Source organism: Paenibacillus silvae, assembly GCF_014639235.1.
In the GTDB taxonomy this organism is placed as follows: domain Bacteria; phylum Bacillota; class Bacilli; order Paenibacillales; family Paenibacillaceae; genus Paenibacillus; species Paenibacillus silvae.
Genome location: NZ_BMFU01000001.1, coordinates 1,091,886 through 1,207,228 on the forward strand (window position 1 = coordinate 1,091,886; position 115,343 = coordinate 1,207,228).

Sequence of the window (115,343 nt, forward strand, 5' to 3'; positions counted from 1 at the left end):
GAACTTCTGGCAGGGACTTATCTTCATCATGAATTTCTCGATTAAAATGCAATGGCTTCCCGCCACCTTCAATCCGCAGAACTGGCTGTCCATGATTATGCCGGTCATTGTGCTTGGTACAGGACTCACGGCTGCGGTGGCCCGAATGACCCGCTCCTCCACGCTGGAGGTCATTCATGAGGATTATGTCATGACTGCTCGGGCCAAAGGGTTAAGTGAACGTCAAGTCATGCTGAAACATGCGGTACGCAACGCACTGATTCCGATTATTACGGTCGTGGGGCTTCAATTCGGAGCTATGCTGGGCGGGGCCGCGGTAACAGAAAAGGTATTCAACATTAGCGGACTCGGCAGCTATATTGTAGATAAACAATTCATTCCTGATATTCCGAGTATTATGGGCGGAGTTATCTACACAGCAATCACGATCTCTATTGTGAACGTTGTAGTTGACCTGTTTTACGCGTTTATTGATCCAAGGGTCCGCTCCAAAATGAAACAATATTAAAGCAGGTGTATTATGACAAATTCAAGCTCCTTCACACAGGAAACACGTTTCAGGCTCAAGTCCTCGCAACAATACAGTCAAGCCAGCTTTGCATGCATTACTTCGGTGCTGCTGACTCTGCTGCTGCTGATCAACAGTTATGACTGGAGCGAGCAGGCCATCCAGCCTTTAGTAGCAGGCATGGCTGGTGTATATCTGTTCTTCACGTTGATGCAAATTCTGCTCGTCATTCGAATCAGACATAACCTGATACAGCAGGGCGCGATAGCTGGTTTGACACGCAGGCTTGCCTGGGTGCAAACGCTGGCTGCTTTTACAGGCAATATTTTTATCGCCACCGCGGCCCTGCATTTGATTCGGAAGCGAACCAGCATTGAATACACGTTTGCTGTATACACCCTGTTAACCCAGCTGTTTGTGATCGGTGTATCGGCGCTCAACGTGTTCAAGCCTTATGTTGCCGATACCTTTCTGCCATCCATGGCGGTGCTCCTGTGTATGCTGGTGATTGATCTGATTGTATTGGTGATTATATCCCGGTATGATGCCGCTTCACCTCTCCCTCGCTGGATGACGGTTGTAGGTTTGGTGATGATCATTAGCGTGATTACAGGCAATCTGTTCGCTCTGATGCTTGGCATATCTATCCTTCGTCGGTTGCGCAGACAGGGGCAGCAGGGAACAAATTTCTGGAATGATCTGTGGGAGCGGCTTGCTCCAAATATGACAGCGATGTCTGGACTTTTTTTCATCATCTTCCTGTTTTCCATCTCGATCTGCAGTTTCTTTACGTTCGACTACAGCATGGCTGTGGAAAACAACTATGGAGCTCTGCTTCAGCCGCCTTCTCTGGCTTATCCTCTGGGAACGGATGATTTCGGCCGATGTTTGTTTTCAAGAATCGTCTTCGGGGCACGGATTTCCCTGATTGTCGGTTTTATGTCAACACTGATTCCGGTCGTGATTGGCGGGGCACTGGGGGCCTTCTCAGGTTTCTATGGAAGACATACGGATAACATCATCATGCGTCTGCTGGATATTCTGTATGCCATTCCGGGCATTCTGCTCGCTATCGCAATCATTGCCGCTTTCGGTGCAAACACGGTAAATCTGATTATAGCGCTGAGTCTGGGCTCCATCCCAACGTATGCTCGAACGATGCGGGCCAGCGTGCTTTATGTATCCACGTTTGAGTTTGTCGAGGCGGCACGTGCGCTTGGGTACAACAATCGTACGATTATTTTCAAGCAGATCATTCCCAATGCACTCGCACCGATGATTATCAAATCCACACTCACGATCGGCGGGGCCGTCATTGCAACCAGCAGCTTGAGTTACCTTGGACTTGGTGTAGAACCGCACATTCCGGAATGGGGCAACATTCTGAAGCTGGGCAGCACCTATCTGGAAACTCATTCGTATCTGGCGATCTATCCCGGACTGGCGATCATTCTGCTTGTGCTTTCGTTTAACTTTCTCGGTGACGGATTGCGGGATGCACTTGATCCCAAGCTGGAGAAGGCGTGACGATAGATTTTATGATTTTTAAAAGTTGAACTATTCTTTTACACAGAAACGGAGAGGACAGAAAAAACCTGGAAAAGCGGAGCCAAAAGCTTTCTGAAAGAAAGCTGCATCGGAAGCATAAACTCCGCCTTTATCACCGGATTTCCCCCTTTAGAAAGGGGAATTAAAAAATCTGGGGATAACAGCGATTGGAAGGTTATTCTGTCATCGGAGTGCTGCGTGTAAACCTCTTTTATATAAATTGAACTAAAGAAACGACATTATACCGATTAACGGTTCATGATCGTCAAAGCGCGTTGTAATGGGGCAAAAATACCAGCCTTGGCAGGCTGTTTAAGTCGAAGAGGGAATGCTAACGATCCCCATAGAGCTTATTTTCCCTGAATCGGGGACATTTGAATTCTAACGATCTCCAGGAAGCTTATTCCATTCGAAATCCTGAAAAATGAGCCTGATCAAGCTGGTTTCAGCAGAATAGCGTCTCTGGGGATCGTTAGAATTTTCCAAAGCCCGAATATGCCGAAATAAGGCTTCTCCTGATCGTTAGCGCTCGCAGTAGGGGGTGGCACACTTGCCACTTGCCATGAGCGATGGACGATATTTGACTAATGTGACTGGATTGATGAGCATATTGGAGTGGATTGCGTATATTCTTTAGTTCAATTTATATAGTTCAATTTCAAAAAAAAATCATACATCACATCTATTAACATAATGGAGGGTATTATTATGAAAAAACGTACACTTTTCGCCTTGGTGCTTATTCTCGTGCTTGTGATCTCTGGCTGCAATGTGAAAACAAAAACCGAATCCCAGGAAGAGATCAAACCTTCCGACACTTCGGAAACGGCAACCAAAGCAGTCGATATTGAGCTGCTCGCCATGAGCTCTTCCGAGAATGATGTCAACATCATCCGCGATCAGCTAACCAAAAACGGCTTCAATGTAAAGCTGAATCTGCAGCCGGATTACGGCAGCTTTAAATCCCAGCAGGACGCAGGGAATTATGATATCGCCGTGTCCAGCTGGACAACGGTAACGGGCAACCCGGATTATGCGGTTCGTTCTCTTTTCAAAACAGGCGGGGATTACAGCATCCTTGCGGACCAAGAGATTGACAAGCTGATTGATCAGGCGGCAACACAGACACCAGACGAATACAAAGCAACGTACAAACAGCTGGAGGACCGTCTGGTTACGGACCAGGCGTATATCGCTCCACTCTATATCTCTCTGAAAAGCCAGGCTGTAAACAAGGACATTCTGAATGTCGATACCGTTCGCCTGTCCAAATCCCGTGCGCTGGCGTGGGAGCCGATTGAGTTCAAGGACAGCTCCAAGAACAGTAAAGATCCGTTGATTTTGACACAAGCAGCAGCAGTGCTGACTTCCCTTGACCCGATCAAAGGAAACGACGGTTCAATCAACCAGATCAATACGAACATGTATGTACGTCTCGTCAACCTGACGGATGACGACCAATTGACAGCGGATGGTTCACTATCCCGTAACTTTACGATTGCAGATGGCAATTCCGAGTATTATTTTGTGCTTCGTGACGACATCAATTTTGCCAAAATCGAGAACAAAAAGGCTGTTGATACGGGTGAGCGTGTAGGTGCAGATGACGTCATCTTCTCGCTGGACCGTGCCAAAAACAAAGACTCCGTGCCGGATCACCGCACCTACAGTCTGCATGAGCATATCAAGCAGGCAGAACTTGTCACAGACTTGAGCTCACTGGAGGCCGTGAAACAATCCGGGGGCAGCGGAACCGTACTTGAAGCGCTGAATCAAGGACTGGACAGTGATATCAAAGAGCTTGTGAGCGATAAAAATCAGGCTGATAACGGTGCAGGCAAATACCAGGTCGTTAAGGTAACCACCACTGAACCGTTCCCGCAAGTGCTGAATTATCTGGCGCACCAATCGGCGGGTATCGTATCCAAGAAACAAGTGGAAAGCATCAATACCTATGATGTCGCATCCTTCGATGTGAACAAGGATATCCCTTATGGCGATCAAAACACCGTAACCGAGGGTGCAAGCTACAACAACACACTGTATACAAGCGGTCCTTATATCCTTTCTTATAAAAATGACTACGAGGGTGTCTTCCTGAAAAATCCGGGGTACCGCAAAGGTTCTGACTTCGCACCGAAGATTGATCAGGTAAACGTACGCTTCATCGCGGATGCCGACAGTGCTCTGTCTGCACTTCGCAGCAGTGAAATCCACCTGTATTACGGGGTGCCTGAGACGAAATATGACATTATCCAGAATGACAGCAAATTGCAGCTGCAAAGCATTCCAAGCAATGCCGTATCGTATCTGCTGTTCAACACAGCCAATCGTGAAGTGGCCAAGAGCAGTGATCTGAGAAAAGCAGTGCTGTACTCCATTAATCAGGATGAGATTCTGCAATTTTACAAAAACAACAAAATCAAAGCTTACTCTACCGTAAGCCCGCTTGTGCAAACCGGGAATGAACTCAAGGCTGATCCAGCCAAAGTGAAGGAATTCCTGAGCAACTATAACGCGTCAAAATAAACCTCTGAACGAAAAGGCTGTCACCGGGATTATGCAGATCCATCGGTGACAGCCTTTTTCCTGTTATTTCATTCTGGCACTTGGCAATCTGCCAAAATGTCTGGATAATGCCTCATGCTATCCGCCTCTGTAATGCTGCGGATCACTCTACATGGTACGCCGGCTGCGAGCGTATTCGGAGGGATGTCACGTGTAACGACACTTCCTGCTCCAATGACACATCCGTCCCCGATTGTAACGCCACCACACACTGTAACATTGGCGGATAGCCATACATCATTGCCGATCGTAACCGGTTTGGCATAACATAGCGACTTCAATTCACCATGCTGATTCACCATCTGTCTCCTTTCACTTGCAATCAAGGGATGCAAGGGAGTTACGATGGTGACATTCGGGCCAAAGCTGGTATAGTCTCCAATCGTCACTTGTGCATCATCCTGTATGGTCAGGTTATAATTCGCAAAAAAGTGGTGACCGATCCGGGTATGCACACCATAGTGAAAGAAAATGGGACCCTGCATAAATCCGCCTTCCCCCAACTCACCCAGCAGCTGTTGTAATATCTGCCCTCTTTCCTCCGTCTGTTCTTCAAAGGATTGGCTATAACGCTGACTGAGATGATGAGCTTTCATCTTGATTTCCTTCAGTTCCGGATCACCCGGATTAAACAGCATACCTCTCAGGATTCTTTCTTCCTCACGCATCGCGACTCCCCCTCATCTATGCTTAATCCTGTAAGTCCATCATGGCCCGGATCGTGACCAGCACACCGTTTTCGTCATTGGATTTGGTAATAAACTGAGCTGCGCGTTTTGTATTCTCACAGGCATTGCTCATCGCAAAGCTGTATCTGGCAATCCCCATCAGCTCCACATCATTTTCTCCATCACCAAAAGACATCGTCTCGTGGGGAGTTACTCCCAGCATCTTCTGCAATGTTTTGACCGTTTCACCTTTATGCGTATGCAGCGCCGTAATATCCAGCCACCGAGGTTCAGAATCAACAATATAGATTTGCCCTTCCATGGTCTGTTCCACATGTTTACGCAGTGCTGTACAGCGTCCTTGTGGATCGAATACCGTAATTTTTATAAAGGAAGTGCTGATGCCTGCAAAAGAATCCGTTTTGATGACCTGTTCATACGAGCTTTTCACAACGTCATACATCTCATCCGGAATGGAAGAATGCACATAAGCGGCATCGCTTGCACACACGATAATCGTCATCTGAGGATCAAACGACCGAATCTTCTCGATGGCCTGCAACGCCAATGTGCGCTCCATACTAAACTCCCGAACCACCTGCCCGTCCTTTTTGATTCTGGCAGCACTGTCCCCAAGAATCCATACACCTTCTCCATGTTCGCCGAATAATTTCTCCACACGTTCGCACTGCTTTCCGGTACACGCTACAAAAGTAACACCTTTATGTTTCATCTCTTCATGAACTTCTTTAAACCATTGCATATCAAATGATCCTTGACTGTTCAGAAACGTTCCGTCCAGATCGGTTACAACAAGTTTAATCATGCTAAGTGCCTCCATTAATTTATTTAGGAAAATCAAAGGACGAAGGATCACTTATGCTGGATATAACTTACTAAATAATCTTTATTAACAATATTTATGAAGTATCTGCAAGTCATCCTGTCCTCCACATGATCGTACTTCGTGTAACTGGTTTCATGTCAATACAAAGTTTCGATCAGGTCGTCTGCTCCCTTGAAAAGTAAAAATCCACAGAACCTGTTCTGCGGATTATATAACTTCAGATAAAATGGAAGCCTTCAATGCTTCAAGCACCATGCCTCTTAACCCTGCATCAAAATCATGCTGAAATGAGCTCTGATGTACGATCTCAGGCAGAGCAGGCATAGGGTGCTGCTGTATATATTGTTCCCATGCCGAATGCAGCTCTTCTCTGTGAACCCTCTCCTGATAGATCACAATCTCGTGCGGGGCAGCAACAGCATTGACTGTGTGCAAAATCCGGCACACCTGCTCTGTGAAATCCGAGTTACTGATATCCCCTTTCCAATCAGGAGAACCAGGAAGATACTTGATCTCACCAAACATGCCGTTTTTACCACGTATAATGTGTCCGTTCAGCATCATGCCCATCCCGGGCGGATAACGATTGGGAAAATAAATGCCTGCCACACTCTTCTCCTTCGTATCCTCATGTAAGCTGCAATATCCGCTAATCGCCGAATTCACATCGTTCTCCACAATAATTTGCAATCCAGACTTGCTTTCGATCTCCTGAATCAAACGAGAGTGGATAAGTTCGTCATGGCTGCTTACGGTAATGTCTCCATCAACGACCTGTCCGGGGATACCGATTCCGATCATATGAATGGAAGGATACGCCGCAATACAACGCTCAATTAACTCAAGCACATGCTGTTTATTTAAAACGCTCAGAAGACTCTCTTCTTTCAACAGAACTTCATTCTCCAGATTGATTACCACTGCCGAGATCAGCTCCTGACCTTTCATCTCCTTCAAGGACAGAACCAAAGCAAGCCTATAGTTATAATTATATCGATAAGCCTGGGCAGGGCGTCCTCCATTTGATGGAACGATTTTATCCTGAAGCAGCTCACCGTCCTCGCACAGCTCCTGAATGAGCGCATTAATGGTTACCACGCTAAGATTCGTTAGGGAAGCAAGCTGCGGTTTCGTTGCCGTTTCAATCTGCTGCATGACTTCACGCACAATATTCATGTTAATGTGTTTCATCATTGTAGCGTTCGCTTTTTTCATAAGCCTCTCGTTTCTACCCCGGTTCCAATAACCAAAGCAATCATATTCTTGTTATCGTGCTCCAATCATAACATAATATATTGCTTCAACGCATGACGTTCATTCAAACAGATCGTCTATAGATTTTACAGGTTGAACATCCATTGGTTGTTTGCACAAAGTCATATTTACATAAACACCCGCCCAGATGATCAGGGCCATAATGACGTATGCCACACGCCTCTCACCTCCTTCATTTATTTGGTTTCATTAGTGAGACATTAATAAATATACTTTATAAAGTTTTTATCATAAGTATGCAAGCATCATATTTCCTTGTCAATATAGAAAAAACGTTAGCCACTCTGAGAAAGTACTTGAACTATCACTTTACGGTATATCTCTGTTGGATGTCTGGCAGCAAAGTTACAGTCTGGATACCGAGCCCCCAGGCAAAATAGAACAAATGAAGGAGCGAAACATTCTGAATCCAGAACATCTGCAAAACGATCCAGATAAGCAAAACATGCCCCGTATACAAGGAAAAACTCCAAGCCCAGTAGCGTTCGGGACTCATAACTGAAGATAAAACCCTGTGCTTCTTCTCACGAATAAGATCATATGGATTATTTATATGGAAAAACTTGATAAAGGAACGTATGTTCGGTATAATAACAACATACACTGAATGAGCGAGGCATAATATGATGGATGACAAATTTATTAAAGAATTGCGCAGAATTAGCCGTGACGACAGACGCCGATCCGAGTTTATGATCCAGGGCATGAAGGAAACATTGCAGGAACGCAAAGAGGAAGGTGTAGTTAAACGCTGGTTGCGGCGGCGCAAGATCAAGAAGAGCATCTCTGAACGATTTAGCTCGGACTCCTCTTCTAACCATAAGTAAATAGAGTTGAACATGATATAAGGAGGCCCAATAAGCCTCCCTCGATTCATTACATAGTTTTAGAGTAACTTGTGGCGTTTTCCATGATTAAGGTAAAATTGCAAACGACCGAACGGGAAATCCGGATGCTTTCTCCGCTTTCGGAACAATGTTGAAAATGACGGCTCCTTTGGCGGGAACCTGATCCAGATTGGTTAACAATTCTACCTGATATGTATCCTGAGCCAGTACGTAATATTCGGCAAGCAGAGCCCCATTTTTTTGATAATCTACCGCAGCATCTGTATCAAACGTTTCATGCCCGATGGCTTTGATATGGCGTTCTTCAAACAGGAAGGTCAATGCAGCAACAGACCATCCCGGTGCATGATTATTGCCATCAGCATCCTTGTTGTCAAAGTCCTCATGGTTAGGCCAGCGCTTGCTCCAGTCGGTCCGCAGGGCCACGAAGCTGCCCGCTTCAATCCTGCCATGCGCTTGCTCAAATTCAAGGATATGCTCCACGTCCAAGGTGAAATCGGGATTACTCTCAACAGCAGCTGATTGATCGATTACGACGAGAGGCAGCACCAGCTCTTTGAGTCCCAATTCATCGAGATAACGCGTGTCACGCACAAAGTGAATCGGTGCATCCAGATGCGTGCCGTACTGGCCGGGGAACTTGAAGCTCTGGGCAAAGAAACCTTGATCATGGTTAAACAGCGTATCAAACTGCGCAGCATCAAAAGCAGAGAAATGCGGAGATGCAGGGCCAAAAGTATGCGTAAGATCAACCCATTTCTTCTCTTTTAACACTTGAATAGCTTGTATAATTTCGTTGGTCATACGTCTCACCTCTTATGTAGAATGGAAGAAATTTCTCCTATTATATCTCAATGTTATGCAATGGTGAATATGCAATTGTAAATATAAAAAGCCGCTCTCCTGTGTGGAGAACGGCCGTGATCTTCAGATTGACGGTCATCGTTCGTTTAACTTGTAACCATAATTTGAGCGTGTAAGCAACAGCTTCGACTTGCCGATTATGATTACGAGCTATCAATATCCGATTAATATGCTGTAATCACCAGCTTACCCCGCGTATGATGGGATTCACTTTTTTGGTGTGCATCACGCAAGCCTTGTTCTGTTAACGGATATGTCTCATCAATAATAGATCTCAGCTTCCCTGCTGCCGCAAGCTCGGCCAGCTGTTCAAGCTGATCTCCCTTAGGCTCCATCATAAATACACTGCCCGTCACACCAGCTTCCTTTGCCAGCTGCTCATCCGGCTGCTCCACCAGTGAAACGAGACGCCCTCCGGATTTCAACACCTTGAAGCTATCCCGCTGGATGTCGCCGCCCATCGTATCCAGAACGACATCATAACCTGAGAGAACTTGCGAGAAATCCTGTTCCTTATAGTTAATAAAATGGTCCACACCCAACGAGCGAAGCAGTTCTTCATTCGCTGCACTTGCGGTGGAAGCTACCTCAGCCCCCAAAGACTTGGCGATCTGAATCGCATATGTGCCGACGCCGCCTGCACCGGCATGGATAAGCACCTTCTGTCCCTTGCCTAATCGACCATGATCCACCAACGCTTGCCAGGCTGTCATTGCAGCGAGTGGGATCGCTGCTGCTTCCTCGAAGCTGAGCTGCTCAGGTATACGTGCAACGATATCCGCATCAACAGCAACGTATTCTGCATAGGTTCCGAATTGCCGGGGCCGAGCGAATACGCGATCCCCTTCTCTGAAACGGGTAACGTTTGAACCGGCCTCAGCCACAGTTCCTGCTACGTCTCCGCCCAGAATCATTGGCAATTGGTCTGCGGCTTCTTTCAAGTGGCCTTGTCTTATTTTAAAGTCCACTGGATTTACAGAAGTCGCATGTGTGCGGATCAATACCTGATTGACACCACACGCCGGCTTCTGCACCTCCTTTTCCTTTAATTGTTCGGGCCCGCCAAATGCATCAATCACAATAGCTTTCATGCTGATCCCTGCCTTTCTTGAAAATGGAATGATGTGACATGTGATAGGTTATTCTCATACTCTTCTCTATTTATGATTACCCCATACGTCGGTTTACTTGACCTGATGTCACTGAATGTTCATTCCATAAGTAAGGCATGCTGATGACACTATTGAACTTTTTGCAAAAATCGCAGAACAGCTTCCTGCAATTGCCTCAAGCCTGGTTGTTCTATTGGAAAGTGGCCTGCTCCCTCTAAAATGACAAGCTCCTTATCCACGGTCAATCGATCATAGAAAGCTTGACTGAACGCTAACGGGGTCATCGGGTCCATCTCAGGATGAACCAGCAGCACCGGACATCGACTGAATTGTTCTGGACTCACCTCCGGCGTTTTATTCAGAAAGGTTCTTAATAGCTCCAAAGGTACAGATGCCGCAGCAGCCTGTGGATCATTCATAATGAGACGGGTCAGGTCCTTATTGTTCGTAATCAGCTCCATCCGGGAGACCCGTTTGACTGAAATACGTACAGCATCAAGGACACCAGGCAGAAGATCCATCATACGCTTGCCTGCACGACTGACCCATCGGTTCGGTGCAATCTGATCTCGCATCTCGGAATCACTCGTGTCTACAAATGTCGTTGCAATCAATCCCTTAACATGTTTGTTTCGTACGCTGACATGATAGGCCAGCATGCCGCCTATGCTGCTTCCCAACACAACGAACGGTTTGCCATCTCTCTTATATTCCCGTTCTATAAGGGCGTCCAGCAGTGTAATCCATAGATCATAGTTTATACGTGTGTTATGTAATGCGTAGCTTAGTCCATACGGTGGCAGATCGGGAGATATGACCTCGTAACCATGCAGCTGCAGCATTCGTGCGTAAGGAGCAAGCAATCTGCCATTTCCTCCGGCACCATGAATGAACAGAATTTTGACTGGAGACGCGGGCACGGGTAATCGATCCATATGAAGATGAACTCCGTTCACTTCCCACCATTCTTCCTCTGGACAGTTATCCTCCCCCAGTCTCACCTCCTCAGGAAAAAAATGCTGATACTGTTTCCAATACAAATGTGTTGTCTGATAAGAAGGCAAACCTGTTCTCATATGTAACTCCTTTTGGGATATAAAAAAAGCCGTACGATGTACGACTTTGAAATCCTCTATGCTAATACTGATACTTATGTTTATATCATATATCCTCTAATCCGGGAACTGCACATTACCCGGAACGATGTAGGCACCGCCTGATCCATCGTTCGGCAGTGCCGGAATCGTATCATACAGAACTTGCCCCCGGATATCCGTGATCCGAATGCTGAGTTTTTCTTTACCAAGCCCGGTACCCAGAAAATGATTATAATCCTGTTTTTCGAGATTAAGCCAGGAGCCATCCTTCTGTTTCACTTCAAACTTCAACACCGGATACTTATGATGGCGAACCTGAATGGCCGCCCACCACTGACTGCTGCCTTCCTTGATCCGATAGGAAACGTTCCCTTCAATCGGGGCTTTGACAACTTTCCAGCTGATATCAATCTTCCCCGCCTGAAGATCACCGATCTGGCTGAATGCGTTAGGCGAGAGGTCCAATGCCCCGCTGGCTCCTTCCGGGTACAGATCCGTAACGTATACTACGGTCTTTCCTTTGGGACCCTGTACCTCAAGATAAGCTCCAGCTAAAGCAGCTTTGACTCCATTATAATTGAGCTGATATGGGTTGAGTGCGGTAATCTTCATATCCGCCGGAATCGGATCAAGCAGCACAGCACCACCTGAATACCCGGAGCCTGTGTACGTAGCATATCCCTGATATGTATCGTTCCAGGCTGCAGATGCCGGCAGGGCAAACAAGACCAGGCCAAGCAACACCCCTGCGGCGGACCTTCTGAGACGCTGGAATCCACTCTTCTTGCTCATGGTTATTCCTCCTTATGATTTTCAATTCGAATAAAGATTTCACGCAATCCACTACGATGACAGAACAATCTGGAGACCAGCTGTTATCCGTCAAGGTGTAAATGAATTATTCCGCTTATGTTGTTATGTCAATTTTCATGGACGCAGCGACATCTAATAACATAATTTTACATATGATTTAAAATTTTTAAATCCTTTTCTGTAAAATCACATCCAAAGTCCTGCTTTCAAACACAACAAAAAAAAAAAAGCGCCACACTCGGGAGATACCTAGCTCTCCAGTCAAGTGTGACGCCTGTCTCGGCTCTGTATTAACACCTGAGCCTGAGCCTACTATCCTGCTTTATTCTACTCGTCTTACTTATCCTGCTTCCTTTTGTTTGGTCCGATTCCGGATCCTTTCATAACGCGCGTAAATCTTAGGAGACTCTTTGGTCAGAATAGGCCCCAGTACAGCGAGAATTAGCACATATAACACGGCAAAGGACTGAATGGAAGCCATAAGCCCTCCTGCTTTACCGATGTTGGCCATAATGATCGAGAACTCCCCGCGGGATACCAGGGTGAAGCCGACATTTAATGATGCCTTGGTCGAGACTCCAGCCATTTTCCCTGCAATCATACCTGCACCGAAGTTACTCAGAATTGTCAGAACAACCGCAATCAGGGTCATACCTACCGCCCCGCCGAGGGTGGAGGGCTCGATGGTCAGGCCAAAGCTGAAGAAAAATATGGCACCGAAAAAGTCCTTGAACGGCATAATCTGCTGCTCAATCCGGTGGACATGTCTCGATTCACCAAGCACAAGTCCAATCATTAATGCGCCAATGGCCTCGGCTACATGCAGCGTCTCCGAGAAACCCGCCACCAGGAAAAGCAAAGTCATGATCGCTAGCAGAAACAGCTCCGATGACTTGATATTAAGCGCCTTATCTATATATTTAATACTCTTCCTGCCGATAATCAGGAACAGCACAATAAACAGCAACGCAGAAAGCGATACCAGCAGTACACTACCCAATGAAGTCGCACCGCTAAGCACAAGTCCAGTCAGAATAGAGATGTGAATAGCGATGAACAGATCATCAAACATAATCATGCCCATAATAATTTCGGTCTCCGGATTGGCTGTCCGTTTCAGATCCACGAGTACCTTGGCAACGATAGCGGTTGAAGAACTCGTCATAATGCCGCACACAACCATCGTTTCCTGAAGGGGCAGATCCATGAACCAGCCCAGCAGAAGACCAGAGACAAAATTAAGACCGACATAGAATATGCCGCCGGTGAGAATCGCTTTACCCGATTTTAACAACCGGGAGACCGAGAACTCCAAGCCCAGATAAAATAATAAAAATAAAATACCCAGCCTGCCCATAAATTCAATAAAAGACGAGCTTTCGATAAATCGTAAATCCACAATGCCAAACTGTGGTGCATGCGGTCCAACGGCCATACCGATCAGAATGTAAAATGGAATAACCGAAAATCGTAGTCGTGCAGATATTAATCCCGTAAGTGTAATCAGCGCAACGGCAACCCCCACTTCGAATATGAGCATATCCATACGCTACATCCGCCCATCGGTCAACCATTGTTTGAGCTGCTTGAGCTGGTCACGTTCACCTGCAACAACAATCGTTGCTCCGCTGGTAAAAACGTACTCCGGCCCCGGATTAAATTGCTTCTCCTTCTCCTTGTCAACCGCCGCCAGAATCGCCACACCGGTCACCTGCCGAATGTTCAGCTCTCCGATGGTCTTCCCGACACAGGCAGCATGAGGTTCGATGCGAAGCCACTCGATGAGCAGGCCTTCCAGCATGACTTCCCGTTCGTTCTGGAACTGTGGTTTATACGTCATGCCGCCAACAATAGCCGCTACAGCTCTAGCTTCATCATCATCAAGGGTCACCAGAGATACCATATCTCCGAGTTCTTCCGCGTGCTCGCCTGACTCCATATGGAACAGATCACGACGCTCATCGTTATGGACAACAATGACTAGATGCTCTCCGCTGCGGGTATGCAGCCAGTATTTGCGTCCAATGCCTGGCAGATCCGTTTCTTTAAAATGCATGGTCTGCACCTCCCCGGGATAACCCTTTCATGGAGTTCGCACCCGGTTCATCCAGTTGCTCAGAATGCCGAATCTGCTCCGAGTTTTGTTCGGAAGCCCATTGAATATCCGCTATCCGTATCCTCATGGAACCCGCTGGAGTAGAGATGGCTCGTATTTCTCCCTTATCTCCCAGCAGCAGCTGACGTCCCACAGGAGAAAGGAATGAAATCTGCCCCGCATCCGGGTCTGCTTCCTCCGGCATTACAATCGTTAACGTATCCGATGTATGAAAATCAACATACTCGAGTTCAATTTTGCTGCCAATCAGCACAACGGAGCCCAGCTGTTCATCCGGCCCGGCAAGCAGCTGCTCCACCCGCTCTGTATATGCCATCAGTTGCTTATCCAACTGCACACGCTCAGGATTATGCACGTCAAAATAAGCGTCAAGAAATGTCCTTTTCTCTTCGCCCAGGGTCAACAGCTGACTCACCAGCTTTTCTCTGCGGTTGTCAAGTGGATTTCTACGGTTCATAGTAGATTTCACCTCCTATGCACGCCTTGTTCTCCACGTTGATTCGCTTGTTGTAACTTTTCATCATCCTGTTGTCCTCCTTCTTATAATAAAAGAGCCCCACTTGTGAGCCCTCCTTACCATCTTACCAAAATGAAATTATTAATCCAATCTATTCCGCTAACTTGGCGTTTTATTCTATAACCTGGAACTATTATCCATCATTTCACGATATTCATTACATATTATGATAGATCCATAGAACATTTTAATTGGCTCATAAAAAACATTTTATGGATTTTCATCTCGTATTTTTATTTTCTTTCCTGTATATTTAACTACAAACTTTTATGCAATTTATACAAATAGGTATCTGCAGACTTTAACACGATAAAGGAGTGCATTGAAAAAGTGTCCACGATTACAAAAGAAACTTCAACATCTCAAGCTACTACTGCCGCAGCATATGTTCATTCCGTTTATGAGTCGGTCATCGCAAGAAATCCGAACGAGAGCGAATTTCATCAGGCTGTCAAAGAAATCCTGGATTCACTGATCCCCGTCATTGAGGCACATCCAAAATACAGAAATCACAGTCTGTTAGAGCAGCTTGTTGAGCCAGAACGGGTGATTACGTTCCGTGTACCATGGGTAGATGATCAGGGCAAGGTGCAGGTTAACCGCGGATTCCGGGTACAGTTTAACAGCGCCATCGGTCCTTACAAAGGCGGGCTTCGTTTCCACCCTTCGGTATACTCCGGCATTATCAAATTTTTGGGCTTTGAACAAATTTTCAAAAACGCATTGACTGGTCTGCCGATCGGCGGGGGTAAAGGCGGTTCTGACTTTGATCCGAAAGGGAAATCCGATCAGGAAGTGATGCGCTTCACGCAGAGCTTCATGACAGAGCTGTACAAATACATCGGTCCCGATGCAGACGTTCCAGCAGGTGATATTGGCGTAGGCGCACGAGAAATCGGTTATATGTTCGGTCAATACAAACGTATTCGTGGCGGACATGAAGCTGGCGTACTGACAGGCAAAGGTCTGCTGTATGGCGGAAGTCTCGCACGGAAAGAAGCAACGGGTTATGGCTGCGTATACTTCGTTAACGAAATGCTCGCCTCCAAGGGGCTCAGCTTCAAGGACAGCACCGTGGTTGTCTCCGGTTCCGGCAACGTATCCATCTATGCCATCCAGAAGGCACAGGAGCTTGGTGCTCGCGTCGTAGCATGCAGCGATTCCGGTGGTTACATTCATGATCCGCAAGGTATCAATCTGGATACAGTGAAACGCCTGAAAGAAGTGGAGCGTCTGCGGATTAGCGAATACGTCAAAGAACACCCGCACGCTACATATACGGAAGGCTTTGAGGGTATCTGGTCCATTCCTTGTGACATCGCTCTTCCATGTGCCACTCAGAACGAAATTGATGAACACGCTGCGGCCCTTTTGGTCAAAGGCGGCGTTAAAGCGATTGGTGAAGGTGCCAACATGCCTTCTACTCTGGCTGCGATTGATGTATTCCTTGGTGCTGGCGTACTGTTTGGTCCTGCCAAAGCGGCAAATGCAGGTGGCGTTGCCGTGTCTGCTCTTGAAATGTCACAGAACAGCATGCGGTTGTCCTGGACATTTGAAGAAGTTGACGCCAAGCTTCACGACATTATGAAAAACATCTACAAGAGCTGTGTCGAAGCTGCCGAAGAATACGGCTGCGAGGGCAACCTTTTGGCTGGCGCAAATATTGCAGGCTTCCTCAAGGTCGCTGATTCAATGATCGCTCAGGGTGTCGTGTAAGTTATTTTTATGTATATCCTTTAATAGCTTAATCTAAAAAAAAGCCTTTCCTTCGTTCCGTAGCTCTTTCAAGCTATCGTTTCGAGGGAAGGCTTTTTATCGTACCACATACTCAATTATGCGATTAACTGCTGATCATTCGGATATCCTTGGTCATGAACACATCCACTGCATCCTCATGATCCACGATAAACCCGAAACGTTCATACAATCGCTGTGCGGGGCTTCCCTGCAGCACGTTCAGCGAAATTCGCTTGTGCCTGACATCTTCCTGTTCCAGCAGCAGGTTAAGCACCTTAGTCCCCAAGGTTCTGCCCTGATGCTCGGGATGAATATAGAAGTGCTCCAGCAGAAGCCCCCCTTCGATCGGTTTTAACGCCACACAGCCAATCAGGACGCCTTCTCGCTCCAAAATCCGGGTATGTTCCGGATGAAACGTATTGCGGAAGCGCTCCCTGACCCTGATCTCGTCATATCGCCCCAAACGTGTCAGGTCATCACGCAACACCAAAGCTCGTAATTCCGCCAGCTGCTCCGTGTCCGCCAGAACGGCCTGACGCAAGATTATTCCGTCCACTTTCTAACACCTCCATACATTTCTCATATTCTATCATAGCCGTACTTCCTATTGTCATTAGTAACGGGAGAATATTAATCTCTCTTTTCAATTGAAGTGAATAACTGACAATGGTAAAGTGTTACTCATCTGAGGATATTTCTGAATTTGAATTCATTCGTTTTATTATGATAAGGAAGTGTGTATTTTGTCTAACGTACCATTCATTAGCAGTGAGAATCCTCACCTTCAAGCAGACTGTGAGCGATGTTTCGGGCTCTGCTGTGTCGCCCTGCCTTACGGAAAATCTTCCGATTTTGCTTTTGACAAATCCAGTGGCACACCCTGTCCTAATTTGCGTGAGGATGATCGCTGCGGTATCCATACGCAGCTTCGCCAGAAAGGCTTCAAGGGCTGCACCGTTTATGATTGCTTTGGCGCGGGCCAGAAGCTGTCACAGGTTACGTATGCAGACAAAAGCTGGCGAACCCACCCCGAATCGGCGCGGGAGATGTTTGACTGTCTGCCTGTTCTGCGTCAGATTCATGAATTGATCAGTTATATGAGAGAGGTGATGATGCGGCAAGATACCTCCTCACTGTATGCTGCCATGACTGAGGCTTATCCGGGCGTATTACAACTGAGTGAGCTTGAGCCAGCGGCCCTCCTAGCGCTGGACCTTACAAGCCATCGTTCAAACGTAAACGCTCTGTTGCTCCAGGCTAGTGAACAAGTACGAGGGAGTGCTCCAGCGGTTACATCTGCTTCCAAGAAGTCCAAGCCCAAAAAACGCAGCGGTATGGACTTTCTGGGAGCTAATCTTCAAGGAGCCGATCTGAGAGGTGCCAGCTTCCGGGGTGCGCTTATGATTGCCGCTAACCTGCGCCATGCCGATGCTCGGAACGCAGATTGGATTGGCGCTGACCTGCGGGATACAGAGCTTAGTGGAGCCGATCTTCGCGGCGCAATCTTCCTGACACAGGCACAGCTCAATGCAGCAAAGGGAAACGCAGATACACGGCTGCCTGACCACCTGCACATGCCTTCCCACTGGCATTAAACCTATAATAAAATGCCAAAAGCTCGCCTCTCGTAGAAGGGCGAGCTTTTTTTCAATAATAAAATATATGAATACTACAGCAGGTCACGACGAAGGTCTGCAGCTGATTTCGGAGACAGGTGACCCAGCGGAATATCAAATACCGTCTTCGCCCCTTTATGACCTTCCTGGCTCAAACGTTGTGCTGCCCGGGCATAGGCCACAAGTACACTTGCCGTGAATTCCGGGTTACTGTCCAGCTTCAAACCGAATTCAATAATTTGTTTTTGACCGTTGCCTGTAATTCCGCTGCGAATAACGAAACCACCGTGCGGCATGCCAGCATGCTCGGATTTCAGCTCTTCTTCACTGATGAAGGTAACGGTTGTATCATAGTCTGAGAAATAGTTCGGCATATTTACAATCGTTGCACGAATCTCATCCTGGTTCGCGCCTTCCTCGGCCACTACATAACATTGACGCAGATGTTTCTCGCGTGTGGACAGCTCTGGCGTTTCTCCTGAACGGATACGCTCAATCACTTCCTCCACAGGTACGGTGTACTGCACGCCCGCTTTAACACCCGGAACACGACGGATCGCATCCGAGTGGCCTTGGCTTACGCCTTTTCCCCAGAATGTATATTCTTTACCTTCAGGCAGAATGGATTGGGCCAGCAGACGATTCATGGAGAACAACCCTGGGTCCCAGCCTGTGGAGATCACGCTTACATGTCCACCTTGCTCCGCTGCCGCGTTTACGGCTTCGTAGAACTCAGGAATTTTAGCGTGAGTATCGAAGCTGTCTACGGTATTGAACAATTTAGCGATAACAGGTGTCTGCTCTGGCAGATCCGTTGCAGAACCCCCGCACAGAATCATGACATCAATTTTGCCTATATACTGCTCCGCCGCAGAGATGTGCTCAAAGCGTGCTTCCGTACCTTCAGCCACCATTTGCTCGGGATTACGACGTGTAAATACAGCAACCAATTCCAGATCATCATTTTGGGTAATCGCTTTTTCTACACCTTTTCCCAAGTTACCGTAACCTACGATGCCAACTTTAATCATGTTTAATCCTCTCCCTGTCTGAATCTTTTTGTCTATAAGTCTATCTAAGGATATAACATACCATGTAACTTGTCAGGTTTCCAGATGCAAATAAAAAAATACCTTGCAACGGTGCCGCGTTAAAGCCGCTCCATGCAAGGTATGGATAAAAAAACAACAGGGTGTATAAAGATGCGTCTTCCATTCCATTGCAAAACAGGTTACAAATGTTTGACGGGTGTCCACCTTACCGTTTGTTTAAATCTCCGACCATGTCAAGGTCAGTTCGATAACGCCTTCCTTGCTTGCCGTTGTCCCGCCAATCAGAGACCAGCTCTGCTTCTCATCGGGTTCAGTTCCCTGAATAACGATATTTTTTTCATCAATGATTTGTCCTGAATCTTTCAGCTTCTTACTTGTAAAATAATCCTTATAAAGCTTGGATATCGTCTTCATATCCTGCTCAGTGGTGAAGATCAGCATTACGGATTTCTTGCCATCACTTTCTGTAGAAGTAGCTGTCGTAACCTTGGCATCTTCTGGTAAAGGGAAATCCTTAGGCAAGTATTCCGGCATATCTTCCGCCGCAACGGTCTGACTTGGCTCCGTTGAAGCTTCTGAAGCAGCAGGAGTGGATGCAGTTTCCGTATCCGTCGACGTTTCATTTGTATTTTCTGTGACAGCTGGCTCAGCCGTTCCAGCCGAGGCCTCGCTATTCACCTGTTCAGATTCGTTCTTTGGCTGATCAGAAGCACTGCTGCAAGCACTTAATGCGACCATCATAGCCAGCGCAGCGCAGGCCAGTACGTATGTTTTCTTTTTCACCATAAAATATCACTCCTTCTCGTTGTTTCAGGTTGTCATTCGGCAAGTCAAGTCGTTACATCAGAAGTCCACTTCTGCATGCAGCTTGCACATCCCTCCTTTGTTTAGTCGAGCTCCAATGTTTGCTTTACTTCGGGCACAGCATCGACGGAATGTTTAATCCAGACGACGGATACGGACAACACCGTCAAGGATAAAAGGCAGCTTATTGCAAGGATAGACAGGAATCGGGTGATAACTCTGATATTTTTCATCTCCCTCCTCCTTCGTTCAGCAGATTGTTTCTGTTCTCACCGTTATCATGTAAATGAATCATTTTACTCATGTATATAAATCGTCCCATAAATTTTTCTATGTATGCTTCAATCGTACCCAACAAATGGCGGCATTGAAACAATCCCGAGTCCAGTTCTATCCCCAACCAAAGTCCAGTTTCCTTCCCCTACCTCTGATAACAAAAAACCGTTTGTTTTCCTTCGCTGGAACACCAAAGGAAAACAAACGGTTATGCTGGTTAGTGTGGTTTGCGCTGGTTTGCGCTACTTTACTACTCTATCTTCGCTTACATTTTCAGCTGCACGCCTACCGGGCAATGATCACTGCCCATCACGTGACAGTCGATATAAGCGTCAGTCACGTTAGGTACGAGCTGCCCGGACACGAGAAAATAATCGATACGCCAGCCTACATTCCGCTCTCTGACCTTGGGCATGTACGACCACCAGCTGTATACATCCGTTTGATCCGGGTGCAGGTGACGGAAGCTGTCAACATAACCAGCCGCAAGCAGGTCGGTCATCTTGCCGCGCTCTTCATCTGTAAATCCGGAGTTGCCCATGTTCGGCTTCGGATTTTTCAGATCAATCTCCTGATGGGCCACATTCAAGTCACCACAAATGATGACCGGCTTTGTCTTCTCCAGTTGCAGCACATATGATCGGAACCGATCCTCCCACTCCAGACGATAAGGCAGCCGGGTCAGATCACGCTTGGCATTGGGCGTGTATACATTAATCAGATAGAAGACATCGTACTCCAGCGTAATCATTCGGCCTTCCGGCTCGCTATCCTCTTCCATGCCATAGCGAACAGACAGCGGTTTGATGCGGCTGAATACCGCTGTGCCGGAGTATCCTTTTTTAATCGCATAATTCCAGTATTGATAGACGTCTTCGCCCAGCTCCATCTCGATCTGCCCTGCCTGCAGCTTCGTCTCCTGAAGACAGAAAATGTCAGCCTTGCTTTGATGATAATAATCCATAAATCCTTTATTCACACACGCTCGAAGTCCATTCACGTTCCAGGACACCAGCTTCATAATCTCATCTCCTCACATCTCTTCAATATAACATGAGCCCAATTCGCGGGACAAGACATCACATTATGGGGATGGGAGATTGGACTGTAAATGAAATGAAAATAAAATTCAAAATGAAAGTAAAGATAAAGAACTCGTTTAGTTATCGCTTTGCAGCTTCGAGAATATCGCAAGATCAACGTATCTGCCCTTCTCGAACTCATGCTGACGCAGCAATCCCTCTTGCTGAAAACCCAGCTTGTGCAGCAAACGAACGGACGCCTCGTTCCCCGGGTCCACCTTCGCTTCAATTTTGTTCAATCGCATCTGATTGAATCCAAAATCCAGTACAGCACATGCAACCTCTGTCATGATGCCCTTGCCCCAGCAGGAGGATAGCAAATCATACCCGATCTCTGCCCGATGATGCGGTGCTTCATAACCCAGATATCCGCATGTGCCAATGACACGACGCGTCTCCTTGTCTTCTATCATCCAGCGCAAACCTGAATGCTCTTTGAAAATCTTCGCATACCAGCCCATCTCGTCCAAAGCATCCTGCTCGGACTCAAAGGGTGTGAAGGGCATATATTCTACAACGGTTGGGTCAGAATATAACGTCAACAGATCAAGGCTGTCACCAGCTTCAGCCGCCCGAAGCCGAAAACGCTCCGTATCCAGCTGTGGAAAATATTCAAACGTAAATCGTTCACTCATTATTTTTTTCTCCTTTAAGCTAAAATCTCGTCTAGGGCGTGCCCTAGTTTTTATGTACGTTACAGTTACGTATTTGCAACTTCTGTGTTATTTTACTATGTTCACCTCATATAACCAAGTCATGTCATAGGAAGAACAGGATAAGTCAAAATGATGCCACTAGAGGCCATACCCTGATTACTTGCCGGGAATGGCCTCTAGTGGTTGTATTCCATTTTAAAACCTATTCAGCCCCATTAGATAAAGAGAATTTCATTCAATACGTGAGCTCTGTATTGAATCTCAACGCATGGTTTTCACAAGCGAGGCTATGTCTTGCTCACCGTAACCGGCATCTATAGCTTTATTAAACAGGTTTCGCAGAAACAACGGAAACTCGTTATTCATGTTTTTTTCACGAGCCTGCTCCATAAGAAGCCCTACAGTAACCATGGACATTTGAAGAGAGCTTTGCGGATTCTCGTAATTGGAATGTTGAATGACCTCGCTCTCGTATTGAAGAATAGCACCAATCATCGGTGAAACTCCTGCAATCAGGGAACCAAAGTCATCAATGCGCAGGCCATCCGACTCCAGAATACGCGTTGCGTGGAAGAAACCCAGATATGACCCGAACAGATACGAGAGAAATGCCAGGTCAATCGAAGCGGCAGCACTAGCCTGTTCTCCATAATAAGGAACCTGACCTGCCAGTGCATCGAGAACCGGCTTAACTTGGTCAAACGCTTCCTTGGACCCTGAAGTGAAAATGGTTGCATGAGGTCCTCCCATTTGGGCGGGAGCAGCAGCTATCGCTCCTTCAATATACGCCGCACTGTGAACATTAGCCCACATTTCATGCTTTTGAGCCTGTTCGGGGCTGCCTGTCGTTAGTTGGATTAGAACTCGCCCAGATAAGGCAGAATGGACATCTTCTACGTCCAGTATTTCATATGAAGTCTGATAGTCAGATACACAGATTATCGATATTTGACTGGCACGGATCGCTTCAGCAGCCGTAGCTGCGAGCACAGCTCCTTTTTCAATGAGGGAATCTGCCCTGGTTGCAGTCCGATTCCATACGGTGACATCATATTCCTTCTCCAGCAGTGCATTTGCAATGGCCCCTCCCATCGCTCCTAAACCAATAACCGTTACTTTCTTCATCATTTATTCCTCCCAAGTGCATGTATTATGGATTGAAGACGATTCATCTTGACTTCGAAAATAAGCATAATCGATAATAGTGACAACTAATGGCATGATTTAAAAAATCATTTTGAGGAGCACATATGCATAAAGCACAAAGACTTGTTCAGTTAATTATGTTAGTGAATGAACGCAGAACGTTTACCGTACAAGAGCTGGCCGATGAGTGCGGGGTATCACGCCGGACCATGATTCGTGATTTGGCGGAATTAAGCGAGCTGGGCATCCCTCTTTATTCCGAGGTTGGTGCTAATGGAGGGTATCGCGTTTTACGAGAGAAAATGCTGCCGCCGATCAGTTTTACCGAGCATGAGGCTATGGCATTATTTTTTGCCTGCCAATCACTGCAGAACTATAAATCTCTGCCCTTTAACAATGAAGTGCAAGGTGCGTTGCGCAAGTTTTTCCATTATTTATCCAGTGATCTTAAACGTAAAATCGAACACATGCAGCAAAGATTGACATTCTGGGTCCCCCCGCATCAACTAGATGTGCCTTACTTGAAAGAAATACTGGAGGCGGCTTTGGAACAAAAAATTATTGAAATTCGGTATGAAGCCAGCACAGCACAAAAACGAAGGATTCAACCTCTCGGGCTGTATACGATGAATGGTTTATGGTACTGCCAGGCCTATTGCTTCAGCGCAGCGGATTATCGTGTATTTCGTGTTGACCGGATTAGCGGAGTTCAATGTGAGGTGGATCAAAGCCAGAAAGTAGACCTGGACGAAGAGAATATTCAGGAGTGGATCATGCGCAAGGATGAAGAAACTCCGTTGGAGCTTGAGGTGATATTGACGCCAGATGGTGTGCGAAGATGTCAATCCGATGTATGGTTGTCTTCATTCATGCTGGTTAATGAAGACGGTTCAGGAAGAATTCAGGCACAGATGAGCACAAGTTACATCCCTTGGGTGGTCAGTTTCTTTCTTGGTTTGGGAACAGACGCACATGTCACACATCCCCCGCAAATTCGTGACCAGATCCGCACCAGACTGCAAGCCATGTCTGCACAATATGCAGATTAGATCATCTATTAAAGGGAAAGAGCAGCCTGCAGAATGGCAGACTGCTCTTTATTTAATCCCTTCAATTCATTTCTGACTCATAACCCGTAGCTCATAGCTCATCGCTCGTCATTTGTAACAAAGTTAACGTCGTTCATGGTTTGACGGCCTGTCCTGCACTGTACAGTCTAGTTTACTTTGACAAGACGCCATTGCTGATTCGCTCCACCGTTATCCTCCCACTGAATGGTGGACGCGCCTGCCGTCATGGAACCCTGATTGATATCTACCGTCAGGCCGCTATTGCGATTGGCCAGTACCAGATATCCCCCGACATCAATGGGCAGCCACTGCTGATTGTGCCCTCCGTTAGCCTGCCATTGAATCAGCGCTGCTCCGCCCTGGGTTGAGCCTGAATTGACATCCAGCAGCAGCCCGCTGCCTACGTTACGAATATTGTAATATCCATTGCCCGCAGGCTCCAGCTTCCATTGCTGGTTCGCTGCTCCATTGTCACTCCACTGTATAATGGTTGCTCCACCAGCCGTTGATGCACCATTTACATCCAGCACAAGACCGCTGTTGCGGTTAACGAGCTTGTAAATCGCTCCTGCTTCATATCCTGTGCTGCCATTGTAGGATGCACCGGAGATTACATACGTAGTGACCGAGCCTGCTTTGGCTGTCGTGGTGAATGTTTTGTTTTGAACTGGGATATTCGTAAGCTGCTGCAGTTTCTCCGTCGCAGACGTGCGATAGACCTGCACAGACGAGCCTACTCCTGAGAAACGGCTCAGATCATAGGTGACGGAGGTATCAGTTGAATCCGAGTTGGTTGTGACAAGTACAATTTTGCCGGAAGCTGCGTCATATGCCGCAAGAGTGTTTGCATCACTCATGCCGATAATTTTGTAGCCTGGGCGAATAAATTTACTGTAATTACCCATGACATAATATTTCTGATTCACTGTGTAGCCGGTCGTTTGGGTATTGTTCAATACGTTTTTGAAAAAGCCCCAGCCCTCCGCGCTGTCCACGGCCTGCCAGTACACCCACGCACTTGCCCCCATGTTGCGCATATCCTTCAGAATGGTACGAGACATCGTAAGACCGCTTGCATCGCCGTCCCCGTATTCGGATGTCCATAGATGCTTGCCGGCAGATGCCGCCGTATTACGCAAGGCTGTACGGTTGCTGCCGCCATACGTATGTGTGTTAATCTGGCTGATGGCCGATTGAACGGAGCTGTTGTAGCTTTTAAAAGAAGCATTGGTATCATCCAGACTGTATTCTTCCGGTGCGCTCAGCTTTGTTGTCAGCCCCTTGGCATTCAGCGATGCCTGCACCTGACTCAGAATGGTGTTCTGCACTGCCCGGTCGAAGTGCATGCCTTCCTGATCATTGCCCAGCTTCCACCAGGTCGAGACAGGTTCGTTCAGCGGGGTCACTGTGTCGAACGTAATGCCCCATTGATCCCGGAAATGCTTCACTACCTCAGTCAGATAGTCGGCAAAATCATCATAATAATCCGGCTTGAGGTTATTTCCACCGTTCGCCGCACCGGAAACACTTCCGCTAATGGTCATCCAATAGGGAGCCGAGTTGGCAAACGCTTCAATGATATTCACACCCTGTGCCTTGGCAGCTTGCAGCATGTAGCGCTGATTCGCATCTGCAGTCCAGTCGTACACACCCGGAGAAGGCTGATAACCAGGCACCGCTTTGCGGTATTCAAGCACGTTGGACGACGGGTTATCTCCACCTCCAATGTTATACCTGAGAATATTCAGCCCCAGCCCTGTTGTTGGATTAAACATTTTCTCCACATACTCATCTCGATTCGAATATTCACCAACCACCTTACCCCACCAGGCCAGAGACGTGCCCCAGCCTTCAACCGTCTGATACTGCTTCGATGGGTCAGCTACAGCAGTATAGGCTCCAGCAGCCGACACCTCTGCTCCCGATCCCAGACTGCCTGCCAGCAGTGTTCCGCTAAGCAGCACTGCACTCATTCGTTTCAACCACTTCATATGCTCAACTCCTTATCATTTGAATAGAATCCTTGCTTTACAGAAAAGCGGCTCCGAAACCACTTTTTCAGTTTTTTTCTGTGCTCTCCGTTAACGTGTACATCAATAGTCAAGCTTATATATGTCATTGAATCTGATACTACTGGGCAATTTCCCGGAAAGTAGCATCCTGTTTATCCAGCGTCGTAACAACAGGCTGCAATCGCAGGATGTTATCATAATGGCGCAGATACAGATTCGGATTGGTAAAGGAGGCGTAAGAGCTCCAGCTTGCATTCGCCAGTCCATTTACACGTTTGAAGGTGGCATCATTTTTGAAAGCAGCACTGCCGTCATTTTTCACCAGCAGGATGCTGCCATTATTATTGCGCAGGAAATAACCCGGATAATTTATCGCTTCAAATGAAATGCCAGACGAATTAGCCAGACCGGGTACGATTCGAAACTGGGCATCCTCTGCGGGACTAATGCTCGAATCAATACGTGCTTGATAGTTGTAGTGGCGAATGAAGCTGCCTGGCACGTTAAATGATTCCAGCTTGCGTATATCTCCAGGTTGACCGGCTTCCTTCAGCACCGTCATATGGCGAACCATACCGGACAGACCCGCAATCTCCTCTTTAGCAGTCCAGCTCTGGAAATTATCCGCTGAGTCGCTGTAATAATATTTGTGATCTGCATATCCGTCAAAATACATGCGCCAGGAGCCGTTATCCAGCTGTACCAGCGCCGGTCCCTCTACCCACGAGCCCCAGCCGGCCCAGTCGCCTGTGCCTTTGAAGGTATAAGGTCCTGTCAGGGAATTGGAGGTCGCATATTCGATGTATTTGGTTGTTTCATTTTTGGTAAATGCATGATAGGTGGAGCCTGTCTTGACAACAAAGGTATCAATATAATTGGGAGCAATGCCTGCAAGCACCGTCGGTGCCGACCAAGACGTGGATGCCAGATTGCTGTTCGAAGCGGTAATGACGTATGGCTTGAAATTCTCATAGTTGCCAGGAGAGAGTGAAACGATGATGTTCACACTGCCGTTTGTGTCTTTGAACCATTCCGGTGCCCATGTATGTGCGATCGGGGTTGATGTGGACAGTGTGATGTTTCGGACAAAGGTCCAGTTCATTTTGTCCGGGCTGGACGCAATGCCAACCGTGTTACCTGACCAGTTCGTGGTGTACACCACATAATACAGGCCGTCGGTGTGCTTTATGATGCTGGGATCGCGAATAAGATTGGACGGCGGCGTGTACGCCGGTCCTTTCAGCAATCCGTAATGGGTCGCGTTATATGATTCGTAGATGTACATGTTGGACTCGCTTGTGTTCGTAAAGGCGGTCATCGTATACACACTGGTGGTTGCTTTAACTGTACTCGGGAATAACGTGGTGAATATCAACAATAATGCAAGTGTGACAATCAAGGCGGCTTTGTTGCTTAACCAGCGCTGTGCCTTGTCTTTCCTTTTCATTAACATGAATCCAACTCCTTTTCTGTACAACATCCGATTGCACTGCCTTCTGACTGAACGAGCATGTAATCAAATCTATTTTTCTTCCGTCAAGCAGCACCTTGCGGCACGCTCAAGTCATACTACATGAAACATCACCTCCTTTACGAATTAATTGAAATCCAGCTTTATGTATACGCTTACAATATTACTTTGCATCATATCTTTATAACTGCCTGAGACGTTCTGATGCGGTTCTATTTTTGAAGCATAAATCCCCTCATTGCTGTGCAAAACCGTTTCTTACAAGATTCAAGATTAGTATCAAGTTCTCCTGTGATTCAGGCCTGCAACAAAATGAGGGGGATTGAATTTTAGTTTTTATATTTCAACCTCTATACTCTACTTCTACTTGTTATTGGTGTTACTGCTGTTGTGTTGCTGCTGTTGTGTTGCTACTGTTGTTGCTACTGGTATCGCTACTCTTACATCTGCTTTTACATCTACATATAATGGCATATTCTTTTCCGGTTCTTATAAGTTGAACTAAAGAATGTACACAATCCACTCCAAAATGCTCATCAATCCAGGCACATTAGTCCAATATCGTCCATCCCTCATGGCAAGTGCAAGTCTGCCACCCTCTACTGCGAGCGCTAACGATCAGGAGAAGCCTTATTTCGGCATATTTGGGCTTTGGAAAATTCTAACGATCCCCAGAGACGCTATTCTGCTGGAACCAGCTTGATCAGGCTCCTTTTTCAGGATTTCGAATGGAATAAGCTTCCTGGAGATCGTTAGAATTCAAATGTCCCCGATTCAGGGGAAATAAGCTCTATGGGGATCGTTAGCCTTCTCGCTTCGACTTAAACAGCCTGCCAAGGCTGGTATTTTTGCCCCATTACAATGCACTTTGACGATCATAAACCGTTAATCGGTATAATGTCGTTTCTTTAGTTCAATTTATATAGTTCTTGCTTCAAACGCTATTTCTACATTAAATTCCCGCTGTCACCCACGGATGCCGTGACATCTCATCCAGCAGCAAGCGCACGCGTTCAGGTGTTCTTCCTTCTTCATCAAAAATAAGCAGTTCATTCTCTTCCTTCAGCCACGCCATCGGAATTTTGTAATCCTCCTGCGGACCAATCTGCCAATATCGGCCGAGATGATGCCCGTTCACATGGATCGTGCCTTTGCTCATACCCGTGAGACGGAGCATTAGATTGACTTTATGTTGTTCTCCCGTGACAGGTTTGGCAAAACGCCAGCGGTACCAGACCGGCTGATGATACGAACCGCTGCCGGCTGCAGCAGGGGCAATTGAATTGCCATGATTAGCAACGTTGAAGTGCTGTCCACCCGCAAGTGAACGCACTTCTGCATCGTATGACTCCCATTGCTGCGGAAGCAGTGCCTCCGTACCCCCCATTCGCCAATTTTGCAGTTCACCGTCGTTGGAGTAGGTAATCAGCTCCAGTCGGTTAATCGGTGATCGGCTGTATGGCATCTCCAGCGTGTTCACCTCGCCCGGCATTACATAACCGGACAGGTCGAGTGTCTGGAATGCAAACCAGTCCTGATAGGCAGGCATCGGAATCTCAACGCCGTTAATTTTCAAGCCTTTGCTCAAGGCACCTACAAGCACGGCCTGATTCCTGCCCTCCAGTGTAAAGCTGCGACGAAGCAGCGTGCCTCCCGGGGCATCATTCACTTCATCCAGATGAAGGAGCCCTGTCTCGGTCAACCAATCCCGGCGCAGATCCTGAACGTGTCCCCCAAGGTACAGCGGCCCTGCCACACCTTTGCTTTCTCCAAGATAAGGGGAAAAGTTCAGTCTGCCCATGTGCTGTACAAGCAGCTGCAGTGTATTCTGTCCCTCAACTACCCGAATCGGCACCGCCGCCGCACCAACCTGACGCACAAGTGCTTGCTCGGCACCATTCACGATAATTCTCGCGGTATCCTGAATATCCGGCAGAACCAGATAGGTGATTTCATCGGCTGCACTGTCAAAAAGGCATTCATACAGCAGGTATCCAAAGTCCTGTCCGTAATGGGAAAAATCCATCGGCTGCCCGCTCGCAGAGCGCTGCTTCGCCGTTAGCGTGATTCGTGAGCAGTCAGGAGAACCAGACAGCACAGGAGCCGCAGGAATCAGCCAATCCAACTGTTCGTTCCCTGATACCGTCGCTTTCAGCTGTGATTCCGCTTCATTGGCTTTGGACTGTGATTGCACTTCGTTATTGAAAAACGTCTTTGCAGTCCGGGTTTGTTCCCCCTCCTGCCAATCGCCAAGCAGCATGATTGTGCGTTCAGGATCAGTGATCATACCCTTCACCTGACCGGATGGTGTAACATGCACATCGTCAAAGCCGATGGCATAACGCAAGCTTTCGCGATCTGCCGATTCTACGCGCCATGTGCGATTCATTGTTTCTTTGTCCAGAATTACGAAACGAATGAGTGTGCCGTTTGCTTCAACACGTATCACACCCGGCTCTTGAAAGTGAAACAGATCCAAACGATAGGCATTTCTCTTCGCATCCTGTCCCATCAGCACATGAACTGTGCTGTCCTTCAGAACAAGACCTCCCTCGACCAATGCTGATGTCGATCCCGCGCCAAGCTCCAGCTCGATTACCGAGCGCTGCCCTCTGTCGGCTGCCACGAATAAGGTCAGTTCTCCGTCAACCATCTCATTCCCCGTAATCAGAGAGCCTGCAGTCAAGTACACCTGCTCCGCAATCTGTACACGATCCAGCAGTGGAACAATTTGACCGGGATGTATGGATACAGGCAATGTGCGGCCTTCCTCCAATGTAAGGTGTACCGTCTCGCGTTCATCCTTGTGACTGTCCACAAACCAGATTTTCTCCTGCCCGGACTGTCTTCCGCGCACGGAGATGCCACCCGAATGACGAACCTGAATCTGCTCAGCCGCAATCTCCTCCGAAGCCATTAACAGTGAATCAAAGGCCCTTACAAAATAAGACAGGTTCTTCGTCACAGCATATTTCGGGGTTACCCGCCCATATTCATTCAACGGGGCATCATAATCATAGGAGGTAATCATAAAAATATCACTGCTGCCCAGCGTTCTGCCGCCATACCCGCCGAAGTTCGTGCCACCATAGAACATGTAATGACTGATGCCCGTATATCCGGCTCGCAGCACCTCCATGATTCTTCTCTCTAGCAGCGGTGCAGTCTTCTGGATCGCAGACGGTCCTCCCCAATTCTCGAACCATCCCGTCCAGAATTCGGTCACCATTTTCGGTGTATCCGGCTGTTTGGCGCGCAGATTCGCATAATGACCGTCTGCCCCCGACCAGAAATTGGCCCCTTCAATTGTGCCTTCTGCTCCACCGACACATGTGATAAGCGGAACGTCAATGCCGCGCTCCAGTATGCCGTCTCTCAGCGTTGTCATATGTGCGCTTGCTGCCTCATCATCCATCAAGTACCCGTATTCATTTTCAACCTGAACCAGAATGACGGTACCTCCGGCAGACAGCTGACGCTTCCGAATAATCGGAATGATCTGATCAAAATATAACTGTACATAGTGCAAATATATTTCGTTATTTTCACGGAATTTTACACCGGGCTTGGTTCCCAGCCAGTACGGAAATCCTCCGAAATCCCACTCTGCACAGATGAATGGCCCTGGCCGCGCAATGACCCACATGCCCAGCTCCGCACACAGATCAAGAAAAGCACCGCAGTCGTTATCGCCTTCGAAGGACCACTGTCCCTCCTCCGGTTCATGCACATTCCACGCAAAATAGGTATCAATGCAGTTCATGCCCGCCAGCTTTGCCTTCAGAAGAACGTCGCGCCATTCCTCCTTGGGCATTCGGAAATAATGAATGGTTGCACTGTTCAGGAAAATACGCTCTCCGTTCAGATAAAAGCTGCGTGCATCATACGTCAGTTGGGCTTGAGCATTCTGCTCTCGCCTCAGCTCGTTATTGTTTTGTTCCTGAAACAAAAGGGACGTTTGTTCTGTCAACGTTATTCCCCTCCTTCTTATTTTATGGATCAAAGCGAACGCTCCGCTTCTTTCAGTTACTTCTGTGCGATATCAATCTACCGTTGGTATTACACCTTCGAGTACTACGGTGGTGATGGAATTCTCTGCTACAGGTACTTCAATGCCGTTCGCATACACTGGAATATCCTCCAGCTTCTCCATATTGTGCTCTGGTGATGTCTGATACATCTGGGCAGACGTTGTTGTGGCAGCATCCCAGCCGCTCAGGTCAAATGCCTTGCTTCCCGCCGACAGCTCATTGCGAATAATCAGGACCAGTCTGTGGGCCTTTGCATCATAAGCAGCCAGTGTTCTACCTTCATCGGTCGGGATGATGACCGCGCCTGGACGAATATATTTGGTGAACTGAGCCATGCCATAATATTGCTTGGTCATCTCATACTGCTCATCCCCGTTAAAATTCGCATGGATGAATCCCCAGTTGTTATTCGCCCCTTCATCCTCCACGGCCTGCCAGTATACCCAGGCAGACGGCTGCATGACTTTCAGATCAAACATGATGCGCTCTGCCAGCTCCTGTACTGAGGTCATGTCCTCATGGTTATGCGGCTCGCTGCCGCCCGTACCATATTCGGACATCCACAGCTTTTTGCCCAGCTTGCCGGCCAGCTCGCGCAGTTCTTCCATTTTGCTGCCGTTATACGAATGGGTATTGATCTGCTGCACCGCATCAATGGTCTCCTGATCATACAAGCTGAAGTTAAACACCGTCTCATCGATGCTGTTATCATCCGCGGCACTGATTACGGTGCCATCCAGTCCTTTGCTTCGGAGAGAAGCGGCTGTTTTCTTAATAATCTCGGCCTGCTTCTCGTTGCTGAAATGACTGCCCTCCTGCATATTGCCCTTCTTCCACCAATCGGAGGAGGGTTCATTCAGCGGATCCAGCGTACGGAAGGTGATCCCCCACGTATCCCGGTAATGCTTCACCACTTCGGTCAAATAATCGGCAAACGCATCATACTGGTCTTCACGCAGATTGTTGCCGCCATCCTCCGCTCCCGTGACCGATCCGCTGATGGTCATCCAATATGGGGGCGAATTGGAGAACGCCTCGGTAATGTTGACCCCGCGTTTCATCGAACCCTGAAGAATGGAGCGCTGACCTGCATCCGCATCCCAGTCCCATTTCCCCGGCTCGGGCTGGAAGCCCGGTACGTCTCCGCCCGGACGGAGCGCCTTCATCTCGGGGTTCTCTTCACCGCCGATATTGTAGCGCACAATGTTAAGCCCGAGTCCTTTGGCCGGATCAAACACCAGATCCATAACCTCATCCACCTTGGCCTGATTCTTCCAGTTGCCAAGATCATTGGCCCACCAGGCCAGCGATGTACCCCAGCCTTCAAAATGATCATACGACTGATCCAGCTGCAGATGCACCGGCTCTTCCCGAAATACAAGTGTCTTGGGTGCTTGATTCATATAATGATTGATAACAATTCCTCCTATAGCCGCCAGCGCAAGCAAGGCCGTACCTGCGAAGATGATCCTTTTGCTGCGCCTGCGGCGATGTTCGTTATGCGCCATGGTCTAACATTCCTTTCTCCATGTACGATCGTTGGTACCCGTCCTCGCTTATGCTAAAGCTGGCTTTCATACCTTTACAAACTTGATGGAGCATACATTCTTGCTTACCGATTCATCTGATTACTTAATACCACTGCTGCCACCACTAATATTGGCCTCGTATACATAACGCTGACCAAACAGGTAGACCAGCACCATTGGAATGGTAAGGAACAAGGAAGCGACCATAACCAGGTTCCATGGCGGCATTTGTCCGCCACCAACCGTTGTCAGCAATTGAACCCCGAGAGCCAGCGGCATTTTCTCCGGATCATTGATGTAGATGAGCGGTCCCATGAAGTTACCCCAGTTATAGGAGAACGAGAAAATTGCGATGGCTGCCAGAATCGGATAGGTGAGCGGCATAATAATTTTCCAATAGATTCCCGGATGCCCCATACCGTCAATCATGGCTGCCTCATCCAGTGACTTCGGTATGCTCATCACAAACTGACGAATCAGGAACACGTTGAATGCTCCGGCAAAAAAGCTTGGTACAATCAACGGGTAAAATGTATTAATCCAATCCAGGTGACGGAAGATGATAAACTGCGGTACCATCGTTACTTCCCCTGGAATCATCATCGTACTCAGCAGAACAATAAACAGGAAGCGGCTGCCCTTGGCCTTGATGCGAGCAAAACCGTAGGATACGACCGATGCCGACAAGACAGAACCGATAATCGTAAAGACGGTAATAATGACCGAGTTTTTGAGATAAGTGCCCAGATTGTTATGTGTGAAGATCGTGTAGAAATTGGACCACTGGAATTCCTTCGGAACAAATGTAAAGGCTGATTTGACGGTTGTCGCGTCACTTGCAAGCGCAATAGAGACCATGTACAGGAATGGCGAAGCAAGCAGCACCCCGACCAAAATCAGAAAAATATAAGATATCGTCTTCTCTACAGCCGATGGATTACTCATTTGCTTTTCCCTCCTCGTAATGCACCCATAGCGCCGATGAACGGAATACAACTAATGTGAGCGCCATGATGATGATAAACAGCACCCAGGCAATGGCCGATGCGTATCCCATCTTGTAGAACTGGAAGGCGTTCTGGAACAGGTATGGCACCACCATCTGACTGGCATTGTCGGGCCCCCCGGCTGTAACGATAAATACCTGCGCGAAGGTCTGTAACGCCCCGATCATACCGGTTACGAGATTGAAGAAAATGACGGGTGTGAGCATCGGGAACGTAATATGGAAAAAGGACTGACTGCTCTTCGCTCCATCAATGGCCGCAGCCTCATACAGCTCCTGCGGAATGCCCTTCATCCCGGCAAGCAGCAGGACAACTCCGCCACCGACTCCCCACAGGGACATCAGGATCAATGCCGGCTTCACCCAATTCGGATCAAGCAGCCAGGATGGCCCCTGAATACCAAAGAGAGCCAGAGTCTGGTTAATCAAACCTTCTGTCGGTGCAAGCAGGTGGATGAACAGCAAGGAGCTTGCAACGACCGGTACGACGGATGGCAGGTAGAACAGAATACGGAAAAACGTAATGCCCTTGAGCTTTTTGTTCAGATAATATGCGATCCACAGCGAGATCGACATGCCTAGCGGAATCGATATCAGGGCATAGAAGAACGTATTTCCTACCGATTTCCAGAAGATCGGGTCATCTGTCAGCAAGGTTTTGTAGTTGTCGATACCGATAAATTCAGGGGACTGGAACAGATCCCAGTTCGTAAAGCTCATGTAGATGGAAAACAGAATCGGCCCCAGGGTCAATCCCAGAAATCCGACCAGCCAAGGCGAGATGAAGAGATAAAACCATTTCCCGTCCTTTTTTTTCACGTTAAGCCCTCCCATGACGCAGAGAGCAGATGAAATCCGCCTTGGTGCCGAATTCCATCTGTCCTCCTGTCGATGCTATTTGTACATGATGTTCAGAAATCGTTTACTTATAGAGTCGTTCCAGTCCACTCTGGATTTCCGTTACTGTATCATCCAGCGATGCTTTGTTGTTGAAGTATACGCCCAGCTTGTCATTAATCAGCTTCATCATTTCATTCCACTGTGGATTGAATGGCTCCGCATAGATTTTAGATTCGCTGAAAGCAGCCATGTTGATCTTTTTGCCGCCATATTCCGCATTCAGGAATTCTTCACTGGACAAGCCTGCTTTGGTTGCTGGCGCATCCTGTCCAGCTTTGATCATTGGCATCTGAGCTTCAGGTGTAGTCAGAGCTTCAATGATTTTGAAGGCTTCTTCTTTATGCTTGGAAGCATTGGTAATTGTAAATCCGTTAAAGAATGCATTGGTCTCACCCCAGATAGGAGAGATATCCCAGTTGATGCCTTGTACCTTGGCCAGTGAACCAATGTTCCAGAAGCCCGTAGTCTCCATGGCAATTTTTCCTTGAGCGAAGAGCGGGTCAGCCCCGATGTTGCCCATGTCTGCAATCTCGGTTGGTGTTGGTCCGGCACCATGTGTAAAGGTCAGATCATTCATGAACTGCAGCGCTTTGCGCACTGGCTCTGTGTTGAAGGTTGGCTTGCCATTCTCATCAAACAAGGAGCCGCCATTTTGGTAAATCAGCTGCATCCATTGCGGCCACCAGCTGCCCGGATAGTAACCCCATTGCACTGTTTTGCCATTTTCCTTGACGGTCAGCTTCTGAGCAGCGGCCATCAAATCTTCCTGTGTCCATTCTTTGGTTGGGTAAGCTACGCCAGCTTTATCGAACAGGTCTTTGTTATAAAATAGAACCATCGCCCCTGCCCGGTCCGGCATACCGTATTGCTTGCCATCGTATTTCATCAGATTGGCAATATCGTCAGAATAACGCTCAGACATATTCACGTTATTTGCTTTGATCATGTCATCCAGCGGAATAATTTGATTTTTGGCGGCGTACGCCTGATAGTTCTCGGCAATCATCATAATGTCAGGTGCAGTGCCTCCGGCAATCATCGTTTGTACCTTCTGGTCATAATCACCTGCAACGACATTTAACTTCACGTTAATATCCGGGTACGTCTTTTTCACAATATCAAGTCGTTCCTGATAGATTTTCTTCTCATCTTCCGAGCCCCAGATTGTCATGCTCAGGTCTATTTTGCCTCCGCCCGAAGCACCCTTGCTTCCGTTACTGCAAGCAGTCAGACCCACAACCGCAACCAACATTAATAACGAAATGAATTTTAAACTTCTTCTCATACGTTACGCCCCCTTGAACTAATGAATGGATGACCGTTTTGTGAAACCCATTTCATGAAATGGGTTTCATTAACCTTGAATATAAAACCCGTTCCATTTATGAAAGGGGTTTCATTGACACCTTCATTATATTTCAGCCTTCAAGGGAATGTCAACGCTTTCTTTTACACCACACATCCTTCACTTGGCAACAGGTCCCGTGCTCTGACGCACAATCAGTTCAGGCTGCAAAATGATCTGTTTCTTCGGTTTGCCTTGGTTGATGAGATCATGGAGTACATCTACGGCCTGCTTGCCCAGCTGATACGTATTCTGGGAGATGGTTGTCAGTTCCGGTATAACAGCAGTCGCCAGCGGCGTATCATCAAAGCCAATAATCGAGATGTCCTTTGGAATGGATAGCCCGTGCTCAATCGTTGATTTGATCGCACCGATCGCTGTATTGTCATTAACACAGATTACTGCCGTTGGCGGATTGTCCCGATCCAGCAGCTTGGACATTTCCCGCTTGCCGTCTTCGATGGAGAAGCTGCCAAGCAGCTGACGTTCTTTCGGAATTTCAAGTCCATGCTCGCGCAGTTTCTTCTGCACTGCCTTCACCTTGACCATTGTCGTGGACAATTCCTTCAAACCACCAACAAAAGCAATCTCCCGGTGCCCAAGCTCAAGCAAATGTTCGGCTGCCATCGCTGCACCTGCTCCCTCGTCTGTATACACACGGTGGAATCCGCCCTTGGCAATGTTGCCATTCACAAGCACGATCGGCATATGTCTGCTCATATCCATTAATTCCTGTGCCATGTTATCCGGGCATACTTGCAGGTTAATACGCCCGCCGAGAAAGATAATGCCATCTACCCGTTTCTCTCGAAGAATAGACAGATATTCAGATTCCCGATTATAATCTCCGGCCGTGTTGCACAAGAAGAATGTGTACCCGAGTCCGCGAGCCTCATTCTCTGCCCCCCAGAACACTTCCGGGAAGAAGGGGTTCGTTATATCAGGCAAAATAATTGCAATGGTGCCCGTCTCTTTCTTGATCAAGCTGCGTGCCTGCGCATTGGGCTGAAACTGATGTTTTTCAATAATCGACATAATCTTCTCCCTCGTGCTTGCACGAACAGGGGCCGTGTCATTCAACACCCGGGAGACAGTCGAGACAGATACGTTTGCTTCCTTCGCGATGTCATAAATGGTGATCGATGTCATAGGGTGGAAACCTTCCTTTTCTCTCTATTTTTCTGCTTATCATACCAGATAAGATATGACACTGTAATGCATTTCATCCGCACAGGCTGCTAGCGTGTGAAAATAAACAGTTTGCTGTCGGCATTCACCACTTGTGTGCCGTTGCTCAGTTGAATAAGCGGTGTATCCCAATGGGTATGCCCGCTGAACACAAGCGTCTCCGGCCCGGCCTCCAAGGCCTGCCGGATGAGCGGTTCACCCGCAAGCCCAAGCTCGGCGATGCCCGGGCTTTGGTGCAAAAGCAAGCAATCCGGCTGCTGCTTCAGCAGCTTGCGCACGGATTGCAGGTACTGCTCTGCCGGCAGCCGGTTCGGCTTGTCCGGCCTGCCGATGATGCCGCCAAGCCCCGCGATGCGCAGCTGGGAGGGCTTGGCGGCATTTGGCGCAAGGCCACCCGGTGGGGGGCCGGCGCTGATGACCGCAGCTGGGCCATCCATGCAATGGATGCCCTCGCTGCGGTGTAACCGATGAGCGACTGCGTCATCGGTTAGATCGTGGTTGCCGTGTACGCCGGCAACCCAGCCGAAGGCTGCCCTGAAGGCAAGCCAGACGGGAACCGGATTGCCGCTTGCTCCCCTTTTCCCGCGCAGGGCATACATATCTCCACATAACAGCACACCAACCTTCTGCGGATCAAGCTCAGGCCATTCCACCTCCAGCAGCAGGCGAATATAGGCAGGCAGCACCTCACCCAGAAGCTTGTCCGCAGGCTCCGTGCCAGATGCCGCATCAGACTTCTTCTCCGTTCCAGGTACAATTCCCTGCAAATCCGAGGTCACAATCAGAGCCTCCACGCCTTCTGGCAAACCAGCTATGGTACCATGATAGATCGGGAGCTGTGCCTCGACGACCTGCCCGCCAGGCATCATATTCAGGTAAGCAAAATGTTCAACGGATTTATCATTCAATTCCAGTATTTCCATATCATCTCTCCCCTCTCCTTTATTTTACCTTCTAATCGGCAGCTGTGGTCCATATATTAAAATGTAAGCGAATTCATTGGGAGCCAGAGGAGTGTGACAACGTCATGATCATTCAAGTGAGTCCGCAGGCAGAACAACGACTTGCCCGGCAGCTGGGCGACCAGCCCGGCTTTTTCAAATTATTTTATGATACAGACAGCTGCGGCAGTGACGGAATTACGGTGCTTTTGATTTTAAACGAGCGGGACAGTGATGATGTGTCTATCGATGCGGGTTCGCTTCCGTTTGTGATTAATAAGCAGCAGCAGATTTACTTTGAATCCTGTTTACTTTTGACGCCCGCTAACCGCCTCCATTTATTCCAATTGAACAGTAACTCAAGGAGTTACGGTAACAATATAAAGGTAGTAGATCTGAGGGATTCAGCTAATGTGAAATCGGAGTCTAGTGAATGGTTTGTAGGATAATTGCTTTGCCATGTACAGACCCTTAAACCTCCCATATTCGCATTTGTGTGCGAAGGGAGGTTTTTAGCATTTTAATAAGTGAACAAATGAATAATCCTCAGTTTTTCAACGTTAACACCATTCATATCCATATTGAAATGCTTGCTTTGGCTGCGATCGTTTATAAAATTTTAATTATTGGGCGAGCAAATACTGCTTTAGCTGTTTTTTATCTACTTTGTGCACCGAAGTTCTGGGCAGGTTGTTCAGAATATGCAGATGTGTTGGACATTTGTAAAGAGCCAGGTGCAATTCGCAGAACGCCCTTAACTGCTTCAGATCCAAGCTTGTCCCCTCCTGTAACACCACAAAAGCAACCACTCTTTCTCCTTCGTCTGAAAGCTGCTCACCAACTACCGCTGCTTCCATAATTACCTCATGTCTCATGATTACCTGCTCTACTTCAGCACAGAATACATTGGAGCCATTCACAATGACCATATCTTTCAACCGATCCAGCACATAAAGATAACCCTCATCATCGAGACAACCCACATCCCCTGTTCGAATCCAGCCATCCGTCATGACCTCCCTGGTGAGCTCCAGCTGCCGCCAATACCCTGTCATCGTTTGTGCTCCTCTGACTACAATCTCGCCAGATTCACCAGTTACTGCATCTCTTCCATTTGTATGTACAATTCGAACTTCAAAAGCTAGTTCTCCCTGTGCAGCCAAGTCTTGGGGGCGTCCTACAGAGTGAAGCCGAAGTGTATCCTCCGCATGTATTGCAGGAAAAAGACGACTAATAGACATTCCGCATTCTGCCTGGGAGTAATTATTGACAATAACTGCTGCCGGGAATTGCTTAACTGCATCCTGCAAGGTGTCAGGAGCGATAACCGAACCTCCACAACCAATCACTTTTAAACTTCTCAGGTCTTCACCTGTCCTGGATACCTCATGAGTAAGATCACGAAGCAACTGCCCTACCGTGCTAAGATGTGTAATCTGGTTCTGTTCTACCGCATGAATAATACGCTGCACATCCCCTGGATATTCGTCCATAAACACGAGACATCCCCCAGCTGCCATCGTTGCCCATATCTGAAACTGACCAACCAGATGGGACAAATTGAGCACAAGCACCCGCCGTCCGATATCATACCCAAAACCCGAGGAAGGTGTAAGCTGGTTCCAGGCCGCCATTCCGCGATGCGAATGCATAACTCCTTTGGGCCTGCCCGTTGTACCCCCTGTGTAGATTAATACAGCTGTATCTGCTGCATCACGTTTGGAGTTTTCATTACGGCGACAGTCGAATTGTTGTTCCATAAGCTTGGGCAGCGACATTTCCGATCCGGAAATCGCAGGTTCCTCACATGTGGTAAACCATTTTGTATTAGAACCAAGAAGTTGCATCAGAGCTGTAGCTTTGTCAATATAATGCTCATCATGAATAATGATAGTCGGTTCTGCATCTTGCAGGATTACTGCCAGTTCAGAAACAGTCAGCAATGGAGAAGGTACGAGTGGTATCGCTCCAATGGCAACAGCCGCAAATAATGCAACCACCAGTTCGGGATTCGGGTCACCCAGCAGTGCAAACCGGTCGCCTGTTCGAAGTCCCTGTGCATAGAATGCATCACTCATCTTCCCAACAAGACCATTGAGCTCTCCATAACTTATTCCATGACCTCGGTGCAATAACGCAGTTGCCTCAGGATATAAACTCGCAGCTAATGGCAAACGTTCAGATAGAAGCATCTATTTCCCCCTTAACATCCAACCCTTAATATTCCGACAAGAAAAATATGGAATGAGAGGTTGATATCTTGGATTCTTTTCCCAACTTTTATTCGAAACAGTTGACATACGTCCATGTATAGAAATAAAATAATGTAAAATATTACACTCAATTCCATATCCCGATTTACTTATAAATATAATATTAGGTCATTTCTTATAAACCTTATTCAGTAGCCTTATGATCCTCCAGTTAAAAATGAATACATATTTAAATAGAATTTAAAGGAGAATTCAAAATGTCAACTACTGTGCTCCCTATTGGAAAACCAATTATAGCACCATGGTCATACAATGGACATATTTTTTCAATTCTTTCTGCAGGAAAGCAGGATTACCTTCCCTGGTTGAATTCCAATTTTTTAACTCTAGAGCTGACCCAAGGAATGACCAGAGATGATAAAGTTATTCTCTTTAAATATATTTCCTGCCCGTTTATCTCTGATCAGAAAATAAATAGAAAATCAATAAAACATTGGCACAGTGATACTATTAAATTTTTTAAAGAATGTATAGATTTAAATTATTATATCTATTTATTTGTTGATCAATTTTATGTTTCCTGTTACTACAACTATAAAAAAGAACATATTCCCCATGACCCTATGATATTTGGTTATGATGATTTGAAGAGAGTTTTTTTTATGGCTGACTTTATGGTAGCAAAAGATAATTTTACTCGATATCAAACAACTGAGGTACCTTATGATGAGATAGAACAGGCTTATCTAAACCTGCCAAGTGAATGGGACCCCAATGATGGAATTACACTTTTTCAATATTGCGTTGATGTGGAAGAATCATTTAATAAAGAGCTTGTAAAACTTGAACTTAATGACTATCTTAATTCCCGTTTCTCATTCGAATTTTATCATTCAATAATGCATTCAACGTATGGTAAATCCGTTAAAAATAAGTATGGATTAGACATATATAATTCAATAATAAGTAGTATAAATTCATTACAAGAAGTAGAGAAACTAGACTTCAGATGGTTTCATGTTATTGATATTCACAAATCATTAATGGTTGATAAAATTAAATTTATGGTAGATAACAGTTATATCTCAGATAAACATTATCAAAGCTTTGAGGAAATAAGACAAAGCTCTCAAGTTATTAGGAGTCTTATATTGAAAAGTCAAATTAAAAAAGTTGATTCAATATCATCAAAGATTGTGGTTTTATTAGAGAATCTTCGTGAAAAAGAAAAAATATCTTTGAAAAAAGTACTAATCGAGTTAGAAGACTAATCAGAGAAATTTAATTGTTATAATGTTAAACTTCCTAAACATCTCCCGTGATAGCAGATTGCCCACGGTCACCGAAAAAATAATTGAACTGAATAACACGATATACATTTTATTCGCCATGCTTGTTAATAGCTTATTCATATCTACGTAGGAATCCTCAACAATAATGCTCCAATCCGACTGTGGAATTTTCGAATAAAATACAGCCTTCTCATCATGCTTAACTCGCCTTGCTGCAATTCTCCAATCGGGGCCAGAACAACCAGAGACTGGTACTCCCCTGATTCGAGTGATTTTCCTACCAGATTCGGGTGCTCGATCCGAGCCCCTCCCACCACATTTGGTTCATTCGCTGCAATAACCGTACCATTCCGATCAATCACCATAAGATTACCGCGCCTTCGATGCCTTCCAGGCTCTGGGCCAATATATTGTTCGCTTCATTAATCAGTCCTTTATTTTCATCCAAAAATGCGTTAAGATCCTGAGCTTCATTCTCACTCCGACTGGAAAGCAATTGCAAACTCCGTATGCTTTGTCATCAGAAATGCAGCCTGTTCCGCCATATTAAGCGAGGTTAACAATCCCGCTCCAATCCAATCAGATTTGGCATGAATTTCATCCTTGCTTTTATTCTGGGTAATGCCTTCGGCCACCTTATAACACAATACAGCGGTTATGGGCAGTACGATACACCAAGAAGACTGATCATTAAAGGTAATTTGATTCGAAAAGACATATTGGTCAATCGCTGCCTAGCTTTTGAAAAAAACATGAAAATCTCCACCATCCACCCACTTTTTATATGAATCGATATAATATCCGGTAATTTAATATCGAATTGTAATTATATTTTTTTACGATAGTGGATGAAGTATTTTTATAAAAATTATATTAGTCTAGGTATTTCAGAGTTTAGATAGCCCCCTTTCCTTATTCCATTTTTGTGAATTATTGTTTTCAAGATCCAAAATCAACTCCTGCACAGCCTTCCTTTCAATGAAATATCAAATCAATAACATGTTGTATATTCTTATTCTTCTTACTCTCTGAGTTCATATATTTTAAGACTACATTTCTGAGAATTAGCGGATACACTCCTATTCCCCAACTATCTGTATCACTTCCTGGTTCCTCAATCAACTTATAATCAATAGAGGATTTTGTCTCGTATAGATACTGTTAAGATCAAATATAAATTCTTTTTTAAGATCATTAAGCTTTAGAAATAAATACGGGATAAAGTCTTTTATTCTATACAAATTTACTTTGACCATGTGACTGTTTTATCCATTGCTAGTAGGCGTCTTCACCTCACATTACAATCCGTCTTACAATTAAATCTCAGAGAATGCTAAAATACACCATAATGTCTATAAAAACTTTTCCACTTATGTTAAATTAATATGTAATCCAAATGAAAGGCTCATTATTTCCACTTAAATCTAGTATAAAACTACTATGACAACATCTTAAGGAGACAAACTTGATGAAAACGCTACCTCTTTGTAAGCCTCTAATTTCAAATTATCCTCAGCATGCCTTCTATTTATCAATTATTTCAGACAATAAGTCTTGTCAACCATGGATTTATTCAAATTATACAAATATGTTTTTATCAGAGTTAAAAAATAATGAATTATTCCTTGATTTTTTTGTTCAGACACCTGAGCATCACTTTAATCCGTGGTTTAAAGACTCTCAAAGAATACATCGCGACCTTATACTGAGGTCCATTCCCAATCTAATCTCGTTCATTAAAGATCAAATCAACTCGAATTATTACGTTTTGACACACGTTGATGAATACTTTATTCCGAACACAAGTTCATATCAAAAGACTAGATTCGCTCACGCAGTAATGATTTATGGCTATGATGACTCAACTCAAGAGTTCCAACTTGCAGGATTTCTCGATAATAGCAACTATTCTCAAACTACTGTCTCATACACTGAATTGAAGAAAGCGTTCGAAGAATGTGATATCTATGATGACTATCTTAACTTCACTCATTTGCTGAAAATTAATCCAGAGTACCACAACGGAAAAATCTACGAATTTTCCCTTTCATATTTTGCAGAATGCATGGAGAACTATTATACATCATTTAATGAAATGGAAAATTTCCAAAGTTTCTATACACCAAAGCTTTACTCAGATCGGACTTTTGGTTTAGATATCTATAAAAAACTAACAGCTTTTTTAGCGTCGGAACTTTCCAAAAAACTGAATATTGAAACACGATTTCTATATACGCTTAAAGAACACAAGAAATTTATGAATCTAAAAATTAATTATATAGAACAAGAAGGACATTACCGTTTCCCTGATGTTTTTAAAGATAACTATGTTCAAGTCGAAAAAGAAACAACCATTATACTTAACCAATTCTTGAAACACCTAATAACCCGAAAAGAGATGAATTTTACTAAATTAATTGATAAACTGCACTTTCTACACCAATTGGAAAAAGAAGCATTGGAACTATTACTCGCTGATTTCACCAAACAAGGCATACTCAGAAGTAAGTCTTACATAGATCATAGCTGACCAACCTAATCATGCTCTTTCGTTTACATTTTACCAACCGGATATCCAGATTCTAATTTGGATATCCGGTTGGTATTTTTTAAAACTTAGGACGATACGGTAATACCGATTACGAAACTACCTCCCCAACTCCGCAATTCGCTGGCTAATACGAGGGAACAAGCCAAAGGCATTCTCGTAAAATACCTTCTCATGATGCTGCTCAGGCACAAGTCTGCGGACGAATTCCGCATACAGATCAATCGGGGCCAGTGGCCAGTCAGTGCCAAACAGCATTTTCTCATAATGATCCGAATAAACCAAAGCCCGGCGGAAATGATCCATAAACAGCGGTTCGTTCATAAAACGTTCGAAGTGGGGCCGATCCCCTACTACAAGGCCGGACAAATCAGCGTATACATTGGGATTTTTCGCCACCACCTCGGCAGCATCCATTACCCAGGGATCACCCAGGTGGCAGATCATAAAGTTGACGCCGCGCTGCTGCAAGGCAAGCTCGTCCACCGTCAGCGGATGCGAATATTTGAGCAGACCGTTCATCGAGTAGGTGTCTCCCGTATGGATGACAACAGGCAGGTTGTATTTTGCCGCCAGCTCATAGACCGGGGTATAGATTTTGTCATACACATAGTGATGATAGTATCCGGCATACAGCTTGATTCCCGCAACCTCGGGCGATTGAAGTCTGGCTTCAATCCGGTCCAGCTCTTCCTGAGCCTGTTTGCCATCCAGCCGGTTGGGATTGATGCCTACACATTCCATCAGGTAGGATGGAACCTGCTCTTCCAGGTCCAGCCCCATCGGGTTAGGCGAGCTGGAATCGGGGAAAGCCCCCTTCGTCTGCTCGCTTACGCCCATGCCAATGCCAAGAATAACGTCATTGCGGTCAAATTCCGCCTTGAGACCAGCCGCACTGTAATCTACCTTGGACAGGTCAATGGCAGTACGGTGAAAGCTGTCGATGTCAGATAAATGAATATGAATATCAATGATGGGCATCGTGAGCCTCCTTTTCACTAGTCGTTGTTACAAAACGCAGCTTCAACAGATCGTGCACATCCGCCTTATTGAGCTTGATTGGGCCCATGACAAGATAGGTCGGCTCTGTCCAGACTGTTTCTCCATCTTTAATCGTAAGCTCATGCGTGACGTGATGCCCTGTTACTACATTGTTGGCAAACGCCCAGGCACTCGGTTTGGGGTGACGATTCACTGCATGCAGCATATTTGTGCGTGATACCGATCCTGTTCGGAATATATGGTGTAACGGCAAGCCAATATCCACCGTGCCCAGCGGAAAACGATCCTGTCCCGGCTCCTCGATCCAGCCTTCTGCGTACACATCGGATGGCTTGAAGAACTGTGCTTCTGTAAGAGCATAATTCGCCCGCGTCAGTCCGCTCTGATTAGTCACAGAGAGCAAGGTGCAGAGCACGGGCACGCCAGGCAGCATCAGATAATGCTGGTGTATCGTCATTCCCCGATTCGCTTCATGCTTGTCGATCCGGGTCGTGATCTGCATGCCTTTCCACACGTTGCCGAATTGATCCTTCTGCTCCGACCACGAAATATCCGTTTCCTCCAATTGACGACTGAAGCCGTTCATGCCGCGAATATCAACCGTCATTCCCCCATACCATGGATTCCACCAGGAACGAGGAGCAGGCTCTGGATATGAGCTGTCCAGCCATTCCTCTCCCTGCACCTTCAGCGAGTGCACAACACCACAGAAGGCTGGATCAGCCGTGATGGATATCACGCCATTGTTGACGGTATACAATGTTCCCGATTCTACTGATCCCTTTTCAATCACTTGCTGCACCTCGGACCTTGTTTGCGGGAACCACAGAGCGCTTCGCTCCTGAATCCGGTCCTCTCCCCTGTACACACCGCGCACTTTCCAACTGCCAATGTGCTCTTGCGAGTGGGCACGTTCAGGAGAGTCAGAACGGTACTGATCAACCCGACCTGCTGCCGTTCCGTTGTCCTTGGGGGAAAATTCAAGCTTAGCCGAGCTTAGCTGTGCTGCCCCATCCAGCTCCATCGTATGGGCCTTCATCTCCGGCTCGTCGCCCTGCTGCACGTATAAATCCCATGTGCCAGCAAGCGAAACCTGCTTTCGTTCGATTAATTCCGCCTGCAACACATCGGGTGCAAAGGAATTACCGTCATTCAGCGTCATTTCCAGATGACCGTGCAGCACAGGGATCACCGTACTAGGCTGTTTACGGGCAAATGCACGGAAATCCGACCATTTCGCAAACGTGTTCAGCGCAAAAACCGTTTCCTTCGTAGCAGCCACAGCACCTGCCTCCAGGCGTCCAAGCTCATGCTGCAATCCCAGCGTATATTCCGGCTTCAACAGCTTGAGTGAAGGGTCCCAATAGATGCCGCACGCCCCATCCTCCTCCTTGCAGAATAACCAATTCTCTGTAATCTGTGCACTATCCCAGTGGTTTGGATCACCAGCATAATCATCGCCCATATCCACAAAACGCCCCTGATAAGGCAGAATAAGCCGTTTACCGAAAAAGCCAAAGTTATTCATGAGGAAAAGCTGCTCTTCCCATGCCGTATCACGAGTATTTACAACCTCATAGGAGAAGGTGGCAATGCCGTTAGCGGACAGCTTACCAATGGCTTTCAGCAGCAATCCCGGGAAGCTTTCCAATTCATAGACGGCTTCAAGAACCTGCTGATTGCCCTCGGCCACAATCTGCACTTCCTTCGCTTCTTTTCTGGACAGCTCCTCCGAGTACGGTTTCCCCAGCTTCGGATACGTCCACCAGAAGGAGTGATGTGACCCGGGATATTCGATCCACATCACGTTATCGTGTTTGTTCATGTGGAGGGAATATGCGCCGTTCACCGCGATCCACTGACCGTTCGCCTCCCCGCCGTACCTGCCCTCCATTCCCTTCATTAGCACAGACAGTTTTCTTGTAAAAGAAATCTCCGATCCTCCTGCTGGCATAGCGGTGATCTCCACATCCTGTGCATAGATGCCATAGGTATGCAGTGTAAACGGAACGGGTACAGCACATTTCCCCTTGGCAGGCACCGTGAAACGCAGCTTACGCTCCCTCCAATCCAGAAAATCTCCTGCGGGCAGCTCCAAGGTAAACTCCGTTTCGGCATCCACATTGTTTTCAACGTTCAGCACCAGCTCTGCCGGGATACCCGGATACAGTTCCTTCACAGGTAGAACAGGGGTGATTTGTGCCGGAAACTTGGGATTAATGCCAAGCCGGAACTGAGCCTGCTTACTGTTGATAAGCCAGATGCTGCTGATGGCGGGATGTGTCTTGTTTTTGTTCTGCTCCTCTGACACCGGATCGAGATGGAATTCGCCCTCCACCGTGATCGTTTCGCCCGCCTTCACCGTTTGCACAGTCTGCAGGGCAAAACGGATATTTTTGTCATCCTGTCCCTTGATCTCGATGTTGAGATCAGAGGCCGATTTATTTTGGATATGATAACGCACGGCATAACTCGAACCAAACACCAGATGATGCTCGTCAACCTCGGTGTGAATGTGGTAATCCGGCGTTTCGAGAGCGGCCAAGCCGCGGCCTGTTTTTTCAAAAGATGCCCGAAGGGCGATATCTCCTTTTTCCCACGTATAATCAAAGAAATCAAACCCGCGCTCCTCACGTCCGTCCGGCTCAATCACCAGTTCACGGGTGCTGTTGGCATACCAATCTACAGTTTCGAAATAAGGAGCAAGTGCTTCCATCTGCAATACAGTCGGGATAAAATTCATCAGGTGTACGCTATCGTCTTTTTTCTCCCAAAAGAATCCGCATTTCTTGTACATCGGCACCGCCTTCGTATTGCCTCCCCAAGTGAACAGATCCAGGCGCGGCCACCCGGCCTCTACCGTTTTCTCCACAGCCTTCAGGATCAGATTGCGGCCAATCTTGTACCCGTGGTAGTCGGGGCGTACGTTAAGCAGCGGTACATATAGTGCATTCTCGTCAAAACGATAATGAGCAAAGCTGCAAAAACCGACGACCTCTTCATTATGAATCGCCAGATATTCATGCAGATTGGAGGAGTTCTCCATCTCCTGGCGAACGGCTTCCTCTGTTCTCTGCCTTGTGCCGCCTCCCCAGCTCTCGTTGCTTCGGTTCCACATATCGGCCAGGCTGGCAGCGTAAGAATGGTCGTATTCAACAATATGAATCTGATCGATGATCGTTTGTACGCTCATGTTCTGCTCTCCTTCTCTATATGTATAGGATGGTCTTCGTGAACACTAACTGGCCTTCGTCCGATCGCTGCAGAACTTATCCAGGCCCTGTGTGGCAAATCTGTATAAGTTGAGTTACGATTTTACACAGTTCACTCCGATGACAGAATAACCTTCCGATCGCTGTTATCCCCAGATTTATCATATGACTTTTATAAAGGTATAAATCCGGTGATAAGCCTATGCTTACGAAGTAGCTTTCTTGCAGAAAGCTTTTAGGCGACCGCTCTGCTTCTCCAGTTTTTTTCTGTCTTCTCCGTTAGAGTGTAAATGAATTGTTCAACTTATCTAGCGATAGTCTTATTATACTATATTTGGAAGCAATTTCAGAGTGTGCTTATTTTTGCAGATTCATATTGACTCAAGAACGATTACATATAGAAAAGAAACCTTAGACCCTGTTCATCCGTATCTATGTTGGGACTATGCGAAGCTTATGTATAGGCTAACATATCAGGTATATAACAGGAAAAATCAGCTGTTCCTGTGAGTTTTGACAAGCGCTGTTCGCCCTTGTTACTCTGGAGAGAGATGTGTTTATTTATATCAAAAATAGATAGATTTGTGGAGGGAAAGCATGACGGAGTGGATCACACAATTTATACTTTTCTTTAAAGATCTGTCGTATGGCGGGCTTGTTATTGCATTATCATTTGAATTTGTACCTGCTGAACTGGTGCTGCCCATGGCGGGATACTGGGTGTATCTCGGAGATATGAAGCTGTGGCTGGCGATTCTGGCTGGTACGGTTGGAGGAACGTTCGGACCTCTGACGCTGTATGCACTCGGACGTTACGGCGGCAGACCTATGGTCGAGAAGTACGGCAAATATTTTCTGATCCGCGCCCATCATATCGAAGCTTCTGATAAATTTTTTGAAAAATACGGGAGCGGGGTCGCTTTCTACGGACGTTTTGTGCCCGGCATTCGCACCGTCATCTCCATCCCATGCGGGATGGCGAAGATGAACGTGTTCAAATTCAGCATTTTTACCTTCTTGGCGATGCTGCCCATTACGTCTATATACGTCTATCTTGGATACAAACTGGGCGCACAATGGGAGGAAGTCGGCGAGGTCGTTAAACCGTATATCATCCCGGCAGGCGTGATCTTCCTGATTGGATTTGGCATGTACATGCTGCTTAAACATTGGAAAAAAAGACCGGCTTAAACAAGTGAGCGGCTTGTTGAAGTAAGGGAAGTGATGGATGTAAGTCCAGACGATGATAAGATTCGTCTGGACTTTGTTCGTTTTTGATGGGGATTTAAGCCAGGATATCCCACCTTTACATAGCATCTATAATTCTTATAATCGATATAAAACTACTTCTTTTTAATTATTGACACAATTTAAAACATATGTAATATTTTACTTGTAATACACTAAATAATCTCATTTATAAAATCTATTTTTAACAATATATCAGAGTGCCATTTCCTTTGCTTTAATCCGAAACGACGAGAGGAGTTTGCAAATGATTATAACTATTGGCGTTATTTTTGGTTTACTTGGTTTAATGATGCTGATCGCACCATCTATTTTGTGGATGATAACGGAGAAATGGAAATCCTCGGATACATCCGAGCCATCGCCTCTATACAAACTTTCTGTTCGCGTTGGTGGAGTAGCTTGTCTCGGAATCGCAATATACGCAACTTACGGATTATTTTTATAAATTACAAAGAAACTCTATTTAGAACAAATGCACTGGTGATTCATCTGACATAACCCAAAAATTTGAATCACCAGCAAGAATAAATATTTAAAAAATTCTAAATCAGTTCCCGCCTTCTTTTCAAATACACATACAGCACCACGCCAGATGCTGCACAAATGACCGCACACAACCCAATGAATCCATACCCGGCTTGAAGGCCGCGCAGCAGACCGAGCTGAGTCGTCGCACCGTACATGTTTTTTACGCCTTCAATGACCCAGCCAATCACATAGTTGCCGATGACACTGCCGACTCCCATGAGGGTCACCGTGAAGGTAATCGCCGTATCACTGCCGTTCGGATATCTGCGGGCGATAAAGGCCATCACCGTTGGATAGATCATCGCAATACCTGCACCTGAAATTGCAAAGAAGATAGCCAGACTCTCCCCACCTGCAAGCGCGACAAACGTACATACCGCCGAAAAACCAGAGAACAAGATCAATGAAAGCACAAATCCGATCCGATCCGTCAGCGGACCAAGCAGCAAACGCCCCAGCGAGAATGTTAGGAAAAATGCGGACAATAACCCCGAAGCTTTAACCATATCCCATGTGTATGCTTTCTCCAGGAAGTTAACAAGCCACCCCCCAACCGCCAGTTCGGATACCACGCCAAAAGAAAGAATAAGCACCATCAGCCACAGGGCCGGATCACGTGTTAACGTCTTGAGCGAGGTTCGATCTTCATGGGCAAGATCATCCCCGGGGAACGTACTGCGCAGTGCCGCAATGATCGGCAACAGGCAGAGCGACAACATGACCAGATACATACCGCGCCAGTCCAGCTGATATCCAAATACCGTAAGCGACATGACGCCTGTCGCCAGCAATGGCGCCACCGTTGAACTCAGTCCATAGAAGAAATGGGACAGGTTCATCATCGTTCCTGTATTTTTCACAAAAATCCGCGCCCCGAGTATCGCCAGCGCAATCTCCAGCATCCCGTTACCGATGTACATGAAGAAATACGATGACGCAAAGAGCGGATACGTATGCGATACATAGATGAACACGCCCGACAGAATCATCGAGGCAAATGAAATGATGCTGACCGCCTTTATACCCCATTTGCGAACCAGTATAGCCGTGAACGAACAAGCGATCAGGTATCCCAAAGCATTCAGGGACAATAACGTCCCAAGCTGTTTCTCATCCAGATTGAAGTCAAATTGAATGCGCGGAATGGCCGGGCCTTTAATATTTTCCGAGATGCCAAATACGATAAATCCTAAAAAGATCGTTGCCAGCTGCATGGCGTACAGCTTGTTGAACTTTCGTTTGTTGCCTTGTGTATTTGCTTGCTGATTCAAAATAAGTTCCTCCATTGTGTCTATATAAGTTGAAACAAGGGTCATTAACTCGAACACTCCGATGACAGAAGAACCTTCCAATCGCTGTTATCCCCAGATTTTTTGAATTCCCTTTTCTAAAGGGAAAATCCGGTGATAAAGGCGTAGCCTATGCTTCCGATGTAGCTTTCTTGCAGAAAGCTTTTAGCTCCGCTTTTCAGTTTTTTTCTGTCCTCTCCGTTACTTGTTTAATGAAATCGTTCATTTTATATAAAAGAATTATTACAATTCATTGATCCGAAGATAGCTCCTCCTTCTGATCAACGCTCCGATCCTTTACCATTGCTTCTCAACTACCTGAATACGGTAGGTCAGGCTTTCCAGTGTTACGGCTATCAGCCCGGTAACATATTCGCGCCGAGTGTCGCGGCGAATCATTAGTTCCGGCATATGCTCCTGTGGAATGTGGTGATTCAGACAGCCTTGGATCAGGCCATTCCGCATCGCTGGGTCCATCGTGTCACCCGTCACTACAATGACCGCCGGGTTGATGATTGCAATGATGGAGACCAGTGTCTGTACGACGAGTTCCTGCAATCCTTCTTTCGTTTTCAACATGCGCAGCTGCTCTTCCCGTGACACGCCGAAAGGTAAAAAGGACACCTCACCCCCAAATTGCGTATTCCCGGTGAGCGGGCGACCATCGATAATGAAACCTGCTCCCGGAAAATGGTTTTCAGGGAACGTTACTACCGCAAAGTTCTTCTCTTCCTCAAATTGCTGCTCATTGTACAGCCCGTACACCGTCAGATTCATATCGTTGCCAATGACCACTTCGATGTCTTCGTATTGCTCTTTGAGTCTTAACCCCAACGGCTGATTAGCCAACTCCGGCACATCACAGATGCCAATCACACCATTGAGCGCTACCCCTGGTATCCCGATTCCGATGGCCTGCACATTGTGATGCTGGGCGATCAGCTCAGCAATCAGTTCCTCGACCACTGAGACATTAATTTCATCCAAAATAAGCGTCTGTTCGTCTGCCATCTCTCCGTTCAGGTTGGCATATGTATGTGTGATCGAATGAATGCCGCCTTCCGTACGAATAATCAGACATAGCACACTAGCGTAGTCCGCATTAAACTGATACCGACTCGCCGGTCTGCCCCCGCTCGACTCATCCGGGCCGAGATCAATGATCTCTCCTGTCTGTAGCAGTTCATTTAGTATCGTGCCGCATGTTGCCACGCTGAGTTTGGTCAGGTTTGCAATGGAAGCCTTCGTGCCTACACCCATCGACCGAAGTGTATTTTTTACAATTTCAACGTTAATGCGTTTGACCTGTTGGGTATTGTGGGATGTGGGTAACATCGCTTGTTGTGTGCCTCCTTTCGTTTGTATGTATATGGGTGATCACGTATTCGAGAAAATATTGGAGGGGAGTTTTTAAAAGTATTTTAATAATTGAAGTTTAGGGGGATTGGTGTGGAAAGTCAATGCTTATTTGAAAGTGGAAAGTGGCTGGGTAATAAGGGAAAAAGGACAGTGCAAGATCATCTTTTGGATGATCCTGTGCTGTCCTTTGGTTCAAATGATTATGTAGACTGGCTCATGTGATTGGACAAGATGCTCTTCTCCAGTCTGACTTCAAATAACTTGCGGTCCAAATCCTGTTCCATCGCGTGAAGGTGATATGCCGCCTGTTTTACCGTATCCATGTGCAGCACCCCTGCACGCTTTACGATAATGTCCATGGCATCCAGGATGAGTTTGTTACATGTGACCAGTTGATCAACGTAATCGTCTTCTTGCTTTACGAGTTGTGCGTACTGCGAAGCCAGATCTTCGCCGTGGGTACTTGTCATGTCACCACTCCTTTGTTAAGAAGAGGGTAACATAGCTCGAGAAAAGATGTGGTACGTGATGAAGTACCAGCTAGGAAATTGTATGAATTCCACATTAAAATATAGAATCAAATCAAATTTAGTACGAACTTTATTTTTATTACTTCAGTCATTTAAGATATGATTATTCTAAGGATATCTTCGATAAAAATGCTTTAAATTGAGCTGACTCCATTTGCTTAAACGCATTCATTTCATCTTCTGTACATATTATGATATCTATATTACCTCCATTATCAATATGAGTTTTGATATAGTAAATATTCATAATTTCCGGATTAAAAAAAAGAGATTTAAGATAATTTTTTCTTCCGTCATTAGGGTTAGTTTCAAAGAACGAAATCTCAAATCCTTTCCCATCTATACTATCAAAACTTATTTTTGAGAAATTAGTATCAGGAATACTTCGTGATTGTTGCCCGTCCTTTGACTCCTTAACAGGTGAAAGTATATTAAAATAAAAATTGTTGTCAGCGGAAAAATAAATTGTATCATTTTCCTTTTCATATCTATTACAAAGTACATCCATGTAAATATGAGAGTTATCCAGAAGTATCTTGCCCTTTGTAACTCCAGACATGATACCTGATTGAATAGAGAGGCCTAGAGCAACTGCACTTTCTTCATATTTATCAATTATACTATATTTAGGAAACATCTCTTTGATCAGATTTTTAATCAAAAAAAGTTTTGTACCTTGACCTGTTAAATATATTAATTTATCTCTGAGGTGAAAATTATCTTGGCTAAGGATTACTTTTAATTTTAAGAGCATTTCTTTTATCTGCTGAATAGGATATTCTGTAATTTCAATAAATTTATCCTTTGTGATTTCTAAGTCATAATAAATAACATTTCCGTTCGTGCCATTTAAACACTCAAAAATTAAAGGGACGGTTTCTTGAGAATTAAGCATAATTTTAATTCTCTCTGACTCTTTCTCTATTTGAGTGTACAAAGAATCTGTCATCATTATCGAACTTAGTCCATACTTATTTTCAATTTCGTTTTGAATATATTTTCTAATAGCAAAATCAAAATCAATGCTTCCGAGGCTTTTATTCCCCAAAGTATACAATATCTCACAAAGTCCGTCCCCAACTTCTGATATTGATATATCTAAAGTCCCCCCGCCCAAGTCTATATTAATTTGAATACTTTCAGCTTGTTCAAAACTTGAAATCAACAGAGCCGTTGATGAAGCTTCTTGAATTGAACGTGAGATAGTGAAACCAGCTCTTTCGGCTCCTTTCTCAATAATTTCTTTTTCAGTTACTCCAAAATCAGTAGGAATTGATAATAGTATCTTTGAGACTGGTCTTCCTAAATACTCGTAAGCATTCCTATATAAAGATCTGAAGAACAGAGCAATAAGTGATGTTATACTAATTTTTTTATTCCCAATAGAATAATATTTATTTAAGAGAATTAGTCTTTTTATATTTTTCACAATAAAAGATGAATTATTGTAATGAGAGGAAACTGAAGAACCAACACTATATGTACCATTCTCAAAAATTTCAATTATTGTTGGAATTGTTGTGTTCCCTTTAATGTCAGGAATAAAGTAGGTATTAGAGAAGATGTCTTTAATAGTTACTAAGGTATAACTTGTTCCAAAGTCAATACACAAAAGAGGATCATCAGTAAGAATAAGATTTTTAAAATTTATTGCATTAGGACGATTTTCATAACAAAAAGTCTCATCAATTTTTTGGATTAAAAAGTTTTCAAAACTTTCTAATCCTTCTGCTCCAGCAGAAGAAGTTTCGTTCATTAATACTTTAGAATTTATAGTGGAATGCTCTTTCAGACTAGTATCAATTCTAAATGCTACAGTTTCACTAGTAATTCTTTTATTGTTAATTTCTTCAGCTTGCAATGTTTCAATTCCACCAATTAAAGAATAATAATTACTCATTCCATTCTCAAGGTGTTTTGATGAAGCACTAAAAATCTTCTCGCAAAGAAGACGATATATTAATCTTATTCTTTCAATAGACTGATCTTCGCAAGCTTTTAACTTCCCTACATGATCATTTATTACTCTAGCATCAATATCATCCATAGACGGACCAATTTGCACTTCTGTATTTTTTAAAACACTTATTACTTCTTCAATAGACGCTTCCGATTCAAGAATTAAATCATTTATACATTCTTTCAGCCCTCTCGGTGAGAGTTCCTCAGGTGCCACTTTTTTCACTTGATTCAATAAATTAATAAGGCTTTTTGATGAATCATCATCACGAAAAGGACAATTCGAAACAATAATAAAATTAGAAAATTTCTGTGGGAACTTCTTAGAAAGTTTAACAAATCTGATGAGACTCTTCATAATAGCAGGGTCTTTAATTTTCAAAGGTCCATTTATTATTTGTTTTGTTTTTATTTGAATTGCATGACAAGTGTCATCTTGATTTACAGCTAGAATATCTTCATGATGTTCACAAAATATTTCTTTATAAGGCAACTTTCCATTATACATTTGAGTTGCAACTAGTGCTGTATATGCTACCTGATATCTAAATCTTTTTAATATCTCGTCGCCATAATCAGTATCTGACAGAACTGTGTGCGGAAAAATTTCACTCAAAGAGCTCCCCCCTCTTAATTACTTCTTAAAATTAGCGATTAAAATTGATTTATATATAATATTTCTGTATATACGATCATTTTCCTCCAACATCCTTTTTTACAGCTAGACGAGAACATGCTTACTTCATAGCCAAAGTTTAAGTCGATTTTGCGATGCGCTGGCCAAGCTTAATTTTACAATATCTCCACTGATTGCACCTCAATTCGTCATCATCACAGATATTCCGTTCGATCAGGAATGAGAGCTTCAATATCTGGCTTCGCCCGTGCTGGCATACTTTCTGATCCGTTAATAAAGTGTTGGATTCCAAATCTGTTTACTGAACAACGTAACAAATATCACTCACTTTATCTCTTTGGACTATTTAGCACGACCAACTACATACCAAGAAAACGTTCAGTCTGATGTCTCTGCCTATTTGTACAAAATGATCCTCAACCATTCATACCTTCACATCTAAAGAATACATCGGACTGAGTTTACTGAGTTGGTCTAAGTCATTTGTACACTTCTTATGCCTCTTCCTCTAAATAAATTAACAAAATTCATCTTAGTTTCCATCACCTTTAACCTGGCTGTATTGCATTAAAGGCTTGTAAGGTAACAGTGCTTATAAATTCATTTGCCACACATCACTTCTTCTAATTTGACACCCCCTCCAAAAAGGTCTATCCTAATAACGAATCATCCATTCACTATTAAGGAGTCGTTCCCGATGGTGCAGGCCAAGAAAGACGAAGTCAGGAAAGAGATTGAATACGCGGCGCTCAAGGTGTTTTTTGAGAAGGGTTATGCGGACGCTAAGATGAACGATATTGCGAACGAGATCAATATTTCGGTCGGTAACATCTATACCTATTTCAAGAACAAGAAGGAGCTATTCTACGCCGTTGTTCCGCCGGATTTGGTGGATTATTTGAAAAAAGTACTGGTGGAGACGATTCATTTTGATAACCAGAACGCGTTTGAGGAAACGAACAGCGAGCAGCGATCTGTCCTAATGCAAGAGCAGGTGGATGTGCTGCGAAAGTATCGGAATCAGATCATCATTATTTTTGAAAAGAATAAAGGCACCATCTACACCAACGCCAAGAACGAGCTGGTTGAGCTGATGATCGAAACGAAGAAAGCCTATCTCAAAAATCAATACAAACACTATGAGATCGGCACCGAGGAGAACCTGATTCTGCTGAACATTCTGGCACATAACGTCATCGACATGAATCTGGACTTATTGAAACGAGACATGAGCGAGGACAGCCGTAAGCAAATCTTTGAAGCGTTGTATATATACCGACTGTACGGCATGAAGAGTTTGAACGAATAAGGAATAATGCTGGATCGCTACAAAGCAAAAGTCCACTTTGACTATAGAACATTACTCGTCGCACGGCGTGCGGATCAGTTGCACTTTCCTCTGATTTGCACGCAAAAAAATAAGCATAGGCAAGTCGATCTATTTTTTTGAACCAAAAATGAATTATAAATTCACTTTTAGACCACAAGAATACTTTGCACAGAGAAACCAAATAGCACAGAACCGTATCACTCAACTGATGCAACTTGTAACATCATGAACACCACCCACCCCAAGGAGGAACATATTATGAACACTGCTTACGCTCTGAAAAACGTGCATCTGATCCACGGCGACGCCAGCCGTAATCCGCAGCCCAACATGACGATTCTCATCAACGAACAAGGACTTATCGAGAACATTGCTCAAGATCAGGAGCTGAATATCCCTAGTCACTACACAACAATCGACCTTACCGGAAAATATGTGATGCCCGGGCTGATTAATGCACATGTGCATCTGTTTGCCGATGGCAAACCGCTCACCCTCTCCGTCAGTGAAGGATTGCTGGATTTTGCTTATCATCGGATTTTGAATACCCGATTCGGTCGAAATGTTTTGAAGAAACGCATGAAACGTAACGCACTTACCGCACTCCACGCGGGTGTAACAACCATGCGCAGTGTCGGGGAATTCTTTTATACCGATGTGCAACTGCGGGATGAGATTAACCGTGGGGAGTGGGTCGGTCCGAATCTGCTTGTTTCGGGATTTTTCCTGAGTGTGACGGGTGGACATGGTGCTCCTTACTTGGCGCTGGTGGGTGACTCGCCTTGGGAGATGCGTAAGAATGTAAGGATTAATGTGAAGAATGGTGTGGACTGGATCAAAATCTGTGTGACGGGCGGCGTAACGGATGCCAAGATGGTTGGGGAAGCTGGACGTCTGCAGATGACGGTTGACGAGGTCGCGGCGGTCTGCGATGAAGCGCATAAGATTGGAATGAAGGTTGCCGCTCATGTGGAGAGCACGGAAGGTGTGCGCGTTGCGCTTCAAGGGGGCGTGGATACGATTGAGCATGGGGCTGAGATGGATGACGAGATTATTCATTTGTACAAAAATAACCCGAAAGCCCTTCATGGTTACACCGCATTAATCCCTACGCTGCAAGCCGCTTATCCATCCGCTTCGCTCGATCCAAGTGTGACCAAGTTAAGTGCCACAGTCAAAGAAAATTCCAGACTCGTCTACGACTCCATGCTGAAAGGGGTGAAACAGGCCATCGACAACGGCATCACTATTGGAATCGGAAACGATGCGGCCATGTCCTACGTGACCCACTACGATATGTGGAGAGAGTTGGATCATTATATGCGACAAACGAATCTGACTAATAAAGATGTCATCGACATGGTCACTCGCAACAATGCTAAAATTCTCGGGATCGACGACGTGACAGGTACGTTGGATATCGGCAAACAGGCGGACTTGATTGTACTGGATCACAATCCGCTAGAACAGATCGAAGCTTTATCCAACATGTCGATGGTTATGGTCAAAGGCAATCTGATCCAGAACCCATCCGTCACACACATTAAAGAGGTAGATGAGGTTCTTAACGCGGTGTGGTGAGATCAATTAAGTAGATTTTTTTTCTTTACAGCAAAACATATACTCTCACTGAACTAGCAATAACATAAATCTTCACCTCAACGGTTTTGCACCGATTCAATGATATCAAGACATATCTATAAAATTGTATTATGTTACAATTATCCATATAAAGAGGAGATTTAAAATATTATTTTCAAGAAAGGAAAATGATATGCCACTAGTTGTACGAGGAGTACCTGAACTCATTATTTTTCTAATTATAATGGCCGCCAACTATCTAATCATGTATCTTGTTGTTAGCTCTGTACTTAATAATTCAGGTTTAAAATCAAAAATTGATCATTTACAAAATGAAGTTTTGGATTTAAAAAAAATTTTAAATGAAAACAAATATAACAAACCTAATGATACTAACAAAATTGATTAAAATACAAATACTAGAGTTGTTAAGTTATTACTTAATCACCCATAGCAAAATCCCCCAAAGTACTTCAACCATTATACATGTGGATGGAGTATTTTGAGGGAAACTATGCCTAAGTCCGGTATTGATATTTTATAATTAAAAATTCATGTCGTTACTTACTATCAATTGTAAATGTAACATCCCGCTTCATCCCATAGATCAAGCACAACGAATCACCAGGTTCCCCTTAACCCGTCCCCGATTTTTTCTTGATTCGGATCAATGCACTGCGTGTGAGTTATGAACATGGACAGGGCTTTTTTGCTCAAAAGTGCTCCCCCACACCATCTCCAAGTTTGTCCTGTAATCCAGACGTTCATCCAAACGAGCAAGCACACTTCGCCTTTATTCAGGGGTACATCTGCAAGCACTTTGGGCTGAAACACACCACACGGCGGGCCTAGTCGGTCATAGAAGCGAGCGAATGCGAATGTTCCCCAAGCGCACCCATTCTAACGATTTCAGGAGACGCTATTTGCCCCTTTTTAAGCAGTTTGAAAATCTAACGATTCGTAGTAACGCTATTTTGCAGAAATCCGGCATTTTTTGGGCCTTGACACCCGTTTGAGCATAAATAGCGTTTCTCAGATTCGTTAGAATTTAATTACACCGAAAATAGGCAGAATAAGCTCTCTCAGAATCGTTAACGTTTGGAGCACATCTCAATACTAAATACCCGAGAGCAGCAGAACTCTCCATACCAGAAACTGGCCCTACATCCCCAACTCTTGAGGCAGATTCCCACGAAATTGCCTACGGTACCCAAACATACTAATAGGTCCCCCATTACTTGTTTTCATACATTCGATCTGCTCCGCATAGTCTGCGCCATCTATTGGTTCCACATGTTTGCCCCTTCTATTGCTTCCTTGGTGTTCTGCACCTTCTATTGCTCCGTATGTTCCACACCCTCTATTGGTTCCTTATGCTCTGCGCCTCCTGTTGTTCCCTCATGTCCTGCGCCCTCTATCGGCCCCGCATGTTCTGCACCTTCTATTTCTCCGCATATTCCGCACCTTCTATTGCTCTCTCGTGTTCCACCACTTTTGTACGATCTTTTGACAGGCTCCGCGCTGCCGGTTCCACCCAACTTTACCCGCCTGCCCCTTGATATTTGTTCACACTTCGCATCCACAAGCGATAACCCAACCAATATACCAATGGGCCAACGACGGGTACGATCCACATCGTCCAAGAGGACAACAATGGAGTTTCCTTGGTTAGCAAGAATGCAGCAGGGTAGAAATTGATAAAGGCAAACGGAAGAATAAACGTCAGCAGCACTTGAATAAGTGTACCGAAAACAGGTAACGGATAGGAGATGAATTCTTTAAATTTGAAAAACAGATTGAACAGGAAATTGGTCCTTACCCAAACAAAAGATACAGCCCCGATGGCCGACATAAAACCAGCCTGAATCATAGCACCTCCTATAACACAGAGCACAAGGTACACGATTTGCATACCCGATAAACTGATGTTCAGCTTGATCAAAGCCCACGCCAGCACGGAGCCCGAGATCAACACATGTGCCAGATAAGCCAGGTTGAATCCTCTGCACACCAGATAAAGATACGGATTCACCGGTCTGATCAGAATGGCATCAAAGGTTCCATTTTTCACCTGGTTTTCGAGATCACGCATCTGCACAAACGAGAAGGAGGCACCGATCGCATAGGTGAACAAGCCGAGGCTGTATAGCAATGCAATTTCAGGCCAGGACCAGCCGGCAAGCGTATCGAACTTTTTCAGAAACAGCCATATGATAATATAATCTCCGCTGTAACTGATGATCTGGGCGAGCATAGCTAGCAGGAAATCCCCGCGATACTCCATTCGTTCTTTGGTTAACAAAAAGACCAGTTTCCCGAAAAGTTTCAGTGTCATCTAGATCAGCCTTTCTACAGCTACTTTAACCACCTTGAACCACCAAGCGATGAATGGCCCGATTCCATAACCAGCATACCAGCAACGTCAGCCCCGCACTCCATGCCAGCCCCGTAAGAAGTAAACTTCCGATCTCCTCCATCGAAATGGCCCCTAGATAGACAGCTGCAGGAAGATAGCCCAGGTAGAGGAACGGAAGCATTTTGGTTACCGTTACCCATGATTCCGGGAAAAACCATAAAGGTAAAAATGCCCCGGAGAAAATGGTAATAAGTCCACCCATCATCCAGCTCAGTGCAAAGTGATTCATAAGCCAGAAAGCCAGCAGGGAAATCAGATACCCCAGCAGGAACGAAATGGCCAAAGCAAGCACCAGGGATAAGATAAACAACAGAAAATGAGTTACCGAAGCAGGAGGGAGAAAACCAAAGAAGATCCAGGCAATAATTAACGAAGGAAGAGAAGTAAATACCAGCTGATATAACGAATTTCCTAGACCATCTGCTAATAGATGAAAGGGATAAGACATCGGTTTGATCAGTTCGGAAGCGATAGAACCTGTCTTGAGGCTGTTATCCACTTTGGCACTGATGCCCGTAAGCAGCAATGCAGCCAGAAGTGTATTAATAATGCTGTATGTAATCATCTGTTCCAGACCTACGCCTTCAACTTCCCCGTCCCCCAGAACGGCTCTCCAGATTTCTGTCAGAATCAGAATCGCCACAACGTTCCCTAACAATCTCAACCACACTTCAGAACGATAGGAGAGCTGATTCGAAAAGGTTTTCACTCCGAACATAATATACGTTTTCAATGTTCATCCCCTCCCTCACATGCCGTTCGCCAGTTCATCTTCTTCCAGTTTCCGATAGAGATTGCGAATGACGGAATCAATATCCACGCCTTCAATGGTGGCATCCTCAATGTCATGTTCACTTGCAATCTGATTTACGCAATCAAACACGGTTCTATCTTTTTTTTCAAACAAATATGTTTTTCTTAATCCTTCATCATGAGTGAGCTTCATCTCGGGAATATCAATCAAGCCAGGCTCTTCACGAAAATAAATAATGACCTGACGCTGATCCCCAAGTGTGGTCCGCAGCTGTTCAACAGAACCGTCATAGACCATGTTGCCTTTGTTTACGACAATCATACGATGGCAGATCTCCTCAATATCCTTCATATCGTGTGTCGTCAGAATGATAGAAACCTTCTTCTCCTGGTTGATCATTCTCAGAAACTCTCTGATTTGTTCTTTGGCCATAACATCCAGACCGATGGTCGGCTCGTCTAGAAATAAAATTTTGGGATCATGCAGCAGCGCCATCGCGATCTCCACTCGCATCCTCTGCCCCAGGCTTAATTGTCGTACCGGCCTGTTAATGAAAGAGGATAACGATAAAAGCTCGGTATAATACTTCAAATTGTTCTGAAAAACGGTGTCCGAGAGCTTATATATGTATTTATGCAGATCAAATGAATCACGGACAGGCAGATCCCACCACAACTGGCTCCGTTGTCCAAACACAACCCCGATGTGTTGAGAATTACGCTGTCTGGCTTCATGTGGGACCACGCCCATAACTCTCAATTCACCCGACGTAGGCACAAGAATACCTGTCATCATTTTGATCATGGTGGACTTGCCTGCACCGTTAGGCCCCAGATACCCGACCGCCTCCCCCTCCTTGATCGAAAAGGTGAGATTGCGTACGGCGACTTCCTCGGTATATTGTCTGGTTACCAGACTTCGCAAAGAGCCTACGAATCCCGGAAATCGTTTGTACTGGCGATACACCTTGGTGATACCGCTTACATCAATAATGCTCATAAATCACACCTCATCCACGTCATTTATGAAACACAAGCTACCAGGTTACATATTTAACCATTGTTTTTAACATATTACCTTTTTGTAAACCAAAAATGTACCCTGCTAATTATACTATTTTTCATATCTTAATTAGATATTTGCCAATAGCACATGATATTGGATTATAACAGACTGCATCAAACAGAATACGATCAATCGTTCAAACCCTTACCATCCAGAATGGATGGTATATACTTCTCAATACGTGAGATCCTGGTTTTGGACTGTTTCGGCTGTAAAAATAATACAGATACGCCCGCTGACGTCCGACTTGTACATTATCCGTTTGCTGAACCAATAGACCGTGAGTGTCCTTGAGCAAAGCACCTTTAATAAACAGAACCGCACGCAAGAGTCATGAAAATCTCAGCATCCGAGGAACCTATTTACAATACCCTGCCATCCGAAGAAGAACTAATAAAGCTCTTACATACACACCACGAGAAAAATGATCCTCGAAGCCATTTTTATGTTAGAACTCATGTGATCCCGGAAGTGAATTGGTTAAATGTTATTAGCAAGGTTACCCTATCATTATGTATTTCTTTGCTGGTATCGTTAGTCTTTTTTTATAGCTCCAGGCCGTTCATTCCAGCGTATGCTTTAATGAGTGTTCCATTGGTTTTCGTAGCAAACATGTTCTTCATCGCTCTGATTCGAGCTAAAGCCGTTCTAGTCTGGATTATCCGAATTTATCAACGATTCGCGCCTTTGAAAATCCGGGACAAATGCCCGTTTTGAGCCCAGCTGTTCGATGTATATGATTCAAAAAGTATGGAGCGGTCAAGGGCCTTTCACTTGGTGTTCAGCGTCTTCGAAGATGTAATATCACAGGCGGGGGATATGATTATCCTTAGCAAAGTGTAAATTTGTAGAAACCTATACAATAATCATGCGATCTATCAAAAGTACTACAAAACAATAAAAGGCTATTCCTATAGGTCATTTGGGCGACGGGGAATGGCCTTTTGGTATTTCAAAAATTCTAACGATCTCAGGAGACGCTATTCACCCCGTTTTGGGCAGTTTTAAAATCTAACGATCCGTACGGACCTTATTTTGACGAATTCAGGCATTTTTCAGGCTTCGGAGCCCATTTTAGCTGAAATAGCGTTCCTCAGGATCGTTAGAATTTTATCACACGATAAATCCGGCAAATAAGCTCTCTGGGGATCGTTAGCGTGCGGAGTATCTATCAGTCATTCAACCCTTTTCCCTCCATAATAGGTTGCATGCACTTTTCAATGCGGGATGTTTTGGTCTTGGATTGTTTTGGCTGGGAAAAGTGGTACAGGTACGCACGCTGGCGGCCAGGGGTTAGTGCTTCAAATGCTGTCTGAAATGCAGGGTTGGCATCGAATTGCTGCTGAAGTTCCTCGGGAACAGCGAATTGTTCTACTTCCTTTTTTTCCACTTTCAGACCCGCTTGTTCGACTTCGATCGCTTCACGAATATAGGCTTTCAGGATTTCTTCCTGTTCGATAATCTGCTCCAGGTTAGTGAAACGAATCTGGCGGCCTCCCTGTACATTATTCGTTTGCTGAATCAGGATACCATGCGGGTCTTTCAGCAGAGAACCCTTAAGAAACATGATGGCACAGTACTCCTTAAAGCCATGAATCAGCACTACGTTTTTCCCGTTCAGCGTGTAGCATGGATGCATCCATTTGTAATCTTCGGTCAGATCACAATCCAGAATGATCTTTCTCAGTTTCACGGATTCATCCTTCCACGTTTTGATTTTGCTTAAATATGCATCTACTTTGGGATTGGTATTCTGCGTCGTCATAGGATTCTTCCTCTCAACCAATTGAGTTGTGTTTTATTCAATCAAGTCTAATTTATCTCATTTTGCGCTGACTACCTTTTATCTTATTTCACCTTTATTTATCGGTTTGTTTGTACTGATTTTCAAGAGAGTATACAGCGCCACTTCAGAACCACTTATCCAACATGTATTAGCTTATCGCCTTCAATTTAAACCTAAATGGATAACCCAGTCAGTCCATCCAGAGAAATAGAGTATAACAAGCGCAGCCGTCTATTATCTTATACAAAAAAAGAACCTATAAATAGTCTATAGGCTCTATATTGCGGTAGTTTGTTATTGAATTTTGTTTTAATACTAACCTGTCGTTCCCCTAGTCATTAGCATTAGTATTAGTATTAGCATTTGCCTTTGTATTTGTACTGTATTCGCATATCCCTGCCTATGATCGATTCCACACATTTAATTTAACTCTCCATGTCTTTTTAGAAGACTTCTAAGTGTAATGCGCTATATGTCTCATTCTATACATGAGTAGGTGCAAGGTAAGTTCATCAATTTCCCAGATTGCCCTTCAACCGATCCAGCTGTAAAAAGTGATGCTTGTAGTGCATGTCGATTAACACAAACCATTCCTCAGCGTTAAGCGCGCCAAACCTTGGGTGAGATATTTTCCTGCTTGTGGACACGGACACTTCGTCAAGAACTGACGCTGCACGCCTCATCTGCTGCACCACCTGTTGCAGTCCCTCCACCAATTGCTGCTTGCTTTCAGGTGGCTGCGGTGTATATTGCGGAGAAGCGGGTACTTTAACACGGATTGGAGGAAATTGCCCCGCCTCGAACAACGTTCTGCCAAGCTCTGTTTTTTCCGCATCAGCATGTACCGTGTTCTCGTTATTAGCGAGGCAATGCTCACTATTACGCAAATGCATAAACAGCGCGGATTGAATCAGATGCATATACATCTGTCCAATCGACCACTCTTCTTCATTTTCCTTTTGAAGCAAATCCTCCATATCCAATGTATTCAATTCTCCTACATATTTCTTTACGGACGTCTCAAAAGACTGCAGCACTTCACTCGTAATTCTCATCGTTCAAACAGCTCCTCTTCATTCTGAATAGCTCCAGTATATAGAGGGGCTCCTGACAAGAGTATGTCAGTAGTGTTTCAGGATGTTGCTTGCGAATTCTCGCATACGATTCCGTAGAAACTCCGGCTTGATTACCTCGATATCTCCACCTAGTCCTAATAAATGATGCAGTATTTCTTCGGGATGGCGGACACGAAAATGGAAATGAATCCCCTCCCCTTGCTCATGGACCGCATCTATATAAAAATGAAGTAACTCTCTAATCTTGTCAGCCACTTCGACTTTTGCACGAATGAGCACATGCTCATCCCGATCATCCCGGGGCTGATAACGGTTCAGATCAAAATCCGGGGGCAACAGAAATGCATCCTCCAGCACAACAAGCTCGGACATGCGGGACAAACGGAAATGACGAAGGTCCTGCCGCAGATCACATTTGGCGACCAGCATCCAATGCTCCCGCACAAGGCTAAGTCCATATGGAGAGACGACACGCTGCGTTGAGCGTTTACCATCCGTTTCAGGCAAATTTTTCATATAGGTAAAGCTGATTTTACGTTGTTCCAGAATTGCATGACGTATGTCGTGAAGATACGTTTTAACGTGGGTTGCAGTGTCCGGCTCGGCAGGATAAAGCACACGCATCGTTTCTTGAACACGCGCTGACGCTTTACGCACATTTTCAGGTAAAATGGCTTCAATTTTGCGATGTGCAGACTTGGCTTGAATACCATAGGCAGCATCCCATCTCTGCTCGATAAATCGGGCTCCCATAAGCAAGGACACTGCTTCCTCTGCTGTAAAACTGACCGGAGGAAGAAAATATCCTTCCATCAGTGAATATCCGTGACCAGGGGCTCCTGCGATGGGAACACCAGCCTCGCTTAATGCCTGGATATCCCGATATATCGTGCGTACACTCGTCTCGAATCGAGAAGCCAGATCCTCTGCCCTGATCAGCTTCGTTCGCTGTAATTCAAGTGTAATTGCGAGCTGCCGCTCCGTTTTGTTCATGTTTCAGGCCCCCACTGTTTCAACATCCATCGTTAACCCATTTTATCATAAGACTCGTTCTTTAGTTTGGTGTATGAACTATAAGTCATACTGTACTTAAAATGATTGGGTTTCTGCTTAAATCAGCCTGTACTTCCTCATAATTTTTTATTACCCCAATATATTGATTAGAGTGAATTTATGATAAAGGATGTGAAATAAAGTGGCTTTCATTGAAAGATACGTAATCAATGATACCGGTGCTATAACTTTTACAGGAAATACGCTGGGGCTAAGTCGATCCAATACCGTTGGCGTTCCGGGTACGGTGGACAGTATTGGCGCTTATATTATCACGGATACCAGCATACAATTTGGCTCTTATCCCCCTGGAACAACTAATCTTTTTCAAAACAATAGCTCCGCTGCCATTCTGAATTTGCCTGCAGGCAGCACCGTTCTCTATGCCGAGTTAATCTGGGGCGGAACGTATATTGATAATCAGGAGGACAATTCGGCGTTTATTAACAAAGATGTCATTCTAACAACGCCTGTCGGTGTAACCACCGTCTCTCCCGATCCAGCCACAGCTAGAGAAGTTTTACTATCAACGGCATCTGGATTTCCACGAACCTTCGCTTACGTAAGATCATCCGACGTTACCGATTTGATTCGGGCCGGAGGTGCGGGTACATATGTCACAGGTGGTGTTGTAGGGACACTGTCTATACCGGACCCTAATTCCAATCATGCGGGTTGGACTCTTGGCGTTATTTATCGTAATTCCTCTCTTCCCCTGCGTAATCTATCAATTCGAGTAGGAGCCGAGGTTATTCTTGCCACATTAGGTCCTGTTACTACATCGATCGAGGGCTTTGCGACCCCCTTTTCTGGTCCCTTGGCAGGCAGAGCCTTACTCGGAGCACAAGAGGGAGATGCAAGAATAACAGGAGATCAAGCCCTGTTTGGTCCTACGGTGTCAAATCTCACGGCGTTATCCGGTCCTAACAATTTTGCAACCAATTTCTTCGCTTCCCAGATCAACGGAGACACCGGGGCACTCGACACCACGGGCACCTTTGGCAATCGGAATCAGATTAACGGTACACCGGGTACAGATATCGTTGGTGGACGTCAAGGCTGGGATATTACAAACGTAGATGTGAGCAGCACATTAAGAAATACTCAGACTTCAGCTTTATTGCGTCTGACCACATCGGGTGACGGTTATTTGGTTGATTCCTTTGCGCTGCAAATCGATATTAATACACCTGTGATCACCGCTACGAAAACAGCAAGTGAAGAGGACGCCATTGTTGGAGACATTATTACGTATTCAGTTCTTGTAGAGAACACTTCCGCTTCGAATGCTACGGACATAGTTGTGTTCGACAATGTTCCAGGGGGAAGCTCGTTTATCCCTGACAGTGTGACAATTAACGGTGTCTCGCAGCCAGGAACGGAGCCTATAACCGGAATTTTTGTCGGCCCACTTCCGGCAGGCACCTCGGTTGTTGTTACATTTCAGGTACAGGTAACCTCATTGCCTACGCCGCCTCGTCTGTTTGACCAGGCGAAAGTAGGTTATACAGCACCTACCGTTCTGGATGGCCCAATCATCTCCAATGAGGCTCCATCTAACGCAGTAACGATTCCTGTCTTTCAACCTGACATCACGATTGTGAAAAGCGCAGATACAGCCAATGCACTCGTTGGCAGTACAGTGACATATACACTAGTCGTAACAAATGTTGGAAATATTGATGCATTCAGCACAGTAATAGACCCGATTCCGGAAGGCTCCAGCTTTGTACCGGGCAGTGTTACAGTTAACGGGACCGTGCAGCCTGCGGCTGATCCCGTTTCTGGGATTGACATTGGAAATGTAGCTATTGGTGATACAGTCACCATCACATTCCAGGTACTGGTGGCTGGGCTGTTTCGAGGATTCGACCTAACGAATCAGGGTACGGTCAACTATACTTCCCAACTGCCTGATGGGCGGGTGATCACAGACACATCCGTATCCAATATCGTAACGGTGACGGTATCCACTCCACTGGTCAGTGTTACCAAAACAGCCAATGTCATTGATGCTGTGGTCGGAGATACCCTGACATACACCGTTGTTATCACTAATTCAGACACTGTTCCGATTGACAACGTTGTATTTGCGGATGCCATTCCAGCCGGATCGGTATTTATTCCCGGCAGTGTAACCATTGATGGAATCGTTCAGCCGACAACAGATCCGGCCGCAGGAGTTAGTCTTGGGACCATTGATCCTGGTGTATCTGTCACCGTCACATTCAGCACTGACGTTATTACCTTACCCGAGCCCCCCGAGCTGGCTGATCAGGCACAGGTTACTTTTACGAGTGGACCATTCCAGCAGGCATCCTTCTCTGATCCTTTGGTGATCCCTGTATATCAGCCGATCATTACAACAACCAAAACCTCTGATCCGACCTTTTCAACTGTGGGTCAGACGGTGACGTACCAATTCAATTTCACAAATTCCGGCAACATTGCAGCAGACTCAACACTGACGGATGTAATACCGCCTGATGCCGCGTTTGTGCCGGGGACCGTGATATCCAATGGCATTCCATTGCCTGCAGCTGACCCTAATGTTGGCATTCCGTTAGGAACGCTGGCTCCGGAGGAATCCCTGTTCGTTACGTTTCAGATCATCGTAAATACACTGCCTGCCAATCAGCAGTTAACCAATCAGGCAGTAACGGATTATACATTTAGTCCACCGGATGGCCGGGTCATTCCGGGAAGCTCCCCCTCCAATGAGATCATCCTTCCGATATCTGCCCCGGACCCGATTGTAACCAAAAGCGCAGATGTCATTGATGCTGTGGACGGAGATGTGATCACTTACACCATCATTATCGATAATATTGAAAGCTTCACGGTCAATGACGTTATATTTGCCGACTCGATCTCAGCCGGCTCCGTGCTTGTGCCAGATAGTGTAACCTTGAACGGGACAGTCATTCCGGGAGCAGACCCTTCCACTGGCATTAATATCGGGAGCATTCCCGGCAATAGTCAGGTTGTTGTGACCTTCCAGGTCAGTGTTACCGATCTGCCCGTGCCTCTGCCCAATCCTTTTAACTTGACAGACCAAGCGAGCATCCATTTTATTGTCGGAACAACCGCTGTAGAGAACTTGTCCAATATCGTAACCATCCCCGTGTATAGTCCAATAATTACTATCGATAAATCCGCTTACGAATCCATTGCGATTGTGGGAGATACGATTACTTACTCTTTACTTATCACCAATACGGGGAATCTGAATGCAGATGTCATATTGTTCGACCCGCTTCCGCCGGGAGAGACATTTGTGCAAAACAGTGTGTTCATTAACGGTAATCGTTGGAGCGGAACCAGTCCCTTGACAGGCATTATTCTAGGCACGATTTCTCGTGAATTTCCTGTAAATGTAACATTCCAGGCTGCAGTCACTTCACTTCCTGATTCTCCTGTACTGAACAATCAAACCAGAGCTGACTATGTTGCCCTCCTGCCGAACGGTCGCATTCTCAGTGACAGTATATTATCCAATATCGTCTCCATCCCGGTTACGGCTGATGATATTATATCTGTTGTGAAATCAACGCCTACTGAGCGTGTTCAGATTGGGGAAACCGTTACCTATACGATGTTGATCCAAAATAATGTAGCAACGCCAATTACCGATGTTGTGCTTACGGACCCGATTCCAGCCAGTACCACATTTGTTCTGGGAAGTGTTACTATAGATGGCACGGTTATCCCCGATGCCGATCCCGCTGCAGGCATAGCGATCAGTTCAATCATGCAAAATGACTCAGCAACCGTCACTTTTCAAGTTATCGTTAATGAACTTGTTCTTAATGAGCCTGTGCCTGTCCTTGTAACCAACCAGGCCCAAGTTCAATTTACCACAGGAAATTTCACAGATACCGTGGTGTCCAATGCAGTGACAACACCTGTAGATATCCCGGTCATCACGATTGTCAAAGCGGCAAGCTCTCAGAATGTACAGTTTGGAGATACGGTTCAGTATCTGTTTACCGTCAGTAATTCAGGGCAGATTCCAGCTCAGGTGACCTTGTTCGATACACTGTCTTCCAATACGGCTTTTGTAGAGGGCAGTGTCGAATCCAATGGCAGCCGTTTGCCTTCAGCAAACCCGGTTACTGGCATTCCTTTGGGAACGATTGCTCCGGGGCAGCAAATTGAAGTAGCCCTCTCGGTGACCCTTACCTCCATACCTCCGAATCTGGAGATTATAAATCAAGCGACCGTAAGCTTTACTTTCCTTACTGCAGATGGAAGAACACTCACTGACAACTCACAATCGAATCCCGTCATCCTTTATGTAAACAGCCCTAATGTATCCATTAACAAAACAACGAACAGGCCGGATGCCTTACCTGGTGATGTCATTACCTATACCATACTTATACGCAATAATAATCAATCTCTTATAAGTTCCGTTGTATTAACTGATCCAATTCCCCCGGGGACAGCCCTGGTAACGGGCAGTGTTGTCGTTAACGGAGTAGCAGCACCGTCAGGAAGCCCTGCGAATGGAATCAATCTCGGCATTATTCCACCCGGGGGCACTGCTACCGTGTCCTTCCAAGTCAGCGTGAACACCAACACGACGCTTTCACCGATTACCAATCAGGCAAACCTTCGCTATATGTTGGGACAGACGGTTTTTACGATCCAATCCAATCCTGTCAACGTACTGGTGACTTCCCATTCAACAACACAGATTACGCTTCAAAAAACGGCGGACAAAACTTCGGTTGTTGTGGGCGATGCCATCACATATCAGGCCGCTGTTACCAATACAGGAAACACAATCGTTCAGGTTACGATCACCGATCCGATTCCAATTGGAACTCGTTTTGTTGAAGGAAGTGTACGATTGAATGGACAGCTGCTTGCTGGTGCCAATCCGGCAGCAGGCATCTTCATCGCATCCCTTCAGCCTGGGAGGGTAGCTTATGTGACGTTCCAGGCCATCGTGATCAATCAGCCTGTGAGCGGTAATATCATTAATCAAATTACAGCTGTATTTCAGGCCCAAGGCCAGACCACAACAGGGTCACTGCAATCCAATACAGTGGTTATATCCAGCCGATTGCCTCAGCTTACGATTGTCAAAAGTGCCAACAAATCGGAAGCCGAGGTCAATACTCACCTGCGTTACAAAATTCTCATTCAGAACGAAAGTTCATTACCTGCAACAGAGGTTACTTTGAGGGATATCATTCAAGCAGAGTCTGTTTTTATTGCCGGAAGTGTGGTGGTAAACGGGCAACTCAAGCCGGATGCGGATATTACCAAAGGGCTGTCACTGGAAACCATTCCACCAAAAGGAACTGTTGACGTTCAATTTAATGTGTGGGTTAATCGTATACCTGAGAACTACAGGCTGGTAAATCAGGCTTCACTGCATTTCTATATTGCTCTGCCCGATGGTAGCCTCCTGCCTTCATTTCTGTCCTCCAATAAAACGGATGTGGAAATTACAGAGCAGGAAGAATAGGGTCTTGAAGGCAAAATGCTGCTTTAGTCTTTCCCTTACACTCTACTTTTCACTGACATTCAATCTAACCGAATCGGCCGCTGATATAATCCTGTGTACGCGGATCGGCAGGTTCGGCGAACATGCTCTTGGTCGCCGAGTATTCCACAACTTCGCCGTTCAGGAAAAAAACGGTCTGCTGGGAAACACGCGCTGCCTGCTGCATGTTGTGCGTAACCATCACAATGGTATAACGCTCCTTCAGTTCATGCGTCAGCTCTTCAATTTTGAAGGTGGAGACCGGATCAAGCGAAGCCGTCGCTTCATCCATTAGCAGAATATCCGGTTCCACCGCCAAAGCGCGAGCGATGCAAAGTCGCTGCTGCTGTCCCCCCGACAGACTGAGTGCCGAGCGCTTCAGGTTGTCTTTGACCTCGTCCCAGAGAGCGGCGGAGCGCAGACTGCGTTCCACGATCTCATCCAGCTTTTTTTTGCCATGAATCCCGTGCTGTCTTGGTCCGAATGCTATGTTGTCGTAGATTGATTTCGGGAAAGGATTGGGCGACTGAAAAACCATACCGATCTTCTTGCGCAATGTCTCCACATGAACGTCACCGCTATATATATCCGTTCCACCGACAGCCACTGTCCCTTCGATGCGTGTTCCGGGTATCCGGTCATTCATACGATTTAGCGTACGCAGCAAGGTGGATTTGCCACAGCCGGATGGACCGATAAATGCGGTTATAGCCCGTTCCGGGATATCAATAGAAACCTGCTTCAGCGCCTGAAAGGTGCCGTAAAACAAATTCAGTTTGTTGATTTCGATAATGGATTGCACGAGGTGTCCTCCTGACCATGAATTAGAATGTACTCCCTTGAGTCTCAGACTTTATTTTTGCGAGAATTGAACCACAGCGGCACACGGAACAAAATGTTGATCAGCAGCACGACAAAGATCAGCACCGCCGTAGATTTCTGAGCAATCTGCTCCGCATCCGGCACAATGGCCTCGGACTGGATATACCATAGATGCACAGCCAGCGTTCCGCCTGGCGATAACAGATTGAAATCCCACATCTCGCCGGATGTCGATACGCCAGCAGTCAGGATAATCACAGCACTTTCACCAAAAGCACGGCCCGCGGTCAGACAGATGCCTGTCATGATACCGTTCAGAGCGACAGGCAAAATGACCTTGCGAATCGTCTGCAGATGCGTTGCTCCCAGTGCAAACGAGCCGTTTCGAAGCTCGGTCGGCACAGCGCGGACCGCTTCCTCCGTTACCCGGGTCAACACGGGCAGGTTCAGAAAAGCAAGGCTGACCGCAGCTCCGAGAATCGTCAGACCAATCTCGAAATACTCCACAAACAGCGCAATTCCGAACAAACCGAAAATAATGGATGGAACGGACGACAGCCCTTCTACACAGATCCGTACAATCTCGATGAGTTTATGGTTAGGCGCAAATTCAGCCAGATAGATTCCGGCTGCAAGACCGATCGGTATGGAGATCAGAAGAGACAGAAACAGCACATAGAACGAGTTGAACAGTGCCGGGCCTATACCTCCGCCTTCCTCAATCTCACTCGGTACACCGTACAGGAAATCCCAGCTGAGCATCGGCAGGCCTTTTTGCAGCAGCAGGAACAAAAGTCCAACAATAAATAGAATGACAAGGATACCGATACCCCATACTGCGCCGGTGAACAGCCGATCCATCCATGCAGCAGATGCTCTTCGTTTGCCAAAGGAATACGCTGGAGCTAGAGACGCCTCTTTCTTCATGCTCACAGGTGACGGCCCCCTCTCTTCTGCAGCATTCTCACCGCAACGATCATCAGGATCGAAATAGCAAGCAGAATAAAGCCCATCATGTACAGGCCATGATTCCAGGTGGAATCAAACTCCACACTGGAGATTTGCATCACAATGTTACTGGTCAGCACGGCGGTTGGCGTAAACAGACTGGTTGGAAGCTGCGCTGTGTTGCCAATAACCATGACCACCGCCATCGTCTCTCCGATTGCACGCGTCATTCCCAGAATGACCGCATACATAATACCGCCTCTAGCCGCAGGCAGCACGACCCGGGTAATCGTCTGAAACCGATTCGTACCGAGTGCATAAGCCGCATCACGATATTTGTTCGGTACAGCCGAGATGGCATCATCACTGATACGGCTAATCGTTGGCAGCACCATAATCGTCAGCACAATAGACGCGGCAAGCAGACCATCTGCCAGATCACGACCGCTCAAGTCTCTCAGCCAGGGGATCAACACCGTCAAGCCGAGAAAGCCATACACGACAGACGGAATACCCACCAGCAGATCGAGCACAGGACGCAACAAGGTACGAAGCCATTTCGGTGTCATTTCAGCCAGAAAAACAGCGATGATGACCGACAGAGGAATTGCCATCAGCATCGTTAATCCAGTGAGCGCAAACGTACCCAGAATAAAGGTTAAAGCACCGTAGTGTTCATTTTCCGGGTCCCAGTTGGTAGAGAAAAAGAATTCCTTCAACGAAACATCGGCAAAGGTCAGGACACCTGTACGCAGCATAAGCACCAGAATACAGAACAGAACGAGACATACAAATGCCGCGCTGGCAATACAGAGGATGCGAAACATTCGGTTAGACCACCGGAGACGTGCTTTTCGGTCAAAACGTCTTCCCTTGCCGGGCGCTCTGCCAAGGCTTGAGCCAAGCTCATTCGGAGCCGGACTCTTCGCTGGTGGATTCATTTCCATCATAGAGGACTCTTCCTTTCACATAGAGAAGCCAGCTTGGCGACCATGCGCGGAAGCTGGCTGTCTCTTTCTTATAAGATGCATGGTGCTGAATTGAAGTCTGATTCAGATCAGACTGAACGTTTATTTAACGGCTGCAAGCGGAATAAATTTCAGCTTTTTCAGGGAACCATTCTGGAACTTGCTGCTTTGAATGTATTCGATGAACGCTTTGGTTGCGCCTGTTGGTTGTCCTTTGGTCATGTAGTATCCAATGCCCCATACTTTGTACGTTTTGTTCAACACGTTTTTCTCTGTTGGAGCGACGCCATTAATGGAGACAGCTTTCATTTTGCTTGTTACGTAAGGCAGGTCGATGTAACCGATCGCGTTAGGTGTCGTTTCAATGGTTGTTTTCATGTCGCCGCTGGAGCCTACTTCTTTGTAGTTATCCCCTTTGCTCATGAAGTCTTTGCCATCGAGAGCTTTTTGCTGGAAGTTAACACGTGTTCCTGATCCAAACTTGCGGTTAACGACAACAATTTTACCGTCTGTACCGCCAACTTCTTTCCAGTTCGTTACTTTGCCGGAGAAGATGTCCTGCAATTGTTTTGTGGTCAAGCTTGTTACACCTACGTTGGAGTTAACTACCGCCGCAAACACGGTTACGGCTACCGGATTCGCCACTTGTCCTTCGAATTTTTTGAAGCCAGGCACATCCTTGGATGCATCCCAGTCTACAGCACCGATATCGGCAATGCCTTTACGTACCGATTGCGGACCAGTCACCGAACCGGCAGCCGATGCGGAGATTTTTACTTTTGGATTGTCCTTCTTGAACTCACTTGCTGCCTGGAGTGTTAATGGAAGCAGTGCAGAAGATCCATTAATGACAATTTTGCCTTTCTCCGTGCTTTTGGCAGCCGATGCTGTCATTGCACCACCAAGTCCACCAAGTCCACCAACCAGGGATACAGCCATCAGCATGGCTGTGAAAGGTTTAATCCATTTTTTCATTGTAAAAAGCTCCTCTCGAATTTAACGTTCAATTATAATTTTCAGTACATTTCATTTTAGATATCATTTCTCAGCTCAACTTCATTCATTTAGAAGTTTCTCTTTTTACTTCTGCTTCTTACTTCGTAACAGGTTTCCAGTGACCGCCAGCTTGTACCAGCACTCTTCCGTTCTCCACAATAGCCATCTGTGATCCCGTCACCACAATGGAAGATACATCAGAGGATACCGTGTATAACTTGGATTGTTGTCCGGTTAAGGTGTCGATGGACAGAATCACACTGTTTTTGTCATCCTGTGCTGCAAGCACATATAATGTGCTGCCTGACAGAATCGCCTGCTCTACATCATGCTCGTTATATACCGTAACTGGTTTCTGGGATGCATCTACAGACATCAGCGAAGCATTGCCATCCTCGGACGGCACACTTACGTAATAAGCTTTCTGACCGTCTACCGAATAAATAAATACTTTATCATCCGTAGAAGTAGTCAGCTTCACTGCTTCGGGTTTATCTGAACCGTTGTTATACGAAAACAATTGCTGTTGATTGGCTGAGAAGTCAATGGATACGTTATCTTCATCTACATTGGTTGCATCTGATGTCACTTTACCAAGTGTGGTTACCGTGTACACGAAGCGTTTGCCACTCACAGACACATTCAGGTTTTCTTTGTAATCTACCTTGTCCTCCACCAGTTTCTTAATGGAGCCATCGGCCAGGTTCAGATTCGCAATCACCGAGCCTTTATCCCCTTGCAGGAAGTAGAGCGAGCTTTCATCTGCGGACCAGACCAGCTCAGGCTTGATGCTTGTATCATTTGTAATGAGCCTGGAGGCCTTCGTTTTCAGATCGATAATGTAGACGGCTCCCTCTGCATTCGTATAGGCAGCTTGATTACCGCTTGGGGATACAACCAGATCCGAACCGCCATCAGACGTCAGCAGCAGTTCATATTTGCCCGTAGCTGTATTTATGAGATAGTCGCTTCTGCCTTGATCATCATTTTTGGACACAATCATCTGATCCGCTCCGGCAAAACGAGGATTCTCTGCCCCTTCAATTAAAGCGATGGTGCTAATCTCTAGCTGACTGTTTCTCAGGCCAACGGTTCCGCCTACGCTCGATACCAATGGACGAAGTGCGACGTAGCTTGTTCCACCAATGATAACAACGGGCTGGTTCAGATTGACCTTTGTACCGTCAACCTCGAGTTGCTTGGATTTGTTCTGCACGCTGACCGTGTGACCATTCAGCTGAATCACAGTCGCCCCGTTTACGATTTCGGCCTGTGCTCCGATCGCTTTGATGACGTCGCGGACAGCAATGAGTGTTTCACCATTTTTCACGAGTGAACGTACAATGACTTGATTACCGTTTATGGTAAACGTGGAGTTTTGGACCTGAGTTGTGCTAGCCACAGGCTTGGCTGCGGGGGCAGCCGATACTGCACCAACCACAGAAGTTGTTAATGCAGTGGCTACTACGGAAGCTGCGAACACCTTTTTCATTGACATTGGTTTTTGTCACCCTTCTTTTCTCCATATATACTTGCCTGATGAAGCTGTTCACTGTACGGTACACTTGCATATATCATCAATATGAGAGCTTGTCCGCTCATCCCCCCAAACATCCACGTTCATAGTAAAAATGACCTATCACCTCTGTAATTATAGGAGTGATTTGTAAACGGGAAATCCTGGAATTGTTAACGTATTGTCAATGTTTTCATAAAATAAAAAAACGTGCCGATGACATGCTGTCATCTGACACGTTAGAATTGATCATGCAGCACTACAATCTGTAATAAAGTCGGTTATCCCCTTGTATTATAAGGGATTTCTACGCCAAGCCTCACATTCGAATCTGGTCATATAATCGTCTTGACGCCATAGAGGGGCCAATGTGCAGCTCCTGCAACCTTGCTTCCAGATCACGATATATGCGCAGCACCTGATCATGCTTTCCCAAAGATAAATAGGCTTGCATCGCACATCGATAAGCTTCCTCTTCATAAGGCGAATGTACCACAGCCCTCTCTGCTGCTTCTGTTGCTTTTTTACCATTGCCCAGCGCCAGCTGCTTCTCCGAGAGCCTTAACATCAGTTCCAGCACATTTCGCTCCAGCCTCTGACTAAGCTCGTACACCCATGGATAATCTTCCTGCGCAAGAAGCTCATCCTGATACATATGCAAGGTCCGCTCCATCTGATCCAGCGGCACATGCTCCTCACGCTGCATACGATGCACAACGTCCAATACATCATAGACATCTGCACGAATTCTGTTCTTATCCAGAATATAATGCTCGTTCCTGTAACTGACCATCTGCTCCATACCGAGCTTTTTTAGGTTTTTGCGCAGCAGACTGACACAGGTGTGCATATAAATTTTCGCCTTTTCATACCGCTCGTCCGGCCATAGCTGCTCAATGATCCGATCTCGGTGAACCGCATGGGCGTTAGGATCTTGCAGCAGCAGGTAGGCGAATAGTTCCTTCTCCTTGGCGGTGCGCCACATCACGGAATCTCCATTGGTCGGCGTTACACGTAATTTTCCAAACATCTGCACGAATAAGCAGCTTCCATCGACAACGTTGCCAGAATCATGTCGGTTCACAGCATTTTCAGATGAAGAAATGAAAGATTTCATCAACCCTTGCGTCTGCTGCTGTTTCTGTATCTGCTCCTTCTTCTCGTGTTCTCTCTTCCTCTCTCTTGAAATGCGATCAATTGTGCGAGATAAACGTCCCATTTCGATCGGTTTGAGCAAATAGTCCAATGCCTCATGTTCGAATGCTGCAACAGCGTACTGATCATAAGCCGTAACAAAAACGATAACCGCTTCCGGATCGATCTCATGAATGTTAGCCGCGAGCTCCAACCCACTCATGCCCGGCATCTCGATATCCACGAACCAGATATCTGGACGAACATCATCGAGTGCCTTCAACGCCTCAAAACCATTCATCCAGCGACCAGCAACCTGTACCTCTCCTGTTCGATTCAGGAACATTTCCAGCATATTCAGCGCATGTGGCTCGTCGTCCACCAAATAAGCCCGAAGCATCGCCGTCCCCCTGTTCTATTATTGATAAGGAAATTCAATCCTGATTTTGGTCCCCTGACCGAGTTCACTCTGAATGACAGGCCCCTGGCCGTTCAAGTGTTTCAAGCGTCTCTGCACATTTTGCAGACCTATGCCTTGATCCGGCTGCTTTCGGTTCAGCACAAGTGTAGCCTGTTCTTTCGACATGCCTATGCCGTCATCTTCCACCACTACCTGAACCCGCTCCTGCTGTCTGCGAATGGAGAGAGTTACCTTGCCACCGTCAATTTTTTTGGAGACTCCATGGCGAATGGCATTCTCCACCAGCGGCTCAATCAGCAGCGGCATCACCTTGCAAGAATAAAGTGAGCTGTCTACATCCAGTTCCACCTGAAGCCGTGAGCCGAATCTCTCCTGTTCAATCTCAACATAAGCCTGAATCAGCTCCATCTCCTGCCGAAGCGGAATCAGCTCTTCCGTATTATCCAGATGAAATAAAATTCGCAAATACCGACTGAAGCTGCCCAGCAGCTCCCCAGCCTTGGGCCCATCCGTAAAACAAAGAGACATAATCGTACCCAGCGCGTTATATAAAAAATGGGGTTTGATCTGCGAACGCAGAAATGCCATCTCGTTATTCGCGGCCTGCTTCACAAGCTGCTTCATGCCAAGCAGCATATGGATACGAACCAGAATCTCCCCTGCATCCAGGGGGCGTGTAATAAAATCATTACCGCCTGCCTGAATGCAGGCTTCTATGTCGGCCGGCGTGCTCCTCATATTAATAAATAACACGGGAAGTTCAGCCTGGCTGGAATCCATACGAATCTGTCTACACATCTCATATCCGGTGATCTCAGGCAGCATCGCATCCAGAATCACAAGATCCGGCAGCCTGCCGCCAGCCAATATGGAACGCGCTTTGCTGTGATTGTCCGCAAAGCTTAGTTGAAACCCTTCCGCAGAAAGCAATGTATTCAGCTGTTCCAGGTCTACGAGGTCAGATGTTGCAATCAATACGTGAGCTGAACTCATGCCTTCCACTCTTTTCTCCTCCCCTACAGTCATTTCCTCAGCAGCTGCCGCCTCTAAAAAACTCAAGTCGGTATCACCAGCCGGTGGAAGCTCAAGGGCAATCCATGCTTCTTCTTCGTTTATGGTCAATGTTCCTTGCATAGCACTGACAATCTCCAATGCCGCAGACAATCCGGCAGATGTCCGTTCGATCTGTGATGAAGCAATACCCGAGCTCTCTGCCGCAGGCCAGTAACCTGATACACTTTCTGCTTTCATGTGTAACGTAATTCGAATAACCTTCTGAATCCGCCCACTTGTAAAAATCAATTCCCCGTTATGATACTGTCCCATCATGTGATAGACCAGGTTATATAACACTTGCAGCAGCCGATTCTCATCCGCTGTAACATACCTTGCATTCGGCTCCATTTTACGAACGATAACGATCTCCTTTCCCGATGCCAGAAATCCCAACACCTCTGTAACCAGCGAAAGGCACGAAACCAGATCAACGGTACCCAGTGAAATTTTCATGGCGCCATCCCTGAACCTTGACACATCGATGAGATCGTTCACCAGATTGGACATGCGGTAGGCTGTATTGCGAATCAATTGAAGCTTGGACCGGATCTCCCGTTCATTCGTTCGTTTCATAGACGTTGTCAGAAGAGAACGGGATAGATGGATGATGCTGTGCAGCGGCGAGTTTAATTCATGTGATGTTAGCAATAAAAATTCATCCTTGGCCTTATCTGCCACCTGGAGCTGGTGTGTAAGCCGCTGCATTGAGGCATAAGCCTTCACATATTGATAGATTAACAGCATGGCAAATGTGCCAAGAATCACAAGAGTGGTACAGTTCAACAGCACTTGACTGACCGGGTATAATGTCACAGTAACTCCCAGAATATAATTGACCAGCATCAGCCAGATACATACAATGAGCAGCTGAGCCTCGGAACGGCTCCGTTTATCGTCATTTGTTCTCCTGTAATGACGAAAAATGACTACGAAAGACAACGCATAAGCACACAGATTTACGGCATACATGCCTTCCTGTATACATGAATATATCTGAAACGGAGTCATGACAATTAAAGCAAGATACAGCACCAGCAAAGCACTGGGAGCCATTGTCCATTTTTTCCATCCCTTTACCGGATCAGGGGCAAGCCTTAATGTAATCAAGCTGGCGATGACAGATAAACCATATACAGATATGTATTTCAGCTTATAGACCAGTTCAAAGGAAAGGTCCGGCACCAAACGCAGCAGCAGACGTTCGCCGTTGGTCACCACGATCAAAGCATAACCGATAAAAAATAGTGCATACAGCAATTGAATTCGATCCCGATGCAGACGTACATATAAATAGAAGAACAATAAGCTGAAAATGCCTACGATCCCGATGATCAGCAGCTCCAGTCCCGATTGAATCATTGCTCTGGCCTCCATATAACGCCCTTTGCCTAAATCAATCGAATTGTAGATGCCGCCACTGCGAAAATCAAAATTAGCAACCTGCAGCACAATTTCGATCTCTGAGCGTTCAGGATGAAAGTAGACCATATACGGCTCATTGCGCGGTACATAGGAAGCCGCCGATTCCCCCGGAATGCCGGAGCTATTGATTAAATTCCCGTCGACATACATCGCATCCGAGAAGCGAACATAACGCTTGGCAATCGCCATCCATTCTCCTTGAGGTACGTTTCGCACGAGTAAACGATAGGTGCCATAACTTTTACCATTCATGGGATATCCCTGATTGTTGCTACTGTCGTCCCAATTCCCCGGAACCTGCATCATGATTGGCTGTACCCGTGTATGATGGATCTGCTGAGGCGTAAGCAGCTGCTCGGGATAGAATTCCCACTCCCCGTCCAGCGGAATAACGGATTGGCTGGTCCACTCTAGACCCGCTAGATCCATTACACCTTTTTTCGCTTGAGGCTTCTCGTCTGCAGATGTAATCTGCCACAACACAATCAGTGCGAGCAGTAAAGTCATACAGCCGATCCATAACAAAAATCGATCCTTTCGAATGATCGTCATCTCTCTTTCTCCAGTAACGTCTATCTCAGAAACAGCAATCTAGCGTTATTTTCGCACTCACAGCTTAAACTGTCTATGCTTAATCCAATCCGTTTTTATATTAGACTGAAAAGAAGGCATCCTAGGATGCCTTCCCATTACGTTACGTAATAATAGCACTCAATCTCACCAGTTGTTAAAATGGTCAGAAAACGATTCAACACAACCAGAATCTCCCCTACCACTTAACAATACCAGACAGCTCTTAACAATTACTGAACATAACATGTTTGATCATGAACCATAAAACAAACAAACGACTGGGATAAACGAATTTTCGTTCGACGCAGTCGCTCATTAAGTGAAGACACGTTTTTTAAAATGGTTTATAATGACTCAAACACTTGATCAAAGCCTGCCTTAGACTTGGTTAATACTACATTTAAATCCAGCTCGGCTTCAGGTGCCAGCACTTCCTGAGCCACGACATCGTTGTAACCGATGGTCTTCAGATTTTTCAGAAAACCTCTCAGATCAATGACACCTTCTCCCGGATAAAGCCGTTCCCCATCCTTTAATTCCTCAATCGGCAGGTCGTAGGCATCATTAATGTGCACATGAACCACCTGCTCCCGCCTCAACTTCAGCAGCTCATTCATCTCCAAACCATTCGTGTGCCAGTGGTAGGAATCCACGAGCAGACCCACATTGGGTGCGTGGATGGTATTGATCCAATCGAGTGTATCCTCTACACGCCATATAAATGGATTCTTCCATCGCGTACGCAAGTGATGACACCCGACAAACTCTAGTCCGAGCCGGATACCGTAAGCATCCAGAATATCCGCACATAACCTGAGTCGTTTCGTGGCGGCAGCCATGAACGGCGCAGCAGGCTGATCCGTGGAAGGCAAAATGTAGGTGCAGCATTTATCAACACCTAGGGCAGCAGAAGCCTCAGCCATCGCCGTCAAGGTCTTCAGCCCGTCACGGAATTGCTCATCGGATGTGCGCCATTCCACAGGCAGATCAGATGAACCGATGATGATTTTATTACTTTCCAGCAAATATACAGCCTGTTCCAAACCGTATGTTTGTACATATGAGAGCGGATTCAAATCGACAGCCCCAAACCCGTACTGGGCAGCAGAAGTAATGTACTGTTCATCCGACTCGATATTGCCCAGTCCCGCTTTGGTTAATCCTCTAATCATAGCGTGTCCCTCCTGGTTGTTGTCTGTCCCTTGCAATCTCTTCCCAAGACAGCAGATCGTTATGTACGTTTGCTCCAAATTCTATCCTGGTATAATATCGTCCGTTCTTTTCGCATAGATAATCTCGCGGATAATTTTGGATCGATTCCATACGATAAACTTAAAAATATGACCTGACTCCAGCGTAATTTTGATACCGTTCGGGATTAATCCCCACGTTTGATGCTTTTCGATCTTGCTCATTCCCCAAAGCTCGATCTGAACCCCATCGGTCTGAAAATTCAAGCTATGGGGAACAAAAATCAGACGTTGATTGGTCAGGAATAATCTTCCCCCTACACCTTCAAGTCCTCTCAACCAATTCGCATGAATGCGCTTGAAAATGACATATTCATTTTCACGTAAATCTTCCATGTTTCCTTGTCTCCTTTATCGCATTCCTTTAAATTCATATTCTGATCATTGCTCTTTTTATTATAGGATGATTCTTCAGATTAAGGAATTTTTTTCTTTCATAAAAACTCAAAAACGCATTGCCAACCCAAAGCTTGGCTTGGACAATGCGTTTGCTAACACCTGCAATACGATGTCGGACTAGATAGAGCCTCTTATTACATTTTTTGCAGAATACCTTTCACGAGTCCAATAAACGTTGTTTTCACTTTCGCTGCGACTTCGATAACCTCATCATGGCTCAGCGGCTGATCCAGAATACCACAAGCCATGTTTGTCAGACAGGAGATACCGAGCACCTTCATGCCGCCGTGAATCGCAACGATGGCTTCTGGTACGGTAGACATGCCTACAGCGTCTGCACCCATCGTACGGATCATACGAATCTCCGCAGGGGTTTCATAAGCCGGGCCACTCCACCATGCGTATACACCCTGCTGCAAGCTTACGTTTTGTTCTTCGGCAACCTCCAGAGCGATGCTGCGCAGTTCACGGTTATACACTTGGGATACATCCGGAAAACGTACCCCTAGTTCAGCATTGTTAGGACCCATCAGCGGATTATTGCCAACCAGATTGATATGATCCGTGATCAGCATCAGCTGACCTGGCTCAAAGCTGGTGTTAATCGCGCCGCAAGCGTTGGTAATAATCAGCTTCTCCACGCCGAGTGCTTTCATAATACGAACCGGGAAAGTTACTTCGTCCAAAGTGAAACCTTCATAATAGTGCAGACGGCCTTTCATTGCTACCACGGTCTGTCCCATCAGCTCTCCGATCACAAGTTCATTCGCGTGACCAATGGCCTCGGATTGCGCAAAATAAGGAATATCGGTATATGGAATAACCGTAGCATTTTCAATTTCGTCCGCAAGCGCTCCCAGCCCCGAACCCAGAATCATACCTGTAACGGGTTTGGTATTGATCCGATTTAATATGTAATCACGTGCTTCCTGAATATGTGCTGATTGATGCATAATAAACGTCCTCCTGAACATCTGAATTGGTGTGAAACATAAGCTTTACTTCTCAAGTTTAATGAACAAGCGCCCTGATGTAAATGGAATCCCTTATTCTCGTTCTGTTTCGCAGTCCGAACAAAGCATGATCACACCTTGTCCCCGGATTGCAGCGCACCAAAGTAAGGTTCGAGTATCGTTTTGAAACTCGCCTCCTGCTCTTCAATCTGCTCAACATACGTCCACAATAAACGCTCTTCTGTTTCGAGGTTGATCACTTCGAATTCCATCTGCCTGGATGCCCACAATGTGACCTGCCCGACGGCCTTCTTCGATTCATGAATATATCCAATGAAGGGTTCATAAGGGTCATCATTACATATTGTATCGTCTTGCTTCCTTTCCTCTGTTGTGATGTAACGCTTCTGTAGCCACTTTTGTTCCTGCTGCATCCAATGTTTGAAGGAATCCAGAATCGGCTCCATCGTTTATTCCAGCACTAATTCAATGTATGGTTTCCTCTGCTTTTGTACCAATCCATCCCCATCATCAGCATGAACATCCACATCGCAAACATCAATGGCCTTTCAATCGCGCCTTCGCCAAAAATAAAAAAGGCCATCACGAAATTCCCAATGAACGTTAACATATTGTTGCGAATATTTCCCACATTCTTCAACTCCATCTGAGCTTGGATTGATAATAATTGAAAATAACCGATTCATCAAAATCTTCGTTACAGCTCCTCTTTTTTGAGAAACTCGCTTCATCGTTAAAATGATAACATATACTTCATATTAATGGATGTCATTTCCTTAATCCAAATTTCTCCGTACAGCAAAAAAATCGGCCTGCATAGGCCGATTTCTCTGAATACGATATCCAATTACATTTAATAAAAAACTGACGTGATACTTCACTTCAACTTCAACTTCAACTATTCCTTCACACTACCCAGTTGCAGGCCGTGTACAAAATATTTCTGCAAGAACGGATACACAACCAGAATTGGCAAGGCTGCAACAATCGTAATCGCTGCCCGGATCGATATCGGCGTTACCAGGTTGCGTGCCTGACCCATGTCCGCTCCACTTGAAACGGATGCACTGCTGTTGGTGTTCATAGACGAGGAGAGCAGCTTCATCAATTCGTACTGCAATGTACTCAGATTCTGCTTGGAAGATGCGTACAAGAATGTATCGAACCAGGAGTTCCACTGACCTACAGCAATAAACAGTGCTACGGTTGCCAACACCGGTTGACAGAGCGGCAGGATGATGGACATAAACGTTCTGAAATCGCCTGCGCCATCAATCTTGGCGGACTCAATCAATCCTTCAGGCAGCGTCTGGATATACGTACGAATAACGATCATGTTAAATGCACTGATCAGTCCCGGAATGATATATACCAGGAAGTTGTTAAGCAAGTGCAGGTCCTTGATCAGAAAGTAAGTTGGGATCAGACCAGCACTGAAATACATCGTCATAACCACGATAATGGTAATCGGTTTGCGCAGGATATAATCTTTACGGCTGAGCGTATACGCCAGCATGGATGTCAGGAACAAGCTGAGTACCGTACCCAGTACAGTTCTTGCAACGGAAACCCAAAAAGCTGCAAATATCGTTCCGCCTGCAAATACAGCTTTGTAGTTTTGAGTGGTCCATTCCCTAGGTAACAGGTAGATTCCACCGCGAATGGTATCATTCCCCGCGTTAAAAGATATAGCCAGTGTATTCAAAAACGGGTACAAGGTCACTACTGCAATAAAGATCATCAGCAAGCCGTTAAATGTATGGAAGACAATCGGCTCAACCCGAGATTTGTTTATTCCCATCGATGAGTCCTCCTCATATTAATCGGTCTTCGCCGAATCGTTTGGATATAGAGTTCGCTGCAAATATTAGCGTGATACTGACCACCGTTTTGAATATACCTGCCGCAGTGGCGAGTGAATAGTTACCGATCTGCAGACCGTATTTCAAGACAAAGATATCAATCGTTTGAGACCAGTCAACCACAACACCATTACCTAGCAAATACTGTACTTCGAATCCGGCTTCCAGAATCCATCCCATGTTCATAATGAGCAAAATAATAACGATGGACTTGATACCTGGCAGGGTTACATACAGCATCTTCTGATAACGGTTAGCTCCATCAATCTCTGCTGCTTCATACAGCGAAGGGTCGATCGAGGTGATCGCTGCCAGATAGATGATCGCATTCCAGCCGACCTCTTTCCAGACGTGCGACGCACCGACAATTCCCCAGAAATACTCTGGAACACTAAGCCACATAATCGGTTCATTGATGAATCCAAGCTTCATCAGCACCACGTTCACGATCCCGCCGTCTACCGATAACGAGCTGGCTACAATACCCGTAACGATGATCCAGGACAAAAAGTGAGGCAGATACGAAATCGTTTGAATCGTACGTTTGTACAGCTTGTTCTTGATTTCATTCAGCAAAATCGCAAAAACAATGGCTGTTACAAAGCCAAGAATCATGTTAATCAAACTCATCGCGATCGTATTGCGAAGTACGTTCAGAAACGCGTCGTCCGTAAGCAGAAATTTGAAATGCTTAAGTCCGACCCACTCCTGCTGCGAAAATTTCTTCGCTGGACTGTAATTCTGGAATGCCATCACCCAGCCCCAGATCGGATAATACGAGAAAACCAGAATATAAGCAACGATGGGCAGAGACATAAACATCAGTTGTTTTTGACTGCGCAGGCGCTTCATAAGAGGCGTCTTGGTCACTATGGTTGGAGCGGATTTATCCTGTATAGCTCCTGGCGTGTTCGCCATCTTTCACTCCTCCTATCAACTTACAGCGGTACTCGGGGATCGATTGTTCAGAAGGCACAGGAGCAGTTGCTGCGGCCTATGCCTTCCAAAGCAATCCTTCGGTCGCTTTTATTTATTTCACGGTCCAGTTCTGAATCCGCCATTGCAATTGCTCATTGATTCGGTCTTCATACGCCTTCACATTAATTTTCTTGTAAGCATCCACATACTCGCTCCAGATGGAGTCGAATTCATTGGCTTTGGACATAATCGCTCTAGGCAAATATTTCAAGGATGTATCTGTCATTTGTTTGTTGGCTACCGAAGCATCGGAGCCTTCCTTCAGATCCACTTGCCAAGCTGGATAATACACCGGGTTCTCTGGTGCAGGAGAGAAGAAGTCACTCCATGTTTTGAAACCATAGGCATCCAGAAGCTCTTTATCCTCAGCTTTCAGGCTGTCGTAGAATTCCTCAGGCTGATTGGTTGCACCGATAGCATTGCCATCCGAGAATGTACCTTCCATTTTCGGCGCTGCACCATAGAAGCCTTCTGCTTTGTTAGCCAGCTTCCATGCCGGATCTTCCTGTTGAGTACGCTGTTCAGGTGTACGATAGAATCTGCCTTCCTCGTTGACCATATAATCTACGCCCTCTTCACCCCAGGACAACAGCTTCTGATACTTTTCATCCATTAATGCATCGAGGAACTTCAGGATGGCTACAGGGTCTTTCGCATCTTTACTGATACCAAAACCGTTGTTCAAGTTGATAACCGGACGATCCAGGTAATGATCCTTGATGCTTGTGTCATATACTAGCGGGAAGCCTACATATGTTTGACCAATTTTGTTCTGAGCTACGAGCGTATCTTCACCTTGCTGGAAGTTCCAGTGCTGGTCGAACATACCGACAACACGTCCAGAAGAAATTTTAGCCAAGTACTGGTCATAGTTCTGAACGAAAGCTTCTTTGTCCAGCAATCCATCATTATAGAGACCGTTCAACTCTTTATAATAACGTTTGGAAATATCTTTATCCGCGAATACGCTTGCAACACCATTGTCATCAACGACAACGCCGCCGTCATTCGGATGACCTGTCAAGTGCTCAGGCGGGTTGAGGAGCGGGAAGGTTCTCCAGTCGGAAGCCAGTGTTGTAAAACCAATCGTCGGCTGACCATCTTCTGTTGTAGGATGCTTGGCTGTGTAATCACGAATCAGCTTCATGTAATCATCAAGCGTTTTCGGAGTTGGATAACCAGCCTCTTTCAGCACCTGTTTCTGAATCCAGAATGCAGGGCCGGAGTAGTAGTTACTGATGAACTCACCCGTGTATACGCCGTAGTTCGGCAACCAGTAAATATGACCGTCACTGGAATCCTTCATCCGCTCCCAATCTTTTGCATAGTGCTTTTTAAGGTTTGGTGCGTGCTGCTCAATCAGATCCTCCAGCGGAATAACCGCACCGGCCGCAACCAGCTTGGTATCTGCTGTAATCAGGTCAGGATAATCTCCTCCTGCAACCATAACCCCCAGCTTTTGCTGCAAGTCACCTACGAGAAACTCCATGTTCAGTTTGACGCCGAGCTCATCTTCGATCTTTTTGTAGATGCGGTTATCCGCTGCCGGTGCCTGATTTGGTGTTCCGATAAAAGCCGAGATGTTTAATACTTCCTTGCCATCGGGTGTCGTCGTTTTGGCCTCTTCACCGCTGCATCCTGCAAGTGCCAGAGTTAATGCCATAACGAGAGAAACGGAACCCCAAAGTTTCTTTTTCTTCAATCCCCCCATGTATTGCGCCTCCTTGGAAGTGGTTTGCCTTACTGTCTTTATTATGAGGAAATGTATGCGGTTACAAAATAAACAGATTTAAGCATCTGCCCCCCTTAATTTCAGGAGGTAACAAACCAGCTCATACCCCCGTCAAGTGCTCTTCACTGAGCAAACTTCAGACGATATTCCGCCGGTTTCAACCCTGTTCTTCGCTCAAACTGCTTCAAAAAATGCTGGTAACTCTTATATCCGACCTGCTCTGCGATTGCACATGACGCTATGTCCGATGCTTCAAGCAGCCTTATCGCTTCCTCGATCCGCAGATCATGCACCATGTCCAGCACCCCTTTACCATACTTGCGCATAAAAGACTGCCCGAGATGCACCGGATGCATATAAAAGCGTTCTGCCAGCTCCTTGATTGTAAAAGTTTCTCTGAAATGCTCCTGCAAGTATTCAGCCACCATTGCCTGTGTCCCGCCGAGCTGCTTTTGACGAAGGGAGCTTGCCAGTGCCCGGCACTTTAAGCAAAACGACTCCAACATATTGGCAGACTCCTCAATATTCCGATAATCCTGATGCCCAGGATAGATAGCTGTGTTCTTCAACAGCTCTTTTGGTTCTCCTCCCAGCTCCTTGCACAGGGAGAGCCCCCGAAACAAAATCTGGGTGATGAAGATATGAACCAGTTCAGGAGCCGTCTTATTTTTCACCAATTGGCTGAAGGCTTCTCTGATCGACTGGCTCACCTGTTCTGGCGAACCGTTCTCCACATGCTCCATAATGAGATCCACTTCACGAAGAGACTCCGGGTTAAATATGAGACGTTGCTCCTGAATATCTTCGGCGAACAGCAGATCACCCTCATGCAAAAATAAAAAACGCTCCGCCTGGGCTGCCGTGCTTCTCGACAGAGATAAGTTCTCCAACTGCTGCACAGGCAGACCAGTGGCGAGCTGCACGCCATGTGGCACCACTTCGTTTAAAGCAGATAACAGCCGCGTGGCAAAATCCCGATGATTTCCTTCTTGCAGAGTCTCCCGTTCGGAACTACGTTCCCCCCATACGATGCCGCAGACATCCTGCTCATTCTCCACCACATAACAGCAGTGCTCACGGGTCACAACATCCTGAATCGTAGAACGGATCTGACCCGAATCAGCTCGCTGAAATCTTACTTTGACATATGACCATTGACTGGCCTGCTCCTTCAAACTTGAGATCACATGAGCTGCTGTCTCTCTATTCTCATATGCCTGATCAGTAACGAGCGCGAAGAGAATCTGTCTGATTTCCTGATGTTTAGCCTGTTCACGCATAGACTCGCGCTCATGCTTTTGCCTCAATTCGTGTGCCAGTCGCTCCAGCATATCATCCGCTTCTACCGTATCGACCGGTTTTGTTAAATAATTGCTCACACCAAGCCGAATCGCCTGCCTTGCATAATTAAAATCGCTGTAACCGCTCGTAATGACAAACATCGTCGAATCATACCCTTGACGACGAGCCTCTTCAATAAGTTCAAGTCCGTTCATCGCGGGCATATGAATATCTGTAACAACCAGATCAGGCTTGCTTGTGCGTATGGCCTCAACAGCCTCTTCACCGTTGGCACATACACCGTTTATTTCGAAGCCGAATTTCCGCCAGTCGATCAAAAGCTGCAGCCCTTCAATTGCAAACGGCTCATCATCTACCAGAAGCACTTTATACATCTCGTTGCCCCCTTTTCATACGTTACAGTCGATCTGCAGGAATATGAAATCCAGCCTCTGTTCCGCTGCCTTTCTCACTGCGAATCGTAAACGTTGCATGCCCTTCATAGAACAGCTCCAGACGTCGATAGACATTGCGGATGCCCACATGCGAGCCGTCCTTCGCCTGATCCGAGCGTACATCCTGAATTAATTGGCGCAATCTGTCCTGCTCCATACCCACGCCGTTATCAATCACACCAATCGTCAGCCCTGATTCCTCAAGCTGGGCCGTTATATGAATCAACCGACCTGTTTTACGGGCCTGCAGACCGTGCTTGCACGCATTCTCCACAAGCGGCTGAATGCTCATTCTCGGAATCCGCTTGCCTGCAGCCTGCGGATCAATATCCAGTGTATAGTCGAACAACTCCCCGAACCTGAACTTCTCAATCTGAAGATAAAGGGTAGTAAACTGCAGCTCCTCTTGCAGCGGGATCAGATTATCGGATCGACTGAGCAGCTGCCTCATGAGCAGCGATAAACTCTTGATAATTTCCGACACTTCTGTATATCCGTTTTTGGTGCTCACAACCAGCAGCGCATTCAGTGTATTAAACAGAAAATGCGGATTCATCTGGCTCTGAAGCATAGATAATTCTGTGCGCACTTGATCCAGTTCCAGATCCTTATGCCTGATCTCCAATTTGTAGACATCGTTAATAAGAGAATGAATTTTGCTAATCATCATATTAAACGTACGAATTAATCCACCGATCTCGTCCCGGCCCTCCTGAATTTCAATCAGGTCGAAACGCTCATTCCGTACTTTTTCCATATGCCGTGATAACTTCCTAATACGATAATGGTAAGAACGCAGAATAAAATAAATAAGCACCGAGGGCACAATAACACTGATGACGGCCAGCCACAAAATTGAATTACGCGCCTCGTTCAGCAGCTGATCGACATGCCGCGTATCCGCAACCCCAATCAGCTTCCAGCCGTCCAGATAAGCCAAATTGCCAAGAGACTTTTCCAGCACATATTCAGCATCTACATCACCGGACCACTCGCCATCCGCCGGGAAGCGTGCGCTGGACACCACGGGACGATTGTTGCCATCCACCAGCCTCAGCTGCAGGCTGTTCGTCTCACGATTCAGGATGCTGTAGATCCGGTTGACTTCCAGATCAATTTTGGAATACTTCGCGTAATTTGCGTACGAAGTGAACGTCTTCATTTTTCCAATAACACTGATTCGTTTCCCCCGACTGAACCCCGACTCTTCTTCATAATCAATAACCAGAATATCTCCGCTGGCTTGATTCAGCTGGTCAATCCCTGGCAGCGTGGTTCCCTTATCCTTCATGACGATATAATGGCTGCCGGTCTGGATCGTATCATTATTTGTAAAAATACGGACCTCAAGAATGTTCGCCGACATATACCTTGTCAGTTTATCTCGAAGAAAAACATGATACTCATTGTAATATTCCACAGGCGACTGATAGGTACGATCAAGAGCCTCATATAAGGAATCGTCTGCCGCAATCATCCGGCTCAGTGCAACGCTCTCATCAATCATACCCACCAGCTCGCCAGTAGCCCGGTCGATGGATTTGCGCAGATTTTCCTGCTCCCGTACCTTGATATCTGCCGAGGTTCGCTGATAAAAAAACAGATTGATCGCAATGATCGGAAGCAAAATACTAAGCACGTAAATCAGTAAAAACTTGTATCGCAGGGGGATGTCGTTGACGGTCCGAAAGTTTCTCCATTTTGTGCGCACATGATCACCCTTGACTGTTGTTTTTGTATAGAGAAGGCAGTTCCCCTGTAAGCGCTTTAAATTTCTCTGTAAAATACTCGGCATCGTGATAACCCAATTCAAACGCTATATCTGAAATTTTCATATTGGTGCGCCGAAGCAGTCTGCGCGCTTCCTCTATCCGGAGGCGATGCACATATTCGCTGAAGCTGACACCCATCTCACGCTTGAACTGTTGCCCCAAATAAGCCGCATTTACATGAATGTGATTAGCGAGCTGCTGCAATTTGATTTTGGACCGATAATGCTGCTTCAAATATTGAACCGCTTCAGTCACCAGTCCCCCGGAGCCTGGATCGCTCTGGCCAGCGGAAGCAAAGGTTTCTGTAATTCGAACAAAAAGCTCCTTCAAATCTCCCGTAATCCATCTCTCGGTTTGGTGCCAAGCCTGCTCTTGAAGAAGCATGGAATCTTCCCCAAGCACTCGATATTTACGCAGCAGCTCTCCGTGAATATACAGCACAATGCTCTGAGCAAGGCTGAGTCCAGACCGTAATGTCTGCATCTCCTCCAGCATCTCGTCGATCGCATGTGTAATGCCTTTCACATCTCCAGCTTCCATAAAAGAAAGCATTTGCTTGGCATGAGACGTCATTTTCTCAAGATCAGTCTCTTCAAGTGTGCCGTTGACTTCGGCAGGTGTGTCCAGAAGTTCCGCGGCTGCAAACTGCTCGCCTGCATATAGCTGCTCCATCTCCTGTCTTTGTAAATCCAAAGGAACAATCATACTGCGTAACAATTCATGAATCTCTTCAGGTACCAGAGGTTTAAGCACATATTCATTCACCCGATATCGTATCGCCTGCTGTGCATATCCAAACTCGGAATAACCGGTTACAATCACGATCTGGGAATCGTATTTCAGCTCTTCACGCATCGTTCGAATCAGATCCAGTCCATCCAGTACCGGCATCTGGATATCCGTCACCACCAAATCCGGATTCACCGTGCCGATCAGCTCAAGCGCTTCTTCTCCATCCGTTGCAGTTCCACATAACTCATATCCGCAGCCTTGCCAATCAATCATCGTTCTCCAGCCTTCCAGCATAAACGGCTCATCATCTGCTACTATGACCTTGTACATGGATTCACCTGCCATTTCCCCTTTTTTTCTCAAGTATGGCATCGTACAGTCAAAGTGACAATGCTAAAATTAGAATATATCTGCTATATTTATAAGATACTTCAAAAAGCCTTACAGGCTATCCCTTTATCAAGGGCGCATGCAAGGCTATACATCCGGGAAAACCAGCGGACTCTGAAAGCATCTTTAGTTTGACTTACATAACCTAGTCTCGCCCGATAATCCGCCAGAAGGAATCCTTTGGCTGAAGCTGTGTATCAAATACAAACGGCCAGTTTTTGCGACCACGTACAGGGAAATTATCCAGCCAGGTATAATTGTCAGCAACTCCCCAGAACGTCACCGAAGTGATATTGGATTGATATTCACGGAACAGCGCAAAAATATCCTCGTAGCGCTTCTGCTGGAGCTCTGCCATCTCTGCCGTTGGTTCGGTCAGATCGGTACGCCGCTCCTCGTGATCGAACACGGACAAATCCAGTTCAGTCACATGAAGCTGCACATCCAATGAAGCGTAACGTTCAATCGCTTGCCGAATCTCCTCGATAGATGGACCGTGAATATTCCAGTGCCCCTGCATACCAATACCGTGGACAGGAGCGCCCTGATCCAGTAAAGAACGAACCAGATTATAGATTTTCTCCCGTTTGACCGGGTCCGTCTCATTATAATCATTGTAGAACAGCAGAGCATCGGGGTCTGCTTCATGAGCCATATTAAATGCCTGAACCAGATAATCCTCCCCAAGTAACTGCAGCCATTTGGTATCACGCATAATCAGATCAGTCTTATCTTCAATCGCCTCGTTGACGACATCCCAGGCATAAATCTGTCCTTTATAACGGCCAACAACCGTATCAATATGCTGCTTCAGCCGGGACAGCATCAGTTCTCTCGAAGCCGGTCCTCCGGAAGCATCCTCAAATACCCATGCCGGCGTCTGATTGTGCCATACCAAGGTATGCCCGCGTACACCGATTGCACGGGCCACAGCAAAATCAACGATTTCATCTGCCGCCTCAAACGTATATTCATGCTCTCGCGGGTGAACCTCTTCAAACTTCATCTGATTCTCCGCGGTTACACTGTTATAATGCTTCGCAATGAATTCCCCTTCAGTCTTCAGCATTCTCGTATGCACTGCCGCACCTATTTTGAATGAATTGGCATAAGATGCAGATAGGGACGGAATTTCGGTAGACATCCTCGTTCCTCCTCACAGGTTCTTTTTTTCATCATATCGAAAAATGAATGCGCTTTCCATATACAAAATAAACGTTTTGCCCCCTGAAATTCTACCAATTCGAGCAGCGAGCAGGCGGAATAGATCTGCATGCTATACTTTTTCCACCTGCAGCAGGGTCACCTGCTTCACAGTACAGGCCGGACTAATCTGCTCCTCCGAGAGAATGTTCAGCTTGATCAGGCTTTTAAGCTTATGGCTGTCTACTTTGGACAGCAGCCTCCAGATCTCTGGATCGGGCAGAGAAGCGTACAGCTTCTGATCGTCATACTCCTTGCGATGCTGAAGCACTGTTTTCACCTTATAAGAGCCTACTTCCGCCTCATACACCCCCTGCTGCTCACAGTACGCCACAATCTCATCTCTCAACACAGATAACTGCTGTTCAATCTGCTTCTGCTGCTGCTTCAGCTCGAAATACGCCTGTACCTTCTGTTCCATCATCCATCACACTCCTCTACTACCATAGGTATGCAGAAGGTGTGAATTTAGGACAGGCTCACAGCAAGCTTGCGTGCAAATACGGGTTATGAGCAGCAATATTCAGGACCCGCCGCGTAACTTCAGCATCTCTGGGAACACCGCCGCCGCGTGAAAGCAGCACCCAACGTAACCAGGCCAAGGCTTCGAAAGCCGATTCCTCATCCAACATATGATTGGATACAGCTTGTAACTCGGTCTGATAAAAATGGCCCCACTCTTCTCCATTGTATATCCTGATTAGAAAAACAGACCATGCAGCATCGTATCTCGGATCTCCATACTGTCCATTAGTCCAGTCAATAATCGTATATTGTCCGTTCATCTCAACCATATTTCCCAGGTTATAGTCGCCATGGATCAAATGCTCCTGTCTGATCTGTACACGCTTCATCAGATCATGAACAATGGGATAAATATCCTCGTGTTCGGCAGCCTGAGGAAAAAAGTAGTCCACAAAGTCATATCGGGGCAAGTTCGCTTCAAGTTCCTCTCGATGATCTGTAACGTTGACAGAATATTGATGAATCTCATGTAAAGTCTGAGCCATCCGACTTAATATATTTCGATCCAGTCGGCTAACCGGGACACCATCGTAACTCATGAGTAACACTTGATTCTGATGCTGGTCCATCCCCCATCCATAAGGTCTGGACACTCGAACCCCACTCTGCGCAAGAGCAGATAGTAACTCATACTGTTTACCAATATCCGGGCGTGATTCCTTATTCCATATCTTCAACACGTAGAGCTGATCAGGCAGCTCAACGCGCATAACCTCGGCTTCTAATCCTGGCTTCAATGAGATGAGTCGATACGCCTGTTTCATCTCATGCCGAACTGCTTCATCCAGTTGAACCCAGTTAATACTGTCAAGCTGTATCATAGTACTCACAACCTTTCGTTTACATCATGCCGGATCAAGCCCTTGCCTATAACATTGGCAGACACAGGCTCCCTGCCCAATTCTCTGGCCCATATCGATAACTGCCCCATATGATGAATTTCGTGTGCAATCACATGACGCATGATTTCACCCCAAGCGTCTATATCTACACGTCCATCGGCTCGGCGGTCGATGTAAGGTCTCTTTTCCATACTCGGCTCCCAGGCCAGTACAAATGATTCAACGTCCAGATGCAGTTTTCGGTCAAACTCACGAACCGCTTCAAGCGTCTGATAGTTTGCAAAGTCCTCCGCACCGTCGGGTTTGCCTTGCAGCACCTGCAGCCAGCTCCACTCCACATCAATGACATGAAAGAGAGTTCTCAAAATACTCCCGACCCCACCTGTACGTTGACGAAGCAGTTCTTCTGGCGGCAGTTCTGCACACCACGCGTACCACTGTTCACGCACCATCCAGTTATATCGAAAAAACGTTTCCATACAGCTTCACGCTCCTAGGTTGGATTGACCTGTTTTACAGCAGGTTCTTGATTAATTCCATATTCGCAAAACTGGTTGACGTATGCTCGGTATCACCATAAATGCCGCTAATTTGGCTAAAGCCGGATCTGAACCAGAAACGTAAGGCTGGCCAATTTTTGAGTGCTACATTAATTCTAATCTCATGGTAACCCAGTCCGGCAAGCTGCCGAGTTAAAGCAGACATCATTTCCTGTCCATACCCTTGTTTCTGAACACCACTCTGAATATACAAAAATTCTAAGTACAGCACATTTTCAGCAGGGTAACCGTGATATACACTTAACAGTCCTATCTTCTGATCTTCCGCAGCTGTGCGTATGCTTTGAATTCTGTAATTGTTCAACGTTCCACCTGGAGGAAGGTTCCCTTGTTCCAAGCAATTTTTCACGTAATTCGGATCATTTTCTTGTCCATCCCATTGTTGTATATAGCGGCTTGTATCGTACAGTGATTGAAGTTCAGCAATATCAGAAACCTCTACATCTGATATTAGAAGCCGTTCTGAACTCCATCTTGAAGGAAGCTGTTCCACCATTATTCACTCCATTTATATCAATCGAACTAAAGATTTTACACAATCCACTCCGATGACAGAACAACCTGGAGAGTAACGGTTATCCCCAGATTTTTTTTGATTCCCTTATCCAAAGGGGAAAATCCGGTGATCAGCGTATGCTTCCGAAGCAGCTTTCTTTCAGAATGCTTTCAGGCGACCGCTCCGCTTTTTCAGGTTTTTTCTATCCTCTCCGTTAACGTGTAAATGGATAGTTCAACTTATATCTTTCTCAGTTAATCTCTTCTTGATATACAAGACTATATGTATTCCGGTATAAATAAACAGAATATTGACAAAGTACACCAGCAAATTAATATGCATGCCCGAAATAAACCAGATGGATGCCTCCGGGTTTGAAATATGATAGTCCGTCAGAAAACGGAGCGGGAATCCATACTCCGTATGAAGCGGGCCGCCTTCCGTCTGCAATGTACCGGGAATGAAAAAGATAGATAGTAGAGCAAGCCATGCAGACCAATTAAATATTTTTTTATGAATCGTCATCACGTCTCCTCCTGTTCTTCCTTAATCGGATTACCTCCATAGTATGTTCCCTCCAATTCTTTATCCAGATAATTCCTGCACATCAGTAATAACAAGAACTTTATGACCTGCCATGATGCAATCCGGCTCCTCTTCTTAATTATTAACACGCTGGTTTGACGTTTGGTTATGTTCTATTTCATGTTTAATGCAATGACCGCCTGCCTTTCATCGATTAGAGTTATCATTCTTATACCATTTCCGCAGCTGATTAATGTGTGCCTGATGATAACGATTGTGGTCAGCCATATGCCACAGTGCCCAGCGAACGGAAGCCTGCTTTTCATTCTCATGTCCGAAAGCAAGCACGGTATTCAGGTCTTGATCAGTCAGCAGCGAGCATGTTTGCTGCAGCATGGTCATAACCAAACGATGTTGAGAAATCAGTGTGTCTCTTGACACTCCCTCAATGAACGGAAGTTTGTTATCTTTACCGATCATAGGGCCATACTGCTCCAACATATCGTATGGGAGTTGCTGTCCTTTCATGCGATATACCCAGTTCAGGTCAACGAACATAATATGTCTTAGCAGCTGAGCTGTGCTGTTGTAGAGATTACCGGGTCCTTTATAATCGACCTCCTCCTGTGACATTGAACCCGTAATGGATTCCAACCTGTTCCAGTTCTCTTCTACCATAGCGAAAAGCATGCCCACCGCAGAACTCATGTGATCTTCACCTTTTAAATCATGAATCACGCTCATCACTCCTTAATAGATTTATCTATCTTCACTGCTTATCTTTCAATAACGCTTTGATTTCCCTTAACTCTTCCAAAATCTCGCGCGTATGCTCACTATTTTTCGAAGTATCGATAGCCGCCTTAACTACATATTGACCTAGAATCAGCAATACAAGTACACCAATAATGACAACAAAAATGATAGTTACCTCCCCCTATTTAGACCAATGAATGAAAAAGGCGATCTTATAAACGAGAGAAGGCGACCTTGCTAGATCGCCCTTGTCGCTAATTCATTTCTTTTTCGAGTTGATTCCCGTAGAAGGCTTTTAAAATAAAATCCCGACCAGGCACGTTCAGACGCGCATACGATTGCAGATATGGTCTATTATCATAGGGCACCGCCGTAAATTTCACATCCAGCTGATGCTTCTGAAAATCCACAATTCCGTATCTCGCCACCGCCAGATCATTACAACCCAATGCTCCCGGATTCAGGTAGACGCGCCGCGCTGTCCTGAAATAATGCAGAATATGATAGTGTCCAAAACAAATCAGATCATACGAGCTGCCTTCGTATTTTGCATCCCACTTTATTCCGGCAGGCTCCTTCTCGATTGCATCCAGCTTGTCATCCGTCATATGATAATGTGTCAAAAGCACATGCTGTCCTTCAACTTCTTCTTCGATCGTTTGGGGTAAAAGCTGTATTCGCTTGATGGAGTCCTCGCTGAGCCGCTCCGCAATCCACTCATGATGCTGCTGCATGCCTTTGTGTCCTTCCAGCGGCCCTTTCCCCTCAAGCAGATGCAGTACAGCTTGTTCATGATTTCCTGCGATAGCCGTCAGGTTCTTGCGATTGTATAACATGTCAAGAACTTCATTGGAATAAGGGCCAAGGCCGATCATATCTCCCAAACAAAATAACCGCTCAATATCCCCCTGTTGATCAATATCCTTCAGTACAGCTTGAAGTGCAGGCGCATTTCCATGAATATCGGTTAGAATAGCCGCTTTCATTCCGATTCCTCCTCGGGAATATACATCGTCTGAATCTCCTGAACCCCCTGTACAAAGCCCAGATTCACATATACGGACTCTGCTTCATTACCTTCCATCACATACAGCCGCAAAAATGGATAATGACCCTTGAGCATCGTTAATGCTCTCTGTAACATCCGGGTAGCCAGTCCTCTTCCTCGATACGAAGGAATGACGCCGATACTGTATACCGCAGCCTGATTGTCCTGTAGACACAAGCGGCAGTTGGCAACCAACTGTCCCGTCTCCTGATCATATACAAGCGTAGAGGCCCGGGACAGGATCTCGTTCGTATAATTAGGGTCTTCGTCAGGCGTAAAATCTTCCAGGGATTTCTGCTTTCTTCGCGTTGCTTCAAGACTGCCGCCAAAACTCTCCAGATCACACCGGGCAATCTGCTCTTCGTTGATGTACTTCAAACCGCCCGTTCCGTTTTCGATAATCTCGGGACTTTGTACAGACCATCTGTCCTCCCATTCGATCTCATAACGATCCACAGGCCGCTGCATCCAGCGGCACCTGAATTCGGCCGGCCAGAATCCAGCTCTGGCAAACCAGTCCACCTGACCCGGCAAAATCTCAAATGTCACAATACGTCTACTGCGATCAGACCACTGCATTAATTTTTGCTTCAGCAGCTTGACGACCTGATATCCTTGCTGGAATGGCGGAATCAAGAATAAATGATACATCTTGTTCGGTTCCATTCGCACACCGCCTATTTTGCTCTCATTCTGATAGATCCAGTACGCGCTGCACCTTGAGGAGTTGAACTCTTCTTCTCTGAAAAATCCAACGTAACCCATATCATAATAAATGGTGCAAAATAACCCCCACTCCTGATCATCCGCAAGCCTGAGCGAGTATTCATCTGACAGATCATATTGAAGCGTGTCTGCAGTCCACTCTGTTAAACTCATATGTCATTCCTCCTAGACCACGTATCCAATCTCCGTAATATCCTCCTGAAGCTCATCAAGCTCCAGTTCCGCGTTCAGCCCCTGCAGCAGTTCTTCATTCAGCGGCTTCATAGCAAAAACATGCTGTACCCACTGCAGCTCGAGTTCAATCTCATAATACCCCTGAGCCCAGGCAAGATAATACGCTGCACCTCCAGTAAGCAACTGCAGCAAGGCATAGGCTTCATCCGCAAGCTGCTGACTCGAGGCCCACTCGTTCCGCCCCGCTTCATTCCAGATGCAGAATGTCGTCTGATCCATCATAAAAGCGGGCTCTTTCAGAAACGCTTCATATACCTTAGGCACACCCGTCAACACGTCACCAAGTTGATTCTTATGAAGAGATGCATAGGCTTTGTCGTAACCTTTCACGATCAAACCGCGGGAATCAAACAGCGCAAAGTAGTGATCTCCCTCTCCATCTCTCAGCGAGGCCATCTGTTCATTCACATCCCAATGCGCATTGTATGAGTAGAATCTATACTGCCATTCCGGCATCAAAATGGCATCCAGCATCGCTGCTGCCTTGAACATCCGCTGGCACTCTTGAATATCGGGCAGTTGCTGGATAAAACTAGAAGCTTTCCGCATGCCTTTACCTCCTGAATGATGTTATTAATCTATCCTGCTGCTTCTCTTGCGCACAAAAATCAGCCAGCTGTCCGAGCCGCCATAATTAATTGCAGTACCCCTTCCTTCTCTTGCGAGGTAAATAGAACCATCTGCATCCCTTGGTTGATCTGTACTTGAACCTGTTCTGTATCCAGAGCTTTTAAAGCTTCCAAAGCGTAACCCACATTGAATGACACTTTACATTCCACTCCGAGAAATTGATCGATATCCAGAGACTCCAACGCTTGATTTACTTGACTTGAGGCGCTGAACTGCACCTGCTTCGCCTGAACCCGCATTCTAATCAGATTTGTTCTCTCCTGAGAGGCAATAATTGCTACTCGTTTCAGCGAAGCTATAAGTGTAGACTTTTGGAGGTTAAAACGAGCTGCGTACGCCCCTTCTACATCTATATCAACGTTCGGATAATTGCCTGAAATGGAATGGGTTAGAAGTGTAAAATCTTTGCCGTTAAACTCAATTTTGGATTTGCATAATTTGACGTCCACAGACTCATCGCCAAGAAGTTTTTCAAGCTCGTTTATGGCCCGGCCAGGAACAATTGCCGTTTCGCTGGCAGCAGAACTTTCAGACTTTAGAGTCTGCTTCACCTTCCCCATCCGATACCGGTCACAGCCAATCATGGTTAACGTGTTATTCTGAACCTCCATCTTCACACCGGTAAGTGTGGGCATCTGTTCTTTTTTCTGGATTGCAAACAAGGTTTGACGAATCGCGGCTTTCAGGTATCCTCCGTGGATCGTAAACAATGTCTTTTCCTCCATGCGCTCTGGAAGCGGGTATTCATCAGCCGGCAGCAGTTGCAGCATAAAGGTGGATCTGGCAGAGGGGGTAGTCACCGTTAAACGATCATTCGTTTCCTCGTTGGATAAAATAATCTCGCTCTCTTGCATCTTTCGCACAATGTCGGCCAGAAGTTTGGCTTGCACCACAACTCTGCCTGATTGCTGAATCTGAACATGCTCTGTATGCATCTCCGTCATAAAAAAAGTGGTGCCCTCTCCACCAATGATGCTAATTCGGTCTGTAGACACCTCTATATACACACATTCAAGCACTCGAACATGCTCATTGGATGACACAAATCGGACCGTTCTGCTTAACTGCTCCAGCAAACGAACACGGTTTATAGCTACTCTCATGGGGACAGCTCCTTGCTTTGGAAATTAAGCAGTGAAACAATGACATATAGAAAAGCCTGTACTACAGTTGGACGTCTCTCCTGAAGTTATAGATATTTCTTAAATGCTTTACTGGACTCTCCATCATACCCAAGCTTCGTGTAGAAGTGATGCGCCCCGTGCCTGGAGGCACCACTGGCAAGAAGCATCTTCGAAGCGTTCAACTGTACACATACCTGTTCAAGGTGCTCCATTAATTCTGAACCATATCCCTTGCTCCGCACCTTGTCAGAAATAACAACCCTCTCCACCACACCAAACGGTCGATTTCCTGCGAGAGCATCCAAGCATATATGTAAATGTGCGGTACCGACTATCTGATCCTGCACTTCGTATACAAACAGAAAGCTGTGTTCGTGGCATCTAATCTCTTCAATGCGTTCAGCGAGCACTTTCGTACCCGCATGATCAGGCAGTAGTTCTCTGTACAATCCTTCAATACATGCTGCATCCCTGGCTTCCGCTTCTCTGATCATGACTTGCTGCCCCCTATTCTCTTATACGGTAACTCAAAATAATATCACCGTTATCCTCTCGTTCACCTGTTTCCTCAAAACCACAATGCTTGTACAGCGTATTGGCTGTGATATTGTGAGGTACATGAGATACTCTGATCTGTTTACAGTCGCTTCGTTCTTCCAGCATGTGAATAATCTCCTGGATAGCGTTTTTGCCATAACCCTGCCCCTGATATTGCCTATCAATCATAAAGCGAAGAATCCAGTAGTACCCATCCGTATACATCTCGTTATCAAATAAAACAAATCCGACCATGTCATCTCCCGCATAAATCCCGTAGGGTCTTGAAGTGACTTCCTTGGTCGCATGGATTAATGAATCCGCGTTGCTGGCTACCAGTGCTAACTGATCTTCCCGTGGTTGAAGACGGATACACTGCTCCTCATTTTCCTTTGTTATCCGTTGTAAAGTTACTCGTTTCTCCATGTGATAATTCATACTCAACACTCCTTCAGCTGTCACTGCCTAAATTCTTTTGATCAGTATGACTTCCAGTGGCTGATTGTCCAGCAGGAGTGCGCCTGCATCTACATAGCCCATTTTCCGATAAAAATGCTGTGCTTGCTCGTCCGATTGTGTGGAGGTCATGACGATATCAAAACCCTTTTGTTTCATTTCATTTTCCCAATGCTGCACAACCAGCCGCCCTAATCCGCGACCGCGATACGGCTCTTCCATCCAGATCATATTCATAAAGGGCATGTTATCCCAAAAATATCCATACCTCATCCAACCGATCCTTGCTTCACCTTCCCAGAGGATGTAAATTTCCTTCTCCTTTATCTTGGGTTCAACCAGTCCCTGATGAATATGCCGATCCTTATCAACGATGTAGGTGTAGTCTGTCTGCAAGGCATATTCAATGTTCATGTGCATAACTCTCCTTTATGTTGGAATCTCATCTATCATAACCCAAAATGTGGTATCTGCGTATGATTTCTTCCTCTGCTTCTGATCACCATGCTCATAGCATGGCATGCAAAAAAGCCGCGTTATCCGCGGCTCACTTTTGTGCTTAATCCCGATTTATCTATTCAAGCTTTAGCTAGTTAGCTTCAGAGTTGCTGTTCGTTTCTTCCGCTCACCATCTGGCCTTGATACCATACAGCTTCTCTGTGTGCCCGCCGAGCCACCGCTTCGGCCGCACAGCTCGCATGTACCAGCACAAAACTCGCCGCATCCCCCGCCTTCGGCCAGACCCTCTCCCCTGCTGCATTCAGCGGTGTCACTCCGCCTGTAATCACGGCCAGCGACTGTGATAAAGACAACTCGTCACTGTATCCATACAGCTCAGCGAATCGGCCAGCCTTCTCCAGCATATCGCCGCTGCCAAACGGTGACCAGTGATCCGTCAGACTGTCCGTTGCCAGCTTCACGTTGACACCTGCTTGCCGAAGCATCGGAAGCGGCATCATCGTCTTGCCAATCGGAACGGTTGAAGCCACACTCATGCCTAGCGATGCCATTCGACCCGCCATTTCTTCGGCCTCGTGCTGTTCTGCACTGGCAAACCAGAACGCATGACTGACCGTAACCTGACCATGAAGCGCCGCTTCTTCCGTCAGTCTGACAAGCTCAAGCAATGTCTGCTTGCCCGCTTCTCCGCTGTCATGCAGATGCATATCAATCCCCGCCTGATGCTTCACTGCCAGCTCAACCATCGTATGCAGCGATTTCTCTATATTTTTATCTACAGTATAAGGATCAAGTCCCCCAACATGAGTTGCTCCTTCTGCCATAGCTTGTTCCATAAGCTCCACCGAGTTTGAGTGGTACAGCCCATGCTGCGGAAACGCAACAATTTCGGAAGATAACTTTCCTGCATAACGATCAAGTGCCTGTTTCGTAACCTCCAACCGCCGCAGCCCGCTGACCGGTTCAATGTTGCAATGTGCACGAACATGTGTGGAGCCATTGGATTGAATCAAAGCGAGCAGGCTTTCTGCCTGGCGTCTGGCCTCGGGCAGCAGCTTAGGCAGCAGCACCTTCTCCTCTTCCATGCGATCAAAGATACTGGAGATACGTCTAACCGCTCTCCACGGCCCATCATAGTAGGTTTTATCCAGATGAATGTGTGCTTCTTCAAACGAAGGCAGCAAAAGAAGCCCTTTGCCATCTATTTGCGGCAAATTGTCCGTCAGCTGTTCACTACCATCCAGAACGGCTGCGATCACTCCGTTCTCAATCCGAAGATGCGAGAGTCCTGTTTGTGTGCCTGTGACCTCTGTTCCTTCACGAATGTACCCTTGTTCCAAAATGACATTTGTCAGCCAATATGTCTGTTGCATAGATCATTCACCTCTTGATGTTAAAATTCAAACCTTGCATGCCCTCCAGCTTCAACACCTTGAATCTGCTCGATATCCAGCAGCCTGCGCTTCAACTCCAGACCACCACGAAAGCCCGTAAGCTTGCGGTTCGCACCAATAACTCGGTGACACGGGAGCAGCAAAGGAATCGGATTCGCTCCGTTCGCTGCACCTACAGCCCGCACAGCCGAAGGCCGTCCGATCACGGCAGCGATATCGCCATAGGTACGTGTCTCACCGTATGGCACACGCCCGAGCGCTTTCCATACCTGCTGCTGAAATTCGGTACCGATCAGGTCAAGCGGGATGTCCTCTGTGTAAGCTGTCCTTTCTCCTGCAAAATAGGATTTTATCCAGTCCATCATACCGGTCTGTTTTAACGCTTGCTCATTTTCCTCCAGCTCGGCGCCAGGTGCAATTTTACCAATCCAGCCGTGCCAGTCCTCCAGCGTTTCATTCGGCATAACGATCCTGCACAGCCCCTTCTCTGTTGCAAGCAGACTCCAAGGACGACCGTCCAGCTGCATCGTGGTATACATTATCTTTTGACGCATTCCCTATTCACCCTCTCTTTAACATTGTCTGAGTCAGAACCCCTTTGCCATCATCTGAGTCAGGAGCTTGTCTCTTTTGGCGCAATTGTCTGTTTGTTCACCTTACGTTTCATGCTGCGGATCACTTTCTTGTCCTCCGGCGTTACCCGGTATGATTCCGTAATCTTCTGCAGTGCCTTGTTGTACGTAAAATCATCAATCGTGTTGTGCCTTAAATACGGCATGGTAGCTTCAGGCTGCTTCACATAAGCGATCGAGATTGCCCAGGCCACAGCCATTTTCACATAATAAGCCTCATGTTTAATCTGATCAAGCAACGGTAACACCTGATGAATATAAGGCTGCTCCAGATAAAAGTTCAACAGCATAACCACGCCAAAGCGGATGTCATATTCCTTCTCGGATTTCAGATAAGGCTGAATAAAGTTCCACATCGCTTCGGTATGCACTTTCGTATATTTCAGTCCGGCACAGAAGCTGTCACACACGGACCAGTTGTCGATCTTGGGAACAAAAGCCGCAATAAGGGTCAGCAGCTCATCCAGCTCTGCCTGCACATGCCCGATGACCATGCCCTGCAGCATCACTTCTTCAAAATATTCGTCCTTTGCCGTATTCAGGTACGTCCGCCAGTCTCCTGCGGCGATCTGTTTGGCTATTTTGCGGACTGCGGGTAAGCGCACCCCCATTACATTGGATATATTCGGGATAAGAGAAGCCGCGAATTTCTGGTATTCCGGCTCAGCCAGACTGAGCAATTGTGTTCGAATATCTCTTTCCAAGAAGGACGACCTCCACATCGGTTTTATTGTAAAAGCTGTAGAACAAGTATATCCTGAGCGCTTCCGTTTGTAAGCCTATCTCGAATGTTTAAGCAAGATTACAATATCCTGTCCCATGTGGGTACAGCGTTGTTTAACACTAGCGCCTTTTCGTTTAAAAATATGAAACCCAGCATTAGAAAAGGAGTGTCGATATGAAAAGGTCACAGACGACCAAAGAGCTTTCCCTTGAGGAAATCACCTTGCAGCTTACGCAGCATGTACAATCCCGGAATCTGCCGGAATTCTATAAACTTGTGAAGGAACTGCGTCCCTATGATCTTTCACTCATCTATAAAAAGTTCCCGAAAGACGACAAAAATCGCTTTCTTCTTCTATTCAAGCCGGATATACTGGCCGATCTGGCCGAGAACCTGAAGCTGCACGAGCAGGCTGAACTTTTTGAACGACTCGGGCCAGAGCGTACACTGGAAGTCATGCAGCAGATGGATAAAAGTGACCTCATCCGCTTCATGCACGATCTGCCTGCAAAGCGCAGAGAAGAATTGCTGTCCAGCATGAATCTGGATCATTCAGCGATTATCCGCTCTGTGCTCAGCTATCCACCGGAAACGGCCGGACGGATTATGACAGACCGTTATCGTACCCTGTTCACTCACGATACAGCGAAGGAAGCACTAAGACAATCACAAGGCACTTTACATCTCTCCGCTTCCAGTTATCTCTATGTCACCGACAATGAGGGCAAGCTGGCTGGTGTGGTCAGTTATCGTTCTCTCGCTCTGGCCGATGACAAAACCAAGGTGGAGGAATTGATGACCAGACGGGTCATCCACGCCACCGTAGATATGGACCAGGAGGAAGCGGCCCAGCTGCTGCAGCGCTACGAATTCATGGCTCTGCCCGTTGTAGATGAGAACAACCGTCTGTGCGGCATCATCCAGATGGACGATGTCATTGACATTATTATGGATGAGGCCAGTGAAGACCTCGCCAAGATGGGCGGCGGCGGCAAGGATATTGATTTTGATACCAAACCACTCGTCGCGGTCAGACGCAGGCTGCCCTGGCTTATTTTGCTGTTATTAATCGGCCTGATCTCGGGAAGCATTGTGGATTTTTTTGAGGATACATTGAATCAGGTTGTGGCGCTCGCATTTTTCATGCCCATGATTGCCGGAATGACAGGAAATACGGGAACGCAGTCGCTCGCGGTTGTTGTACGCGGACTGATTGGACGCAAGCTGGACAGAACAACGGTGCTTGCTCTGATTATACGAGAGATCAAAGTCGGCATGATGATTGGTGTGGTCTGCGGCGTGCTGATTACGGTGATCGCATATATCTGGCAAGGGGACTGGCTGCTCGGTATGATCATCGGTGTGTCCCTGTTCTTTACGTTGATCATCGGTACACTGACAGGCACCTGCATTCCGCTCCTGCTCAGCCGCTTCAAGGTCGATCCTGCTGTAGCTTCCGGTCCGTTGATTACAACGTTGAACGATATTCTTTCACTGTTTATCTACTTCGGCATCGCTACCCGTTTCATAGGTGCATTGATGTAGATAATGCGAGGTCAGGATCAGTTTCTTCTGTTCTCTCCGTTAACGTCTTGTAATTGAATGGTTCTCAAGTTATATCGTAAGGACGTATGGGAATAAGCTGGAACCTCTTGACCATAAAGAAAAATATGGTATCGTAAGTTATATCATATGTTGAAACTTGGTTTCAAACAATGAAACAAGAGGTGGTTATTGTGCCAATCGATTTTCACGATCAACGCAACAGAATGACGTATGCGACCAGAACTGCGGATGCATCTTGGCTCTCTTTGATTGAGGAGCATGCAGGCATAGCTGGTAAAGAAATTGTTGATATCGGCTGCGGTGGAGGAATTTATACTAAAGCTTTAGCAAGCTCAGGAGCGAAGCATGTCACTGGAATAGATTTTTCGGAAGAGATGTTAAACGGGGCTGCCAAGCATTGTGAGAATTTGAGCAATGTCACATTCAGACAAGGCAATGCCTACAGCTCGGGACTTCCAGACAGTACATTCGATATCGTCCTGGAAAGAGCGCTCATACATCATCTACAAGATTTAGACAGCTGTTTTCAAGAAGCTAAGCGTATCCTGAAAACAGATGGTGTATTCATCATTCAAGACAGAACACCGGAAGATTGTTTACTGCCAGGGGATGAACATCATATTAGGGGTTACTTCTTCGAAAAGCATCCTGAATGGATTGACATGGAGCGCTCCCGTCGGCACGAAGCCCATGAAGTCCAGAGATCGCTTGATTCCAATGGATTCGTGATCGTAAAAACAGTGCAGCTCTGGGAAACCAGGTGTGTTCATCAGGACCTGGCTGCATTAAATAAAGATCTGGCGCAGCGGACCGGACGCTCGATTCTTCATGAATTAACAGACCATGAGCTTGGCGAGCTGATTGTGTTTATTAACAGCAAACTTAAAAACAGCACAGCTCCGATTATTGAAAAAGATTCATGGACATTATGGATTGCCGTTCCAAAATAAAGTCAAAAAGGGCTTGGCACACGCCAAGCCTTTTTGCTAAGTTTGTATTAAGCCGCTCTTTTATTTTTGTTATAGATATCAAACGCTACCGCCAGAAGCAGCACCAAGCCCTTGATTCCCTGCTGCCAGTCGATACCGAGACCGATCAACGACATCCCGTTGTTCAGCACACCCATAACCAGACCACCGATGATGGCACCAAACACCGTTCCGATCCCGCCTGAAGCCGACGCCCCCCCAATGAAGCAAGCCGCGATGGCATCCAGCTCAAAGTTCGTACCCGCTCTTGGCGTAGCAGCATTCAGACGTGCGGCAAAGATCAGACCGGATACCGCAGCCAGTGTACCCATGTTCACGAACACCCAGAACGTGACTTTTTTCGTTTTGACCCCAGACAGCCCTGCCGCTTTCTCATTGCCGCCGAGAGCATATACATGTCGTCCCATGACGGTACGATTCATCACAAAGGAGTACACCACAATCAGTACAAACAAGAGCACCAGAATATTCGGGATCCCCGCATAACTTGCCAGTACAAATGTAAACAGGTTCGTGACCGCAGCGACCACAATCAGCTTGAGCAGGAACAGCCCTTGAGATACAACCTCAAAGCCATACTTGCGCTGGGATGCGCGTTCCCGCAGTTCATTAATGATGTACCAGATCGTAAGTGCAATCCCCACAATAATGGACACCAGACCCAGACCGGAGAATTGAACGTCCGGCAGGAAACCGGAGCTTATTTTCTGGAATCCGGCAGGGAAAGGGGAGATGGACTGCCCTTCAAGCACAATCATCGTCAAACCACGGAACAGCAGCATTCCTGCCAGCGTCACAATGAAGGCCGGAATCCGTACATATGCGATCCAGAAGCCCTGCCATGCGCCAATCAGCGCACCGACCAGCAGGGAAGCAATAACTGCAAGCCACGCGGGCAGCTGCCAATCCACCATCATGATGGCGGCTACGGCGCCGACAAAGGCTGCAATCGAACCGACAGACAAGTCGATATGGCCTGTAATAATTACCAGCACCATGCCGATGGCGAGGACTAGAATGTAACTGTTTTGCAAAATCAGGTTTGTAATATTGATCGGCTTGAGCAGCAACCCACTCGTCAGCACTTCAAACAGAAGCATAATGACAACGAGGGCGATGATCATACCGTATTGACGTATATTATTTTTGAACAGTTTAGTTACCGTTTCCATGCTTACCGCCTCCAGACTTGGTCATATATCTCATCAATGTTTCCTGCGATGCCTGCTCCCGGCTGACTTCACCCGTGATTCTTCCGGCATTCATCACATAAATCCGGTCACACAGACCCAGAACCTCCGGCAGCTCGGAGGAAATTACCAGCACACCCTTGCCTTCGGCAGCAAGCTTATGGATAATCGTATAAATTTCGAACTTGGCACCTACGTCGATTCCACGCGTCGGCTCATCCAGAATCAGAATATCGGGCCCGGCAAAAATCCATTTGCTCAGCACCACCTTCTGCTGGTTGCCTCCACTCAGATTGCCTGTTTTCTGGAGGATGTTAGGTGCTTTAATGTTCATGCTTTTTTTCATCTCTTCCGCAACCAGCACTTCCTCTTGCTCGTTCACAACGGCATTGCGGGTCAGTTTGCCAAGTCCGGTGAGTGAAATGTTGCGTTTGATATCATCCATTAAAATAAGTCCATATTCCTTGCGATCCTCTGTCACATAAGCAAAACCATTCTGAATGGCTTCTGTCACACTGTTGTTCTGAATCGGCTTGCCGTCCTTGATCAGCTGTCCCGAGATGTTGCGACCATACGATTTGCCGAAAATGCTCATCGCAAGCTCAGTACGTCCCGCACCCATCAGTCCCGCGATCCCTACGATCTCACCGCGTCTGATGTTCATGTTGATCTGATCCAGCACCTTACGCTCCGCCTGATGCTCGTGATACACTGTCCAATCCTTCACCTCCAGCACCACGTCTCCAATGGTGGCATGACGTTCAGGATAACGATTCGTCAGGTCCCGTCCAACCATTCCGCTGATGATTCGATCCTCGGTGACGTTGTCCTTTTTCATATCGAGCGTTTCAATCGTCTTGCCGTCCCGCAAAATCGTCACCGCATCCGAAACCTTGGACACCTCGTTCAGCTTATGGGAGATCAGGATACAGGCGATGCCCTGCTTTTTGAACTCGAGCATCAGCTGCAGCAGATTTTCACTGTCATCCTCATTCAGCGCAGCAGTTGGCTCATCGAGAATGAGCAGACGTACTTTTTTGGAGAGCGCTTTCGCAATTTCGACCAATTGCTGCTTGCCTACTCCGATGCTGGACACAAGAGTATTCGGATTTTCGTTCAAGCCCACCTTGCCCAGCAGTTCACGCGTTCCGACAAAGGTTTCCTTCCAGTTCACGATGCCTTTGCTGGCACGTTCGTTGCCCAGAAATATATTTTCTGCAATCGAGAGATACGGGATCAGCGCCAATTCCTGATGGATAATGACAATGCCCAGCTCCTCACTTTGTTTAATGTCCTTGAATTCACACGTTTTACCGCGGAACAAAATATCTCCTTCATAGCTTCCATAGGGGTATACCCCGCTCAGCACCTTCATCAGCGTAGACTTGCCTGCGCCATTCTCACCGCATATCGAATGAATCTCGCCTTCCCGCACCTTCAGATTGACGTTTTCCAGCGCTTTGACACCGGGAAATGTTTTGGTTATGTTCTTCATTTCAAGAATGATGTCCGTCATGGCATGTGCTCCTTTCCTGGGTTTGCGTTACGGCAGCCCTATTTCATGATCTACCTCATGGCAAACCAATCTCCTGTTTCGTGTAATACTTGCTGCCCACAATATCTTTTTCGACATTGGTTCGATCTACAGAGATCGGGTCGAGCAGATAAGCCGGAACCACCATTAATCCGTTGTTATACGATTTCGTATCATTCACTTCTGCTTGTTTTCCCTGCAAAATGCTATTGGCCATCTCCACCGTTTTCTCAGCGAGCTTACGTGTATCCTTGAAAACCGTCTGTGTCTGTTCCCCGGCCACAATAGACTTGATGGATGCCAGTTCCGCATCCTGTCCGGTAATAACCGGCAGCGGTTTGTTCGGCTTGCCGTAGCCGATGCCTTTCAGAGATGAGATGATCCCGATACTGATGCCATCATATGGGGATAACACCGCATCCAGATTATCGCCCGAATAGTAGGCACTCAGCAGGTTATCCATCCGTGCCTGAGCCAATGCCCCGTCCCAGCGCAGTGTGGCGATTTGTGCCATCGTCATCTGTTTGCTTCGTACGACCAGCTTGCCGGAATCAATATAAGGCTTCAGCACAGACATTGCACCGTCAAAGAAAAAGTAGGCGTTATTGTCATCCGGTGATCCACCGAACAACTCAATGTTAAATGGCCCCTTGCCTTCTTTGAGCCCCAGCTTCTGTTCAATGTAGGAGGCTTGCAGCACGCCCACTTTAAAGTTGTCAAACGTAGCATAATACGTCAGATAAGGTGTATTGCGGATGAGCCTGTCATACGAGATAACCTGTATGCCTTCGTCATGAGCCTTCTTGATCACATCTGTCAGCGTGTTGCCATCCACCGATGCGATCACCATCACATCCACACCCTTGGTAATCATGTTCTCAATCTGGGAGATCTGATTTTCGACGACATCCTCTGCGTACTGCAGATCGGTTTTGTATCCTTGCTCCTGGAACAGACGAACCATGTTCTCCCCGTCTCCCACCCAGCGTTCCGATGATTTGGTAGGCATGGATATACCGACATATCCTTTTTCCTTGCTGCCTACATCACTTTCAGCCAGATTACAGGCCGAGAGCATCAAAGCCATTATCAGAAGCCAGATGAGTATTGCTCCTTTTTTCATATGAAGTTCCCCTTTCTTCACGTCTTTACGTTCCGATTCATTATCGAGATAACGCTTACAACTGGGCGAGTGTCACGCAGTCATCATGCCTTTCTGCCTCCTATCGTAGCATTTCAACTACGTGTGGTCTTTGCAGGTTTTGAACCTTTTTTATAAAAATTTAACTTTTGATGGAAGAGGATAACGAAAAACCCACCGCAGGCGGTTAACCTTTTGCGATGGGTTTGATTATAGGTTCGATATGTTAATAGTCTACATTGGCCCTGCGGACGAATTGTCCGTTCCGCCGTTCTTCCGATACTGGGCAGGAGAGATGCCCATCGTTTTTTTGAAGGCCGTGCTGAAATAATGCTGTGTATCATACCCCACTCGTTCAGCAATCGTGTGGATCGGGAGCGCAGTGGAGTCCAGAAGCTGAGCAGCCTTACGAATGCGGGCGCGTGTAACCAGTGTAACAAAGGAATCGTTCAGCTCTTTTTTTAACACACGGCTGAGGTACACTGCCGACACCTGCAGACGGGATGCGAGTGATTCCAGCGTCAGCTCCCGCTCCGCGTATTCCTCCTGAATTAACTGCCGTGCCCTGCGCACAAGCGGGGAGAGCTTCACTTCCTCGTATACCTGTGCACGGCAGTGCCGGTACGTCTCCGGCACCTCTTCGAGCGTTCCCGTATGAGACTCGACATAGGCATGTACTGCGATATTCAGGCAAGCACTGATCTGCTGCTCCAGCAGAGATGATATCTCCTCTCCAGCCTCCTGCCACAGACAGATGCCGATGAGACCGCTCCCCTCCCGAAAGAGCACATGCGGACGGTTCTCGAGCAGCTCTGTGATCATATTTTCCGCGGCAAACAGAAACAGCTGGCGATCATTCTCTCGCAAAATAGTCTGACGTGCTTCCGCAGCAGGCCAGCGCACAACACCGACTTGAACAGGTGACACAGAGGGCAGTTGCAGAAAGGCAAGCTGCTCTGTGAGGTTTTTCTCGCCAAGCTCGCCCTCCATCCATTCCTGACAAAATCGTTGGCGCAGCAGCGGAATGTTTCGCTCAATCTGCTGCGCGGCCTGTCTGACATATGCTGTCCGCTGATGCTCTTCATCCAGCCGCTGACGAAGCCGCTCAAGTGCAGCCTTCAGCTGCTCTGCCTGAACAGGCTTCAGGATATAATCCTCCACGCCGAGACGCACTGCTTCCTGCGCGTACGCAAACTCATCATGGCCTGATATGATCAAATATCGCACCCCCGGGCACTGCTCCTGTAAAGCACGAATCAGCCCGATCCCATTCAGGAACGGCATGTTCATATCCACCAGCACGACATGAACGTTCAGCTCAACCGCTCGTTCGAGTGCTTCTTCACCATC

Annotated in this window: 98 protein-coding genes and 1 pseudogene (2 of these 99 cut by a window edge); 18 read left to right on the forward strand and 81 right to left on the reverse strand. The window is 46.3% G+C overall.

Annotation, left to right across the window (positions count from 1 at the left end):
• The 3 genes from IEW26_RS04950 to IEW26_RS04960 all read left to right on the forward strand — a co-directional run.
• A protein-coding gene (locus IEW26_RS04950; protein WP_444543960.1) for an ABC transporter permease crosses the window boundary here: on the forward strand, positions 1 to 508 show its end. 938 nt of this gene lie to the left of the window's left edge; 508 of the gene's 1,446 nt are visible here — the last part of the coding sequence; its start codon lies beyond the left edge, outside the window; it ends in the stop codon at positions 506 to 508.
• Between the two features lie 12 nt (positions 509 to 520).
• Entirely contained in the window at positions 521 to 2,035 is a 1,515-nt protein-coding gene (locus IEW26_RS04955) for an ABC transporter permease (RefSeq protein ID WP_188591476.1), read from the forward strand.
• 729 nt (positions 2,036 to 2,764) lie between these two features.
• On the forward strand, positions 2,765 to 4,585 hold the full coding sequence (locus tag IEW26_RS04960) for an ABC transporter substrate-binding protein (protein ID WP_188591477.1): 1,821 nt from the start codon (positions 2,765 to 2,767) through the stop codon (positions 4,583 to 4,585).
• 68 nt (positions 4,586 to 4,653) lie between these two features.
• Here the strand turns inward: IEW26_RS04960 and IEW26_RS04965 are convergent, their stop codons facing one another.
• The 3 genes from IEW26_RS04965 to IEW26_RS04975 form a co-directional block, all read right to left on the reverse strand.
• The gene (locus tag IEW26_RS04965; protein ID WP_188591478.1) at positions 4,654 to 5,292 is read right to left on the reverse strand and encodes a sugar O-acetyltransferase; all 639 of its coding nucleotides are present in this window, start codon (positions 5,290 to 5,292) and stop codon (positions 4,654 to 4,656) included.
• Between the two features lie 22 nt (positions 5,293 to 5,314).
• Positions 5,315 to 6,118 carry a Cof-type HAD-IIB family hydrolase gene (locus IEW26_RS04970; RefSeq protein ID WP_188591479.1) on the reverse strand — a complete coding sequence of 268 codons (804 nt, stop codon included), beginning with the start codon at positions 6,116 to 6,118 and terminating at the stop codon, positions 5,315 to 5,317.
• Positions 6,119 to 6,346: 228 nt separating this feature from the next.
• Positions 6,347 to 7,354, reverse strand: a complete 1,008-nt coding sequence (locus IEW26_RS04975) for an ROK family protein (RefSeq protein WP_188591480.1) — start codon at positions 7,352 to 7,354, stop codon at positions 6,347 to 6,349.
• 683 nt (positions 7,355 to 8,037) lie between these two features.
• Here IEW26_RS04975 and IEW26_RS04980 point away from each other — a divergent pair.
• Positions 8,038 to 8,241, forward strand: coding sequence for a hypothetical protein (locus tag IEW26_RS04980; protein WP_229729657.1), 204 nt, complete (start codon positions 8,038 to 8,040; stop codon positions 8,239 to 8,241).
• 87 nt (positions 8,242 to 8,328) lie between these two features.
• On the opposite strand, the gene IEW26_RS04985 is transcribed toward IEW26_RS04980, so the two are convergent.
• From IEW26_RS04985 to IEW26_RS05015, 7 genes are all read right to left on the reverse strand, one after another.
• Positions 8,329 to 9,066, reverse strand: a complete 738-nt coding sequence (locus IEW26_RS04985; protein ID WP_188591481.1) for a cyclase family protein — start codon at positions 9,064 to 9,066, stop codon at positions 8,329 to 8,331.
• 224 nt (positions 9,067 to 9,290) lie between these two features.
• Positions 9,291 to 10,217, reverse strand: a complete 927-nt coding sequence (locus IEW26_RS04990) for an NADP-dependent oxidoreductase (protein ID WP_188591482.1) — start codon at positions 10,215 to 10,217, stop codon at positions 9,291 to 9,293.
• A gap of 149 nt (positions 10,218 to 10,366) precedes the next feature.
• Positions 10,367 to 11,314: an alpha/beta hydrolase gene (locus tag IEW26_RS04995; RefSeq protein ID WP_188591483.1), complete on the reverse strand. Its 948-nt coding sequence runs from the start codon at positions 11,312 to 11,314 to the stop codon at positions 10,367 to 10,369.
• Positions 11,315 to 11,410: 96 nt separating this feature from the next.
• On the reverse strand, positions 11,411 to 12,127 hold the full coding sequence (locus IEW26_RS05000) for an expansin EXLX1 family cellulose-binding protein (RefSeq protein WP_188591484.1): 717 nt from the start codon (positions 12,125 to 12,127) through the stop codon (positions 11,411 to 11,413).
• A 361-nt stretch (positions 12,128 to 12,488) separates the two neighbouring features.
• Positions 12,489 to 13,694, reverse strand: a complete 1,206-nt coding sequence (locus tag IEW26_RS05005) for a cation:proton antiporter (RefSeq protein ID WP_111270704.1) — start codon at positions 13,692 to 13,694, stop codon at positions 12,489 to 12,491.
• Positions 13,695 to 13,697: 3 nt separating this feature from the next.
• On the reverse strand, positions 13,698 to 14,204 hold the full coding sequence (locus tag IEW26_RS05010; RefSeq protein ID WP_111270703.1) for a cation:proton antiporter regulatory subunit: 507 nt from the start codon (positions 14,202 to 14,204) through the stop codon (positions 13,698 to 13,700).
• Positions 14,194 to 14,721 carry a GreA/GreB family elongation factor gene (locus tag IEW26_RS05015; RefSeq protein ID WP_188591485.1) on the reverse strand — a complete coding sequence of 176 codons (528 nt, stop codon included), beginning with the start codon at positions 14,719 to 14,721 and terminating at the stop codon, positions 14,194 to 14,196. Before IEW26_RS05015 ends, IEW26_RS05010 begins: the two co-directional genes overlap by 11 nt.
• Before the next feature lie 390 nt (positions 14,722 to 15,111).
• On the opposite strand from IEW26_RS05015, the gene gdhA reads away from it, so the two are divergent.
• On the forward strand, positions 15,112 to 16,497 hold the full coding sequence (gene gdhA / locus IEW26_RS05020; protein ID WP_174812146.1) for an NADP-specific glutamate dehydrogenase: 1,386 nt from the start codon (positions 15,112 to 15,114) through the stop codon (positions 16,495 to 16,497).
• 124 nt (positions 16,498 to 16,621) lie between these two features.
• On the opposite strand, the gene IEW26_RS05025 is transcribed toward gdhA, so the two are convergent.
• Positions 16,622 to 17,074: a GNAT family N-acetyltransferase gene (locus IEW26_RS05025; protein WP_188591486.1), complete on the reverse strand. Its 453-nt coding sequence runs from the start codon at positions 17,072 to 17,074 to the stop codon at positions 16,622 to 16,624.
• Between the two features lie 187 nt (positions 17,075 to 17,261).
• Here IEW26_RS05025 and IEW26_RS05030 point away from each other — a divergent pair, with 187 nt between their 5' ends.
• Complete coding sequence (locus tag IEW26_RS05030) at positions 17,262 to 18,113, forward strand: pentapeptide repeat-containing protein (protein ID WP_188591487.1); 852 nt, start codon at positions 17,262 to 17,264, stop codon at positions 18,111 to 18,113.
• A 74-nt stretch (positions 18,114 to 18,187) separates the two neighbouring features.
• Here IEW26_RS05030 and IEW26_RS05035 read toward each other — a convergent pair whose 3' ends face one another.
• From IEW26_RS05035 to IEW26_RS05060, 6 genes are all read right to left on the reverse strand, one after another.
• Positions 18,188 to 19,165, reverse strand: coding sequence for a diaminopimelate dehydrogenase (locus tag IEW26_RS05035; RefSeq protein ID WP_111270699.1), 978 nt, complete (start codon positions 19,163 to 19,165; stop codon positions 18,188 to 18,190).
• Positions 19,166 to 19,402: 237 nt separating this feature from the next.
• Positions 19,403 to 19,972 (reverse strand): hypothetical protein, encoded by a 570-nt coding sequence (locus IEW26_RS05040; RefSeq protein WP_188591488.1) that lies wholly within the window; start codon positions 19,970 to 19,972, stop codon positions 19,403 to 19,405.
• A gap of 101 nt (positions 19,973 to 20,073) precedes the next feature.
• Positions 20,074 to 20,223, reverse strand: a complete 150-nt coding sequence (locus IEW26_RS05045) for a hypothetical protein (RefSeq protein WP_184190715.1) — start codon at positions 20,221 to 20,223, stop codon at positions 20,074 to 20,076.
• A 308-nt stretch (positions 20,224 to 20,531) separates the two neighbouring features.
• Positions 20,532 to 21,287 (reverse strand): exodeoxyribonuclease III, encoded by a 756-nt coding sequence (locus tag IEW26_RS05050; protein WP_188591489.1) that lies wholly within the window; start codon positions 21,285 to 21,287, stop codon positions 20,532 to 20,534.
• A gap of 138 nt (positions 21,288 to 21,425) precedes the next feature.
• A complete protein-coding gene (locus IEW26_RS05055; protein ID WP_188591490.1) occupies positions 21,426 to 21,983 on the reverse strand; it encodes a GNAT family N-acetyltransferase in 558 nt (185 codons plus the stop codon).
• Between the two features lie 282 nt (positions 21,984 to 22,265).
• A complete protein-coding gene (locus IEW26_RS05060) occupies positions 22,266 to 23,132 on the reverse strand; it encodes an NAD(P)-dependent oxidoreductase (RefSeq protein WP_229729658.1) in 867 nt (288 codons plus the stop codon).
• A gap of 122 nt (positions 23,133 to 23,254) precedes the next feature.
• On the opposite strand from IEW26_RS05060, the gene IEW26_RS05065 reads away from it, so the two are divergent.
• Complete coding sequence (locus IEW26_RS05065) at positions 23,255 to 24,199, forward strand: helix-turn-helix transcriptional regulator (protein ID WP_188591492.1); 945 nt, start codon at positions 23,255 to 23,257, stop codon at positions 24,197 to 24,199.
• A 167-nt stretch (positions 24,200 to 24,366) separates the two neighbouring features.
• Here the strand turns inward: IEW26_RS05065 and IEW26_RS05070 are convergent, their stop codons facing one another.
• From IEW26_RS05070 to IEW26_RS05110, 9 genes are all read right to left on the reverse strand, one after another.
• Positions 24,367 to 26,211 (reverse strand): RICIN domain-containing protein, encoded by a 1,845-nt coding sequence (locus tag IEW26_RS05070; RefSeq protein WP_188591493.1) that lies wholly within the window; start codon positions 26,209 to 26,211, stop codon positions 24,367 to 24,369.
• A gap of 139 nt (positions 26,212 to 26,350) precedes the next feature.
• Positions 26,351 to 27,685: a glycoside hydrolase family 43 protein gene (locus IEW26_RS05075; RefSeq protein ID WP_188591494.1), complete on the reverse strand. Its 1,335-nt coding sequence runs from the start codon at positions 27,683 to 27,685 to the stop codon at positions 26,351 to 26,353.
• Between the two features lie 970 nt (positions 27,686 to 28,655).
• On the reverse strand, positions 28,656 to 31,673 hold the full coding sequence (locus tag IEW26_RS05080; protein ID WP_188591495.1) for a beta-galactosidase: 3,018 nt from the start codon (positions 31,671 to 31,673) through the stop codon (positions 28,656 to 28,658).
• A gap of 72 nt (positions 31,674 to 31,745) precedes the next feature.
• A complete protein-coding gene (locus IEW26_RS05085; protein WP_188591496.1) occupies positions 31,746 to 33,242 on the reverse strand; it encodes a glycoside hydrolase family 30 protein in 1,497 nt (498 codons plus the stop codon).
• Between the two features lie 120 nt (positions 33,243 to 33,362).
• Positions 33,363 to 34,208 (reverse strand): carbohydrate ABC transporter permease, encoded by an 846-nt coding sequence (locus IEW26_RS05090; protein WP_184190703.1) that lies wholly within the window; start codon positions 34,206 to 34,208, stop codon positions 33,363 to 33,365.
• On the reverse strand, positions 34,201 to 35,088 hold the full coding sequence (locus tag IEW26_RS05095; protein WP_110896384.1) for a carbohydrate ABC transporter permease: 888 nt from the start codon (positions 35,086 to 35,088) through the stop codon (positions 34,201 to 34,203). Before IEW26_RS05095 ends, IEW26_RS05090 begins: the two co-directional genes overlap by 8 nt.
• Before the next feature lie 103 nt (positions 35,089 to 35,191).
• Positions 35,192 to 36,454, reverse strand: coding sequence for an ABC transporter substrate-binding protein (locus tag IEW26_RS05100; protein ID WP_188591497.1), 1,263 nt, complete (start codon positions 36,452 to 36,454; stop codon positions 35,192 to 35,194).
• A 180-nt stretch (positions 36,455 to 36,634) separates the two neighbouring features.
• Positions 36,635 to 37,663, reverse strand: a complete 1,029-nt coding sequence (locus tag IEW26_RS05105; protein WP_111273797.1) for a LacI family DNA-binding transcriptional regulator — start codon at positions 37,661 to 37,663, stop codon at positions 36,635 to 36,637.
• An 89-nt stretch (positions 37,664 to 37,752) separates the two neighbouring features.
• Positions 37,753 to 38,625, reverse strand: a complete 873-nt coding sequence (locus IEW26_RS05110; protein WP_188591498.1) for a metallophosphoesterase family protein — start codon at positions 38,623 to 38,625, stop codon at positions 37,753 to 37,755.
• Between the two features lie 104 nt (positions 38,626 to 38,729).
• Here IEW26_RS05110 and IEW26_RS05115 point away from each other — a divergent pair, with 104 nt between their 5' ends.
• Entirely contained in the window at positions 38,730 to 39,092 is a 363-nt protein-coding gene (locus tag IEW26_RS05115; RefSeq protein ID WP_188591499.1) for an iron-sulfur cluster biosynthesis family protein, read from the forward strand.
• 174 nt (positions 39,093 to 39,266) lie between these two features.
• Here IEW26_RS05115 and IEW26_RS05120 read toward each other — a convergent pair whose 3' ends face one another.
• On the reverse strand, positions 39,267 to 40,835 hold the full coding sequence (locus IEW26_RS05120; RefSeq protein WP_188591500.1) for a class I adenylate-forming enzyme family protein: 1,569 nt from the start codon (positions 40,833 to 40,835) through the stop codon (positions 39,267 to 39,269).
• A gap of 278 nt (positions 40,836 to 41,113) precedes the next feature.
• Here IEW26_RS05120 and IEW26_RS05125 point away from each other — a divergent pair, with 278 nt between their 5' ends.
• Positions 41,114 to 42,127, forward strand: coding sequence for a hypothetical protein (locus IEW26_RS05125; protein WP_188591501.1), 1,014 nt, complete (start codon positions 41,114 to 41,116; stop codon positions 42,125 to 42,127).
• A 143-nt stretch (positions 42,128 to 42,270) separates the two neighbouring features.
• On the opposite strand, the gene IEW26_RS05130 is transcribed toward IEW26_RS05125, so the two are convergent.
• Positions 42,271 to 42,513 carry a hypothetical protein gene (locus IEW26_RS05130; RefSeq protein ID WP_188591502.1) on the reverse strand — a complete coding sequence of 81 codons (243 nt, stop codon included), beginning with the start codon at positions 42,511 to 42,513 and terminating at the stop codon, positions 42,271 to 42,273.
• 1,103 nt (positions 42,514 to 43,616) lie between these two features.
• Here IEW26_RS05130 and IEW26_RS05140 point away from each other — a divergent pair.
• Entirely contained in the window at positions 43,617 to 44,678 is a 1,062-nt protein-coding gene (locus IEW26_RS05140; RefSeq protein WP_188591504.1) for a cysteine peptidase family C39 domain-containing protein, read from the forward strand.
• 117 nt (positions 44,679 to 44,795) lie between these two features.
• Here the strand turns inward: IEW26_RS05140 and IEW26_RS05145 are convergent, their stop codons facing one another.
• The gene (locus IEW26_RS05145) at positions 44,796 to 45,677 is read right to left on the reverse strand and encodes an amidohydrolase family protein (protein WP_188591505.1); all 882 of its coding nucleotides are present in this window, start codon (positions 45,675 to 45,677) and stop codon (positions 44,796 to 44,798) included.
• Entirely contained in the window at positions 45,664 to 48,891 is a 3,228-nt protein-coding gene (locus IEW26_RS05150) for a GNAT family N-acetyltransferase (protein ID WP_188591506.1), read from the reverse strand. The genes IEW26_RS05145 and IEW26_RS05150 overlap by 14 nt, the downstream gene beginning before the upstream one ends.
• A 616-nt stretch (positions 48,892 to 49,507) precedes the next feature.
• On the opposite strand from IEW26_RS05150, the gene IEW26_RS05155 reads away from it, so the two are divergent.
• A complete protein-coding gene (locus IEW26_RS05155) occupies positions 49,508 to 50,101 on the forward strand; it encodes a DedA family protein (protein WP_188591507.1) in 594 nt (197 codons plus the stop codon).
• A 304-nt stretch (positions 50,102 to 50,405) separates the two neighbouring features.
• Positions 50,406 to 50,606 (forward strand): DUF6199 family natural product biosynthesis protein, encoded by a 201-nt coding sequence (locus IEW26_RS05160; protein ID WP_229729659.1) that lies wholly within the window; start codon positions 50,406 to 50,408, stop codon positions 50,604 to 50,606.
• A 97-nt stretch (positions 50,607 to 50,703) separates the two neighbouring features.
• Here the strand turns inward: IEW26_RS05160 and IEW26_RS05165 are convergent, their stop codons facing one another.
• From IEW26_RS05165 to IEW26_RS05180, 4 genes are all read right to left on the reverse strand, one after another.
• The gene (locus IEW26_RS05165; protein ID WP_188591692.1) at positions 50,704 to 51,903 is read right to left on the reverse strand and encodes an MFS transporter; all 1,200 of its coding nucleotides are present in this window, start codon (positions 51,901 to 51,903) and stop codon (positions 50,704 to 50,706) included.
• A 372-nt stretch (positions 51,904 to 52,275) separates the two neighbouring features.
• On the reverse strand, positions 52,276 to 53,313 hold the full coding sequence (locus tag IEW26_RS05170) for an ROK family protein (RefSeq protein WP_188591508.1): 1,038 nt from the start codon (positions 53,311 to 53,313) through the stop codon (positions 52,276 to 52,278).
• A gap of 224 nt (positions 53,314 to 53,537) precedes the next feature.
• Positions 53,538 to 53,807 carry a hypothetical protein gene (locus tag IEW26_RS05175; RefSeq protein ID WP_188591509.1) on the reverse strand — a complete coding sequence of 90 codons (270 nt, stop codon included), beginning with the start codon at positions 53,805 to 53,807 and terminating at the stop codon, positions 53,538 to 53,540.
• 163 nt (positions 53,808 to 53,970) lie between these two features.
• Entirely contained in the window at positions 53,971 to 56,442 is a 2,472-nt protein-coding gene (locus tag IEW26_RS05180) for a dsDNA nuclease domain-containing protein (protein ID WP_188591510.1), read from the reverse strand.
• Between the two features lie 718 nt (positions 56,443 to 57,160).
• Here IEW26_RS05180 and IEW26_RS05185 point away from each other — a divergent pair.
• The 3 genes from IEW26_RS05185 to IEW26_RS30260 all read left to right on the forward strand — a co-directional run bounded on the left by IEW26_RS05185 (position 57,161) and on the right by IEW26_RS30260 (position 59,783).
• Positions 57,161 to 57,772, forward strand: coding sequence for a TetR/AcrR family transcriptional regulator (locus IEW26_RS05185; protein ID WP_188591511.1), 612 nt, complete (start codon positions 57,161 to 57,163; stop codon positions 57,770 to 57,772).
• A gap of 279 nt (positions 57,773 to 58,051) precedes the next feature.
• On the forward strand, positions 58,052 to 59,374 hold the full coding sequence (locus tag IEW26_RS05190) for an amidohydrolase family protein (protein WP_188591512.1): 1,323 nt from the start codon (positions 58,052 to 58,054) through the stop codon (positions 59,372 to 59,374).
• Between the two features lie 193 nt (positions 59,375 to 59,567).
• A complete protein-coding gene (locus IEW26_RS30260) occupies positions 59,568 to 59,783 on the forward strand; it encodes a hypothetical protein (RefSeq protein WP_229729660.1) in 216 nt (71 codons plus the stop codon).
• A 925-nt stretch (positions 59,784 to 60,708) separates the two neighbouring features.
• Here the strand turns inward: IEW26_RS30260 and IEW26_RS05195 are convergent.
• The 8 genes and pseudogenes from IEW26_RS05195 to IEW26_RS05230 all read right to left on the reverse strand — a co-directional run bounded on the left by IEW26_RS05195 (position 60,709) and on the right by IEW26_RS05230 (position 67,464).
• Positions 60,709 to 60,912, reverse strand: a complete 204-nt coding sequence (locus tag IEW26_RS05195) for a hypothetical protein (protein WP_188591513.1) — start codon at positions 60,910 to 60,912, stop codon at positions 60,709 to 60,711.
• Between the two features lie 2 nt (positions 60,913 to 60,914).
• Entirely contained in the window at positions 60,915 to 61,709 is a 795-nt protein-coding gene (locus IEW26_RS05200; protein WP_188591514.1) for an ABC transporter permease, read from the reverse strand.
• 25 nt (positions 61,710 to 61,734) lie between these two features.
• Positions 61,735 to 62,523 (reverse strand): ABC transporter permease, encoded by a 789-nt coding sequence (locus IEW26_RS05205; protein ID WP_145406189.1) that lies wholly within the window; start codon positions 62,521 to 62,523, stop codon positions 61,735 to 61,737.
• 15 nt (positions 62,524 to 62,538) lie between these two features.
• Complete coding sequence (locus IEW26_RS05210; RefSeq protein WP_111270736.1) at positions 62,539 to 63,543, reverse strand: ABC transporter ATP-binding protein; 1,005 nt, start codon at positions 63,541 to 63,543, stop codon at positions 62,539 to 62,541.
• Between the two features lie 194 nt (positions 63,544 to 63,737).
• Positions 63,738 to 63,931 (reverse strand): annotated as a pseudogene (locus IEW26_RS30265) (YdeI/OmpD-associated family protein); the annotation flags it as partial.
• Positions 63,932 to 64,780: 849 nt separating this feature from the next.
• On the reverse strand, positions 64,781 to 65,374 hold the full coding sequence (locus IEW26_RS05220) for a YdeI/OmpD-associated family protein (RefSeq protein ID WP_188591515.1): 594 nt from the start codon (positions 65,372 to 65,374) through the stop codon (positions 64,781 to 64,783).
• 533 nt (positions 65,375 to 65,907) lie between these two features.
• Positions 65,908 to 66,450 carry a DinB family protein gene (locus IEW26_RS05225; protein ID WP_188591516.1) on the reverse strand — a complete coding sequence of 181 codons (543 nt, stop codon included), beginning with the start codon at positions 66,448 to 66,450 and terminating at the stop codon, positions 65,908 to 65,910.
• 66 nt (positions 66,451 to 66,516) lie between these two features.
• Positions 66,517 to 67,464 (reverse strand): helix-turn-helix transcriptional regulator, encoded by a 948-nt coding sequence (locus IEW26_RS05230; protein ID WP_188591517.1) that lies wholly within the window; start codon positions 67,462 to 67,464, stop codon positions 66,517 to 66,519.
• Positions 67,465 to 67,666: 202 nt separating this feature from the next.
• On the opposite strand from IEW26_RS05230, the gene IEW26_RS05235 reads away from it, so the two are divergent.
• Positions 67,667 to 73,003 carry a beta strand repeat-containing protein gene (locus tag IEW26_RS05235; protein WP_188591518.1) on the forward strand — a complete coding sequence of 1,779 codons (5,337 nt, stop codon included), beginning with the start codon at positions 67,667 to 67,669 and terminating at the stop codon, positions 73,001 to 73,003.
• Between the two features lie 64 nt (positions 73,004 to 73,067).
• On the opposite strand, the gene pstB is transcribed toward IEW26_RS05235, so the two are convergent.
• The 35 genes from pstB to IEW26_RS05410 all read right to left on the reverse strand — a co-directional run bounded on the left by pstB (position 73,068) and on the right by IEW26_RS05410 (position 107,553).
• On the reverse strand, positions 73,068 to 73,823 hold the full coding sequence (gene pstB / locus IEW26_RS05240) for a phosphate ABC transporter ATP-binding protein PstB (protein ID WP_188591519.1): 756 nt from the start codon (positions 73,821 to 73,823) through the stop codon (positions 73,068 to 73,070).
• A 44-nt stretch (positions 73,824 to 73,867) separates the two neighbouring features.
• Entirely contained in the window at positions 73,868 to 74,770 is a 903-nt protein-coding gene (gene pstA / locus IEW26_RS05245) for a phosphate ABC transporter permease PstA (protein WP_188591693.1), read from the reverse strand.
• A 2-nt stretch (positions 74,771 to 74,772) separates the two neighbouring features.
• Positions 74,773 to 75,741: a phosphate ABC transporter permease subunit PstC gene (pstC, locus tag IEW26_RS05250; RefSeq protein WP_145406184.1), complete on the reverse strand. Its 969-nt coding sequence runs from the start codon at positions 75,739 to 75,741 to the stop codon at positions 74,773 to 74,775.
• Positions 75,742 to 75,861: 120 nt separating this feature from the next.
• Positions 75,862 to 76,734, reverse strand: coding sequence for a phosphate ABC transporter substrate-binding protein (locus IEW26_RS05255; protein WP_188591520.1), 873 nt, complete (start codon positions 76,732 to 76,734; stop codon positions 75,862 to 75,864).
• Between the two features lie 118 nt (positions 76,735 to 76,852).
• Positions 76,853 to 78,253 (reverse strand): stalk domain-containing protein, encoded by a 1,401-nt coding sequence (locus IEW26_RS05260; protein ID WP_188591521.1) that lies wholly within the window; start codon positions 78,251 to 78,253, stop codon positions 76,853 to 76,855.
• A gap of 337 nt (positions 78,254 to 78,590) precedes the next feature.
• A complete protein-coding gene (locus IEW26_RS05265; protein WP_188591522.1) occupies positions 78,591 to 79,805 on the reverse strand; it encodes a response regulator in 1,215 nt (404 codons plus the stop codon).
• Positions 79,806 to 79,823: 18 nt separating this feature from the next.
• Positions 79,824 to 82,856 (reverse strand): histidine kinase, encoded by a 3,033-nt coding sequence (locus IEW26_RS05270; RefSeq protein WP_188591523.1) that lies wholly within the window; start codon positions 82,854 to 82,856, stop codon positions 79,824 to 79,826.
• Between the two features lie 365 nt (positions 82,857 to 83,221).
• Entirely contained in the window at positions 83,222 to 84,049 is an 828-nt protein-coding gene (locus IEW26_RS05275; RefSeq protein WP_188591524.1) for a sugar phosphate isomerase/epimerase family protein, read from the reverse strand.
• Positions 84,050 to 84,130: 81 nt separating this feature from the next.
• Positions 84,131 to 84,463, reverse strand: coding sequence for a GRAM domain-containing protein (locus tag IEW26_RS05280; protein WP_188591525.1), 333 nt, complete (start codon positions 84,461 to 84,463; stop codon positions 84,131 to 84,133).
• Positions 84,464 to 84,660: 197 nt separating this feature from the next.
• Positions 84,661 to 85,479, reverse strand: a complete 819-nt coding sequence (locus IEW26_RS05285; protein ID WP_188591526.1) for a purine-nucleoside phosphorylase — start codon at positions 85,477 to 85,479, stop codon at positions 84,661 to 84,663.
• Between the two features lie 131 nt (positions 85,480 to 85,610).
• The gene (locus tag IEW26_RS05290; RefSeq protein WP_188591527.1) at positions 85,611 to 85,946 is read right to left on the reverse strand and encodes an immunity protein TriTu family protein; all 336 of its coding nucleotides are present in this window, start codon (positions 85,944 to 85,946) and stop codon (positions 85,611 to 85,613) included.
• A 14-nt stretch (positions 85,947 to 85,960) separates the two neighbouring features.
• Complete coding sequence (locus tag IEW26_RS05295) at positions 85,961 to 86,131, reverse strand: hypothetical protein (protein ID WP_229729662.1); 171 nt, start codon at positions 86,129 to 86,131, stop codon at positions 85,961 to 85,963.
• A gap of 267 nt (positions 86,132 to 86,398) precedes the next feature.
• A complete protein-coding gene (locus IEW26_RS05300; RefSeq protein ID WP_111270753.1) occupies positions 86,399 to 87,301 on the reverse strand; it encodes a carbohydrate ABC transporter permease in 903 nt (300 codons plus the stop codon).
• 13 nt (positions 87,302 to 87,314) lie between these two features.
• A complete protein-coding gene (locus tag IEW26_RS05305; RefSeq protein WP_111270754.1) occupies positions 87,315 to 88,280 on the reverse strand; it encodes an ABC transporter permease in 966 nt (321 codons plus the stop codon).
• Positions 88,281 to 88,392: 112 nt separating this feature from the next.
• Positions 88,393 to 90,051, reverse strand: coding sequence for an ABC transporter substrate-binding protein (locus IEW26_RS05310; RefSeq protein ID WP_188591529.1), 1,659 nt, complete (start codon positions 90,049 to 90,051; stop codon positions 88,393 to 88,395).
• A gap of 143 nt (positions 90,052 to 90,194) precedes the next feature.
• Entirely contained in the window at positions 90,195 to 91,748 is a 1,554-nt protein-coding gene (locus IEW26_RS05315; RefSeq protein WP_188591530.1) for a response regulator transcription factor, read from the reverse strand.
• A 22-nt stretch (positions 91,749 to 91,770) separates the two neighbouring features.
• Positions 91,771 to 93,519, reverse strand: coding sequence for a sensor histidine kinase (locus IEW26_RS05320; RefSeq protein ID WP_229729663.1), 1,749 nt, complete (start codon positions 93,517 to 93,519; stop codon positions 91,771 to 91,773).
• A gap of 4 nt (positions 93,520 to 93,523) precedes the next feature.
• On the reverse strand, positions 93,524 to 94,642 hold the full coding sequence (locus tag IEW26_RS05325) for a response regulator transcription factor (RefSeq protein WP_188591532.1): 1,119 nt from the start codon (positions 94,640 to 94,642) through the stop codon (positions 93,524 to 93,526).
• Between the two features lie 205 nt (positions 94,643 to 94,847).
• The gene (locus IEW26_RS05330; RefSeq protein WP_188591533.1) at positions 94,848 to 95,846 is read right to left on the reverse strand and encodes an endo-1,4-beta-xylanase; all 999 of its coding nucleotides are present in this window, start codon (positions 95,844 to 95,846) and stop codon (positions 94,848 to 94,850) included.
• 132 nt (positions 95,847 to 95,978) lie between these two features.
• Positions 95,979 to 96,326: a hypothetical protein gene (locus IEW26_RS05335; protein WP_188591694.1), complete on the reverse strand. Its 348-nt coding sequence runs from the start codon at positions 96,324 to 96,326 to the stop codon at positions 95,979 to 95,981.
• Between the two features lie 58 nt (positions 96,327 to 96,384).
• Positions 96,385 to 97,251 carry a phosphotransferase family protein gene (locus IEW26_RS05340; protein ID WP_229729664.1) on the reverse strand — a complete coding sequence of 289 codons (867 nt, stop codon included), beginning with the start codon at positions 97,249 to 97,251 and terminating at the stop codon, positions 96,385 to 96,387.
• Positions 97,252 to 97,256: 5 nt separating this feature from the next.
• The gene (locus IEW26_RS05345) at positions 97,257 to 97,751 is read right to left on the reverse strand and encodes a DinB family protein (protein WP_188591535.1); all 495 of its coding nucleotides are present in this window, start codon (positions 97,749 to 97,751) and stop codon (positions 97,257 to 97,259) included.
• Between the two features lie 34 nt (positions 97,752 to 97,785).
• Positions 97,786 to 98,328: a GNAT family N-acetyltransferase gene (locus IEW26_RS05350; RefSeq protein ID WP_229729665.1), complete on the reverse strand. Its 543-nt coding sequence runs from the start codon at positions 98,326 to 98,328 to the stop codon at positions 97,786 to 97,788.
• 234 nt (positions 98,329 to 98,562) lie between these two features.
• Positions 98,563 to 98,853 carry a hypothetical protein gene (locus tag IEW26_RS05355; RefSeq protein WP_188591536.1) on the reverse strand — a complete coding sequence of 97 codons (291 nt, stop codon included), beginning with the start codon at positions 98,851 to 98,853 and terminating at the stop codon, positions 98,563 to 98,565.
• Positions 98,854 to 99,060: 207 nt separating this feature from the next.
• Entirely contained in the window at positions 99,061 to 99,591 is a 531-nt protein-coding gene (locus IEW26_RS05360; RefSeq protein WP_188591537.1) for a DinB family protein, read from the reverse strand.
• Between the two features lie 272 nt (positions 99,592 to 99,863).
• Positions 99,864 to 100,595: a metallophosphoesterase family protein gene (locus IEW26_RS05365; protein ID WP_188591538.1), complete on the reverse strand. Its 732-nt coding sequence runs from the start codon at positions 100,593 to 100,595 to the stop codon at positions 99,864 to 99,866.
• A complete protein-coding gene (locus IEW26_RS05370; protein ID WP_188591539.1) occupies positions 100,592 to 101,536 on the reverse strand; it encodes a GNAT family N-acetyltransferase in 945 nt (314 codons plus the stop codon). The genes IEW26_RS05365 and IEW26_RS05370 overlap by 4 nt, the downstream gene beginning before the upstream one ends.
• 12 nt (positions 101,537 to 101,548) lie before the next feature.
• Positions 101,549 to 102,166: a hypothetical protein gene (locus IEW26_RS05375; RefSeq protein ID WP_188591540.1), complete on the reverse strand. Its 618-nt coding sequence runs from the start codon at positions 102,164 to 102,166 to the stop codon at positions 101,549 to 101,551.
• A 59-nt stretch (positions 102,167 to 102,225) separates the two neighbouring features.
• On the reverse strand, positions 102,226 to 103,350 hold the full coding sequence (gene dnaN / locus IEW26_RS05380) for a DNA polymerase III subunit beta (RefSeq protein ID WP_188591541.1): 1,125 nt from the start codon (positions 103,348 to 103,350) through the stop codon (positions 102,226 to 102,228).
• An 86-nt stretch (positions 103,351 to 103,436) separates the two neighbouring features.
• Complete coding sequence (locus tag IEW26_RS05385) at positions 103,437 to 103,865, reverse strand: GNAT family N-acetyltransferase (RefSeq protein WP_188591542.1); 429 nt, start codon at positions 103,863 to 103,865, stop codon at positions 103,437 to 103,439.
• Positions 103,866 to 103,878: 13 nt separating this feature from the next.
• On the reverse strand, positions 103,879 to 104,346 hold the full coding sequence (locus IEW26_RS05390) for a GNAT family N-acetyltransferase (RefSeq protein WP_188591543.1): 468 nt from the start codon (positions 104,344 to 104,346) through the stop codon (positions 103,879 to 103,881).
• Positions 104,347 to 104,373: 27 nt separating this feature from the next.
• The gene (locus IEW26_RS05395) at positions 104,374 to 104,778 is read right to left on the reverse strand and encodes a GNAT family N-acetyltransferase (protein ID WP_188591544.1); all 405 of its coding nucleotides are present in this window, start codon (positions 104,776 to 104,778) and stop codon (positions 104,374 to 104,376) included.
• Positions 104,779 to 104,963: 185 nt separating this feature from the next.
• The gene (locus tag IEW26_RS05400; RefSeq protein WP_188591545.1) at positions 104,964 to 106,196 is read right to left on the reverse strand and encodes an amidohydrolase; all 1,233 of its coding nucleotides are present in this window, start codon (positions 106,194 to 106,196) and stop codon (positions 104,964 to 104,966) included.
• A 20-nt stretch (positions 106,197 to 106,216) separates the two neighbouring features.
• Complete coding sequence (locus IEW26_RS05405; protein ID WP_188591546.1) at positions 106,217 to 106,771, reverse strand: methylated-DNA--[protein]-cysteine S-methyltransferase; 555 nt, start codon at positions 106,769 to 106,771, stop codon at positions 106,217 to 106,219.
• A gap of 59 nt (positions 106,772 to 106,830) precedes the next feature.
• Positions 106,831 to 107,553 carry a DNA alkylation repair protein gene (locus IEW26_RS05410; protein ID WP_188591547.1) on the reverse strand — a complete coding sequence of 241 codons (723 nt, stop codon included), beginning with the start codon at positions 107,551 to 107,553 and terminating at the stop codon, positions 106,831 to 106,833.
• 194 nt (positions 107,554 to 107,747) lie between these two features.
• Between IEW26_RS05410 and mgtE the strand changes: the two genes are divergently transcribed.
• Positions 107,748 to 109,118 (forward strand): magnesium transporter, encoded by a 1,371-nt coding sequence (gene mgtE / locus IEW26_RS05415; RefSeq protein ID WP_188591548.1) that lies wholly within the window; start codon positions 107,748 to 107,750, stop codon positions 109,116 to 109,118.
• Between the two features lie 191 nt (positions 109,119 to 109,309).
• Positions 109,310 to 110,089 carry a class I SAM-dependent methyltransferase gene (locus IEW26_RS05420; RefSeq protein WP_188591696.1) on the forward strand — a complete coding sequence of 260 codons (780 nt, stop codon included), beginning with the start codon at positions 109,310 to 109,312 and terminating at the stop codon, positions 110,087 to 110,089.
• Between the two features lie 47 nt (positions 110,090 to 110,136).
• On the opposite strand, the gene mmsB is transcribed toward IEW26_RS05420, so the two are convergent.
• The 4 genes from mmsB to IEW26_RS05440 form a co-directional block, all read right to left on the reverse strand.
• Complete coding sequence (gene mmsB / locus IEW26_RS05425; RefSeq protein ID WP_111270776.1) at positions 110,137 to 111,300, reverse strand: multiple monosaccharide ABC transporter permease; 1,164 nt, start codon at positions 111,298 to 111,300, stop codon at positions 110,137 to 110,139.
• On the reverse strand, positions 111,284 to 112,834 hold the full coding sequence (mmsA, locus tag IEW26_RS05430) for a multiple monosaccharide ABC transporter ATP-binding protein (protein WP_145406134.1): 1,551 nt from the start codon (positions 112,832 to 112,834) through the stop codon (positions 111,284 to 111,286). Before mmsA ends, mmsB begins: the two co-directional genes overlap by 17 nt.
• A gap of 55 nt (positions 112,835 to 112,889) precedes the next feature.
• Entirely contained in the window at positions 112,890 to 113,975 is a 1,086-nt protein-coding gene (gene chvE, locus IEW26_RS05435; RefSeq protein WP_111270778.1) for a multiple monosaccharide ABC transporter substrate-binding protein, read from the reverse strand.
• 252 nt (positions 113,976 to 114,227) lie between these two features.
• Positions 114,228 to 115,343, reverse strand: partial view of a response regulator gene (locus IEW26_RS05440; protein WP_229729666.1) — the 3' portion only. Its footprint extends 144 nt past the window's final position; the window shows 1,116 of its 1,260 coding nt (coding positions 145–1,260); its start codon lies beyond the right edge, outside the window — the gene reads right to left on this strand; its stop codon occupies positions 114,228 to 114,230.

Bases quoted from the DNA above. Each gene is read 5' to 3' on its own strand.
- IEW26_RS05065 (WP_188591492.1), top strand. From the start codon at position 23,255: ATGCATAAAGCACAAAGACTTGTTCAGTTAATTATGTTAGTGAATGAA.
- IEW26_RS05330 (WP_188591533.1), bottom strand. From the start codon at position 95,846: ATGTCTACCGAAATTCCGTCCCTATCTGCATCTTATGCCAATTCATTC.
- IEW26_RS04975 (WP_188591480.1), bottom strand. From the start codon at position 7,354: ATGAAAAAAGCGAACGCTACAATGATGAAACACATTAACATGAATATT.
- IEW26_RS30260 (WP_229729660.1), top strand. From the start codon at position 59,568: ATGCCACTAGTTGTACGAGGAGTACCTGAACTCATTATTTTTCTAATT.
- IEW26_RS05265 (WP_188591522.1), bottom strand. From the start codon at position 79,805: ATGCTTCGGGCTTATTTGGTGGACGACGAGCCACATGCGCTGAATATG.
- pstC (WP_145406184.1), bottom strand. From the start codon at position 75,741: ATGATGGAAATGAATCCACCAGCGAAGAGTCCGGCTCCGAATGAGCTT.
- IEW26_RS04995 (WP_188591483.1), bottom strand. From the start codon at position 11,314: ATGAGAACAGGTTTGCCTTCTTATCAGACAACACATTTGTATTGGAAA.
- IEW26_RS05345 (WP_188591535.1), bottom strand. From the start codon at position 97,751: ATGGAAACGTTTTTTCGATATAACTGGATGGTGCGTGAACAGTGGTAC.
- IEW26_RS05045 (WP_184190715.1), bottom strand. From the start codon at position 20,223: ATGAAAAATATCAGAGTTATCACCCGATTCCTGTCTATCCTTGCAATA.
- IEW26_RS05115 (WP_188591499.1), top strand. From the start codon at position 38,730: ATGATCATTCAAGTGAGTCCGCAGGCAGAACAACGACTTGCCCGGCAG.
- IEW26_RS05280 (WP_188591525.1), bottom strand. From the start codon at position 84,463: ATGGAAGATTTACGTGAAAATGAATATGTCATTTTCAAGCGCATTCAT.
- IEW26_RS05385 (WP_188591542.1), bottom strand. From the start codon at position 103,865: ATGATCAGAGAAGCGGAAGCCAGGGATGCAGCATGTATTGAAGGATTG.
- IEW26_RS05130 (WP_188591502.1), bottom strand. From the start codon at position 42,513: ATGGTGATTGATCGGAATGGTACGGTTATTGCAGCGAATGAACCAAAT.
- IEW26_RS05405 (WP_188591546.1), bottom strand. From the start codon at position 106,771: ATGCGTCAAAAGATAATGTATACCACGATGCAGCTGGACGGTCGTCCT.
- IEW26_RS05140 (WP_188591504.1), top strand. From the start codon at position 43,617: ATGAAAACGCTACCTCTTTGTAAGCCTCTAATTTCAAATTATCCTCAG.
- IEW26_RS05150 (WP_188591506.1), bottom strand. From the start codon at position 48,891: ATGAGCGTACAAACGATCATCGATCAGATTCATATTGTTGAATACGAC.
- IEW26_RS05035 (WP_111270699.1), bottom strand. From the start codon at position 19,165: ATGATTAAAGTTGGCATCGTAGGTTACGGTAACTTGGGAAAAGGTGTA.
- mmsB (WP_111270776.1), bottom strand. From the start codon at position 111,300: ATGGAAACGGTAACTAAACTGTTCAAAAATAATATACGTCAATACGGT.
- IEW26_RS05340 (WP_229729664.1), bottom strand. From the start codon at position 97,251: ATGATACAGCTTGACAGTATTAACTGGGTTCAACTGGATGAAGCAGTT.
- IEW26_RS05165 (WP_188591692.1), bottom strand. From the start codon at position 51,903: ATGCAGCTGGCAACGATCTTTTTAGGATTTATCGTATTTGGCATCTCG.
- IEW26_RS04985 (WP_188591481.1), bottom strand. From the start codon at position 9,066: ATGACCAACGAAATTATACAAGCTATTCAAGTGTTAAAAGAGAAGAAA.
- IEW26_RS05260 (WP_188591521.1), bottom strand. From the start codon at position 78,253: ATGTCAATGAAAAAGGTGTTCGCAGCTTCCGTAGTAGCCACTGCATTA.
- IEW26_RS05085 (WP_188591496.1), bottom strand. From the start codon at position 33,242: ATGGCGCATAACGAACATCGCCGCAGGCGCAGCAAAAGGATCATCTTC.
- IEW26_RS05170 (WP_188591508.1), bottom strand. From the start codon at position 53,313: ATGTTACCCACATCCCACAATACCCAACAGGTCAAACGCATTAACGTT.
- IEW26_RS05155 (WP_188591507.1), top strand. From the start codon at position 49,508: ATGACGGAGTGGATCACACAATTTATACTTTTCTTTAAAGATCTGTCG.
- IEW26_RS05310 (WP_188591529.1), bottom strand. From the start codon at position 90,051: ATGGGGGGATTGAAGAAAAAGAAACTTTGGGGTTCCGTTTCTCTCGTT.
- IEW26_RS05050 (WP_188591489.1), bottom strand. From the start codon at position 21,287: ATGAAGCTGGTGTCCTGGAACGTGAATGGACTTCGAGCGTGTGTGAAT.
- IEW26_RS05110 (WP_188591498.1), bottom strand. From the start codon at position 38,625: ATGGAAATACTGGAATTGAATGATAAATCCGTTGAACATTTTGCTTAC.
- IEW26_RS05315 (WP_188591530.1), bottom strand. From the start codon at position 91,748: ATGTATAAAGTGCTTCTGGTAGATGATGAGCCGTTTGCAATTGAAGGG.
- mmsA (WP_145406134.1), bottom strand. From the start codon at position 112,834: ATGACGGACATCATTCTTGAAATGAAGAACATAACCAAAACATTTCCC.
- IEW26_RS05270 (WP_188591523.1), bottom strand. From the start codon at position 82,856: ATGACGATCATTCGAAAGGATCGATTTTTGTTATGGATCGGCTGTATG.
- IEW26_RS04970 (WP_188591479.1), bottom strand. From the start codon at position 6,118: ATGATTAAACTTGTTGTAACCGATCTGGACGGAACGTTTCTGAACAGT.
- IEW26_RS05395 (WP_188591544.1), bottom strand. From the start codon at position 104,778: ATGAACATTGAATATGCCTTGCAGACAGACTACACCTACATCGTTGAT.
- IEW26_RS04955 (WP_188591476.1), top strand. From the start codon at position 521: ATGACAAATTCAAGCTCCTTCACACAGGAAACACGTTTCAGGCTCAAG.
- IEW26_RS05175 (WP_188591509.1), bottom strand. From the start codon at position 53,807: ATGACAAGTACCCACGGCGAAGATCTGGCTTCGCAGTACGCACAACTC.
- IEW26_RS05120 (WP_188591500.1), bottom strand. From the start codon at position 40,835: ATGCTTCTATCTGAACGTTTGCCATTAGCTGCGAGTTTATATCCTGAG.
- IEW26_RS05160 (WP_229729659.1), top strand. From the start codon at position 50,406: ATGATTATAACTATTGGCGTTATTTTTGGTTTACTTGGTTTAATGATG.
- IEW26_RS05005 (WP_111270704.1), bottom strand. From the start codon at position 13,694: ATGGATATGCTCATATTCGAAGTGGGGGTTGCCGTTGCGCTGATTACA.
- IEW26_RS05075 (WP_188591494.1), bottom strand. From the start codon at position 27,685: ATGTTAATGAAAAGGAAAGACAAGGCACAGCGCTGGTTAAGCAACAAA.
- IEW26_RS05335 (WP_188591694.1), bottom strand. From the start codon at position 96,326: ATGGAACAGAAGGTACAGGCGTATTTCGAGCTGAAGCAGCAGCAGAAG.
- IEW26_RS05365 (WP_188591538.1), bottom strand. From the start codon at position 100,595: ATGAAAGCGGCTATTCTAACCGATATTCATGGAAATGCGCCTGCACTT.
- IEW26_RS05090 (WP_184190703.1), bottom strand. From the start codon at position 34,208: ATGAGTAATCCATCGGCTGTAGAGAAGACGATATCTTATATTTTTCTG.
- IEW26_RS05300 (WP_111270753.1), bottom strand. From the start codon at position 87,301: ATGGGAATAAACAAATCTCGGGTTGAGCCGATTGTCTTCCATACATTT.
- IEW26_RS05375 (WP_188591540.1), bottom strand. From the start codon at position 102,166: ATGCGGAAAGCTTCTAGTTTTATCCAGCAACTGCCCGATATTCAAGAG.
- IEW26_RS04965 (WP_188591478.1), bottom strand. From the start codon at position 5,292: ATGCGTGAGGAAGAAAGAATCCTGAGAGGTATGCTGTTTAATCCGGGT.
- IEW26_RS05305 (WP_111270754.1), bottom strand. From the start codon at position 88,280: ATGGCGAACACGCCAGGAGCTATACAGGATAAATCCGCTCCAACCATA.
- IEW26_RS05210 (WP_111270736.1), bottom strand. From the start codon at position 63,543: ATGAGCATTATTGATGTAAGCGGTATCACCAAGGTGTATCGCCAGTAC.
- IEW26_RS05145 (WP_188591505.1), bottom strand. From the start codon at position 45,677: ATGCCCATCATTGATATTCATATTCATTTATCTGACATCGACAGCTTT.
- IEW26_RS05400 (WP_188591545.1), bottom strand. From the start codon at position 106,196: ATGCAACAGACATATTGGCTGACAAATGTCATTTTGGAACAAGGGTAC.
- IEW26_RS05370 (WP_188591539.1), bottom strand. From the start codon at position 101,536: ATGAGTTTAACAGAGTGGACTGCAGACACGCTTCAATATGATCTGTCA.
- IEW26_RS05200 (WP_188591514.1), bottom strand. From the start codon at position 61,709: ATGACACTGAAACTTTTCGGGAAACTGGTCTTTTTGTTAACCAAAGAA.
- IEW26_RS05010 (WP_111270703.1), bottom strand. From the start codon at position 14,204: ATGCATTTTAAAGAAACGGATCTGCCAGGCATTGGACGCAAATACTGG.
- IEW26_RS05290 (WP_188591527.1), bottom strand. From the start codon at position 85,946: ATGGAGCCGATTCTGGATTCCTTCAAACATTGGATGCAGCAGGAACAA.
- IEW26_RS05350 (WP_229729665.1), bottom strand. From the start codon at position 98,328: ATGGTGGAACAGCTTCCTTCAAGATGGAGTTCAGAACGGCTTCTAATA.
- IEW26_RS05285 (WP_188591526.1), bottom strand. From the start codon at position 85,479: ATGCATCAATCAGCACATATTCAGGAAGCACGTGATTACATATTAAAT.
- IEW26_RS05225 (WP_188591516.1), bottom strand. From the start codon at position 66,450: ATGAGAATTACGAGTGAAGTGCTGCAGTCTTTTGAGACGTCCGTAAAG.
- IEW26_RS05015 (WP_188591485.1), bottom strand. From the start codon at position 14,721: ATGAACCGTAGAAATCCACTTGACAACCGCAGAGAAAAGCTGGTGAGT.
- dnaN (WP_188591541.1), bottom strand. From the start codon at position 103,350: ATGAGAGTAGCTATAAACCGTGTTCGTTTGCTGGAGCAGTTAAGCAGA.
- IEW26_RS05125 (WP_188591501.1), top strand. From the start codon at position 41,114: ATGTCAACTACTGTGCTCCCTATTGGAAAACCAATTATAGCACCATGG.
- IEW26_RS05185 (WP_188591511.1), top strand. From the start codon at position 57,161: ATGGTGCAGGCCAAGAAAGACGAAGTCAGGAAAGAGATTGAATACGCG.
- IEW26_RS04990 (WP_188591482.1), bottom strand. From the start codon at position 10,217: ATGAAAGCTATTGTGATTGATGCATTTGGCGGGCCCGAACAATTAAAG.
- IEW26_RS05070 (WP_188591493.1), bottom strand. From the start codon at position 26,211: ATGAAGTGGTTGAAACGAATGAGTGCAGTGCTGCTTAGCGGAACACTG.
- IEW26_RS05040 (WP_188591488.1), bottom strand. From the start codon at position 19,972: ATGGTGAAAAAGAAAACATACGTACTGGCCTGCGCTGCGCTGGCTATG.
- IEW26_RS05355 (WP_188591536.1), bottom strand. From the start codon at position 98,853: ATGACGATTCATAAAAAAATATTTAATTGGTCTGCATGGCTTGCTCTA.
- IEW26_RS05190 (WP_188591512.1), top strand. From the start codon at position 58,052: ATGAACACTGCTTACGCTCTGAAAAACGTGCATCTGATCCACGGCGAC.
- pstA (WP_188591693.1), bottom strand. From the start codon at position 74,770: ATGAAGAAAGAGGCGTCTCTAGCTCCAGCGTATTCCTTTGGCAAACGA.
- IEW26_RS05100 (WP_188591497.1), bottom strand. From the start codon at position 36,454: ATGAGAAGAAGTTTAAAATTCATTTCGTTATTAATGTTGGTTGCGGTT.
- IEW26_RS05325 (WP_188591532.1), bottom strand. From the start codon at position 94,642: ATGTACAAGGTCATAGTAGCAGATGATGAGCCGTTTATGCTGGAAGGC.
- IEW26_RS05105 (WP_111273797.1), bottom strand. From the start codon at position 37,663: ATGACATCGATCACCATTTATGACATCGCGAAGGAAGCAAACGTATCT.
- IEW26_RS05060 (WP_229729658.1), bottom strand. From the start codon at position 23,132: ATGATGAAGAAAGTAACGGTTATTGGTTTAGGAGCGATGGGAGGGGCC.
- IEW26_RS05255 (WP_188591520.1), bottom strand. From the start codon at position 76,734: ATGAAAAAATGGATTAAACCTTTCACAGCCATGCTGATGGCTGTATCC.
- IEW26_RS05000 (WP_188591484.1), bottom strand. From the start codon at position 12,127: ATGAGCAAGAAGAGTGGATTCCAGCGTCTCAGAAGGTCCGCCGCAGGG.
- mgtE (WP_188591548.1), top strand. From the start codon at position 107,748: ATGAAAAGGTCACAGACGACCAAAGAGCTTTCCCTTGAGGAAATCACC.
- IEW26_RS05390 (WP_188591543.1), bottom strand. From the start codon at position 104,346: ATGAATTATCACATGGAGAAACGAGTAACTTTACAACGGATAACAAAG.
- IEW26_RS05055 (WP_188591490.1), bottom strand. From the start codon at position 21,983: ATGAGTGAACGATTTACGTTTGAATATTTTCCACAGCTGGATACGGAG.
- IEW26_RS04980 (WP_229729657.1), top strand. From the start codon at position 8,038: ATGATGGATGACAAATTTATTAAAGAATTGCGCAGAATTAGCCGTGAC.
- IEW26_RS05275 (WP_188591524.1), bottom strand. From the start codon at position 84,049: ATGATTAGAGGATTAACCAAAGCGGGACTGGGCAATATCGAGTCGGAT.
- IEW26_RS05220 (WP_188591515.1), bottom strand. From the start codon at position 65,374: ATGACGACGCAGAATACCAATCCCAAAGTAGATGCATATTTAAGCAAA.
- chvE (WP_111270778.1), bottom strand. From the start codon at position 113,975: ATGAAAAAAGGAGCAATACTCATCTGGCTTCTGATAATGGCTTTGATG.
- IEW26_RS04960 (WP_188591477.1), top strand. From the start codon at position 2,765: ATGAAAAAACGTACACTTTTCGCCTTGGTGCTTATTCTCGTGCTTGTG.
- IEW26_RS05230 (WP_188591517.1), bottom strand. From the start codon at position 67,464: ATGAACAAAACGGAGCGGCAGCTCGCAATTACACTTGAATTACAGCGA.